This window comes from Edwardsiella sp. A.80236, assembly GCF_044540725.1.
Classification (GTDB): Bacteria; Pseudomonadota; Gammaproteobacteria; order Enterobacterales; family Enterobacteriaceae; genus Edwardsiella; species Edwardsiella tarda.
The window spans coordinates 56,971-141,990 of sequence record NZ_JBIUCY010000011.1 but is presented as its reverse complement, the minus strand read 5'-3'; the positions used below and the strand labels follow the sequence as shown (position 1 = coordinate 141,990).

Genomic DNA, 85,020 nt, shown 5'->3' with positions numbered 1-85,020 from the left:
ATTTTGGCATTCCGAGGAATGCTTAATACGAATCTTGCGAGTGCCCACACAGATTGTCTGATAATTTGTTAAAGAGCGTCGCCGCGAGAACTCGTTAAGCTGTCGTCGGCGTGGGCTGCGTATATTACGCTTTTCGCCCGCAGAGTCAAGCATTTATTTTTGCTTTCTCTGCCTGACTGGGCGACGTTGTTGTCGTTGTTCCCGGTCAGTGGTGGCGCATTATAGGGACTTCTCGCGAGGTGACAAGTCTTAATTTCAACTTTTTTATCACCTGCGCCATTTTCGACCAAAGCGGAGAAATAAGCGACTATTGGCGAGCTTTAATCGCCTGTGGCAACTGTGCCAGGCTATCCAGCACCAAATCGGCTAACGCTTCCCCATCAGCAGTCAGTGGCTTGCCACTACGCACCAGCACCTTGCTACCGACACCCGCCGCCTGGGCGGCCTGGAGATCCTCAAGCTTATCGCCAACCATATATGAGGCCGCCATATCAATATGTAGGAAACGCTGTGCATCCAGTAGCATCCCCGGCTGTGGCTTACGGCAGTCACACTGCTGGCGATACTCCGCCACCGTTCCCTCGGGGTGGTGCGGGCAATAATAGATACCATCCAGATCCACCCCGCGATCGGCCAATGACCAATCCATCCACTCGGTCAGATGCATAAACTGTTCTTCGCTAAACATACCACGCGCAATGCCTGACTGATTGGTGACCAGCACCAGGGCGTACCCCATCGCCTTCAGCTCCCGCAGGGCCTCAATCACCCCATCAATAAACTGAAAGTTATCGCTATCGTGTACATAACCATGATCGACATTAATGGTGCCATCACGGTCGAGAAAAATGGCAGGGATCTGCTGAGCCACTTGGGTATTACTCCTCAAAACTGAAATCGGTACACAGTATCGCACGTTTTAGACCAAAAAAGAGCGCATCATCCTGGTCGTTGATTAGTTGACTTAGACGTCTAGACGCCTTAACATCCAGTTCAATTTATAACGTGACTCATGTCACTGATGATGACGCTCCAGGCAACGACGAAACCTAAATATAAAAATGATTAAACTCTCTCATATCACCAAAGTATTCCAGCAGGGACAACGCCATATCACGGCGTTGGACGATGTGTCGCTACACGTCCCCGCCGGCCAGATCTATGGCGTCATTGGCTCCTCTGGCGCGGGTAAGAGCACCCTGATCCGTTGCGTCAACCTGTTAGAGCGCCCGACGCAGGGCCAGGTGTTGGTCGATAACCAGGATCTCACCGCGATGAGTACCGGGCAACTGACCCGCGCACGTCGCCAGATCGGCATGATCTTCCAGCACTTCAATCTGCTCTCTTCGCGTACCGTATTCGGTAACGTGGCCCTACCGCTGGAGCTGGATCGCGTCCCACGCGATGAGATCAAGCGCCGTGTCAGTGAGTTGTTATCGCTGGTTGGCCTGGCCGATAAGCACGATGCTTATCCCGCCAATCTGTCCGGTGGACAGAAGCAGCGTGTTGCCATCGCGCGCGCCCTGGCCAGTAACCCCAAAGTACTGCTGTGCGATGAAGCCACCAGTGCGCTCGACCCGGCCACGACTCGTTCCATCCTGGAGTTGTTGAAGGATATTAATCGCCGCCTAGGGCTCACCATCCTGCTGATCACGCACGAGATGGATGTGGTGAAGCGCATCTGTGATCAGGTTGCCGTGATCAGCCAGGGCAAGCTGATCGAGCAAGGGAGTGTCGGCGAAGTCTTCTCCCACCCGAAGACGCCGTTGGCGCAACAGTTCATCCATGCCACGTTGCACCTGGATATCCCGGATGATTTCGCCGAACGAATGACGCCGGAGCGACGTCCCGATAGCCAGCCACTGCTGCGTCTGGAGTTTACCGGTCAGTCGGTCGACGCCCCGCTGATCTCACAGGCGGTACGACGCTTTAACGTCGATATCAGCATTCTCAGCTCGCAGATGGATTATGCCGGCGGAGTGAAATTCGGGGTCATGTTGGCGGAGTTGCACGGCGACGATGGCGATGCCCGTTCCGCCATCGAGTTTTTTGAACAGCATCACGTGAAAGTTGAGGTACTGGGTTATGTCTGAGGCAATGATGTGGTTAATGGTGCGCGGGATCTGGGAAACCGTGGTCATGACCCTAGTATCCGGCTTTTTCGGCTTCGTCATCGGTTTACCGGTTGGTGTACTGCTGTATACCTCGCGCCCGGGACAAATCTTGGAGAATGCCAAGCTGTATAAGCTGCTGTCGGCACTGGTCAACATCTTCCGCTCCATCCCCTTTATTATCCTGCTGGTATGGATGATCCCCTTCACGCGCCTGATCGTCGGGACCTCCATCGGACTACAGGCGGCACTGGTTCCGCTGACGATCGGTGCGGCTCCCTTCATCGCCCGCATGGTGGAAAACACGCTGTTGGAGATCCCGAGTGGCCTGATCGAAGCCGCACGCGCCATGGGCGCCACGCCCATGCAGATCATCAGTAAAATCCTGCTGCCAGAGGCATTACCGGGTCTGATCAACGCGGCCACCATCACCCTGATTACCTTAGTCGGCTATTCCGCCATGGGCGGTGCCGTAGGCGCGGGCGGTTTGGGGCAGATCGGTTACCAATATGGTTATATCGGTTATAACGCGACAGTGATGAATACAGTATTAGTATTACTGGTCATTTTGGTGTATTTGATCCAGTTCAGCGGCGACCGTCTGGTCAAGACCATCAGCCGCAAATAAGAAGCCAGGCAATAATAAAGCGATGCGCTGACAAAAGTGCGCAACACACCATCACATACAGAAGGATATGCTATGTCAATTCAGTTCAAGTCTTTAGCACTGGTCGGTACATTGCTCGGCACGCTGGCACTGGCCGGCTGTGGTCAAGAGGAAAAGGATCCCAATCATATCAAGGTCGGGGTCATCGTCGGCGCCGAACAGCAAGTCGCGGAAGTCGCACAGAAAGTGGCGAAGGATAAGTATGGCCTGAACGTCGAACTGGTGACCTTTAACGACTATGTATTACCCAATGAAGCTCTGAGTAAGGGCGATATCGACGTCAATGCCTTCCAGCATAAGCCTTACCTCGATCAGCAGATCAAGGATCGCGGCTATAAGCTGGTGTCGGTCGGTAACACCTTCGTCTATCCGATCGCCGGCTACTCTAAGAAGATTAAGTCGCTGGACGAGCTGCAGGACGGCGCCCAGATCGCCATTCCTAATGACCCGACCAACCTGGGTCGCTCATTACTGCTGTTGCAAAAAGTGGGTCTGATCAAGCTGAAAGATGGCATCGGTCTGCTGCCGACCGTCCTGGATATCACCGAGAACCCGAAACATCTGAAGCTGGTCGAGTTGGAAGCGCCACAGTTACCGCGCTCGCTGGACGACAACCAGATCGCCCTGGCGGTCATCAATACCACCTACGCTAGCCAGATTGGCCTGACTCCGGCCAAGGATGGCATCTTCGTTGAAGGGAAAGATTCCCCTTACGTTAACCTGATCGTGGCGCGTGAAGACAATAAAGATGCCGAGAATGTGAAAAAATTCGTTCAAGCCTATCAATCTGACGAAGTGTATAACGCGGCTAACAAAATCTTTAACGGCGGCGCCGTTAAAGGCTGGTAATTTTCCCCCTTTTCTCTCCCTTAGCCAAGATGGGCCACGTGCCCATCTTGTCATTTCCGTTATAGATTGATTCAATACTCCCCAATCTCATCAATACCAGGACCTGTTCCATGCGTGCATTACCGTTATGTCTGCTCACGGCCAGCATGACACTGAGTGGCTGCTCCCTGCTGCATCGCGAAGCCGCGCCGATCACGCCTGCGACCGCAGACAAAACGCCAGAAACTGTTACCACGCCGCGTGCAGCGGCGACGCGCCAACCTACCATCGCACTCTATGAGAATGCAGAGGCGCTGCTCGGCAAGCCCTTCCGCGACCTCGGCGAGGTGAGTGGCAGCGTCTGCCAGAGCCGCCCACACCACACGCCCCCCAGCCTCAGCACGGCCAAGAAGCGTATGCTGCATAAGGCGGCGCAGTTAAAGGCCAACGCCGTACTCTTGCATAGCTGCCAACTGCTTGAGCAGGCCAACGGCTGTTATCGCCAAGCGCTCTGTACGGGTTCGGCCCTGAACATTACCTCGTCAGCGCAATGAATACGTTTCAATTCGCACCGATAGGCGTCATCCATTCGCCCTACAAAGAGAAGTTCGCCATTCCACGCCAACCTGGGTTGATTAGCGATGGTGGCGGCGAACTCGAGCTGTTACCGCCCTACAATCAGGCCGATACCGTGCGAGGATTGGAAGGATTCAGCCATTTATGGGTGATCTTCGTCTTCCACCAAACGATGGCTGGCGGGTGGCGACCGACCGTCCGTCCACCACGCCTGGGGGGAAATACCCGCGTCGGCGTCTTCGCCACCCGCTCGACCTTCCGTCCCAACCCTATCGGTATGTCACTGGTTGAGTTGCAGGGGATCGAGACCCATAACGGCGTACGCCTACGTCTGGGCAGCCTGGATCTGGTCGATGGCACCCCGGTACTCGACATCAAACCCTATCTCCCCTTCGCCGAGAGCCAGCCGCAGGCTCAGGCTGGCTTTGCCCAACAGGCTCCGGCGGCAGATATGCCGGTCGTCTTCATGCCAGAGGCGGAGGCTCAGATCACCCAGCATCAACGCAATTACCCGCATTTGGCTCGCTTTATCCGCCAAGTCCTGGCACAAGATCCCCGTCCCGCCTATCGACACGCGGCGGATGAAGATCGGGTATATGCGGTACATCTCTTAGATTTCAACCTGCGTTGGCGGGTCAAACATGGCGTCTGTGAGGTTATTGGATTAGATGAGCGTTAGAAAATCATCCTCCTCCCTTTTGACGCCCCGCCGGCACTGGTAAACTAGACTACTTTTTTTGCTCGTTCGAACGGAACCATACTCATGCGTACTAGCCAATATCTGCTCTCCACCCTCAAGGAGACCCCCGCCGACGCGGAAGTCGTCAGCCATCAGCTGATGCTGCGCGCCGGGATGATCCGCAAACTGGCATCCGGCCTGTATACCTGGCTGCCGACCGGTCTGCGTGTGCTGAACAAAGTTGAAAACATCGTGCGTGAAGAGATGAATTACGCCGGTGCCATCGAGGTCTCAATGCCGGTCGTTCAACCGGCCGATCTGTGGCAAGAAAGCGGCCGCTGGGAGCAATATGGCCCGGAATTGCTGCGCTTCGTCGATCGCGGCGAGCGTCCGTTCGTACTCGGCCCGACCCATGAAGAGGTGATCACCGACCTGGTTCGTAATGAGATCAGCTCCTACAAGCAGTTACCGCTGAACTTCTACCAGATCCAGACCAAGTTCCGCGACGAAGTTCGCCCACGCTTCGGCGTAATGCGTTCTCGCGAATTCCTGATGAAGGACGCCTACTCCTTCCATACGACCCAGGAGTCCTTGCAGGAAACTTACGACGCGATGTATGCCGCCTACAGCCGCATCTTTAGCCGTATGGGCCTAGACTTCCGCGCCGTACAAGCCGACACCGGCTCCATTGGGGGTAACGCCTCCCATGAGTTCCAGGTGCTGGCGCAGAGCGGCGAGGACGATATCGTCTTCTCTACCGACTCCGACTACGCCGCCAATATCGAGCTGGCCGAAGCCATCGCACCGACCGCCGCGCGGGCCGCCGCCACGCAGGCGATGGAGCTGGTCGACACGCCGCACGCCAAAACGATCGCCGAGCTGGTTGAGCAACACAACCAACCGATCGAGAAGACCGTTAAGACCCTGCTGGTCCATGCGGCCGAAGAGAGCGGTCATACTCTGGTCGCCCTGCTGGTTCGTGGCGATCATGAGCTGAACGAAGTGAAAGCCGAGAAACTGGAGCTGGTCGCCACGCCGCTGACCTTCGCCAACGAGGCGGAAATCCGCGCGCTGGTCAATGCCGGGCCGGGCTCCCTGGGGCCGGTGAACCTGCCGTTACCGATCGTCGTCGACCGCGCCGTCGCCGCGATGAGTGACTTCGCCGCCGGTGCCAACATCGATGGTAAACACTACTTCGGCATCAACTGGGAGCGCGACGTGGCGCTGCCGCAGGTCGCCGATATTCGCAACGTCGTCGAGGGTGATCCGAGCCCGGACGGCCACGGTACCCTGCTGATTAAGCGTGGTATCGAAGTCGGTCATATCTTCCAACTGGGGACGAAATATACCGAGGCGCTCAACGCCACCGTACAGGGTGAAGATGGTCGTAACCAGCTGATGACCATGGGTTGTTACGGTATCGGGGTGACACGTGTAGTCGCCGCCGCCATCGAGCAGAATCATGATGAACGCGGCATCATCTGGCCGGATGCTATCGCGCCGTTCCAGGTTGCCATCCTGCCGATGAACATGCACAAATCTTTCCGCGTGAAAGACGTTGCCGAGCGCCTGTACGACGCACTGCGTCTCAAGGGAATCGAAGTTCTGCTGGATGACCGGAAAGAGCGTCCGGGTGTGATGTTCGCCGATATGGAACTGATCGGTATCCCACACACCATCGTCATCGGCGATCGCAACCTCGACAACAACGAAGTCGAATACAAATACCGCCGCGACGGTGAGAAGTTAATGATCAGCCTGGATGAGATCGAAGCCTTCCTGCTGGCGCAGATCGCACGCTGAGTGGGCATTCACGTCTAACTCGTACCAACAGGCCGACCTCGTCGGCCTGTTTTTTCTTGATGGCTTATCAGCCTTGGACGGGGGCGCTCCACGGCATCACGGGGACCGCACTGATCGCATTTTTCGGCGATCCTTCGACGACACGATCAGAGTAAGAGAGGTAAATCAGTACATTACGTTTACTGTCATAGAAACGTACAACCTGCAACTTCTTAAAAACCAGAGAGGTACGCTTACGAAACACCACTTCGCCATCCGCTTTTTTATTGCGGATCTTTTCGCTCAGGGTGATCGGCCCAACCTGCTGACACGAGATGGCGGCGTCGGAGGTATCCTCGGCCAAGCCTAGCCCCCCTTTAATCCCCCCCGTCTTAGCCCGGCTAACGTAGCAGGTCACATTATTCACGTCCGGATCATCGAACGCCTCGACCACGATTTTATGATCAGGACCGAACAGTTTAAACACGGTGTCGACGGATCCGATCTCTTCGGCCTGTACCGTGCCAGCTAAAAATGTCGTCAACGCGACACATAAGCCAACAAAATATTTATTCACTACATTACCTCTAAAATTTTATAATAACTTGCGTTATTAGTTTAGTGGCGACTAACGTGTTAAATAGAAAGGATAACACGCCGTTTTTTTATTATACTGCTTGCCCTTAGTACGTATTGCAATCAGCACATGCCGCCGGATCAGGATTGCATTTCCCGAGTTACTGCAATCGATGTCTACCACCGCATTAAGGAAGCTTTATGGATCAGGCCGATATTATTCATGACCTGTTACACTGGTTAGAAGGGCACCTCGACCACCCGCTGACTCTCGACAACGTGGCGGCCAAAGCCGGCTACTCTAAATGGCATTTACAGCGGATGTTCAAGGATATTACCGGGCAGGCCATCGGCGCCTACATTCGAGCACGCCGTCTCTCCAAGGCTGCCGCCGCGCTACGCCTGACTAGCCGCCCGATTCTCGACATCGCCTTACAGTACCGTTTCGACTCGCAACAAACCTTCACCCGCGCCTTTAAAAAACAGTTCAATCAGACGCCGGCGCTCTACCGTCGCGCCGAAGAGTGGCACGCCTATGGCATGCGGCCGCCGATCCGGCTGGAAGGGTACACCATGCCGACGCCGAAATTCGTCACCCAGCCCAACCTCTCTCTGGTCGGGGTAACACAGAGCTACACCTGCACCCTGGAGCAAATCAGTCGGGTACGTACCGAGTTACGCACCCAATTTTGGCGCGATTTTTTACACGCCGTCCAAGATATCCGCGATATTCCTCCGGTACTGTATGGGCTCCATCACGCCCCCCCCAGTCAAGAGAAGGATGACGAGCAGACGATCTTCTACACCACCGCACTGGAACCGCATCTGTTACCGAAACAGGTCACCCGTGAAGTCCAGCCGATTCAATTGGCGGGCGGCGAGTATGTACAATTTAGCTATCAGGGGCCGACCGAACACTTCCAGGACTTTATCATCGATCTGTATGGGAGCGTCCTGCCGACGCTGAACCTCACCCGGCGGCGGGGCTATGATATCGAACGTTTCTACCCCTTGGTGGACTCCGCTCAGCGTCCACCGAAGAATATTCACTGCGAGTATCTGATCCCCATCCGCCACGCGATCTGATCTTAACGCAACACTTCATCCATCGACGGTCGGGTCAGATGCTCGACATCCCCCGCCGTCTCGACCACCCAACCTGATGCCAGCCAGGCGCTCTGCTGGTAATCCACTCGCGACAGCGAGCAGTTGCGCAGGCGCAAACGCCGCTCCGCATAGGGGGGAAGCCCTAAGAGGGTGGACAACAGGCAGCCCAACGCGATGCCGTGGCTAACCAGTAAGGGCCGACTCCCCTCAGGAAGCGCCAAACAGTCGTTCAACGCCTGCCGCATGCGAGCCCCCAGCTCACTCATGCGCTCGCCCTGCGGAATACAACCATCGGGCGAGCCATCCAGCATACTCAGACGCCACTGCTCCTCCTGCGGCGTCAGCGAGGCGAGCAGACGCGACTCCAACACGCCCATATTCAGCTCACGCAACCGCGCATCCAGCGTCAACGGGCAGCCACAGGCATCGGCGATGATCGCCCCCGTCTGCTGGGTGCGCCCCAGATCGCTGGCAATCACATGGGTGATGCCCATCTGGCGCAGACGTGCAGCGGCCTGGCGGGCCTGCTGCTCCCCCATCATGGTCAACGGGCTATCGGACTGCCCCTGAATACGCCGCTGCACATTCCACTCTGTCTCACCGTGGCGAATAAGGTATACCTGTCTCATCTCTTTTTTACCTATACTAGGCCGTCTCCAGCCACAACTGCGCTTACAGGCCGGGATTAGCCGACCCCTACTCTCGGCGATGTCCCGTGGCACACGCACCCAGGTCGACGTGGCGCGCGCGCCGCCGCCGTACCACCGCCTCATTAAGGAAACCGGAATCGTATGTATCATGTTATCGCCGCGACCACCAATCCGGCCAAAATTCAGGCCATTGCCTTGGCGTTTGACGATACCGTTGGCGCCGGACAATACCGCATCGAGGGGATCGAAGTCGACAGCGGCGTGCCGGAACAGCCGTTAGGTAGCACACAAACGCGCAGCGGTGCGCGTCATCGGGTGATCTGCGCCCGTCAGCTCCGTCCCGAGGCGGATTTTTGGGTCGGTATCGAGGCAGGGATTGAGGATAATATGACCTTCGCCTGGATGACGGTCGAAAACCGCCATCATCGGGGCGAAGCGCGCTCGGCCAGTCTGCTGCTGCCAGAGGCCATCATGGTGGGCATCCGCCAGGGAAACTCGTTAGGCCAGGAAATGCGCCGTCTGAGTGGTATCGATGACATCAATCGGCGCGAAGGCGCTATCGGCGTCCTGACCCAAGGGCGGCTCAGTCGTACCCGTGTCTACCACCACGCCCTGTTACTGGCCTTGGCCGCATTAGCCCCCTGCTACCACCCAGCGCCTCTCGCTATGCCATCTGGCGACTATGCCGACTTCTCCTCCGTCAGCAGTTGATGCGTCAACCACTGTTTAAAATCAGGGGAGGCCAACTTCAGGCTGTTAGATCCCCGAGTAATCGTGGCGATGCCAGCGCCTAGCTGGCTCTTTAGCTCGCGCTGGCTCATCTCGCCCTTCAGCAACTCTTCGATGATACGTACCCGCGTCGCCAACGCATCACGCTCATCTGGGGTGAGGAACAGTTGCAACATGGGTGCCTGCCACCCCTCTTGATAGGCCTGCTGCAACAACTGTATAAAGCGTTGCCAGTCATCCTGCTGAGCCGGTGCCTGTTCCGGCGTGGCGCTTATCTTGGTCATCGTCTGTGCTACCTCTGGCTGCGGCTGAACTATTTAACGAGTACAAGCATATCATAGCGCGTCATAGGGATGTAGGGGCGGGCGTCCCCGCCCATACGACTCACTCAGTAGCGCCGCTCCCATTCGCCATCCGTCAAGATCTTATCTGGACGATGCATAAAGTGACGATAGTAGGCATCATAGGCCAGTACATTCTTCACATAGCCACGCGTCTCTGAGAAGGGGATACTCTCAATAAAGGCCACCGCATCTATCCGCCCCGCGCTATTCCCCAACCAGGTATTCACACGAGAAGGCCCGGCATTATAGGCGGCGCTGGCCAGAATACGATTACGTCCCAGACTCTGGAATACATACTCCAGGTAACGCGTGCCCAGATCGATATTCGTCTTAGGGTCAAGCAGCTGGCTACTGTTCTGATAACTACTCACGTTGTACATCTTTGCCGTATGCTGGGCCGTCGCCGGCATCAGCTGCATCAGGCCACTGGCGCCGACCGAGGAGCGCGCCTCGGGATTCCAGGCGCTCTCCTGACGCGCGATGGCCATGGCGTAACTCTGGGTGATCCCCTTATCGTCCGTCGCCGTACGGAAGTCCTGCTGCCAAGCTAATGGGAAGCGCTCCTGAAGATGATCCCACAGTTTGGCGACGATCGTCGCCTGCACGCTGAGATCGGCCCATCCCTGCTCCAACGCATAACGCGCCAACGCCTCCTGCTGCGGGCGCGGCTTACTCGCTACCAAGGCATTCCATTCACTACGCGCGGTGTTGTCCATGTTCCAATACATCAACTCACGGACTCGCGCGATCGCCGGCTCTTGCGCCAACGCGGCATCGGGGCGCTGCGCGCGCGCCACCTGTAACGGATAAGGAATCCCCAGGCGCTGGGCCGCCACCATGGGATAGAAGCCGCGCTGGGTGGTCAAGGCGCGCAGTATCCCCTCTCCCTCACTGCGCTTACCTTGATCGATTAACGTTACCGCATGCCAATAGCGCCACTCGTCCTTATCGCGTACCGAGGCCGGTAAACGCCCCAGCCATTCGCGCACCTGTGCTTTATCACCCGAGCCTAGCGCCATCCGCAGACGGCGCTCCAACAACGCACTATTGTGGCTACGGCGGATCACCGCATCACGCCAACGGCCATCGGCCACACTGGCATCGCTCCCCATCAAACGCCAGGCGATAGTCTCCTCCATGCGTTGCCGTTGAGGGGCCGGAATATGCTGCAAGCGCACCAGTGTCGGTAGCCTATCGCGCGCCGCATCGGCGTCTTGACGCGCCAGCGAGGTAAAGGCGGCCTCCACGACGTCACGACTAAAGTCACTCGGGGACACTGCGCGTGCGAACGCCTCGACTTGGCGAGGATCCGCCTGAAGCGCCGTCAGCGAACGGGTCAGCGTCTGGTAGTTGGCGGGTAACTGTTGCAACAGGTATTTCACCAGCCCGCTATTGCCTTTTTCCAGCGCGAGACGCAGACGCGCCAAAATCGCCTGACTACTCTGCCCGCCCGCCCCTTTCCACGCCTCGAACAGCTTGTCACAGCTAGCGGGTAGCGACTGACCACTCAGCCAGATCGTCTGTGCGCCTTGCCAAGCCTGAGCCGCATGACCCGTCGCATATTGGGCATAATAGTAATTACAACGCGCCGCCACCGGCTGAGGCGGCTGAGGACTGAACGCCAGCAGGGTGATCCAATCCTCCCGGCGCGCCAACTCGTTGACATAACGTGCCGGCAGACTGCGCGCCGGCGGTAGGGTGGGGTATTGCTGCAAGAACAGCTTAATCTGCTGCGCGCTGACCTGAGAGAGACCCTGCGTCAGTACTCGGTAGGCAAGGTAAGGATAGAGCGGATAATCACGCAGTGTCGGCATCAGTTGATCGACCGTCGCCATCTGCTTATTATCCCAGGCCTGCTTAATCTGTTGATAGCGCGCCCGCTGCGCATCGAGTGAGTCTGCCGACGCGGATGCCGCGCCCAACACCAGGCACACGCCGACGCTCCAATAGCGCCAATTGCCCACCATGACCATGTTCTCTTTCCCTTACTGACTCTCGCGCTCCGCACGCGATCCGGATGATAACCGCCCCTACAGGATGTAAGGAGGGAGACCCTGTGAGATTCTATGACAGCGATTGTAGCAAAGCATTCCGTGCATCCTGGTATTCTTGCACTCTTTTACACCCACACTCCGCCGGGGATCCCCCCCATGAGTCCCTCATTTTTACCCCTTACGTCGCCAATCGCGGCGATTTCGAGTAAAACCGCTAGCGATCACAAGGAAAACCACGCGTATCACGCTATACTCGCGCTTTGTATTACACGCTGTCCGCGGGTCGTTGTTATCCGAAGATGAACGGGATACACTCCGCATCCAATAGCGATCCGCAGCGTATCCATTCGATAACAAGAGGCTCAGAGCAACGTGGCTCAATACGTCTATACCATGAACCGCGTCGGCAAAATCGTCCCGCCGAAGCGTCACATCCTGAAAGATATTTCCCTCAGTTTCTTCCCGGGTGCCAAAATCGGCGTGCTGGGGTTGAACGGTGCGGGGAAATCCACCCTGCTGCGCATCATGGCAGGGGTCGACACCGAGATCGAAGGGGAGGCTCGCCCACAACCCGGGATCAAGATCGGCTACCTGCCGCAGGAGCCGAAACTTAATCTGGAGCAGACCGTACGCGAGGCGGTGGAAGAAGCCGTCGGTGAAGTTAAGCGCGCGTTGACCCGTCTGGACGAGGTGTATGCGCTGTATGCCGACCCGGATGCCGATTTCGACAAGCTGGCCAAAGAGCAGGGTGAGCTGGAAGCCATCATTCAATCCCACGACGGTCACAACCTGGACAACCAGTTGGAGCGTGCCGCCGATGCCCTGCGCCTGCCGGCCTGGGATGCCAAGATCGCCAACCTCTCCGGGGGGGAGCGTCGCCGCGTCGCCATCTGCCGTCTGCTGCTAGAAAAGCCCGACATGCTGCTGCTCGACGAACCGACCAACCACCTGGATGCCGAATCCGTCGCCTGGCTGGAACGTTTCCTGCACGACTACGAAGGTACCGTGGTCGCCATCACCCACGACCGTTACTTCCTGGACAATGTCGCCGGCTGGATCCTGGAGCTGGACCGCGGCGAAGGCATTCCGTGGGAGGGGAACTACTCCTCTTGGCTGGAGCAGAAAGATCAGCGTTTGGCGCAGGAAGCCTCCGCCGAAGCCGCTCGTCGTAAATCCATTGAGAAAGAGTTGGAATGGGTGCGTCAGGGCGCCAAGGGGCGTCAGTCTAAGGGCAAGGCCCGTCTGGCGCGCTTCGAGGAGCTGAATAATACCGACTACCAGAAGCGTAACGAAACCAGCGAGCTGTTTATTCCGCCGGGACCGCGTCTGGGCGACAAGGTGCTGGAGGTCAGCAACCTGTCCAAGTCCTACGGCGATCGTCAACTGATCGATAACCTCTCCTTCGCCATACCTAAGGGTGCCATTGTCGGCATCATCGGTCCGAACGGCGCCGGTAAATCGACCCTGTTCCGTATGATCTCCGGGCAAGAGCAACCGGACAGCGGCGACATCACCCTGGGCGAAACTGTGGTGCTGGCCTCTGTCGATCAGTTCCGTGATGCGATGGATGATAAGAAAAGCGTGTGGGAAGAGGTTTCCGGCGGGCAAGACATCATGCGTATCGGTAACTTCGAGATCGCCAGCCGTGCCTATGTCGGCCGCTTTAACTTCAAGGGCACCGATCAGGGTAAACGCGTCGGCGAACTGTCTGGCGGTGAGCGTGGTCGCCTGCACTTGGCCAAGCTGTTGCAAGTCGGCGGCAACATGCTGCTGCTCGACGAACCGACCAACGACCTGGATGTCGAGACTCTACGTGCACTGGAGAACGCCCTGTTAGAGTTCCCGGGCTGCGCGATGGTGATCTCGCATGACCGTTGGTTCCTCGACCGTATCGCCACCCATATCCTCGACTACCAGGATGAGGGGCGTGTTGAGTTCTTCGAAGGTAACTTCTCGGAATACGAAGAGTACAAGAAGCGCACCCAAGGCGCCGAGGCGTTGCAGCCGCACCGCATCAAGTACAAGAAGATCACCAAGTAAGCGGCGGTCTGATCGACAAATGGGCTCCCACGGGAGCCCTTATTTATGGTGCGACTATCAGGCCAAGTCTTGCAGAATATCCAAGGCGTCCGACAGCTTCTTCACCCCGTAGACCGTCATGTTGGGGATGGCCTTTTTCGGCACGTTGGCATGAGGCACGATCGCTCGGCGGAAGCCATGTTTTGCCGCCTCAATGATACGCTCCTGACCGCTCGCCACCGGGCGTACCTCGCCCGCCAGCCCCACCTCCCCAAAGATCACCAGATCCTGTGGCAAGGGCCGATCTCGTAGGCTGGAGACCAGGGACATCAGCAACGCCAGATCGGCGCTGGTCTCCGCCACCTTCACCCCACCGACTACGTTGACGAACACATCCTGATCGGCCATCTGCAGCCCACCGTGACGGTGCAGCACCGCCAGCAGAATCGCCAGCCGGTTCTGCTCCAATCCCACCGCCACCCGGCGCGGGTTAGACATCATCGAGGTATCGACCAGCGCCTGAATCTCCACCAGCAAGGGACGGGTTCCCTCCCAGACCACCATCACCGAGCTACCGGCGGTGATCTCCTCGCCGCGGCTGAGGAAGATGGCCGAGGGATTACTGACCTCACGCAGCCCTTGCTCGGTCATGGCAAACACCCCCAACTCGTTGACCGCACCGAAGCGGTTCTTGTGGCTGCGCAGGGTGCGGAAGCGCGAGTCGGCGTCGCCATCGAGCAGTACCGAACAATCGATACAGTGCTCCAAGACCTTCGGCCCGGCCAACGAGCCATCCTTGGTCACATGGCCAACCATAATGATCGCCACCCCGCGCGTCTTAGCGAAGCGCGTCAGATAGGCCGCCGTTTCACGCACCTGGGCCACACTACCGGGCGACGACTGAATATCGGCCATGTGCATCACCTGGATCGAGTCGATAACCATCAGCTTCGGCTGTTCCTGTTCGGCGATCAGACAAATCTGTTCGATGCTGGTCTCCGACAGCATATTCAGCCCCTCCGTCGGCAAACCGAGACGATGGGCGCGCATCGCCACCTGTTGCAACGACTCCTCGCCGGTGACATATAGAGTCTTCATCTGCTGCGCCAGACGGCACAGGGTCTGCAACAACAGAGTACTCTTACCGGCGCCGGGATTCCCGCCGATCAGAATGGCGCTGCCGGGCACCACACCACCCCCCAGGACGCGATCAAACTCGACGAAACCGGTGGAGAAGCGTGGCAACGCCTCCAGGCTGATCTCCGACAGTTTTTGGACCTTGCTCAGGCCGCCGGCATCGCCGGCATAACCGGAGAGGCGAGCCCCACGCGCCGCCGGTGCCGCCGCTAGCCGCACCTCGCTGATACTGTTCCAAGCTTGGCAGGCCGAGCACTGCCCCTGCCAACGCGGGTAGTCGGCCCCACACTCGTTACAGACAAAAGCTCGTTTTACCGCCTTCGCCACCGCCACTCTCCTTATTACTGTTCACACCACCGTGCCACGTCACGCCCTAGCTGGACACCACACTCGCTTTCCCGGACTCGCCGTGCCAGCACAGAGGCTCAGTGTAGCAAGAAATGGATGAAAATACTGTGAATGCATACAGCGGTTAACGCTCTTCGTGTTTCAGGGTCGCGCTTAACACACACAACACGCCGATCAGATCCGCGTGACGAATGGCCATCGGCGCGCGTTCGTACACACAAGGTTTGGCGTGATAGGCGATACCCAATCCCGCGCGCTGGATCATCTTCAAATCATTCGCGCCATCGCCGATGGCCACCGTCTGCGCCAGAGGAATGCCGAGTTGCTGCGCCAGATCACACAGGGTGTCCTCCTTACATTGCGCATCCACGATACGCCCCTCCAGCCGCCCCGTCAGGCGTCCATGACGCACTTCGAGTCCGTTTGCCACCGCTGCGTGCAGGTTTAAACGCTCACGCAAGTGATCGGCAAAGTAGGTGAAACCGCCCGAGGCGATCGCCACATGCCAGTCGAAGGCTTGCAGTTTACGCACCAGGCTAGTTAGCCCCGGCATCAGTGGCAACCCCTCACGCACGCGTTGCAGGATGGCGGCATCGGCCCCCTCTAACGCCGCGACACGCTGCCGCAGGCTGGCAGCGAAGTCCAACTCACCACGCATCGCACGTTCGGTCACCGCTGCCACCTCGCCCCCCACACCGGCCAGACGCGCGATTTCATCGATACATTCGATGGTGATGGCGGTAGAGTCCATATCCATCACTAACAGGCCCGGTGAACGCAGGTGAGGCAGACGACCGAGCACCGCCACATCGAAGCCCTGCTCCATGGCGATCGCTGCCGCACGTGGCGGCATCGTGCCGGCGAGGCGTACCACCTGATAATCTTCGATACACCATGCCGCCACCACCACCATCGGCGCGGCCAAACGGCGCTGAAAGGCATGCAACGCCGCCTTATCCAGATGACGCCCATATAACAGCCACCCGGTATGCCCGGCACGATAATCTAACGGCATCACCTCATCGCCACTCAGCGACAACGGCAGACCGGGCCAGCGATAGATCTCCGCGGGCAGATCGCAAAAGGTAAGACTATTGGGCATAACCACTCCTCTCAAACACCATCCATGCGTCAAAACCGAGCCTCAAGCTATCCTATCGTTAAGGCTTCTGGCAACATAAAGTCATTACCGGTGTACAGGATCTCTCCATGGTTAAGGCCACACTTCGCTTCCGCCTGCATAGGACAGCTATCGTTCTGATCTGCTTAGCATTATTAGTCATTTTGCTGCAGGGGGCATCCTACTTTAGTCTGAGCCATCAACGGGCAAGGCTCGATCAGGTCGGCGAGTTAGCGCAAACCCTGGCGCAACAGGTCGCCGCCCGCCTGACACCGTTTATGAATGATGACTCGCCGGACAGCAAACGCATCGCGCCGATCCTTGAGGGGCTGACCCGCCATAGCCGTATCCTGGACGCGAGTGTCTACGCCCTAAACGGGACGTTGGTGGCACAAGCCGGGGAGCACATCAAGGTACGTGATCGCTTGGCGTTGGATGGACAACGGGCGGGCAGCTACTTTAATCATCAGATCGTCCAACCGATCGACGGCCACGATGGCCCGCTCGGCTTCTTACGCTTGACGCTGGATACGCACGTACTGGCCACCGAGTCACAGCAGGTCGATAACACCACCAACCTGCTACGGCTGATGATACTGCTGGCGCTGGCCATCGGCATCATCCTGGCGCGCACCCTGTTACAGACACAGCGCAGCCGTTGGCAGCAGTCCTCTTATCTATTGACGGCTAACGTCCCGATCGAGGAACCGCAGACGCAGGATGGCAACGAGACGGGCTCGGTGGAGGAATCGCCGGCGGATGTCCCAAGGCCCCCATCGCCCAGCTCACGCCCCTAAGCGCCCCAAAAAGCAAAACCCCGCCGAAGCGGGGTTTTTAGATGGAGGGAGTTGACCGTTAAGCCGGGTTCTGTCGTGGACAGTCATTCGTCTAGGCCAGCAATCGCTCACTGGCTCAAGCAGCCTACCCGGGTTCAGTACGGGCCGTACCTTATGAACCCCTATTTGGCCTTGCTCCGGGTGGAGTTTACCGTGCCACGGTCTGTTGCCAGCCGCGCGGTGCGCTCTTACCGCACCCTTTCACCCTTACCTGATCCCACTTTGCAGCGGGCCATCGGCGGTTTGCTCTCTGTTGCACTTGTCGTGGGCTCACGCCCCCCAGGCGTTACCTGGCACCCTGCCCTATGGAGCCCGGACTTTCCTCCCCTGCGCCCGTCTCCCCGAAGGGACGACGACACAGCGGCGACTGTCTGGTCAACTCCGGCGCGGATGATAGGCTATTCAGGCGTCGTTGTCACCTGATTGCTGCGCGAGTGCGTATTTATACAACGCATTCTTCTTCACGCCGTGGATCTCGGCCGCCAATGCCGCCGCCTTTTTCAGCGGTAGCTCCGCCTGGAGCAAGGCCAATGTACGCAGCGCCTCGGGGGATAAGGCCTCCTCGTCGGCTTGATAGCCCTCGACGATCAGTACCATCTCCCCCTTACGCCGATTCTCATCCTCGCGCACCCAGGCCAACAGTTGTGCGACCGGCGCACCATGAATATTTTCCCAGGTCTTGGTCAGCTCGCGCGCCAGCACCACATAGCGCGCGCCACCCAGCTCGCTCACCATATCCTCCAGACTCTCCAGCAGACGATGCGTCGACTCATAGAAGATCAGCGTGCGGGGCTCCTGCTGCAGAGCGCGCAGACGATCGCGTCGCGCCTTGCTCTTGGCAGGCAAGAAGCCTTCATAGCAGAAACGATCCGAGGGTACCCCGGCCGCACACAGCGCGGTAGTCGCGGCGCAGGCGCCCGGTAAGGGGACCACGCGAATCCCCGCCTCACGGCAACGGCGAACCAAATGGTAGCCAGGATCGTTGATCAGCGGTGTGCCGGCATCGGATACCAAGGCAATGCTCTGTCCGGCACGCAACTTGTCGATCAACAGATCGGCTTTCTGTTGTTCGTTATGGTCATGCAATGCGAAGAAACGCGCATTGATAGCAAAATGTTGTAACAGCATTCCCGTATGACGGGTATCCTCTGCCGCTATCAAATCGACCGCCTTCAGTGTCGCCAACGCCCGCTGGGTAATGTCCCCAAGGTTACCGATCGGCGTCGGCACCACATACAGCGTCGCTGCAGAAATGGCAGCCTGATCGTTTTGATTCATTGTTTCATCCGGTTTGTCGATTTAATATTGAGCATTCTGAAAAAAATTCACTGGGTACAGTATGCTTTCCTCAATCACTGTCCGCACCAAGTCCGGACGCCTCATCCCGCTGGTTCTGGCCGCCATGTTATTGGCCGCCTGCGCCGGGCGCGAATCCACCACGCCGCCGGCCCCCGTTCAGAGCGAGGCAACCGCATCCGCCGCCTACTATTTGCAGCAGATGCAGCAAAGTAGCGATGATAGCAAGGCTGATTGGCAATTACTTGCCATTCGTGCATTGCTGCGCGAAGGAAAACTGCCCCAGGCGGCCGAACTGTATGGCCAATTACCGCAACAACTGAGCGAGGCGCAACGCCAGGAACAACAACTGGTCGGCGCCGAATTAGCGATCGCCCGCCAGGCGCCGCAACAGGCCAATGCACTGCTCGCCAAGCTGGATGTCAGCCAACTCACCCCGGCGCAGCAACAACGCTACTATCAGGCGCTGATCGCCGCGACATCGGGAAAAACCACGCTGGCGCAACTCCGTGCTTACATCGCGCTGCAACCGTTACTGACGCAAGATGCCCAGCGTAAGGCCAACATCGACGCGACTTGGGCGGCGCTCAGTGGGCTTAGCCAGGCCGATCTCAACGGCATGGTGATCAATGCCAACGAGGATGTCCTACGCGGCTGGCTGGATCTACTGCGTCTATACCAAGATAACCGCCAAGATCCGGCGCTGCTTAAAGCGGCGATTAAGGACTGGCAGACGCGTTACCCCAACAACCCGGCGGCGGCGTTGCTGCCCTCCGCCCTGGATAACATTCTGCACCTACAAGCGGCCTCCACCGCGAACATCGCCTTGCTATTGCCCCTGAATGGTCAGGCGAAGGCCTTCTCCGATGCCATCGAGGCTGGCTTCAACGCGGCAAAGAATGGCGCCTTCAGCCAAAGTGTAGCGGCCACACCAGTTAGCGGCGCGACGGCAGCATCCGGCGCCGTCTCGGCCACACCGGCGGCGGCGGCGGCGGCGGCGACAGGCAGTATGCCAGCACCCGCGGACGTCAACGCCGCTGGTGCCGTCAGCCCTAGCGCACAGAGCGGCACAACCGATACGCCTAGCGCGGCAGCGGCGCCTGGCGACGCCAGCGTAGCGGCAGCGCAACCGCAACTGGACGCGGCAGGCGATCCCGTCGCCCCTAGCGTCAGCCCCGGCAACCCCGACGCCCATATCCAAGTGTATGACACCAGCACGACCCCATTGCCGGCGCTATTGGCTCAGGCACAGCAAGGCGGCGCCAGCCTGGTGGTCGGTCCGCTGTTAAAGAACAACGTCGAGCAACTCGCCAGCCTCTCTACACCCCTGAATATTCTGGCGCTCAATCAGCCGGAGCAGGTCAAGAATCAGCCCAATATCTGTTACTTCGCGCTATCACCCGAAGATGAAGCACGCGATGCCGCACGCCACATCTGGGACCAGGGTAAACGCACGCCGTTACTGCTGATCCCACGCACTCCGCTGGGGGATCGCGTCGCGAAGGCATTCGCCAGTGAGTGGCAATCCCTCGGAGGCGGAACGGTATTGCAACAGACCTTTGGCTCCAGTGCCGAATTGCGTAGTACCATCAACGGCGGTACGGGTATCCGTCTGACCGGGCAACCGGTCATGGTCGCTCCCGCCCAGTCCGCCTCGGTCACCATCGCAGGCCTAACCATCCCGGCACCGGCGCAACCGCCTGCCGCGAGTGGTGGCAATGTGGACGCGGTTTACATCATCGCCACCCCGGCCGAGCTGACGCTAATCAAGCCGATGATCGACCTGGCTAATGGGACCCATAACGGCATCGGGCTATATGCCAGCTCACGCAGCTATCAGGCTGGGGCCGGTCCCGACTACCGCCTAGAGATGGAAGGCATACAGTTCAGCGATATTCCGTTGCTGGCCGGTAGCGATCCCGCCATCCTGCAACAGGCCCCGGCTCAGTACCGCAACGACTATTCGCTGATGCGCCTATACGCCATGGGGGCCGACGCATGGACGCTGGCGAACCACTTTACCCAGATGCGTCAGATCCCCGGCTTCCAAGTCAAGGGCGCGACCGGGATGCTAAGCGCCAACTCGGACTGCGTCATCCAGCGGAAACTGCCATGGCTACAGTACCAACAGGGCAGCATCGTCCCGGTACAGTAAGCACGTCGCAGATCGGCGCGCACCATGAGCGGCATGCGCGCCGCTATCTGGAGCGCGCCGGGCTGCGTTTTCACGCCGCGAATGTGCGCCTACCTGGCGGTGAGATCGATCTGATCATGCGCGATGGCGCGACTTGGGTGTTCGTTGAGGTACGTTACCGCCGCTCTGACCGTTACGGTAGTGCCGCGGCTAGCGTCGATAGAGGCAAGCAACGACGCCTATTACGCGCCGCCGCCCATTGGCTGGCGGCACACAATCAGAGCCTAGAAACGGCAGACTGCCGTTTTGACGTTTTGGCAATCACCGGCGGGCAGTTACAATGGCTGCCCAATGCATTTGTCTGAAGCGCATACTCGCTTTTCAGGCTTTTCTGAATCAATGGATACTTACCGTGCTGGAAAGAATCAAAGGCTGTTTTACTGAAAGCATTCAAACTCAAATTGCCGCCGCCGAGGCCTTGCCTGATGCCATCTCCCGCGCGGCAATGACCTTGGTGCAGTCGCTACTCAACGGTAATAAAATTCTGTGCTGCGGTAACGGAGCCTCGGGGGCCAACGCTCAACATTTCGCCGCCACGCTGATCAACCGTTTTGAAACCGAGCGCCCTAGCCTGCCGGCGATCGCACTTAATGCGGATAGCGTGGTCTTAACCGCGATAGGCAATGATCGCCTCCACGATGAGATCTATGCCAAACAGGTGCGTGCCCTCGGGCATGCCGGTGACGTCCTGTTGGCCATCTCCACCCGTGGCAACAGCCGTGATATCGTGAAGGCCGTCGAGGCGGCGGTGACGCGCGATATGACCATCGTGGCATTGACCGGCTATGATGGCGGCGAGTTGGCTGGGCTGCTGGGGCAGCAGGATGTGGAGATCCGCATTCCCTCCCATCGCAGCACCCGCATTCAAGAGATGCACATGCTGACCGTCAATTGCCTGTGCGATTTAATCGATAACACCCTGTTCCCCCATCAGGCTGACTGAAGGAGTCGTCATGACGATGCGTTTTCCCCTAACCCGATGTTTCCCCCTGTTGCTGGTTCTCAGCGCGTTGCTCTTGCAAGGCTGTGTTGCCGCCGTGATCGGCAGTGCCACTATGGCAACGCAGGCCGCCAGCGATCCGCGTAGCGTGGGTACACAAGTCGACGATGGTACGCTCGAGGCGCGTATCTCCAATGCCCTGAGCAAAGATGCACAGCTGAAGAAAGAGGCGCGTGTGGTGGTCACCGCCTATCAAGGCCAGGTCCTGCTGACCGGGCAGGCACCGAGCCAAGAACTGATCAACCGCGCCAAGCAGATTGCCATGGGCGTCGAAGGCACCAAAGCGGTCTACAATGAGATTCGACGCGGGAATCCCGTCAGTCTGGGGACCGCCTCGGCCGATGCCTGGATCACCACCAAGGTGCGTTCTCAACTGCTCGCCAGCGATCAGGTGAAGTCGACCAACGTGAAGGTCACCACCGAAAATGGCGAGGTCTTCCTGTTAGGTCTGGTCACCCCGAAAGAAGGGCAAGCGGCGGCACAGCTCGCCAGCCGCGTCAGCGGTGTGAAACACGTCACTACCGCCTTTACGCTGTTGAAGTAACCCTCCCCGCTACGCCCCGCCAACGCGGGGCGTAGCAAGCGCTACAGATCATTACGCCGCAGGAAGCTCTCTCCCCCCAATTGACGCATTTGCCGCAGGATCCAGCGTTGACGCTGCCAGACATAACCCGAGGGAGCCTGGACATGAAAACGGTGCGGATTGGGGAGTACCGCCGCCAACAACGCGGCCTCGCTAGCCGTCAAGCGGCTGGCAGGCTTATGAAAGTAATGCTGGGCTGCCGCCTCCACCCCAAAGATACCCGGACCGAACTCGACGATATTCAGGTAGACGGTCAATATACGACGCTTACTCCACAGCAACTCCTCACCTAACGTGAGGCCTGCTTCCAACCCCTTACGTAACCAGCTACGGCCATCCCACAACAGCAGATTTTTTACCGTTTGTTGAGAGAGCGTCGAGGCGCCGCGCAATGGCCGACGCCCTTCATCGGCACGATCCAATACCCGCTCGATGGCGCCCAGATCGAATCCCCAGTGTTGAGGAAATTTCTGATCTTCGGCGGCGATCACCGCCAAGGCCATCTCCGGCGAGATCGCCGAAAGCGGCCGCCAACGCTGATGAGCGACATAACTAAAATCCCCCTCCAGCCAGGCGCCGATCTGACGTTGTATCATCACCGCCGAATAAGGCACCGGTAGAATGGCGAACAACAATAGGGCGGTGAGCCACATCCCGATCAACGCAACACACGCGCGCCCGCACCAGCGCCGCACACCTCGCCCAACGCGGCGCAGCGTCGCGGTTTCCCTCATCGAGTCATTTCCAGCACCTGTGCCACCAGCTTGTCGATCCCTTGCGCCGCCTCGGCAATCGAGCCAGCCAACATATAGGCCGGAGTGGTCACCACGCGTTGTGCCGTATCCACCACGATCTCATCCACCGGGCAGGCAACATGCTGCCCCCCCATGGCCTCGATGGCGGCGATGGTTCCCGCATCGTTGCCAATAGTCACTCGCACTGGCGCCCCCAGCAACTTGGGTAATAGCGCCGGCGCGATACAGATAAAGCCTAGCGGTTTACCGGCTTGATGCAGCTCCCTGACCAAGCGTTGCAGATCACTATCCACCCAGCACGCCGCCCCATCGCTTGCCAGGCTACTCAAGTTCTTCGCGGCACCGAAGCCCCCCGGAACGATCAAGGCATCCAGTTGGCTGGCATCCCCTTGTGCCAAGGGGGTCACCTCACCCCGAGCGATACGCGCCGCTTCGGCCAACATATTGCGCCGCTCTGCAACCGCCTCCCCACTCCGATGATCGATCACCTGCGTCTGTTCCCGATCCGGCGCCAAACATACCGCCTGTGCGCCGGCGCGAGACAACGCCAGCAACGTTAATACCGCTTCATGGATCTCGCTGCCATCGAACACACCACAGCCACTGAGTACTACGCCAACTCGTTTCATCGCTTCTCCTCACTCACCGGTTACGTGCGTTCATCGCGTTAGCGCCCGGCTCACAGAACGCCACCGTTAGCATTAACGCTGATGAACTATTCGATTTTATTTACCTTTTTAGCCCCAAGTGACGTCATCGTTCTCACTAGTAACTAATTCTAAGTAAGTCAACATATTGACGGTTTGTATTGGTAAAAAACAAAATGCATCACACATTTAAATGAATAAACTAACATTCATCATCAACTTGTTGGTATGTTGACAATGTTGTGCGTCGAACCGAATCACTCTAGTTACGCAAACCTTTTCTTGATAATTTCTCTCATCAACTATGCGTAGCTAGCCATTTTCCCTGGTGTTGGCGCAGTCGTTGCGCACCCCGACTCCGTCGGGGTCATTTTTTTGTCGCCTGAGCGACCCAGTCACGTAGCACGTCTACATCGTGGCGCCACTCCTGCTTCAGCTCCTCGATCCACTCCTGCACGTTATCCCACCAGGCAGGCAAGGTCGGCGTCTGGATCTGTTGTGCCAGTTGTTGCAGATGGCGTAATCCCACCGATCCGGCGGCCCCCTTGATCTTGTGCCCCTCTTCGGTGATCCCCTTCTGATCGCGCGCGGTCATATTGGATTCCAACACCGAGAGATAACCCGGCATCATCTTCTCGAAAACCGCCAGACTCTGATCGATCAGTTGCGGCCCAACCAGATCGAGATACTGCTGCAACATTTCGGTGTCCAACAATTCACCGGAGTCGTGCGCTGTGACGCCCGCCGCCGTGGATTTTGCCTCAGGCTCGCTATCCCAGAAGCGGCGGATCACCGCCGTCAACGCCGGAACAGCCAGCGGCTTACTCAGCACATCATCCATACCGGCATCCAGATATTCTTTTTTATCTTTCAATACATTGGCTGTCAGTGCCACCAGCGGTGGTAACGCGGCCTTACCGTAGCGTTGGCACAGGGTACGGGCGATATCCAGGCCGGTCATATCCGGTAGCTGGATATCCAACAGCACCAGATCGTACTCCTGCGGATCGAACATGGAGAGCGCCTCGGCACCGCTCATCGCGACCTCCACGCTATTCCCCATCTTCTCCAACACCGAGCGCGCTACGATGACGTTCAACTCGATGTCTTCGACGAGCAGAATATGCAACGCCGGCAGCGGCATCTCCTCATCGTCCTGCGGCTCACTGAGTGCCTCCGCGACCAATGGCGCCCGGATACTCAGGGTAAAGCAAGCGCCTTCGCCCGCCACGCTGCTGACGACAATATCGCCCCCCATCGCCTGGGCCAGACGCTTGGAGACGGCCAGACCGATACCGGTCCCCGTGGCCGGCTTGCCGCCGTTGCGATCCTTCACCTGGTAATACATAGCGAAGATCTTATCTTGCTCATCGCGTGGGATCCCGATACCGGTATCGCGCACCTCGAAGAACAACTTATCCGATGGCTCACGCCAGACGCGCACGCTGACCCCCCCCTGCTGCGTAAACTTGACCGCGTTACCGATCAGATTCCAGAGGATCTGACGCAAACGGGTGCCATCCGCCATGATCTTATGCGGCAGACCCGCCTCCGGCGTCAGCGTAAAATTCAATCCCTTCGGTTGCACCAGTAGGCCAGAGAGATTCTCCAGATCCGTCAGGAAACCGGTGAAGTCGATCTCTTGATTGTCCAACTGAACCTTGCGGCGCTCAAGCTTATCCATCTCTATGATATCGTTAAAAATATTACCAAGAGTGATGGCGCTGACATGGATGGTTTTCAGGTATTTGAGTTGCTCATCATTCAACTCAGTATCCAACAGGATACGGCTGAGACCGACGATGCCGTTCAGCGGGGTACGTAATTCATGGCTGATGGTTGAAATGAACGTCGTTTTATCGCGGCTCGCGTTCTCTAATGCATCTTGGTAGCGTTTACGTTCGGTGATATCGCGCCCGAAGCCCATCAGGCCATGACGCTTACCGACGCGATCGTAGAATGGCACCTTACGTAGCTCGAAGCAGGCCTTGCGCCCATCGGGATAGACCAGCCACTGTTCATAAGTCAGCGAGACATTGTGGCGAAATACCTTCTCATCCGTCTCGATCACCTTCTGAGCGATATCCTCATCGTACACATCGCGCGGCGTCAGGCCGATCAGCTGCTTCTCGCTCTTGCCAGTTAACAGCTCCATGGCGCGGTTGCAGCCGGAAAACTCACCGTTCTCGTTGCGGTAGTACACCAGGTCTGGGGAGGAGTCGAGGAAGGAGCGCAACAGCGCGGACTGTTGCTCGAGTTCGACCTGGGCCAGTTCACGCTGATCGATCTCATGCTGGAGGGTGTCCAGCACCTGCAAACGAGCCTCCTCGGCCTTGACGCGATCGGCGATCTCTTGATTGAGCTGGGTAATGTTGTCCTTAAGCTGCTGATTCAGCTGCAAGTCACGGTGGCGCATCTCTTCGAGCTTATTGACCAACTTGCTCAGACGCTGGCGCGACTCTTCCAATTGCTCCACCACCACCGAGAGGAAATACACGGCCCACGGGGTGATCAACAATCCGAAGAATACCGAACGTACCACGTCGATACTGTCCACCTGGCCGCGCAACAACATGGTCACGGCCAGCTGCACCACCATCGCCAACAGCACTAACGCTAAAGCCAACAGGATGGAGAAGCGCACCAGCCCGAGTTTTACCATTAAATCAACGTAATACTGGGCTAATACCCGAATTTGTTTCATCTTGCACTCCCCGGCAGTTTTCACGGTTTAATCATACCGTAAAACCGGCGCTAAGGGGTTGGGCGCAATCGGGTTAGCGCGTTAGCACGCCGAGGCTTGACCGCCATGACACAGCAGATAATCGTTGATGGCCACCATGCCCGTCCAACGGTTCTCACACCATTGCGGCGCCAACAGCGTCGGACGGCGCGCGCTGGCGGAAATACGGTGATAGATCACCTCTGGCGGCGTGTGGCGGATCATCTCGCCAGCCGTGTGTACATACTGATCCAGCGTCAATGCTGGCAGACGCCCGGCCTGCCAGGCCTTGGCCATCACGCTACCGCTGACAATATGCAACGGATGCAACTTGATCCCTTCAACACCGGTCTCGACCACCCGTTGTAGCGTCGCCAGACAATCCGTATGGCTCTCTCCGGGTAAGCCGACGATCAGATGGCTACAAACCTTCAGTCCGCGTGCGCGTGCGGCGCGCGTGGTGCGTTGGTAGCAGGCAAAATCATGCCCACGGTTGATGCGGTGTAGGGTGCGATCGTGGGCACTCTGCAATCCCAACTCCAACCAGACCTCATACCCCTGATCACGGTACTCCGCCAATAGGTCGAGTACACTTTCCGGCACACAGTCGGGACGCGTTCCCACGCACAACCCCACCATATCCGCCTGCTGGAGCGCCTCTTGATACATCTGACGCAGTATACAAACCTCGGCATAGGTACTGGTATAGGCCTGAAAATAGGCGAGATAACGCCGGGCGCGATTCACTTTACGCGCCTGTGCCGCCAGTTGCTCGGCAATGCTGCGCTGCTGCATCTGCTCATCGGCAAAGGAGGCGACGTTGCAAAAGGTGCAGCCCCCACGACCGAGCGTACCGTCACGATTGGGGCAACTGAAGCCACCGTGCAAGGTCAGTTTATGGATTTTTTCTCCGTAGCGGCGCTGCAAGTCGGCACCGAACATATTCACTAATTGCTGCAACTGCATAATCGACTACACGCCCCATCTCACCCGCTGGCAAAGCGGACTAGTATACGCTGCACCACGGCGTTCCGCGCCCCCCACCTGCCGATGTCGCGTACCGCCCGAGAGAGCGATGAGTACGGCGATGAAAAAAATGACTGCATATTCAATGCCAAAAACGTTAACTCTCGGCCAAAAAACAGTCATGGCGGTAGAATATTTCATCAAACCAAAAACAAAATTAATCATCGCCATTGCATTAATTTTTGAAATTTTACTCCACTCAATCAACATTCAGCAGCATAGCATGACCTCATTGGTGGGATTTCATAGTGAGCAACGTTTAACGATTAGTGGGGTAAGCACACAGAGCGCGCCTGACGCGCCAACCTTATTTTTATTTTAAAATCAATGTGATGATTCAAAAAACGCCACATTAAACTGTGATATACCCCACATTTGACCTGAGAAATCTTTCCCGATAAGTTGAAAAGCCGCCGGAAATAAAATCAATAACCATCCGTGCGGCACAACATCACATCACAGTCATCCGGTTATTTATGTCCCCCGCGTAACGAGCGACAGCTTGCTTGTGAATACTGATGCAAGCGGCTGCCCGGCGGGCGGATCTCCCGCGCAAGCGTACGGGGGCTCTGCCCGTCACAGGTTGCCGCGCTCAGCGGCGGGGTACGCAGAGCTTGGGGAGGTTCACTGAATATGTTGTACGATGCATCCCACGAAAGGGATAACTGCGGCTTCGGCCTGATTGCCCATATCGAAGGCGAACCGAGCCATAAGGTCGTGCGGACCGCCATCCACGCCCTAGCCCGCATGCAACACCGCGGCGCTATCTTGGCCGACGGAAAAACCGGTGATGGTTGCGGGCTATTATTGCAGAAACCTGATCGCTTCCTACGCATGGTCGCGGAAGAGCGTGGCTGGCGTCTGGCGAAAAACTATGCTGTCGGCATGTTGTTCCTCAGCCGTGACGCCGAACAGGCACGCGACGCACAGCGCATCGTCGAAGAGGAGTTACAGAACGAAACCCTCTCCATCGTCGGTTGGCGTGAAGTCCCGGTCAATCAAGAGGTGCTCGGCGAGATCGCCCTCTCCTCGATGCCACGTATCGAGCAAATCTTTATCAACGCGCCAGCCGGATGGCGACCGCGCGATCTGGAGCGCCGCCTGTTTATCGCTCGGCGGCGCATCGAAAAACGTATCCACGATCCCGACTTTTATGTTTGTAGCCTCTCCAACCTGGTGACCATCTACAAGGGATTGTGCATGCCGGCCGATCTGCCGCGCTTCTACCGTGATCTGGCTGATCTGCGCATGGAATCGGCCATCTGCCTGTTCCACCAACGCTTCTCGACCAATACCGTACCACGTTGGCCGCTGGCGCAGCCGTTCCGTTATCTGGCCCATAATGGTGAGATCAATACCATCACCGGTAACCGTCAATGGGCACGGGCACGAACCTATAAATTCAAGACGCCACTGATCCCTGATTTGCACGATGCGGCCCCCTTCGTCAACGAAAGCGGCTCCGATTCCAGCTCATTGGACAACATGCTAGAGCTGCTACTCAGCGGGGGGATGGACATCGTGCGCGCCATGCGTCTACTGGTGCCACCGGCCTGGCAGAACAACCCGGATATGGATCCCGATCTGCGCGCCTTCTTCGATTTTAACTCGATGCACATGGAGCCTTGGGATGGTCCGGCGGGCATCGTGATGTCCGACGGGCGCTTCGCCGCCTGTAACCTGGATCGCAATGGCCTGCGCCCGGCGCGCTATGTGATCACCAAAGATAAGCTGATCACCTGCGCCTCGGAGGTCGGGATCTGGGAGTACCAACCCGATGAAGTGGTCGAAAAAGGGCGCGTCGGCCCCGGCGAACTGATGGTGATCGACACGCGTTCCGGCCACATCTTCCATTCGCAGGAGACCGACGACGATCTGAAGAGCCGCCACCCCTACCGCGAGTGGATGGAGAAGAACGTACGCCGCCTGATCCCCTTCGAGGATCTGCCTGACGATCAGGTCGGCAGTCGCACCCTGGATGACCGCACGCTGCTTAGCTACCAGAAACAGTTTGCCTACAGCCGCGAAGAGATCGAGCAGATCGTGCAGGTTCTGGGGGAGAATGGCCAAGAAGCCACCGGTTCGATGGGTGACGACACGCCATTCGCCGTGCTCTCCAGCCGACCACGCCTGATCTATGACTATTTCCGCCAACAATTCGCGCAGGTGACCAACCCCCCGATCGATCCGCTGCGTGAGGCGCACGTCATGTCGCTCTCCACCAGCATCGGGCGCGAAATGAACGTCTTCTGCGAGGCGGAAGGCCAGGCGCACCGCTTAAACTTCAAGTCGCCAGTGCTGCTCTACTCCGACTTCGTTCAGTTGACCGGACAAGACGAGGAGTACTACCGCGCCGAGACGCTAGACATTACCTTCGACCCGCAACAGCGCGATCTACGCCAAGCCATCGCCGAACTGTGCGAGGAGGCCGAGCGCCGGGTACGCCAGGGCGCCGTCATGCTGGTGCTCTCCGATCGCGCCATCGGCATACAGCGCCTGCCGATCCCCGCCCCGATGGCCGTCGGTGCCGTACAGCAGCGCCTGGTGGAGCAGAACCTGCGTTGCGACGCCAACATCATCGTCGAAACGGCCAGCGCTCGCGACCCGCACCATTTCGCCGTGTTGCTCGGCTTCGGCGCCACCGCCATTTATCCCTATCTGGCCTATGAAACGCTGGCCAAACTGGTGGATAGCGGGGCTATCACCCGCAGCTACCGCCAGGTGATGCTGAATTACCGTAATGGGATCAACAAGGGGCTGTACAAGATCATGTCCAAAATGGGCATCTCGACGGTGGCCTCTTACCGCTGTTCCAAGCTGTTCGAGGCCGTCGGGCTGCACGCCGAGATCTGTGCGCTCTGTTTCCCCGGCGTCGTCAGCCGTATCGGCGGTGCCGATTTCAGCGACTTCCAACAAGACCTACACAACTTGGCGCGCCGTGCCTGGCTAGCTCGCCAGCCCTTGGAACAGGGCGGCCTGTTGAAGTATGTGCATGGCGGCGAATATCACGCCTATAACCCGGATGTGGTGCGTGCCCTACAACAGGCGGTGAACAGCGGTGAATACCAGGACTATCAGCGTTATGCAGAGCTGGTCAATCACCGCCCGGTGGCCACGCTGCGCGATCTGCTGGCACTGCGCCCCGCCGCGCAACCGCTCGATCTGGCGCAGGTCGAAGCGGAGCAGGGCCTCTTCCAACGATTTGACACCGCCGCCATGTCCATCGGTGCCCTGAGCCCCGAAGCGCATGAGGCGTTGGCCCAGGCGATGAACAGTCTCGGCGGCTTCTCTAACTCCGGCGAGGGCGGCGAAGATCCGGCGCGCTACCGCACCGATAAGGTCTCTCGCATCAAGCAGGTTGCCTCTGGACGCTTCGGCGTTACCCCAGCCTACCTGGTCAATGCCGACGTGATCCAGATTAAGGTGGCACAAGGCGCCAAGCCAGGTGAAGGCGGTCAGTTGCCCGGCGATAAGGTTACCCCTTATATCGCCAAGCTGCGCTACTCGGTGCCCGGCGTCACACTGATCTCCCCCCCTCCTCATCACGACATCTACTCGATCGAGGATCTGGCGCAGCTGATCTTCGATCTCAAGCAGGTCAACCCGCGTGCCCTGATCTCCGTCAAGCTGGTTTCCGAACCGGGCGTCGGCACCATCGCCACTGGGGTCGCCAAGGCTTATGCCGATCTGATCACCATCGCCGGCTACGATGGCGGCACCGGCGCCAGCCCGCTCTCCTCGGTGAAGCATGCCGGCTGTCCCTGGGAACTGGGCCTGGTGGAGACCCAACAGGCACTGGTTGCCAACGGCTTACGCCATAAGATCCGCCTCCAGGTCGATGGGGGCCTGAAGAGCGGCGTCGACATCGTCAAGGCGGCGATCCTCGGTGCAGAAAGCTTCGGCTTCGGCACCGGGCCGATGGTCGCCCTAGGCTGTAAGTATCTCCGCATCTGCCACCTGAATAACTGTGCGACTGGGGTCGCGACTCAGGATGAGAAGTTACGTCGCGACCATTTCCATGGCCTACCGTTGCGCGTCAGCCATTACTTCCACTTTATTGCCCGTGAGACCCGAGAGCTGATGGCGCAACTCGGCGTCCGCCGCCTGGTGGACCTCATCGGGCGTACCGATCTACTGACGACACTCGACGGCATCACCGCCAAGCAGAGTCGCCTGGATCTGGCACCACTGCTGGAGACGGCCACACCGCATCCAGGCAAGGCACTGTACTGCACCGAGGGTAATCCCCCCTTCGACGCGGGCCAGCTCAATCAGAGCCTGCTCTCCCAGCTAGAGGAGAATATCGCCAACCGCCAGGGACGCACCCTGTTCTGCGACATCCATAATACCGACCGTTCGGTAGGCGCCTCGCTCTCCGGCGCCATCGCCGAGCGTTACGGGGAACAGGGCATGGCCAGCGCACCGCTGAAGCTGCAATTTAACGGGACCGCCGGCCAGAGTTTTGGCGTATGGAACGCCGCCGGCGTCGAGCTGACGCTGACGGGGGACGCTAACGACTACGTCGGCAAGGGAATGGCGGGCGGACGGATCGTCGTCCGGCCACCGGTCGGATCCGCCTTCCGCAGCCATGAGGCCAGTATCATCGGTAACACCTGCCTGTACGGCGCCACCGGCGGGAAGCTGTTCGCCGCCGGACGAGCCGGCGAGCGTTTCGCCGTGCGTAACTCCGGCGCCCTCACGGTTGTCGAGGGGATCGGGGATAACGGCTGCGAATATATGACCGGGGGCATCGTCTGTATCCTAGGACGCACCGGCATCAACTTCGGTGCCGGGATGACGGGCGGCTTCGCCTACGTCCTCGACGAAGATGGCGAATTCCGTAAACGCGTCAACGCAGAGTTGGTCGAGGTATTGGGCATGGCCGATCTGGCGATCCACGAGGAGCATCTGCGCGGAATGATCACCGAGCATGTCCGGCTGACCGGCTCAGGACGCGGCGAGGCGATTCTGGCCGACTGGCCACACTGGGCTGCGCGTTTCGTCCTGGTCAAACCCAAGTCCAGTGACGTGAAAGCGTTGCTGGGACACCGTAGTCGCTCCGCAGCCGAGCTGCGTGTTCAGGCCCAATAAGGAGGCGGAGAAACCATGAGTCAGAATGTTTACCAGTTTATTGACCTACAACGCATCGATCCGCCGAAAAAGCTTTTAAAACAGCGGCAGGGTGAGTTTGTCGAGATCTATGAGCCCTTCTCCGACAGCCAGGCGCAGGCGCAGGCCGACCGTTGTCTCGCCTGCGGCAACCCCTACTGTGAGTGGCGTTGTCCGCTGCACAACTACATCCCCAACTGGCTGAAGCTGGCCAACGAGGGGCGCATCCACGAGGCGGCCGCGCTGGCGCATCAAACCAATAGCCTACCCGAGGTATGTGGCCGCGTCTGCCCACAAGATCGCCTGTGTGAAGGCGCCTGTACCCTGAACGACGAGTTCGGCGCCGTCACCATAGGCAGTATCGAGCGCTATATTACCGACAAGGCTCTGGCCGAAGGCTGGCAACCCGATCTCGGCGACGTCCAGCCCAGTGGCAAACGAGTGGCGATCATCGGTGCGGGGCCTGCCGGACTCGCCTGTGCCGATGTGCTGGCCCGCAGTGGCGTCCAAGCCGATGTCTTTGACCGCCACCCGGAGATCGGCGGCCTACTGACCTTCGGTATCCCAGCCTTTAAACTAGAGAAGCAGGTGATGATACGCCGGCGCGAAATCTTCAGCGCCATGGGTATCCGCTTCCATCTGAATTGCGAGATCGGGCGTGATGTGGCGCTGGAACAGCTGCTGCAGGAGTATGACGCCGTATTTCTCGGCGTCGGCACCTACCGCGCGCTGCCCGGAGGATTGGCCAATGAACAGGCGCCGGGCGTACTCGCCGCCCTCCCCTACCTGATCGCCAACACCCGCCATCTTATGGGGTATCCGGAAGAGGCTCAGACCCCTTATATTTCGATGCAGGCCAAGCGCGTGGTAGTGCTCGGCGGCGGCGATACCGCCATGGATTGCGTGCGTAGCGCCCTACGCCAAGGCGCCACACAGGTGACCTGTGCCTACCGTCGTGACGAGGCGAACATGCCGGGCTCACGCCGTGAGGTGAAGAATGCGCGCGAGGAGGGAGCCGAGTTCCGTTTCAACCTCCAGCCGCTGGCCATCGAAACCAACGCCGCCGGGCGAGTCTGTGGCGTGCGCATGGCGCAGACCGAACTGGCTGAAGCCGATGCTACGGGACGGCGCGCGATACGCATTATCCCCGGTTCGGAGATCACGCTGGCGGCCGACGCGGTACTCTTAGCATTCGGCTTTCGCCCGCACGATCTCCCTTGGCTAGAGGCTCACGATGTGGCCCGCGATCCTCAGGGACGGATCCTCGCCAGTGCACAGGGGGACTACCCCTACCAGACCAGCCATCCGCAGATCTTCGCCGGTGGCGATGCGGTACGTGGCTCTGACCTGGTGGTGACGGCGATCGCCGAAGGGCGCCAAGCCGCACAGGGTATTCTCGCCTATCTCGGGTGTTAATCCTCCCCGCAGAGGGCGGCTAAACCGCCGCCCTCTCATCCCGGCTCGCTACATACCGTCGCCTGTTGGCACGCCATACTCTCGCCCGCCGCCTGCTCCTCACCGGCGAAACGCAAAAACAGATCACGTAACCATTCGATCGCCGGATCGTGATGCACCCGGTGATGCCAGATCAGACGGGTGTAGAAGGGGCTGGCCGCGCTGGGATAAGGTAGGATCGTCAATTCCGCCATCCCGGCAAAGTAGCGGGCGGTCTGTAACGGCAGCGCCAGGACAAAGTCGGTCTGCGTCAGGATCATCGGCGCCGCCAGAAAGTAAGGCACCGACATGGCAACATCGTACTCCGCCTGCGGACCGGTCAAAGGATGGCCCACCGCCGCCCCCGGCGCGCCGTCATGCAGACTGATCTGCAGGCGGCGATAGGCATTGATCTGCGCCAGCGTTGGCGCTTCTCCACGCCGTAACTGACGCGCTAGCGGATGTTCACGGCGTACCAGGCAGACGATCTCCGTCCGAAAGAGATTCACTTCATGAAAGTCGGCAGGTAGCTCGATCAACGGATAGATGGCCAGATCCATACGGCCGAATTTCAGGCTGGAGAAGAGATCATCACCGATCGGCAAGATGGCGATCCGTGCCTGAGGTGCCTGCTGAAACAACGCCTTCACCACGCGCGAGAAGATCATCCAGACGCCGTTATCTACCGCGCCAAGCGATAGGGTGCGTTGCAACGCCTGCGGGTCAAACTGATAGGGCGTCGTCAGATGATCGAGCGCTTGCAACGCACAGGTCACCCGCGGCATCAGCTCGTATGCCCGGGCGGTCGCCTGCATGCCATACCCCCCTTTGACAAACAGGGCATCCTGAAAGATGGTACGCAACTTGGTCAATGCGCGACTGGCCGCCGCCTGACTCATCCCCATGCGCGTCGCCGCCTGTGATAGCGAGCCGGTTTCCACCAACGCACGAAATAAAGCGAGCAATTCACTGTCCACCGCGACATTATTCAATTTACGCATGATCATTATCCGGAAATAAGCATTTATCTCCCTCTACAGATAACCTACTATCTTTATAAAAGAAATCATTACCGAATTAAATTACGTGACTATCATCAAATTATTCTTATCAGGCCGCGAGACACCACTGTTCTTTTAATCAATTAGGAAAATACAAGCTAGTGTAATACCATTAAAATTAAAACCATATAATATATTCTCCTGCATAATAATCATCTGCGCCATGTAATTAATCGAACTCGCGTATCATTTATCATCGCCTGATTGATGACCTAGGCGTATGCCAGGTCATAGCAAATTCCCCTTTTGGGATAGCGCGGAGGGTCAATTCGCCCGCCCCTCCTCTGAGGATCAACATGGATTATTGCAACGTTAGGAGAATACTATGCTGCGTACAACCAAAAGAGGCCTGATCGTCGGCGCCATCGCATTGGCCATCGGCACCCTCTCCCTCAACCTGCAAGCCGCAGGCATGCCAGCCGCACCCGCCGTCGGAAATCTCGGTTCTGTCGTCGTCGATCCCTATGGTAACGCTCCCTTAACCGCCCTCATCAACCTCAACGGGAAAACCCTCTCCAACGTCAAAGTTACGGTGCATGGAAAAGGGAAGAATGGTGTCGCAATCAGTTATCCGGTCGGCCAACAATCCTTACTGACCTATGATGCCATCCCTATTTTTGGTCTGTATCAAAAACACGATAATAAGGTCACCATCGAATACAGTTTGGCAGGAAAAACCAAGAAAGATGACTATATCATTCGGACATCTGCCATCGTTAATAAATATATGGACAACCGCTCACTCAGCGATTTACAACAGGTGAAAGTGGTAAAAGTCGCGCCAGATTTTAAAGATCGCCTGTATCTAGTGAATAGCCATACCTTTACACCGCAAGGCTCCGATTTACACTGGAGCGGAGAAAAAGATAAGAATGCTGGCTTACTCGACGCGAATCCTGCCGCCGGCTCGCTACCCTTCGACATCGCCCCCTTTACCTTCATTGTCGATACTCAGGGAGAATATCGCTGGTGGCTCAATCAGGATGCGCTGTATAGCGCTCATGACGTAGACGTCAATCGGCGCGGCTACCTGATGGGGATCCGCGAGACCCCTCGCGGTACCTTCACCGCCGTTCAGGGGCAACGCTGGTATGAGTTCGATATGCTAGGTCAGGTGTTAAATAATCACCGCTTGCCGCGCGGCTACCTGGATGCGACCCACGAATCGGTGGAGACCCCACGAGGTACCGTGCTGCTACGTGTCGGCAAGCGTAACTACCTGCGGGAAGATGGCCAGCGGGTCCACACCGTGCGCGACCATATCTTAGAGGTGGATAAGTCCGGCCGCGTCGTCGACGTGTGGGATCTCAACCTCATCCTCGACCCGTTGCGTGACAGCCTGCTCGGTGCTCTCGATGCCGGCGCGGTGTGCGTTAACGTCGACCTGAACCACGCCGGGCAGCAAGCCAAGCTAGAGCCAGATACCCCGTTCGGTGACGCGCTGGGCGTCGGCCCGGGGCGCAACTGGGCCCACGTCAACTCCATCGCCTATGATCCTAAGGACGATAGCATCATCCTCTCCTCCCGCCATCAGGGAGTCGTCAAGATCGGGCGTGACAAGCAGGTGAAGTGGATCCTGGCGCCGGCAGAGGGATGGAATGAACAACTGTCCAGCAAGCTACTCAAGCCGGTCGATGCGAAAAATAAGCCACTGGCGTGTAATGCGAAAGGTGTATGCGACAACAGCGACTTCGACTTCGTCTATACCCAGCACACGGCCTGGCTGTCGCCGAAAGGGACGCTGACGGTATTCGACAATGGTGATGGCCGCCACCTGGAGCAACCGGCGCTGCCCACTATGAAATACTCACGTATCGTCGAGTACAAGATCGATGAGAAAAATATGACGGTGCAACAGGTCTGGGAATACGGTAAGGATCGCGGCTACGAGTGGTACAACCCGATCACCTCGATCGTCGAGTATCAGCCGGATCGCGACACCATGTTCAGTTTTGGTGGATCCACCAATCTATTCGAAGCTGGCCAACCCACCATCGGGCGCCTGAATGAGATCGACCATAAGACCAAAGAGGTCAAGGTCGAACTGGATGTGCTATCCGATAAACCCAACCAGACACATTATCGCGCACTACCCATCCGTCCGCAGGGACTGTTTCTGTAATGCCGCCGCGTACGTCCTGCAGGGCGTACGCGAGTCATCTCTATGAGGAAAGGAGTATCCATCATGCGTATCACTCTGACTAAGCATTCACTCAGCATGCTGCTCGGCAGCGCCCTGCTAGCCTGTTCCCTCAGCGCGAGTGCCTTCAGCGAAGGCACCGATTATGTGGTGCTGGACAAGCCAATCCCCAATGCACAGGGTACCCTAATCAAGGTCTTTAGCTACGACTGTCCCTTCTGCTACAAGTATGACAAGGCGGTGACCGGGCCGGTGGTGGAGAAAGTAAAAGGGGCAGTACGCTTCGAACCCTATCACCTGGATACCAAGGGAGTCTATGGCCCACAGGCAAGCGAATTGTTCGCCGTGCTGCTGAATAAAGATCGCGCCGCCGGTCTCTCTACTTTTGATGAGGCGTCTCAATTCAAGAAGGCCAAGTTTGCCTACTACACCGCCTATCACGACAAGAAAGAGCGTTGGGGAGATGGCAAGGATCCGGCGGCCTTTATCCAGACTGGGCTCCAGGCCGCCGGATTAAGCCAGGCCGAGCTGGAGCAAGGCCGCAACGATCCGGCGGTGCAGAAAACCTTAGCCGAGTGGAAAGGCGCCGCCTATGATGTCGCCAAGATCCAAGGCGTCCCTGCCTATGTAGTCAACGGTAAGTACCTGATCATGACCAAGAGTATCAAGTCTATCGACTCGATGGCCGCGTTGGTCAACGAGCTGGCCGCTAAATAGCCTAAGGAGAGACGCTATGTTTGCAACACTGTGGCATGATCTGCGCCGAAATCCACTGACAACCTTGGTTCGTTGGCAAGATCGGCGTTTCCTGTGGCTACTGATGGCCCTGGTGATGGGCGGTTTGGTCGTCCTGGCACACGCCTTCTTTCAGATCTACCTGTACATGGCGCCCTGCGAACAGTGCGTCTACATCCGCTTCGCCATGCTGGTAATGGTAATCGGAGGGTTGGTCGCGGCCATCAATCCCCGCAACCTGCTTCTGAAGCTGTTTGGCTGCCTCGCCGCCTTCTATGGCACGGTGATCGGCATGGGATATTCCATTAAGCTGAATGCCATCCACCACGCGGTGCACAGTCCTGATGCCTTATTCGGCGTACAGGGTTGCTCGGCCGAGCCTCACTTTCCTTTTGGGCTACCGCTAGCCGACTGGTCCCCTTCCTGGTTCAAGCCGACAGGCGACTGTGGCTACGACGCACCAATGGTTCCCCAAGGCGTCAGCCTGGACGGTGTGCAGCGTTGGTTTATCGATATGTATGTCCAGGCCGATGGCTGGTATCTGATCCCATCGATGAAGCTGATGAACATGGCCCAGGCCTGTTTCCTGGCGTTCGCACTCTGTTTCGCGATCCTGACGATCATGACCCTGGCCTGGGGGATCCATCTGTGGCGTACACGTACTGCGGCCGCCAGCCATTCTCCCTCTACCCCACGTTAATCTAGCGGCGGAGTTTCACTCCGCCGTTTACTCCTCTCCTGAGCAACAATCACCGGCGATAGTTTGATGCGACTCACGCTTCCTTCTATTTCACCTTGATGGAGTATTACTCCGTATAATAAATTCATATGGAGCACAGTTTACACATACCAACAAGGTGAGGGTCTATGTCGGTATTCACCACACTACAGCAGAACATCGAGCGCAATGGCGCCTTAATCGTTTCCTGTCAGCCGGTCCCGGCTAGCCCGATGGATCGTCCGGAGATTGTCGCCGCCATGGCCAGCGCCGCCGTGCAAGCTGGCGCCGCCGCGCTACGCATCGAAGGCATCGCCAACTTGCACGCCGTACGGGCCTGCGTCAACGTGCCGATCATCGCTATCCTCAAACGCGATCTGGATGACTCCCCAGTACGCATCACACCGTTCCTGGCCGATGTCGATGCCTTGGCGCAGGCCGGCGCCGATATTATTGCCTTCGATGGTACCCAGCGCAGACGCCCGGTGAGCCGTGAGGCTCTGCTGGAACGAGTCCATGCGCACGGTTGTCTGGCGATGGCCGACTGCTCCAGCCTAGAGGATGGCCTCGCGTGCCAGCAACTCGGCTGCGATCTCATCGGTACCACGCTCTCCGGCTACACCTCCGAGCCGACACCGAGCGCACCCGATCTGGCGCTGGTTGCCGCCCTAAGTGAAGCCGGATGCCGGGTCATCGCTGAGGGACGTTATAACACCCCGGCGCAAGCCGCTCAGGCGCTCGCACAGGGTGCCTGGGCTGTCACCGTCGGTTCGGCGATCACCCGTATCGAACATATCTGTCAGTGGTACTGTCAGGCCCTCTTAGCGGAAACACAACATGACTATTCTGGCCATTGATCTCGGCGGGACCAAACTCGCCAGCGCGCTGGTTAACAACACGGGGGAGCTCAGCGAGCGCCTCGAAGTCATGACGCCAGACAAGGGCGATCCCCGCGCCTTGGAGATAGCATTAGGCCAGTTATTAGCCCACTACCATGGACAGGCACAACGAGTGGCCGTCGCCTCCACAGGGATCATCCACCAGGGTGTATTGACCGCCCTGAATCCCGCTAATCTAGGTGGCCTAAATCGTTTCCCGCTGCAGGCCTGCATCGAACGCCTCAGCGGTTTACCCTGCCAACTGCTGAACGATGCGCAAGCCGCCGCTTGGGCGGAATATCTCGCCCTAACACCTGCCGGGCAGGATATGACCTTCATCACCGTCTCGACGGGTGTCGGCGGCGGCATCGTGCTCGATGGTCGGCTACGAGTCGGCCATGGCGACTTCGCCGGCCATCTCGGGCACACGCTGGCCGATCCAGCTGGGCCGCGTTGTGGCTGTGGGCGCATCGGTTGTGTCGAAGCTATCGCCTCAGGACGAGCCATTGCGGCGGCAGCGCAGGGGATGCTGGCTGGATTGGACGCGCGCGCCATCTTCCAATATGCGGCGGCGGGCGACGATCAGGCGCGCCGCCTAGTGGATCGCTCGGCACAAACGATCGCTCAGTTGATCGCCGACTTACGCGCCACCTTAGATATACAGCGTGTGGTGCTCGGTGGTAGCGTCGGGCTGGCATCGGGTTATCTGGAGCAGGTCCAACATCATCTGTACCAGATGCCACAGGCTTATCATGCCACGCTCTCTCTGGCGCATCACCGGCGTGATGCCGGATTGATCGGGGCAGCCCTCTGGAGCCATAGGGAAACAATATAGTGAGTAAAGCGCGTATCGATTTCACCCTGGCAGCTCGAGTGAGCATCGCCCTGCTCAGAACGAAGGCGTCGATCGCTGATGCGTCCCCCTATCGCCTCCCTAGGCTCGCGAGTTAACGCCGGGAGTATGGAGGATATTTCGCCCCGCAAACCAGATAAAATCGGTGGCCGCGGCCATCGGCCAGACCCCATTCGGAACGTCATGGCGCAGTAACACCACGACACGCTCAGGGAAGAGAATAGATAAGTGCAGTACGGTGACGAGCAGCAGATGCACACTGCCGCGCGAGCACCATCCTCTTTGACGTGTGATGCGCCGCGCCCCCTCGCGGAGCATCACACTTTTTTATCGATTTCCTACAGCGCATAAAAAAACCGGGAGCACAGCCCCCGGTCTCTCTGCAACGACCTATGCTTACGCGGGTTACTTCACCACGCGCAACGCCGGACGGCCTCGCGGCGGCGGCGTCGGTTCATCACCGCCGTCATCCTCCTCGATCGACGGGCCTTCGCCCTCGATCAGGGTCATCGCCGGCTCCTCGTCGCTCTCAGCCACCTGCGCTAACTCAGCATCCTGATCGTAGGCTGCCTCCGGCTCGAACATGGTACCGGCCCCATTTTCACGCGCATAAATCGCCATCACGGCCGCCATCGGCACATAGACCTGACGTGGCACACCACCAAAACGCGCGTTAAAACGTACCGCATCATCGGCCAGCTCCAACGCGCCGACCGCACGTGGGGCAATATTCAGCACGATCTGACCGTCGCGGGCATACTCCATCGGCACCATCACACCGGCACTGTTCACATCCACCACCAGATGCGGTGTCAACTGGTTGTCGAGCAACCAATCGTAAAAGGCTCGCAGCAGAAAGGGACGGCGTGGAGACATTTGCGACAGTTCCATCATCAGCCTCGGGTATGCAGGCGCATCTCACGCTCTGCTTCAGTCAGGGATGCCAGGAAGGCATCGCGTTCAAAGACGCGCGTCATGTAGCCTTTCAGCTCCTTGGCGCCAGCGCCGCTCAGCTCGATACCCAACACCGGCAGACGCCACAACAGCGGAGCCAGGTAGCAATCGACCAGGCTAAACTCATCGCTCATGAAGAACGGCTTCTGGACGAAGACCGGCGCGATAGCCAGCAGTTCTTCACGCAGCTGTTTGCGTGCAGCCTCGGCCTCTTGAGCACTACCTTTCTCGATCTTGTGCAGCAGGGAATACCAGTCACGCTCGATCTGATGCATGAACAAACGGCTCTCACCACGCGCCACCGGATAAACCGGCATCAACGGCGGATGCGGGAAGCGCTCATCCAGGTACTCCATGATGATACGGGATTCATACAGCGTCAGCTCGCGGTCAACCAACGTCGGGACCGTACGGTAAGGGTTGAGGTCAATCAGATCCTGCGGCAGATTATCCATATCTACCTGCTCGATCTCGACGCTGACACCTTTCTCAGCCAAGACAATGCGTACTTGATGGCTAAAAATGTCGGTCGGCCCGGAAAACAGCGTCATTACCGAACGTTTGTTGGCAGCGACAGCCATGAAAACCTCCAAGTTTATCTAGAAAACGGTATGAATAGATGCCCGTCAGGCCCCACACAGAGCGACGCGCAACACCCGTTGCACAATGACGCACACCAAAAAGTTGGGTAGTGAAAACATCGACTTACCCAGACCTGCGGCGCTCAAAATTTATACGTTGCAACAGGATACAAAAGTGTAGGTTAGTCTACCAGAAATTGGCGTACTTGTGGGGAGTTGATAGCGATTTCATCGATCAAATGCTTTACAGCGGCGGAGAAGAGCGCTAGCTGCAATAAAAAAACCCGGCAAAGCCGGGTTTTTTGGCATTAAGGATCTGCCGAAGCAGAAAGCCATTAACGCTTGGAGAACTGCGGACGACGACGTGCTTTGCGCAGACCGACTTTCTTACGTTCAACCTGACGAGCGTCACGAGTGACGAAGCCAGCTTTACGCAGTTCAGAGCGCAGAGTTTCATCGTACTCCATCAGAGCGCGGGTGATACCGTGACGGATCGCACCAGCCTGACCAGAGATACCACCACCTTTAACGGTGATGTACAGATCCAATTTCTCAACCATGTCGACCAGTTCCAGCGGCTGACGAACTACCATGCGGGCAGTTTCGCGACCGAAGTACTGTTCCAGAGAACGCTGGTTGATAACGATTTTACCGCTACCCGGTTTGATAAATACGCGAGCGGCGGAGCTTTTGCGGCGACCAGTGCCGTAGTATTGATTTTCAGCCATTGCCTATATCCCGATTAAATGTCCAGAACCTGCGGTTGCTGCGCCGCGTGATTGTGCTCGTTGCCCGCGTAAACTTTCAGTTTACGGAACATTGCACGACCCAGCGGGCCTTTCGGCAGCATGCCTTTAACCGCGATTTCAATTACACGCTCAGGATGGCGAGCAATCATCTCTTCAAAGGTCGCTTCTTTGATACCACCGATGTGGCCAGTGTGGTGGAAATACTTCTTGTCCAGACGCTTGTTACCGGTTACGGCAACTTTTTCTGCGTTCAGAACGATGATGTAATCACCAGTATCCACATGCGGGGTATACTCCGCCTTGTGCTTGCCGCGCAGGCGACGAGCCAGTTCAGTTGCCAAACGGCCTAAAGTTTTGCCGGTAGCATCAACAACATACCAGTCGCGTTTTACGGTTTCTGGTTTAGCTGTAAAAGTTTTCATTAAAAGCTTACCCAATTTTTAGTTACACGTTGGTGAACACAACGCTTCGATTTTCAGTGTTGAGGTTCACACGACCATCGTCCAGCAAACCTACCCCTTCGAATAGAGCCATGCCGGCACATAAAGTTTTTGGGAAAAAAACTTTGTTGTAACGTGGGGTCGCGAGATTATAGAGAAGTCGGCTTGAAAGATCGATCGCTTTTTCGCACCGCTGACGTAATTTCTCGCCAGAGACACGGGCAGCACGGCCGGATACGCCATTTAACCACGATGAGGCAGACGCAGGTAGTCCTCACTCTGCATCTCTTGCAGACGCGACAGGCAACGCTGGTACTCAAACTTCAAGCGCTCACCGCGATACAGGGTAAACATGTCACACTCGGCGCTGATGATCAGTTTGACGCGCCGCTCGTAAAACTCATCCACTAACGCTAAAAAACGCCGTGCACTCTCCTCATGATCACCATCCATCGCCTTAACGCGATGTAACAGCACGGTATGGTAGGTTCGAGCTAACACCATGTAATCTAACTGGCTACGCGCCGATTCGCACAACGCAGCGAAATCCAGCGCGATCACGCCATCCACGCGCCGTAGCACCGGTAACGGATGATGGTTAATCTCCAACGAGCCCCCCACCGCCCCCTCCTGACCGGCCAGGCGTAGAAACAGCGCGGCCATCGCCCGTTCACTCGCCGCACCCAGTGGAGTCAGATAGAGATGGGCCTGCGTCAGGGTGCGCAGGCGGTAGTCGATTCCACCATCCACATTCAACACCCGGCAATGACGCTGAATTTGAGCGATGGCGGGCAGGAAGCGGCTCCGCTGCAAACCGTTATGATAGAGCTGATCCGGCACGACGTTGGAGGTGGCCACCAGCGTGACACCACGAGCAAATAGCGCCTGTAGCAACGTCCCAAGCAACATCGCATCACAGATATCGGAAACAAAAAACTCATCGAAACAAAGGATATCGGCCTGATGCTTAAACTCATCCGCCACCAGCAGTAATGGGTCTCCTTGCCCTTGCTTGGCGGCCAGTGACGCCTGCACACGCTGCATAAAGTAGTGAAAATGCAGACGTAGCTTACGCTCCCCGGGCAAGGCATCAAAAAACAGATCCATCATCCAGGTCTTCCCGCGTCCCACGCCCCCCCACAGATATACCCCCATGATCGGCGCCAACTGCGTGGCGCCGCCGCCTAAGCAGCGAGGCAAGCGCTGACGCCAGTTCGGCGTAGGTGCCTGCCGCCAACGTGCCACCCATTGCTGATGGATCGCCTCCAATACCTCCATAGCCTGGCGCTGGGCCGCATCGGCCTGATAGTCGCCGGCAGCGAGAGCAGCGCGATAACGTTCCAGAGGGGTAGCTCTCGACAAAGAAGACGCTGACATCGTGACACGTTCCTTGAACTGGGTGACGAGGGACACACCCGACGATGCTCGGGCGTCGGTGTTCACTCTTCGATTAGCCATAACCATATGCAAAATGGTTACGGGATTCCACTCCGACAAGGTTAGCGGTTATAGTGTGGGTATCGGTAAGATGTCGTCCGGATTCTCTTCCCCGGTAATCTCGCCACCAGGCGAGCAGGATCGTTTAGACAATAGGAGTCATTATGACTTGGGAGTATGCGCTTATTGGTTTGGTTGTCGGCCTCATCATCGGGGCGTTAGCCATGCGCTTCGGCAACCGTAAACTGCGCCAACAGCAGGCGCTGCAAGATGAATTAGAAAAGAGTAAAACCGATCTTGATCAGTACCGTCAGGAGCTCGTCAACCACTTCGCCCGTAGCGCGGAGTTGCTCGACAACATGGCGAAAGACTATCGCCAGCTGTATCAGCATATGGCCACCAGCTCAAATAACCTACTGCCGGACATGCCTGCGCACGATAATCCGTTCCGCTATCGCCTGACCGAGGCGGATAACGATCAGGCGCCGGTCGAGATCCCGCCACGCGACTATTCTGAAGGGGCTTCAGGCCTACTGCGCGCCGATCGCCACGATTAAGCACATCTCCGCGCCAGCGCATGGCGCGGATCATACGGTGCGTGTGAGCTCCGCCGCCGCGCCGTGCGATATATCAGGCGGCGCGGCGCCATGACGCGTCCGCTCGCCTTCCTGCTTCTTCCGCCGTTGCTTGTAGGATGGTGCCATGACCCGCAGCTTCTCCCCGCTTCTTTGCACGCTCGCCCTCAGCCTAGGCCTCACGCTGGGGACACCACACCTTGCCCAGGCGACACTGCCGGCCGCCGTCAACGGCCAGCCACTCCCCAGCTTAGCGCCGATGTTAGCCAAGGTCCTACCGGCGGTCGTCAGCATCTACGTTGAAGGCGATCAGGCTACCCGCCGTGGTCATACTCGCCCCTTCGAGGCGATCGGTTCCGGGGTGATTATCAATGCCGCTAAAGGCTATGTCCTCACCAATAACCATGTCATCGACGCCGCTCGCCGCATCCGGGTGCAATTGGAGGATGGGCGTGAATACTCGGCACGCCTGGTCGGGCGCGACGCCGCGTCGGATATTGCCCTACTGCAGTTGCTCGACGCCCGTGATCTGACGGAGATTAAGCTGGCCGACTCCGATCGACTGCGCGTCGGCGATTTCGCCGTCGCTGTCGGCAATCCCTTTGGCTTGGGACAAACCGCAACCGCAGGCATTATCTCGGCGCTAGGACGCAGCGGGTTGCAGCGCGAGGGGTTGGAGAACTTCATTCAGACGGACGCCTCAATTAACAGCGGCAACTCCGGCGGCGCGTTGCTTAATCTGAAGGGGGAGTTAGTGGGGATTAATACCGCGATTCTGGCGCCGTCTGGCGGTAATATCGGCATCGGCTTCGCCATCCCCAGCAACATGGCGCGTAACCTGAGCGACCAGCTGATCAAATACGGTGAAGTCAAACGTGGCGTGCTTGGCATTCGCGGGCGAGACATGACGGCAGATCTGGCTAAAGCCTTTAATCTGGATACCCCACACGGCACCTTCGTCAACGAGGTGTTACCCAAATCGGCCGCCGCCAAGGCTGGTATTAAGGCCGGGGATATCTTGCTCTCACTCAATGGCACACCGATCAGCAGTTTCGCCGAATTGCGGGCCAAGATTGGCTCCGTCGCCCCTGGAACCACGTTACAGATCGGGCTGCTACGTAACGGTAAGCCCTTGAATGTCAGCGTGACCCTCGATAACCGCCGCCTGGCCAGCGTCGCGGGGGAGAATCTCACCCCCGCACTCCAGGGCACCACCCTTAGCGCAGGGAGTTTCGCCGGGAGAGCGGGCATCCTGATCGATACGCTGGAAAAAGGCTCCCTCGCCGCCCAAGCCGGGCTACATAAAGCGGATCTGATCATCGGTGTCAACCGTATCCGCACGCCGACGATCAACGCGTTACGCCAGGCGTTGGCCACCGATCCCCCGGTGATCGCCCTGCATATCATTCGCGAGGGTCAAGTGCTGTACCTGTTGATGCGTTGAGACGCTGATTCTTTGCACAAATTTGGCGGGGGAACGCTGCCCCGCCCTCCCTTTCTCTGCTATTCTGACGCCATCCTTTTACGCTACGTCGATAATCATGTTGGTAAAACTGCTACGCTCCACTCTGCTTGGCCTGCTCGTGGCGATCGTGTTAATGATTGCCCTCCCTTCTCTGCGCCCGCACGGGTTACTCTCCCTCTTCAGCGAGGCGACGTTCGAAGAGCAACCGATCAGCTATAACGCCGCAGTGAAACGGGCCGCACCCGCGGTGGTCAATGTGTACAACGGCAGCATGAGCGGCAACAATAGCGGATTGGCAATTAAGACGCTGGGCTCCGGGGTGATCATGGATGCCAAGGGCTACATCCTGACCAATAAACATGTGGTCAGCGGCGCCGATCAGATCGTGGTCGCACTCCAAGATGGGCGCTGGTTCGAAGCCATGCTGGTCGGCTCCGACACCCTAACGGATCTGGCGGTCCTGAAGATCCAGGCCAACAACATTCCGGTCATCACCATCAACCCGAAACGGGTGCCCCATATCGGCGACGTCGTTCTGGCTATCGGCAACCCCTATAATATCGGCCAGACCACCACACAAGGGATCATCAGCGCGACCGGGCGTGTCGGGCTGAGTACCTACGGCCACCAGAATTTCTTACAGACCGATGCCTCCATCAACCACGGTAACTCGGGTGGCGCATTGGTCAACTCACTCGGCGAACTGGTTGGCATCAACACCCTCTCGCTCGATAAGAGCAACGATGGTGAGACCCCGGAGGGGATCGGCTTCGCTATTCCCACCGCCTTAGCGACCAAGATCATGAATAAGCTGATCCGTGATGGCCGGGTGATCCGTGGATTCATTGGTATCAGCGGGCGAGAAATCGTGCCGATACGCAGTCAACCGGCCAGTTCGGAGCGTATTCAGGGGATCATCGTCAGCAACGTGGCCAGCAATGGTCCAGCGGCTCAGGCGGGTATCCGCCCCGGCGATATTGTACTCAACGTCAACGGCAAGCCGGCGATCAGTGCGACGGAAACCATGGATCAGGTTGCCGAGATTCGGCCTGGCAGCGTGGTGCCGGTCACCATCATGCGCAACGGCGAACGCCTGACACTCAACGTCACCATCGCCGAGTTCCCCAACGTCGACTGACGGCTCATGGTCAGCGCCTCCGCCCTCCGACGCATAATGTGACGAGCCCTCTGTCCCATCGGGGCGGAGGGCTCGTTATTCGCCTAGCGAAAAGCCAGCGCGCGCGTTACTCGCCGATACGCTCGATCTGGGCGCCCATGGCGCTCAGCTTCTCTTCAATGCGCTCATAGCCACGATCGATATGGTAGATGCGATCGACCAGGGTGGTACCCTGCGCGATGCAGCCCGCGATCACTAGACTGGCAGAAGCTCGCAGATCCGTCGCCATCACCTGAGCACCAGAAAGCGTCTCTACGCCGTGACAGATGGCGGTATTGCCTTCGATCTCGGCGTGCGCGCCCATACGGATCAACTCGGGGATGTGCATGAAACGGTTTTCAAAGATCGTCTCGGTGATCACGCCCGTCCCCTCGGCCACTAAGTTCAGTAGGCTGAACTGAGCCTGCATATCGGTCGGGAAACCCGGATGGGGTGCGGTGCGAATAGTCACGGCCTTCGGACGTTGGCCATGCATATCCAGTGAAATCCAATCGTCGCCGACTTCAATATCGGCCCCAGCCTCACGCAGCTTAGCCAACACCGCATCCAACGTATCGGGACGGGTATGGCGGCACACCACACGCCCACGAGAAACGGCGGCGGCAACCAGGAACGTACCGGTTTCGATACGATCCGGCAGGACACGATAGACCCCACCACCGAGACGCGCGACCCCTTCAATCGTAATACGATCAGTCCCGGCACCGCTGATCTTAGCGCCCAAGGTATTCAGGAAACAGGCCGTGTCGACGATCTCCGGCTCACGCGCGGCGTTCTCGATCACCGTCGTTCCTTCGGCCAAGGTCGCCGCGCTCATGATGGTCACGGTGGCACCGACGCTCACCTTATCCATCACGATATGCGCTCCGCGGAGACGCCCTTGAACCGAGGCCTTCACATACCCCTCTTCCAGGCGGATCTCCGCCCCTAGCTGCTCCAGCCCGGAGATGTGCAGATCGACCGGACGAGCACCGATGGCGCAGCCGCCCGGGAGAGAGACCTGCCCATAGCCAAAGCGCGCCACCAGCGGCCCCAGCGCCCAGATAGAGGCACGCATGGTCTTCACCAACTCATAGGGGGCACACAACTCATTGACGTTGCTGGCGTCGACATGTACCGAACCATTGCGCGCCACCTTGGCGCCCAGCTGGCTGAGCAGTTTCATGGTGGTATCGATATCACGCAGCTTCGGCACGTTCTGGATCTCAACCGGCTCCTCGGCCAGCAGAGCGGCAAACAAGATCGGTAGCGCAGCATTCTTCGCACCGGAAATCGTCACCTCACCGTCCAGACGGGTCGGCCCCTGCAAACGAAATTTATCCATTTAATCGCGTTCTCGCTTAATCAGTTATCGCTCGCCGCCCGCCCTGAGGCCGACGACGCAAAATCATAGACCGCTCAGTTTACGGTCGCGCTGCCACTGCTCTGGGGTATAGGCCTTGATAGTCAGCGCATGGATGCGGTTATCCGCGATGTACTCCATCAGCGGAGCATAGACCGCCTGTTGCTGTTTCACCCGGCTCATGCCGGCAAACAGCTCACCCACGACGATAACCTGAAAATGGCTACCGTCCCCGGTGACATGGGCTTCCTGCAGGGCCAATGCGTTCATCAGCACGTCTTTGATTTGATCGTTGTCCATGGCGTTCGACTCTTTTCCGGTTATCCAGCCTATCGATAGGCAGCGTTTAGGGGGTACATATTAGAGGAAACTTACGCCGGCTGAAATAGTGAAAAGCCCCCATTCACGCCGGTGTCGGGGGCTTCGTCACTATTACCTGTGATTACCTAGCGTTAGCTAACATCACTCTCACACAACACGATCTCATGTAGGTTGTATAAGGCGATCAACGTATGCAGGCGATCACTGACGCCACGCAGGGGGAGCGGAGTTCCCGGGCAGAGATTCTGCACATGCAGCAGCAGCGCTAACCCCGCCGAGTCCACCCGCGTCACCCCACTGATATCCAGGCAGTTAATCCCCTGAAACAGGGCTTGGCGCTGGCGCCAAAACTCCCCTAACGCGTCACACACCAACTCGCCGTGCAGGCGCAGGATCGTGCCATCGCGCTGCCAACGCAACGCATCTTGCTGCATCACTGCTTACTGTCCAAGGTGATGGGTTGCTTGGCCGACGTGATCAGTTGCTGCGTCAGGCCATCCACGCCTTTCTCGCGTAACAGGGCCGCCCACTCATTCTGCTTAGTGGTGATCATGCTCACCCCTTCCGCGATCATGTCGAATGCCTGCCAATGGCCGGTCTGGCTGTTCTTACGCCATTGGAAATCGAGGCGCACCGGCGGACGACCTTGATTATCCAGGATGGTGACGCGAATGGTGACGATGGTAGCATCCCCCAGCGGGCGCTCCGGCGCCACCTCGTAGTGCTGGCCATGATACAGCGCTAACGCCTGACCATACACCTGCTCCAAGTAGCTTTGAAACGCCTTGAAGTAGGCATCGCGCTGCGCCGGCGTGGCGCTACGATAATACTGTCCCAGCACCAGGGCGCCGGCATATTTGACCTGAACATAGGGCATCAGCTCTTCGCGCACGATGGTACGCAGGTAGTTGGGATCCTGCTTGATGCGAGGCTGCTCATCTTTTAAGCGCGTAAAGGTACGCGCCGCGGCCTGATTCATCAGTGTATAGGGGTTACTTTGATCTAGCGTCGGCGTGCTAGCGGCCTGAGCGGCGAACCAAGGCGTCACGCACAACAACGCGGCCATCACAATACGTTTTAACATAACAGACTTCCTCGTCGTGATTAATGGGCGACAGACACCGGCGCACTCGCCGCCGGCTGTGATTGATCAGCGGCATTATTCTTCTCGTCGCCGCCGCTCTTATACAAGAACTGACCGATCAGATCCTCCAACACCATGGCGGACTTGGTGTCCTGGATGGTACCGCCATCCTTCAGGATAGCCGTCCCCATCTCCGGATCTTCGAAGCCGACGTTGAGCGCCAGGAACTGCTCCCCCAGCAAGCCTGAGGTCCGGATCGCCAACGAGCTGGTGTCCGGAATATGGTTGTAACGCGTATCGATGTCCATCGCTACCTTCGGCAGATAGGTCTGCGGATCCAACGAGATGTTCGCGACGCGCCCGATCACCACCCCACCGATCTTCACCGGTGAGCGCGCCTTAAGGCCACCGACATTATCGAAGGTCGCATACAGGCGATAGGTCGGCTCATTGCCCAGTGACTTCACGTTGGCCACTTGTAGGCAAAGGAATACCGCGGCACACAGGGCGATCAACATAAACAGGCCGACCCAGATTTCAGTTTTTTTCGTTTGCATCGTCTCAATTCCCAAACATCAGTGCCGTCAGCACAAAATCTAACCCCAGAACCGCCAGTGAAGAGTGGACAACGGTGCGCGTCGTCGCACGGCTAATCCCGGCGGAGGTGGGGATGGCATCATAGCCGTTAAATAAGGCGATCCACATCACCGTGATGGCGAACACCAGGCTCTTAATCAGGCAGTTCAACAGATCGGTACGGTAATCCACCGCCCCCTGCATCGCCGACCAGAAGAAGCCCGCGTCGATGCCTTTCCAATCGACACCGACGACCGAGCCACCCCAGATACCGATGGCGACAAAGATCACCGTCAGCAACGGCATGCTGATCACCCCCGCCCAGAAGCGAGGCGCCACGACACGCCGCAGAGGATCGACCGCCATCATCTCTAGACTAGAAAGCTGCTCCGTCGCCTTCATCAAGCCAATCTCGGCCGTCAGCGCCGATCCGGCGCGCCCGGCGAACAGCAAGGCGGTGACCACCGGCCCCAACTCACGCAGCAGCGACAGCGCGACCATCATCCCCAGACTGGCCTCCGCGCTGTAGGTGGTCAGCACCAGATATCCCTGTAACCCCAGCACCATGCCGATAAACAATCCGGACACCATGATGATCAACAGCGACTGCACCCCCACGCTATACAGCTGACGGCGCAGCAGCGGCCATTGCTTGGCTGGCTCTGGGCGGCCAACCAGCGCGCTAAACAGCATCAAGCCGGCACGGCCAAAGGCGGCACAGACATTGATCCCGCGGCGTCCTAACGACGCCAGTCCATTAAGCAACATGTGAGGCGCTCTCTCCTGAAGACAACAAGGCCCGGCGGTAGTCACCCGCTGGGTAACGGAAAGGCACCGGCCCATCGGCGATACCATCGAGGAATTGGCGTACCCGCGCATCCTGATTATCGCGCAGTGCCTGGCGATCGCCATGAGCAATCACCCGTTGATCGGCCACGATATAAGCCTGATCCGCGATGCTCAGCACCTCGGGGACATCGTGTGAGACCACCACGCAAGTGATTCCTAGGGCATGGTTAAGCTCATCGATCAGCTTAACCAGCACCCCCATGGTGATCGGATCCTGACCGACGAACGGTTCATCGAACAAGATCATCTGCGGATCGAGTGCGATGGCGCGCGCCAAGGCGGCACGACGCGCCATCCCACCGGAGAGTTCGGACGGCATCAGATCGGCGGCGCCGCGTAGGCCCACGGCCTCCAACTTCATCAGCACGACGGTACGTAACAGCGTCTCCGGCAAGCGGGTATGCTCACGCAAGGGAAAGGCCACATTATCGAAGACACTGAGGTCGGTAAATAGCGCGCCAGACTGAAACAGCATGCTCATTTTCTTACGTGCCGCAAACAATTGGCGACGGGAGAGCGCTGGAATATTCTCGCCATCGAACCAGATATCCCCGCAATCGGGGCGTAGCTGGCCAGCGATCAGGCGCAGCAAGGTGGTCTTACCGATCCCCGACGGCCCCATGATGGCCGTCACCTTGCCTCGCGGAACGGTGAGATTGATGTCGGTAAAAATCGGGCGATTTCCGCGGCTAAAACTCATCCCGCGGATATCCACCAGATTATTTTCCTGATGATTCATCCACAATGATTCCTGGTTATAGGTTAGCTAACCCAAGCAAAACATAATCCAATGCTTTTTCTCGGCGATTAGTGCTATTTTTTCGTCAATTTGGCACGCATCGGGCCAAACTCCAGCCTTAGGGCAGCATAAGTTTTACTTTTATCCCGCCTACCGTCAAAATTAAGCGTATCGCTTACTGTTAGCGGCATCGGCGGGCTGCTAGCAGCCTTTCGTCCGTTTCGTTTAGCCGGACCGGACACCGACGTCCGGACTTACTCTACTCAAGGATTCAGCATGCTGCTCGCCACCTTGCTACTGCTCATCGGCTTACTACTCTTAGTTTATGGCGCAGACCGCGTGGTATATGGCGCGGCAGCCGTCGCGCATGCGTTAGGTGTAGCTCCGCTGGTCATCGGCATGACCATCGTCAGCATAGGGACATCCTTACCCGAATTAACCGTCTCGCTGAGTGCCGTAATGCACAATCAGATCGACACGGCCGTCGGCAACGTTCTGGGGTCGAACATCGCCAATATCTTGCTCATTCTTGGCTGTGCAGCCTTGATCCGCCCGCTTTCCGTGCGTTCTACCCTCATACGCCGTGAACTACCCCTTACTCTGGGGGCCACTATATTGTGCGGTTTTTTACTGTATGACAATCAGCTTAATCGCATTGATGGTGTTATTTTAGTGACCTTTTTCGCCGCATTCTTATGGATGATGCTTAAAATAGCGCATCAGGCAATGTCTGGAGAGGGGGACAGTTACGCCCGCGAACAGATCGCCGAACTCCCACGCGGCACCAGTTTACCGGTTGCCCTGTTATGGATGGCGCTTGGCGTGATCATTCTACCGCTCGCCTCACGCATGGTGATCGATAACGCCAGCGTATTGGCGCGTTATCTTGGCGTCAGTGAGCTGACCATCGGCCTGACGGTGATTGCCATCGGTACCAGCCTGCCAGAACTGGCGACAGCCGTAGCCGGTGCGATAAAAGGTGAGCAAGACATTGTTTTGGGTAATATCATCGGTTCCAATACCTGTAATATTCTAATGGTATTGGGTATACCTGCGTTGATCGGCTCACACGACACGCAGATCGATGGCGCCGCCTTCGGGCGTGACTACTGGACCATGTTAGCGGTCACCCTGATACTGGCGCTATTGTGCCTACGCCGCCGGCACAGCATCGGCCGTCCGGCTGGCGCACTGTTGCTAGGCGGTTTCATCGCCTATGTCGTGCTGCTGTATACGCAGCCTTCGCTGATATTTTATTGGGATTGACTCCCGGCAGAGTCCGCCGAGTCAGTGGTTTTGCCAGACGTGAGAAAACAAAATGTCACATACGGAGTTTCAGCCGGGTTTTGATTTCCAGCAGGCGGGTAAAGAAGTCCTGCGTATCGAGCGTGAAGGACTCGCGCAACTGGATCACTTCATTAACCAAGACTTTGTCCAAGCCTGTGAGGCCATGCTCCGCTGTCGCGGCAAGGTGGTCGTGATGGGGATGGGTAAATCCGGTCATATTGGTCGCAAGATAGCGGCCACACTGGCCAGCACCGGTACCTCATCCTTTTTCGTCCATCCTGGCGAGGCCAGTCATGGCGATCTGGGCATGGTGGAAGCACGCGATGTCGTATTGGCCATCTCCAACTCGGGAGAGTCTCAAGAGATCCAGGCCCTGATCCCGGTGCTGAAACGACAAAATGTCACCCTGATCTGCATGACCAACAACCCAGAGAGCGCCATGGGACGGGCGGCCGACATCCACCTGTGTATCCGTGTGCCGCAAGAGGCCTGTCCGCTGGGGCTAGCGCCGACCACCAGCACCACCGCGACGCTGGTGATGGGCGATGCGCTCGCCGTGGCGTTATTACAAGCGCGCGGCTTCACCGCGGAAGACTTCGCTATGTCACACCCCGGCGGCGCACTGGGACGCAAGTTACTCCTACGTGTCAGCGATATCATGCACAGCGGTGATGAGGTACCGACCGTCAATCCGGCGGCGTCCCTACGTGACGCGCTGCTGGAGATCACCCGCAAGAATCTCGGCTTAACGGTAATCTGTGGTCCCGATGCCCATATCGAGGGGATCTTTACCGATGGCGACCTGCGCCGTATATTCGACATGGGAATCAACCTGAATGACGCCAAGATTGCCGATGTGATGACCCGCGGTGGAATCCGCATCCGGCCGACGGCACTGGCTGTCGAAGCCCTCAATCTGATGCAAGATCGCCATATTACCTCGTTGCTGGTCGCGGAAAACGATCAACTGCTTGGCGTGGTGCATATGCATGATATGCTGCGCGCCGGCGTAGTCTGAACAAACGGAGCTTTCATGCCACACACTACCACCCCGATTGCCACCTGCTATGGGCCGGTTTCCGCCGATGTCATGGCGCGCGCCGCTCAGGTCCGTCTCCTGATCTGCGACGTGGACGGTGTGCTGTCCGACGGGCTGATCTATATGGGCAACCAGGGCGAAGAGCTTAAGGCGTTCAATGTGCGCGATGGTTATGGCATTCGCTGCCTGGTGACCCAGGGTATCAATGTGGCCATCATCACCGGGCGCCGTTCCCAATTGGTCGCCGACCGTGCCGCGACGCTGGGCATCAACCATCTGTATCAAGGGCAATCGAATAAACTCATTGCCTTTGAGCGCATCCTCGCCGATCTGCAGCTCACGCCGGATCAGGCCGCCTATATTGGTGACGACCTGATCGATTGGCCGGTCATGGCACGTGTCGGCCTCGCCGTCGCCGTCGCCGATGCGCACCCACTCCTTCCACCGCGTGCGCACTATACGACCCGTATCGCCGGTGGACGCGGTGCCGTGCGCGAGCTGTGTGATCTGATCCTGCACGCGCAGGGGCGCCTGGATCAGGCCCAGGGGTTGTCGATATGAGTCGAAGTAAACGCTGGCTCATCGCCCTGTTGACCCTCATCGCGTTGGCGTTGATCGGCTGGAATATGGCCGATAACACGCCCAGCGATGCGCCCTCGGTCAGCGATCCCTCGCAACCGACCTATCAAAGCCAACATACACTGACTGTGGTCTATGATCCCAGCGGTAAGCTGAGCTATAAGTTGGTCGCCCAGGATGTACAACATTACAGCGAGCAGGGGGTGACGTGGTTCACCCGGCCAGTATTGACCACCTTCGATCCCCAAGCGGTCGCCACCTGGTCGGTACGCGCCGATCGCGCGAAGCTGACCAAAGATAATATGCTGTATCTCTACGGTAATGTAGAGGTCAATAGTTTGACCCCGACCTCGCAACTGGAACGGATCACCACCGATAATGCCCAGGTTAATCTGGTGACTCAGGACATAAGTTCGGATGATGAAGTAACCCTGTACGGCAGTAATTTCACCTCTCATGGATTGAAGATGCGCGGCAACATGCGGGATAAAACGGCACGGTTGATTGACAAGGTAAACACCTATTATGAAATTCAAAGCAAGCACCCTTAAACTGCGTGATCTGATCCTTGCCGCCTCGCTGTTAACGGCCAGCGCCTCGGCATTGGCCGTCACCGGCGATACCGATCAGCCGATCCACATCAACTCCATGCAGCAGTCATTGGATATGCAGGGGAATGTCGCCACCTTTACCGGCGATGTCATCGTCACCCAAGGCACCATTAAGATCACCGCCGACAAAGTGGTCGTCACCCGACCTAACGGCGAGCAAGGTAAAGAGATCGTCGAGGCCTATGGTAATCCGGTAACCTTCTACCAGATGCAGGACAACGGCAAGCCCGTCGAAGGTCACAGCCAGAAGCTGCGCTATGAACTGGCGAAAGACTATGTCATCCTGACCGGCAATGCCGTCCTGACGCAACTCGACAGCAATATCGAGGGCGACCGTATTACCTATCTGGTGAAACAGCAGCAGATGGAGGCCTTCAGCGACAAGGGCAAGCGTGTGACCACCGTCCTGCTGCCGTCGCAATTGCAGGATAAGGGCACCGCTAAACCGGCCCCCCAGAAGAAGAGTAACTGATTCGTTATGGCACGATTAATTGCGCAAAACCTGGCCAAATCCTATAAAGGGCGTCGGGTGGTAGAAAACGTCAGTCTGACGGTTAACTCCGGCGAGATCGTCGGTCTGCTCGGTCCGAACGGTGCCGGCAAGACCACCACCTTCTATATGGTGGTCGGGATCGTACCGCGCGATGCGGGTAACATCATCATCGACGACGAGGATATCAGTCTACTGCCATTGCATGCCCGCGCCCGACGCGGCATCGGCTATCTACCGCAGGAGGCCTCGATTTTCCGCCGCCTCAGCGTCTATGATAACCTGATGGCCGTGTTGGAGATCCGCGACGATCTGGATGCCAATCAGCGCGCCGATCGCGCCGATGAGTTGTTGGAAGAGTTCCACATCGCCCATCTGCGTGAGAATCTCGGGCAATCACTCTCTGGCGGTGAACGGCGTCGTGTGGAGATCGCCCGCGCGCTGGCGGCCAATCCTAAGTTTATTTTGCTAGACGAACCCTTTGCTGGGGTCGACCCGATCTCGGTCATCGACATCAAGAAGATCATCGAACACCTGCGCGATCGTGGGTTGGGCGTGCTGATCACTGACCATAACGTGCGCGAAACGCTGGACGTGTGTGAGCGTGCCTATATCGTCAGCCAGGGTAACTTAATCGCCCATGGCTCCCCCAATGAGATTCTGGAAAACGAACAGGTGAAACGCGTCTATCTGGGTGAAGAGTTCCGCTTGTAACGGGCACGACACCTGGCGGATACGCGGGTGTCGGGGCGTTGCGGCTCTTTACATTCTCGCCGCAGGAGGCCCCCGCGTCTCCCTCCGGCCACCACTGTCTGCAATCAAGGAACAGAACGCGCGATTATGAAGCAAGGCTTGCAACTCAGACTCAGCCAGCAGTTGGCCATGACGCCCCAACTGCAACAGGCCATTCGCCTGTTGCAGCTCTCGACGCTGGAGTTACAGCAAGAAATCCAGCAGGCGTTGGAAAGCAATCCTCTGCTGGAACAACTGGATCCCAATGAGGAAGCCGGCGACGACGGCGTCGTTCGCGAGAATACACAGGAGGATGTCGTCACACGCGATGATGCCGATCCACTGGATAGCCGCGAGGCGTTGGAGCAACGTGAGATGCCGGACGAGCTGCCGCTGGATGCCAGCTGGGACGAGATCTATACCGCTGGCACCCCCTCAGGCACGGGAACGGATTATCATGACGACGAGTTACCCGTGTTTCAGGGAGAGACGACCCAAACGCTGCAGGACTATCTGATGTGGCAGGTCGAACTGACCCCCTTCAGTGATACCGATCTGGCCATCGCGACCGCCATCGTCGATGCCGTCGACGATACCGGCTATCTCAGCGCCTCGTTGGAGGAGATCCTCGAGAGTCTAGGGGACGATCGCGTCCTACCGGAAGAGATCGAGGCCGTCCTCAAGCGCATCCAACGTTTTGATCCGGTCGGTGTCGCCGCGCGTGATCTGCGCGACTGCCTACTGGTCCAGCTCTCGCAATTCGCCGACGACACGCCCTATCTCAACGAGGCTCGTAGCATCGTCGATCGCCACCTCGATCTGTTGGGTAATCACGATTTCCGAAATCTGATGCGTTCGACTAAGCTAAAAGAAGAGGTGCTCAAGGCGGCGATGCAACTGATCCAGAGCCTCGACCCGCGGCCAGGACTCTCCATCAATACCGGCGAGTCTGACTATGTCATCCCCGACGTGCTGGTGCATAAACATCAGGAACGCTGGGTGGTTGAGCTCAATCAGGACAGCGTCCCGCGCCTGCGTATCAATCAACATTACGCCGCGCTGGGCACTCAGGCGCGTAACGATAGCGACAGCCAGTTCATTCGTAGCAATCTGCAAGAAGCGAAGTGGCTGATCAAGAGCCTAGAGAGCCGTAACGATACCCTGCTGAAGGTATCGCGTTGCATCGTAGAGCAGCAGCAAGCGTTCTTCGAGCACGGGCCGGAGGCGATGAAGCCGATGGTGCTGGCAGATATCGCTCAGCAAGTCGAAATGCACGAGTCGACGATCTCACGCGTGACTACGCAGAAGTTTCTGCACAGCCCGCGCGGAATCTTTGAACTGAAATATTTCTTCTCCAGCCATGTCAGCACCGAGGACGGCGGCGAGGCCTCCTCCACTGCCATCCGGGCGCTGGTGAAGAAACTGATCGCGGCAGAAAATCCGGCGAAGCCGCTGAGTGATAGCAAACTTACCACTCTATTGGCAGATCAGGGTATCATGGTCGCCCGGCGTACTGTCGCAAAATACCGAGAGTCTTTGTCCATTCCACCGTCCAATCAGCGTAAACAGCTGGTGTGACTAACCGAGAAGGAAGACATGATGCAGCTCAATATTACTGGACACCATCTTGAAATTACTGACGCTATTCGTCAGTTTGTTAGCGAGAAATTTGCCAAACTTGAGCAGTATTTTGACCGGATCAATCAGGTCAACGTCACCCTCAGTATTGAAAAGGTCGATCACATCGCCGAAGCGACGGTGTTTATCAATGGTGGCGAGCTGCACGCCTCCGCCGAGCAGGAAGACATGTATGCCGCCATTGATGTGCTGATAGATAAACTGGCGCGCCAGTTGAATAAACATAAAGATAAACTAAAACAACATTAACACTGCCTTCAGGCTGGCATGCCAGCCTAGCGACCGACGGCCTGCCCTCCGGGACAGGCCGTTTAAGCCTTTAAGGCAAGGGTCGAGGCACACAGCAGCTTTTTTGAAAAAACACCATGAGTAATGACTTAACTATGCCTTTAAGCGTCGTGCTGACTCCGGAATGCACACGCAACGCCGTCCACTGTGCCAGCAAGAAACGTGTGCTGGAGATCATCAGCGAACTGGCTGCCGCCCAACTCAACCTGCCGACTCAGGTGGTGTTCGACGCCATTCTGACACGAGAACGCATGGGGAGCACCGGGATCGGCAATGGGATCGCCATTCCCCATGGCAAGCTTGAGGAGGATACCCTGCGAGCCATCGCCGTCTTTATCCACCTCGATCAACCCATCAACTTCGACGCCATCGATAATCAGCCCGTCGATCTGTTATTCGCGCTTCTGGTACCGGCCGATCAGTGTAAAACCCATCTGCAGACACTCTCTCTGATGGCGCAGAAACTGGCGGATAAGAGCGTGTGTCGTCGCCTACGTGCGGCGCAAAGCGATGACGAGCTATACCAGATCATCACCGAGTGATCCGACCTGGCGGATGCCATGCTATCTCTGGCCATCCGAGCTTGATAGTATGAATCACAGGCAGGTGATAACGAGCCAGGTAATAACAACAACAGGGGAGTAGTCATATGGTGCTGATGATTGTCAGCGGCCGTTCCGGCTCAGGGAAATCCGTGGCCTTACGTGCCTTGGAGGATATGGGATTTTACTGCGTCGATAATCTACCGGTCGAGCTACTGCCCGATCTGGCGCGTACGCTGGCTACCCGTGAAACCTCGGCGGCGGTTAGTATCGACGTGCGTAACATGCCTGAGTCACCGGAAGTGCTGGATAAGGCGATGAACAATCTGCCTGAGAGCTTCTCTCCCCAGTTGCTATTTCTCGACGCCGATCGCAACACATTAATCCGCCGTTACAGCGATACCCGACGCCTACATCCATTATCAAGTAAGAATCTGTCACTGGAGTACGCCATCGATCAGGAGAACGAGCTGCTGGAGCCTCTGCGCTCACGCGCCGATCTGATCATCGATACTTCGGAGATGTCGGTGCATGAGCTGGCAGAAATGCTACGTGCCCGGCTGCTGGGTAAACGCGAGCGTGAGCTGACGATGGTGTTTGAATCCTTCGGCTTCAAGCACGGTATTCCCATCGATGCCGACTATGTCTTCGACGTGCGTTTCCTACCGAATCCACACTGGGATCCCAAGCTACGCCCGATGACCGGCCTGGATAAACCGGTGGCGGCTTTCCTCGACCGCCACACCGAGGTGCATAATTTCATCTATCAGACCCGCAGCTATTTAGAGCAGTGGCTGCCGGCGCTGGAGAACAACAACCGTAGCTACCTAACCGTCGCCATCGGCTGTACCGGCGGCAAGCATCGCTCGGTCTATGTCGCCGAGCAACTGGCCGACTACTTCCGCTCGCGCGGCAAGAACGTGCAGTCACGCCATCGTACACTAGAGAAACGCAAATAGGCCGGCCATGAGCGTGAGACAAACTGTCGAAATCAAGAACCGTCTGGGGATGCACGCCCGCCCGGCGATGAAACTATTCGAGCTGGTGCAAGAGTTCGATGCCACCGTCACCCTGCGTAATGAAAATGGCGTCGAGGCCGAGGCCAACAGCGTCATCGCATTACTGATGCTGGACTCGGCACAAGGCGGCCAGATCGAAATCCAAGCCTCGGGTGCGGATGAACAGCAGGCGTTGGAGGCGGTTGTCTCCCTCTTTAACGCCGGCTTCGACGAAGAATAATCTTCTGCCGTCTGGCAGGTGATCACTCGCCGATTTGTGAGCTCGCTCTCTTTAAAACCCTGAGTGAGCTTACTATGATCGTCAAGGTACGACCCTCACCGCCCATGCCGGGACGGTGAGGGTTTTATTTTGTGACGAGACTGGACGCAACGCTGCGTCACATCATGGAGAGAATCATGTCCCGACCTGCGATTATCATCAATGAATTGGACGCGGAACGCCTCGACAGGCTATTAGAACGCCCAGAGTTCGCTAACCAACCCATCGCCCAGGCATTAAATGAAGAGCTTGATCGCGCACAGTTGCTGGCACCTGAAGCCATGCCGACCGATGTCGTCACCATGAACAGCCGGGTGCGCTTCCGCGATTTAAGCAGTAACGAAGAACATGTTCGTACTCTGATCTATCCCCATCTACCGAACGACGCAGAGGATGGCCTGTCGGTGATGGCGCCGATCGGTGCGGCACTACTCGGCCTACGCGTCGGCGACGCTATCCGTTGGCACTTACCCAACGGCAGCCAGACGCATATCGAAGTCTTGGCGTTGCTGTATCAGCCCGAAGCGGCCGGTGAGTTACACCGATAAGCGCGGCCAGCCGGAAACGGCTGGCCGACCTCATTCATCCAGCCCGCGCCGACGCCCCGGCAACATGGCGGCGATCAGATTACGACGTAGCCAGACTGACATGGCGATCACCGCCAGGACATGCACGCAGACCACCGCCGTCAACGCCTCGATTAACCAGAGATGCCACAGGTCTAGCGGCCAGCGCCAAGCCAACGCGCTCCCCTGCCCCCAGCCCGTCAAGGCAATAGACAACAGTAGCAACCACGTTAGCCAGATGCCGATGGCGCCTAACGGATTATGGTGCAGGGTCTGCGGCACCGTTCGACTACGCAGCTCGCGTAAATGCTGTATCAGGTTGTGCGGCGTTGGGATGAAGGCCGATAGGCGCGCGGGGCCGCGTGCGAATGTCACGCCCCACAGCAAGCGTAACAGCACCAGCCCTGCCACCGTCAACCCGATACCCCGATGCCAAAGGCTACCAGGGACCGTCAGATACAGACGATTAAGCAGGAAGCCCAGAGCCACGCTCCAGTGCGTCAGGCGGACGACCGCATCCCAACGCATCAGGCTTAACGATACTTTTTATGGTAGGTATTGCGAGTTTGCAACATCTGTTGCGCCTCGCTCTTGGCTTGATCCAACTGGCCGGCATCCGCCAGTTTCTCGGCCTTATCGATCTGACCGATCAAGATATCCAAGCCATGGCGATAATCTTTCATCTCTGCGCTATCGGCCGCCTGCCCCTGCAACTTAGGCGGTGTCTCGCTCTTAGCGGCCTCGGCGGCGCTACGCATCGCCGTCAACGCCTGTTTAAAATCCTGCGCCGTCGTGGCTTGCTGCGCCTGACGGTAATTCAGGTTAATGCTGTCCATGTCTTCGCTCAAGCTCGCTGCCTGAACCCATGCGCTGCTCGCCATCATCGCCAAGCCCGCCAAGGCCAATACTGTCTTCCGCATCTCTCTTCCCCACGTTTTATTAACATTTAGTCACGCTATTAAACATAATAAGGATAGGGAAAAGAGGCAAGCGCCGACACGACACAATCTATGCGGTATGACCTATCATTGCGAAAGATATAAAAAACTAGCGCTCACGCTAGCCGTTTAAAACGGTCAATAAAAAAGGGGCCATACGGCCCCTTAATACAGGATTTATCACCGACAAGCGTCTTATGCTTGTTCTTTATCGCCCAGCAGAACGGATTCCAACGCGATCTCGATCATGTCGTTGAAGGTCGTCTGACGCTCGGCAGAACTGGTCTGCTCGTGGGTACGGATATGGTCGGATACGGTACAGATAGTCAGCGCCTTAGCACCAAACTCGGCGGCCACGCCGTAAATCCCCGCCGCTTCCATCTCGACACCCAGGATGCCGTACTTCTCCATCACGTCGAACATCGTCGGATCCGGGGAGTAGAACAGATCGGCGGAGAACAGGTTACCGACGCGCACATCGATGCCCTTCGCCTTGGCGGCATCAGCGGCATTACGCACCATGTCAAAGTCAGCGATGGCGGCAAAGTCCTGGTCTTTAAAGCGCAGGCGGTTCACCTTAGAGTCGGTGCAGGCGCCCATACCGATCACGACGTCGCGCAGCTTAACGTCCATGCGTACCGCGCCACAGGAGCCCACACGGATGATTTTCTTCACACCGAAGTCGGTGATCAGCTCTTTGGCATAGATGGAGCAGGAGGGGATCCCCATGCCGTGGCCCATCACAGAGATCTTGCGCCCCTTATAGGTCCCGGTAAAGCCCAGCATACCGCGGACGTTGTTTACCTGGCGAACATCCTGCAAAAAGGTTTCTGCGATATGTTTCGCCCGTAGCGGATCGCCCGGCATCAAAACGACGTCGGCGAAATCACCCATTTCAGCATTAATGTGCGGCGTAGCCATAAGTTTAATCCTTCTCTTGAACGCAATAGACGGGAAAACGCCACCCAACAGGGGGTGGCGTTAATAATTAAAACATCGGTTTACCGTAAGCCATCGGCGACAGACCGAAATACTGAGCCACCGTCTGGCCAATATCGGCAAACGTATCACGCTCACCGAGGGAGCCCGGTTTGACCTTCGGGCCGTAAACCAGTACCGGAATATGCTCACGTGTATGATCGCTGCCGTGCCAGGTCGGATCGCAACCGTGGTCGGCGGTCAGGATCAGAATGTCATCCGGCTGCACCAGCGCCAACATCTCCGGCAGGCGACGGTCGAATAGCTCCAGCGCCGCGGCATAACCGGCGACATCGCGACGGTGGCCGTAGGAGGAGTCAAAGTCGACGAAGTTGGTGAAGACGATGGTATCGTCCCCCGCCTGACGCATCTCCTGTAAGGTCGCGTCGAACAGCGCATCGATGCCGGTCGCCTTCACCTTCTTGGTGATACCCACATTGGCATAGATGTCGGCGATCTTACCGATGGAGACCACCTCGCCCTGCTTCTCATCCACCAGCTTCTTCAGCATGGTCGGTGCCGGCGGCTCTACCGCCAAATCGTGACGGTTACCGGTACGCTGGAACTGACCAGGTTTATCACCGATAAACGGCCGCGCGATGACGCGCCCGATGTTATAGCCACCTTTGGTCAGCTCATCGCGCGCAATCTCGCACAATTCATACAGTCTTTCCAGCCCGAATGTCTCTTCATGGCAGGCAATCTGGAATACCGAGTCGGCAGAAGTATAGAAAATCGGCTTGCCGCTACGCATGTGCTCCTCGCCCAGCTCATCGAGGATCACGGTGCCAGAGGCGTGGCAGTTACCCAGGTAGCCCGGCAGGTTAGCGCGCTCAACCAAGGTATCCAGCAGTGCCTGCGGGAAGCTGTTCTGATGCTCGTGGAAGTAACCCCAATCGAACAGCACCGGCACGCCCGCGATTTCCCAATGGCCTGACGGCGTATCTTTACCGGAGGAGAGCTCGTTGGCATAACCATAAGCGCCGATGATCTCCGCGTTTTCGTCTAACCCCTCAGGGAAGCGTCCGGTGGACTCTTGGGCAGCTTTGCCCAGCCCCAGACGGCACAGGTTGGGCAGATGCAGCGGTCCTTTACGCCCGATGTCAGCCTCACCGCGAGCGCACGCACTGGCGATGTGTCCCAGGGTATCGGCCCCTTCGTCACCAAAGCGTTGCGCATCCTTGGCCGCACCAATGCCAAAGGAATCCAGAACCATGATAAATGCACGTTTCATCTTACTCTCCCGCGCTTACGCGCCAAGCGCCCGCCCGGCGTCTCGAGACGCACGAACGGGCCAAAATCATCAGACTCGGTTTGCTATTGGCTTAACCTCTACTGGGTGATACGGCGATACACCACCGGCGTCGCTTCAGGCGCATGTTCGCCCAGCGTCACCGCCGCCCGCACCGCCTCGGCGGCCTGTTGCCAGCTCGTCTCATCGCGAGCATGCACCACGGCCAACGGACGCTGCGCGTCTACCTTATCGCCCAGGCGAACCATCTCAGTCAGCCCCACGCTGTAATCAATGCTATCGCTGGCCTGGCGACGACCGCCACCCAGACCGACGACGGACATTCCCAGCGCCCGAGTATCCATCGCCGTGATAATACCAGTTTGTTCCGCAAATACCGGCTTACTCAACACGGCCTGCGGCAGATAGCGGTCATAATGCTCAACGAAGTCAAGCGGACCCCCCTGTGCGGCCACCATGCGCCCGAAGACCTCGGCCGCCTTGCCATTATCCAGGACTGCCTGCAGCTTACTGCGAGCCTCATCCTGATCGGCGGCTAACTTACCGGAGATCAACATCTCGACACACAGCGCCATGGTCACCTCGAACAGGCGCGGGTTACGGGCTTCGCCCGTCAGGAACTGTACCGCTTCACGCACCTCCAACGCATTACCTGCGCTGGAAGCCAGCACCTGGTTCATGTCGGTCAGCAACGCCGTCGTACGGCAGCCAGCCCCATTAGCCACCCCAACGATAGCCTCGGCCAACGCGGCAGATAGCTCGAAAGTCGGCATGAAGGCGCCAGAGCCGACCTTCACATCCATCACCAAGGCATCCAACCCTTCCGCCAGTTTCTTCGCCAAAATCGAGGCGGTGATCAGCGGAATGGAGTCCACGGTGGCCGTGATATCGCGCGTCGCATAGAAACGCTTATCTGCCGGTGCCAGTGAGGTAGTCTGCCCGATAATCGCGACGCCGACATCAGCAATAATGCTACGGAAACGACTATCGTCCGGGAAGATATCGAAGCCTGGTATAGATTCTAGCTTATCCAGCGTACCGCCAGTATGTCCCAAGCCACGCCCGGAGATCATCGGCACATAACCGCCGCAGGCCGCGACCATCGGCCCCAGCATCAGTGAGGTAACGTCACCCACTCCCCCCGTCGAATGCTTATCGACGATCGGGCCATTCAGATGCAGTGCGCGCCAATCCAACACGCTCCCTGAGTCACGCATCGCCATGGTCAAGGCGACACGCTCCGCCATCGTCATATCATGAAAAAAGATGGTCATCGCCAGCGCGGCGATCTGCCCTTCCGAAACGGTGTTATCCCGGATACCATTGACGAAGAAGCGGATCTCCTCCTCGCTCAATGCGTGGCCGTCGCGCTTTTTACGAATAATTTCTTGTGCTAGAAACAAGGTAACCCCCTGTTAAGCCGATTGTTAGAGTGGGATCGTCTACGCGATCCCTCAGAGGTAAAGGCTGTTCATCGTGATCAGGCCGCCGCAGCGGCCTGAATGGGCATCAGTAGCTGCTACCGGTACCCTTGGCGTCATAACCCAAGGTCTGTAGCAAGCTGGCCAGCAGGCTAGAGGCACCGAAGCGGAAATGGCGGCTATCGGCCCAGCCCTCACCCAACAGACGATCGGCGAGTGCCAGGTATTGTGCGGCATCTTCCGCCGTACGCACGCCACCGGCAGGCTTGAAGCCGACGCTCTGTGCCACACCCATGTCACGGATCACGCTCATCATGATCTCCGCGCTCTCCAGGGTCGCATTGACCGGTACCTTACCCGTCGAGGTCTTGATAAAGTCGGCGCCGGCCTTGATAGAGATTTCTGAGGCCTTGCGGATCAGGGCTTCTTCTTTCAGCTCACCGGTTTCGATGATCACTTTCAGCAGTACGTTAGCCGCGGCACAGGCCTCTTTACAGGCTTTCACCAGATCGAAGCCCACCTGCTCATTCCCCGCCATGAATGCACGATACGGGAAGACCACATCCACTTCGTCGGCGCCATAGGCGATCGCCGCACGGGTTTCCGCCAGCGCGATTTCGATATCATCATTGCCGTGTGGGAAGTTGGTCACCGTCGCGATGCGGACTTCAGGCGTTCCTTGTTCACGCAGGGTCTTACGCGCGATCGGAATGAAGCGAGGGTAAATACATACCGCGGCAGTGGTGCCCGCCGGGCTTTTGGCCTGATGACACAGCGCGATCACCTTCTCATCGGTATCGTTGTCATTCAGGGTAGTGAGATCCATCAGGCGCAGTGCGCGCTGAGCGGCAGTTTGTAACTCGGTCATAATACTCTCCAACTGGCTGAACGCGGCCCATGCCGGTTCAATCAAAAAAAACGGGGACGGAGGTGCTAACGGCTTACACCGTCAAGTTATCCCACACGTTGGCGAGCGGACTTGGTTCCCTGAAGAGACACCCGGATGCGCCGGATGACACTGAGATCCTTCTCACCGCACAAAGCCCTTCTGGTGTGATGATTTGAACACAAAACCTCCGTCATATTTGTGTTCAATGTCACATTAGATGAAAATCCAAATGCAACATTATCGATACATATGCGATGGCGATCACAAATAGCTCGCAATTATTATCCTGGTGATCCATAAACTCAGTCAGCTGCGAGGCGGATCAATCCTCTCCTGCCCACTTATTCGTAATCTGGTTGCCATCACCATCATTAACGGTTGCAACTATGTCTGAGATCATCGATAGCACACTACGCCAACGCGGCATGGCCATCGCCTGCGATCCCCACCTCTCTCCCGAACAGAAGCGCCACTTCTTAGCGCTGGAGGCGGAAAATCACCTGCCCTATCCACCCCTGCCCGACGATGCTCGGCAGGCGTTGGAGGAAGGCGTCATCTGTGACATGTTTGAAGGCCATGCCCCCTACAAGCCACGTTACGTGTTGCCGGACTACGCCCGTTTCCTCGCTCAAGGCTCGACTTGGCTGGAGCTCGAACCGGCGCAAGACTTCGATGACGCCCTCGCCATGCTGGTTATTCTGTATCACCATGTCCCATCCGTCACATCCATGCCGGTATTTTTGGGGCATTTAGATCAACTATTACTACCGTATGTTGGAATTTTAACAGAAAACGAATTATATATCCGTATAAAACGATTTTGGCGTTATCTGGATCGCACTTTTCCCGATGCCTTTATGCATGCCAACCTGGGGCCGTCGGATAACCTGTTAACACGCCTCTTCTTACGCGTCGACGCCGAGCTCGCGCAGGTCACGCCCAATCTAACGCTCCTCTACCATCCCGACCTCACCTCCAACGCCTGTCTACAACACGCCATCGAGAACATCTGTCACTGCGCCAAGCCACACATCGCCAATGCCGCGCTACATGATAAGATCTTCACAGCGGGCGGCTATGGCATCGTCAGTTGTTATAATTCACTGCCACTGGCTGGGGGCGGCAGTACGCTGGTGCGCCTGAACCTAAAAGAGGTCGCGCTACGTAGCCAAGGGGAAGAGGACTTCTTTCAACGCACCCTGCCCGATTACTGCCAACGGCAAATCGCCATCCTCAACGCGCGCGCCGACTTCCTGTTCGAATGCTCTCACTTCTTTAGCCAGAGTTTCCTGGTACGAGAGGGGCTGATCGATCCGGCACGTTTCGTGCCGATGTTCGGTATCTTCGCCCTCGCCGAGGCGGTCGAGATCCTTACTCAGCAGGCGGGAACGGCGCTGCACTATGGCCAAGATGCGCAGGCCAATGCCTTGGCTTACCGCATCAGCGCCTGGCTCGCGGATTTTGTCGAGACGACACCCCTGCGCCACGCCTGGCGGCAGCATGCCCTACTGCATGCTCAATCGGGCATCAGCAGCGATCGCGGTACCACCCCCGGAGCTCGCCTGCCCTACGGTCAAGAACCGGATCCCGTCAGCCACCTGCTGACTGTCGCCCCGCATCATGCCTATTACCCCGCCGGCATCAGCGATATCCTGACGCTGGATCCCACCGTGCAAAGTAATCCCCAGGCACTGATGCAACTCTGCCTGGGCGCCTTTTCCGTCGGGATGCGTGAGTTCACTGCCAACGTTGCGGGTAGCGAATTGGTACGCGTCACGGGCTATATGGTGCGAAAATCCGACCTGGAGCGTTTTCAGCGCGAGGGGTCACGCCTGAATACCACTTGGCTGGCTGAGGAGGCTGCTCGTAATAGCGGCATGTTGGAACGACGCGCACGGGTGATCAGCCATGAGCAGCAGATGCGCTTTAGTCAATAAGCTCCTGCCCTTCTCCTGCGTCGATGGGCCGGGTAGTCGTTTGGTGCTGTTTCTACAGGGCTGTAACCTGCGTTGTCGCAGCTGCCACAATCCTTACACCATCGGCCATTGTAATCACTGCGGCCTCTGCATCGCGACGTGTCCACACCAGGCCCTCAGTCTGTGTGACGGGCGGGTGGTCTGGGATGCGTCTCGCTGCCAGCAGTGCGACACCTGCCTGCAACGTTGCCCGCACCAAGCCAGTCCGATGGCTTTCTCCCTGAGTGTCGAGGAGGTCTTGCTACAGTTACGCCGCCAAGCGCCATTCATCAATGGTCTCACCGTGAGTGGCGGTGAGGCGACGCTGCAGTTACCCTTTCTGCAGGCGTTATTCCAGGCGATTCGGCAAGATCCACTGCTGCAAAGGCTCAATTGCCTGGTCGACAGCAATGGTGAATTGGCAGAGAGTGGTTGGGCGCGACTACTCCCTTGGTGTGATGGCGTCATGGTCGATCTGAAAGCGTGGAGAGACGAGCGACATCGTTGGCTGACCGGGCGCGGCAATCGGCGCATCCTGCAGAGCATCCGCTGGCTAGCCCAGCAACATCGCCTAGCGGAATTACGTCTATTGGTTATCCCACAGTACAGCGACTACCTCGACCACTGTGACGCGCTAGCCGAGTTCATCCTGACGCTCGGTGAAGTCCCCGTACGCCTAAATGCCTTTCACCCCCACGGCGTCTATGGCCCGGCGGCGGCGTGGCGCCGAGCCGATCGGGAAGCGATTGAGCGGCTAGCCGAGGCGTTAGCCGTTCGTGGTGTGACACGCGTGATCCGCCCGGCGCTGTATCTATAAAAAAACCACCCCGACCGTGGGCCGGGGTGGTTTTGTCCGTCAAGACGCGACTTACAACGCCAGGAAGAAACCGGCGATGGTCGCGCTCATCAGGTTAGAGAGGGTACCGGCCGCCACGGCGCGCAGGCCGAAACGCGCGATGTCATGGCGACGCTTCGGTGCCATGCTACCTAGCCCACCCAACAGGATCGCGACCGAGGAGAGGTTAGCGAAGCCACACAGGGCAAAAGAGATGATCGCCTTGGTATGCGTCGACAGTACCTGCAGGCCTGCCGCCGCGACATCCGCATCCGGCTTTAAGTATTCGCCGAAATTCATATAGGCCACAAACTCATTAACGATCAGCTTCTGGCCGATGAAAGAGCCGGCAACCTGTGCCTCGCTCCACGGAACACCAATCAGGAAGGCGAGCGGGGAGAATAGCCACCCCAGGATCAGCTCCATAGAGAGCTGCGGGTAGTTAAACCATGCACCGATCCCCCCTAACATGCCATTCAGCAAGGCGATCAAGGCGATAAAGGCCAACAACATTGCGCCGACGTTCAACGCCAACTGCAAACCGGACGCCGCACCCGAGGCCGCAGCATCGATCACGTTAGCCGGACGATCTTCGGCAGCCACCAGCGCACTGGCATCCTCACGGTCATGGGTCTGCTCGGTTTCCGGCACGATCAGCTTAGCGAACAACAGGCCACCCGGCGCCGCCATGAAGGAGGCCGCGATCAGGTACTCCAGCGGTACCCCCATCTGCGCATAACCGGCGAGTACCGAACCGGCGACGGAGGCTAACCCCCCACACATCACCGCGAACAATTCGGATTGCGTCATGGTCGCGACATAGGGACGCACCACCAACGGTGCCTCGGTCTGGCCGACGAAGATGTTGGCCGTCGCCGACAGTGACTCGGTACGAGAAGTCCCCAGCAACTTGTGCAACGCACCGCCCAGGATACGGATCACCAACTGCATGATGCCCAGGTAGTACAACACCGCGATCAGCGAGGAGAAGAAGACGATAACGGGCAAGACGCGCAGGGCAAAGACGAAGCCACCGCCACCGAACATTTCGAACATCTTGTCGGACACTAACCCGCCGAACATGAAGGAAATACCTTGGTTGCCATAGGCGATAACGTTTGCTACGCCGCTAGACATCGCCCCCAACATGTCGCGCCCTGCCGGCACGTACAACACGAAGGCGCCGAGGCACACCTGAACCGCAAAGGCACCCGCCACGGTGCGCACTCGAATAGCGCGGCGGTTATTGGAAAGCAGCACGCCGAGTAAGATCAGCGAGACCATTCCCACCACACCCATTAAAAGTTGCATGGTTATTATCCCTGTTGTGTGAGTCTTTGATAAAAGGCTTACACGCCCAATGGCGCAAGCCGTCTCCTGGTGCCAGGCAAAAAACAGGAGGGGGTCCATCGCCGGCGGGCGGATTATAGCGGGGCTATGCGGTTATTTGCGCGCATTGCTCACAAATTTATACAACTTGAAGCAAGTTAAATTGTTAAAAGGTGATGCATATCACATCATTTACTCGTTTGCGTGTGCAAAAAATCTGCAAAATTAAGGAGGGAGATGACCTCAGCGGCTATCCGCTGATGAATGAGAACCGGTCAGGCGCGTGACGGCAAGCTGAATAACCGTTGCGTATTACGATACAACGCCTCGGCGATCGCCTCGGGAGACTCTGGGCGCAACTGGCAGAGGGCTGCAAAGACACGCGCCAGTTGTTCAGGACGGTTGGCTTGGCCCTGGAAACCCGCCAACGGCATGTCCGGGGCATCGGTCTCCAATACCAAGGCATGCAACGGCAAGGTCGCCATCACGGCACGCGTCTTCTTCGCCCGCTCATAGCTGATGGTGCCGCCGACCCCGATGGCATAACCAAGCCGGACGAAGGCCTCGGCCTGGGAGAGGCTACCGGAAAAGCCATGCACTACACCAGTTCGCGCCAATGGGCGACGGCGCAGTGTCTGCGCCAACAGGTCGTGGCTACGACGCGAGTGTAGGATCACCGGTAGTTCATAGCGTTGGGCTAAGCTGAGCTGCTCCTGCAGCAGCGCTAACTGGCGTGCCGGTTGCTGCACCGGATCATAATGATCTAACCCGATCTCGCCCACGGCGACGATCGCCGGATCGCGCTGCGCCAACGCCAGCTCCAAGCGCGCCACATCCTCATCGCAGTGCTGCTCGACATATAAGGGATGAAGTCCCAAGGCGGCATACAGCATCGGGTGAGCATGGGCCAGCGCCAGCACCTGAGCGAAACGATCGGCGGCGACGCTGGGCACGATGATCGCCTGCACACCCGCCGCACGGGCTCGTTGCAGACTCGCCGACACATCACCGCAGAAGGGGGCGAAGTCGAAGTGACAGTGCGTATCGATCAGGCAGGGCAACGTCATGCCGATACTTCCACTCGCGGCGCATACACCGCAGACGGAACCGCAGCCGGCGTCTGTCGCACCGGGCCATGGGCATGGGCCGGCAACTCACGCGGCAGCAACCAATGGCCGACCGCCGCCAGAAAATAACGGGCACAGCGCCGCCCCAAATGGTAGTCGGTATTCAACGCCGCCACCGTACTACCCAGCGCATGGCTCGCCAAGGGCTTGGGCGGATAGATCTCAAAGATACGCAAGTGACCCGGTGGCTGTTCGATAAAGCGCTGTGTACGACGGTAGCTCTTCTCGTGGTACTGCATCATACGCACCATCTGCTGTAGGCTGCTCTCGCTAAGCAGCGATTCCATCCGCTTGACCCAGCGGGGGGTATAGAACATCTGCGACGGCACGGTACGCACCACCACAATGGTATCCGCCCCCAGACGGTAAGCTTCACGTACCGGAATGGCATCGCTGATGCCGCCATCCTGGTAAGTCTCTCCGTCCAACTCCACGCCACTGCGATAGAAACCGGGAATGGCGCTACTGGCTTTGATCACCTGCAACCAATCGTCACGCCGCGCTGGAAAGTAGGTCGCGCGAAAGTCGTCGCTGCGACTGGCGACCATGTAAAACTGGCGCTGCTGGCCCAGCATGCGTTCGGCCCGCTCAAAGGCCAATGGCATGTCGTGATGGGTTCGATCCACCAGCCAATCGAGATCGATCAGATGCCCACCGCGTACAAAACGCAATGGGTTGAAGAAATCGATGCGGGTGGTATAGCGGGTGATCACTCGCCGGGCATAACCGGGCTGACCGCAGACAAAGGCGGACAGGTTCTGTGCGCCGGCGGAGGTCCCCAGATAGAGATCGAAGGGGTTGAAACGCGCACGCAGAAACTCATCCAAGACACCCGCGGTGAAAATGCCCCGTTGACCGCCCCCCTCGCAGACGAGGGCGATCTTCCCCGGGCGATAAGGCTTATAAGCTAAGGGTTCAATATTTCCCAGGGTAATAGGTATTCGGTATCCCACGTTGCACCTCATCACGACACGATCGAACGGAACGCATGTACCCACGTAGGCACACACTACATCCATCCGTTAAGCATACCTTGGATAAGGAGACGGAATAAGTCCAGCCAGGCGAGGAAATATTCATATTCTGTCCGCTTTGGCTAACACCGTGTCATCGCGCATAGCACAACGGGCCTGACGGCCCGTTGTATGCATTAAGCGTTCGCCTAGCGGCGAAACGATCAATGTTCGCGCGTCTGGCGGAAACGCACCTCGGGGTAGCGCTCCCGTGTCAGGTTGAGGTTGACCATGGTCGGCGCAATGTAGGCCAGGTTATCGCCGCCATCCAGTGCCAGGTTTTGCTCGTTCTTACGCTGGAAGTCATCGAATTTCTTGGCGTCGTCGCACTCGACCCAGCGGGCGGTAGACACGTTGACCGACTCATAGATCGCCTCGACGTTGTACTCGCTCTTCAGGCGTGCCACCACCACATCGAACTGCAGCACACCGACCGCGCCGACGATCAGATCGTTATTGGTGAGCGGACGGAAGACCTGTACTGCCCCCTCTTCGGAGAGCTGCACCAGCCCCTTCAGCAACTGCTTCTGCTTAAGCGGATCGCGCAAGCGAATACGGCGGAACAGCTCCGGCGCAAAGTTAGGAATACCGGTGAACTTCATCTCTTCACCCTGGGTGAAGGTGTCGCCGATCTGAATGGTGCCATGGTTATGCAGGCCAATGATATCGCCCGGGTAGGCCTCTTCCACATGGGCACGGTCGCCGGCCATAAAGGTCAACGCATCAGAGATCACCACATCCTTACCGGTACGCACCTGGCGCAGCTTCATCCCCTTGTCGTAACGCCCGGAGACCACGCGCATAAAGGCCACACGGTCGCGATGCTTAGGATCCATGTTGGCCTGGATCTTAAATACGAAGCCGCTGAACTTCTCTTCGTCGGCGCTGACTTCGCGCACATCGGTCATCCGCGGCATCGGAGCGGGGGCCCAGGCAACCAGGCCATCCAACATATGATCCACACCGAAGTTACCCAGCGCGGTCCCGAAGAAGACCGGGGTCAGTTGACCGTTGAGGAAGGCCTCCTGTTCGAACTCGGTCGAGGCGCCCTGCACCAACTCCAGCTCTTCGCGCAACTGCGCCGCCAGATCGTCGCCCACCGCCTCGTCCAACTGCGGGTTATCCAATCCCTTAATTACCCGGACTTCTTGGATGGTATGTCCCTTACCGCTCTGATACAGGTAGGTCTCATTCTTATACAGATGGTAGACCCCCTTAAACAGCTTACCGCAGCCGATTGGCCAAGTGATCGGCGCACAGGCGATCTTCAGCTCGTTCTCCACCTCATCCAGCAACTCCATCGGATCGCGGATGTCGCGGTCGAGTTTGTTCATAAACGTCAGGATCGGCGTATCACGCAGACGCGTGACCTCCATCAGCTTACGCGTACGATCCTCGACGCCCTTGGCGGCATCGATCACCATCAGGCAACAGTCCACCGCCGTCAGGGTACGGTAGGTATCTTCGGAGAAGTCTTCGTGCCCCGGGGTGTCCAACAGATTCACCAGGCAGTTGTGATACGGAAACTGCATCACGGAGGTGGTAATCGAGATCCCGCGCTGCTTCTCCATCTCCATCCAGTCAGACTTGGCATGCTGGCTCGATCCTCGGCCCTTGACGGTCCCGGCGACCTGAATCGCCTGTCCGAACAGCAACACTTTTTCGGTGATGGTCGTTTTACCGGCATCGGGGTGCGAGATGATAGCGAAGGTGCGCCGTTTAGCGACCTCGCGAGCGTATTCACTTGGCGACATGATTTTCTGTTCTGTATTTGAGCTGCCCTGCCCGCCGACACGAGCTAACGGCGTCTATCGGTGGGCAACACAGGAGTAAATGGGTCATAAGCGCGCCATTTTCCCTGATTTATCCAGGTTAGACAACGCGCAATTTTCGTAGGCCAATCGCACAGGAGAGGCGAGAAACAGCCGGAGCGAGCCGTCAGAGCCCTCGCTAACCGAGCGGTAACGCCATGATACGCGCATCCTCGCGCCCATCGGCGGTCGGATAATAGTTACGCCGCAGCGACACCTCGTTAAAGCCCAGATCCTGATACAAGGCGATCGCGGGCTGGTTGGAGTCGCGGACTTCCAGCCAGAGGGTCACCACACCCCGCTCCGTCAGATCATCGATCAGGCGCAGCAATAACTGGCGCCCCAGCCCTTGACGTTGAAAGGCGGGGGCGACCGCGATATTAAACAGCGTCGCCTCATCCAATACCACCTGGGTGATGGCGAAAGCCGCCAACTGTCCCTGGGACTCCAGCTTCAGATTGTAGTAACGCTCACCCTGGTTACCGACAAAAGTATTACGCGTCCAGGGAAAGGCGTGGCTGGCGCACTCCACGCCGTAGGCGGCGTCAATGTCCGCCGAGGTCAGGGAAGAAATGGTGTTGCTCATGACAAATTTGCTGCCATAGGGCGCGCTTGGCGCCGGGGTTATGATAAAGCGCACTGAGCGCCGAGGTGTGCAGTTGCGCTTCTGCCGGAGCGGCATCGCCCAACCACCAGCAGAGGTAATGCTGGCGCTGGTCCAGCGTCTCATACTGCTCCGGGGTCAGGATCACCGCCTGCTCCGCCGTCAGCGACAGCGCACGCAGAATATCGCACAACAACAGATCATCCGGCGACAAGGGGGCCTGTGACACGATCAATAGCCGTGTCTGGGGCGATGGCGTAATGGCGACCTCGCCACGCAATAGCGACGGACGGCGTAACACCCACTGCGTCACGCCAAGCTGCTGTAAAAGTCGATCGCGTCGCGAAACCATACTACTCCTACCTCATCTGCGCCGTACGGCGCCGGGGAACTCGTTGATGCCTGTCTGGCTACTATGCTAACAAACCCCCGGCCCCGCTACCATCCATGACAGACGATGCCGAGTTTCAGAACCCCGTTGAAAGCTTTATAATCGCCGGTCAGCCCATAGAGGAGTTTTGTGTCATGTCCGCTTTTACCCCGGCCAGCGAAGTCATACTGCGCCATAGCGAAGAATTGGCTTCACGCCGCGTCCTGTTCGCCGGCGATCTACAGGATACGCTGCCTGCGCAGTTTGATGCCCTCGAGGTACGCGCCCACACGAGCCAGTATCACCACTGGCAGGCGCTACAATCCACCATGGGCGAGCGCTGTCTATTCGCCTTGGAAGCGCCGCAGGCGTTCGTCGCCGGTATCGATACCCTGCTGTACTATTGGCCGAAGAGCAAACCCGAAGCCCTATTCCAACTCACCCAGCTGCTATCGGTGCTACCGCAGGAGTGCGAGGTGTTCATCGTCGGGGAAAACCGCGCCGGGGTACGCAGCGCTGAAGAACTATGCGCCGAGATGGTGACGCTGAGCAAAATCGACAGCGCGCGTCGCTGCGGCCTGTACCATGGCCAACTCACTCAGCCGGTCACCTTCGATCTGGCTGACTGGTGGATGAGCTACCACACCGGTTCGTTACACATCGCCACGCTACCGGGCGTCTTCAGCCGCGATGGCCTGGATATCGGTAGCCATCTGCTGCTCTCCTCGCTGCCCCACGGCCTCAAAGGACGCGTGCTGGACGTCGGCTGCGGTGCCGGGGTTCTCTCCGCCGCCATCGCTCGCATGTCACCAGAGACCACCCTCACCCTGTGTGATGTCAACGCCGCCGCGCTGGCCGCCAGCCGCCAGACCCTCGCGCAGAATGACATCCCGGGCGAGGTGATCGCCAGTAACGTCTTCTCCGACATCGACGGGCGCTTCGATCTGATCATCTCCAACCCGCCCTTCCACGATGGGGTACAGACCAGCCTATTGGCCGCACAGACCCTGATCCGGGGGGCGATCAGCCATCTACAATTAGGTGGCGAGTTACGCATCGTCGCCAATGCCTTCCTGCCGTATCCGCAGGTACTCGACGCCATCTTTGGTCGCCATGAAGTGGTTGCCCAGACCGGGAAATTCAAGGTCTACTCCGCCATCCTCGACCGCCCGGCGCTAGAACATAGTCGCCGCCGCTAAGCCCCCGGGCCGGCACTGCCGGCCTTTTTTTCGCAGTTGAACGGCGAAAAGATGGCGAAGACGGCCAAATTTACATCGAACGCGGAAGATTCGGCAAATAACTGTTGACGCCGCGACGAAAATCTCTAGAATTCGCCTCCGTGGTTACGTTACTCCCGTAGTAACGCAACGGTATGCGAAGGTGGCGGAATTGGTAGACGCGCTAGCTTCAGGTGTTAGTGTCTTAACGGACGTGAGGGTTCAAGTCCCTCTCTTCGCACCACATAACCACGATTGATTGCGCTTTGACGGCACCTTGCGAAGGTGGCGGAATTGGTAGACGCGCTAGCTTCAGGTGTTAGTGTCTTAACGGACGTGAGGGTTCAAGTCCCTCTCTTCGCACCAAAGCCGACGAGCGACAATCGATACACCCGTGTGCGAAGGTGGCGGAATTGGTAGACGCGCTAGCTTCAGGTGTTAGTGTCCTAACGGACGTGAGGGTTCAAGTCCCTCTCTTCGCACCACTTCTCTGTTGTTCTCTCCCGATATGCTCTCGTAATCCCTCAATTATCTTTACACGTTTATTTGAACTCTCTACTGCAGCTTTCTGGTCAGTTATTTTCGTTTTTCGCCGTCTCAAGTGCGTTCCCCCTCGTTCAGGCCCTCAACCGATCTGCAATGACAACATACTCAACGATCCCATCACGATCCCCAGATCGAACACCTGCTGTCGCTCTCTCCCGTCCCAACAGCCCAACACGGTTAATAGCGGCAAGAAATGCTCGGGGGTCGGGTTAGCCAGCGCGGCATCGGGATGACGCGCAAACTGCACGAGGGGTGACTCACAGCCTTGCTGCGACAGGTTATCCCGTACGAAACGCTCAAAACGTAACGCCCAAGGATAGGGAGGCGCGAACGCCTGCCAACGCAGAGTGCGTAGGTTATGTACCACGTTACCGCTTCCCAACAACAGGATACCGCGGCGCCGTAATACCGCCAGCGCTTGCCCTAAGCGATAGTGGTATGCGGGGGGTTGTGTCAGATCCAGGCTAAGCTGCACCAGCGGAATATCGGCCTGAGGATAGAGATGCAACAACAGACTCCAGGCGCCATGGTCAAATCCCCATGCTTGTCGATCTAACGCCAGCGGGAAATCCGCCGCCAGCAACGTCTGTAGCTCCATCGCCAATGCGGGGCTCCCCGGCGCCGGATAGCTCAACGCCGCCAGCGCCGGCGGGAAGCCGGTAAAGTCATGCAGGGTACGGGGGTGCGCCATGGCCGTAACCCATAGCCCACGCGTACACCAATGGGCGGAGATCACCACGATGGCACGCGGACGAGGCAACGCAATACCAAGACGTCGCCATTGTGCGCTAAAGAGGGTCTCCTCTAAGGCATTCATCGGGCTACCGTGTCCCAGAAACAGTGCAGGCATCGGGGCATCATACATCGCGACTCTCCTCAAACGCCCCCACACTTATCAAGCGGTGGCAGCGACATGGCTGAGCTAAGCACTCTCTGGCAAGAATAGAATAGGCACAGACAATCAGTGGGATTGTGTATAACATGATCACCAATATTTACTTTTATTCACACTTAATAAATAATGAAAATCATTATCATTTTTGGAGAGTGTGCCCATGTCCATCCCCTTGCTCCTTACGCTGCTCGCTGGTGCCGCGACTGCCGTCGGTGCCCTCCTTGCGATTATCGGGCGAAAACCCTCTAACCGAGTCTTAGCCTTCTCACTCGGCTTCGCCGCCGGGATCATGCTGCTGATCTCTCTGATGGAGATGTTACCCGCCGCGCTGGCTACGCCAGGCATGCCGCCTTTGCTGGGGTACGGTATGTTTATTCTTGGTTTGGTGGGGTACTTCCTGCTCGATCGCCTACTACCGCACAATCACGCCCATGACATGGTTCCGCTAGGCGGCGCGGCGCCACGCAATCTGAAACGCACCGCCCTACTCCTCACCTTGGGGATCAGCCTACATAACTTCCCCGAGGGTATCGCGACCTATGTCACCGCCAGCGCCGATCTGGAGCTGGGCATGGGGATCGCATTGGCGGTCGCCATCCATAACATTCCTGAAGGGCTCGCCGTCGCCGGGCCGGTCTACGCCGCCACCGGTTCACGCCTGCGTGCCTTCGGCTGGGCAGGCCTATCCGGTGTCGCAGAAATCCTCGGCGGGGTACTGGCTTACGCGGTACTCGGCCCCGCCATCTCGCCCATCGGTATGGCGGCGATAATGACTCTGGTTGCCGGTATCATGGTGGCGCTGTCAGTGGATGAGTTGATGCCGCTGGCTAGGGAGATCGACCCTCAGAATAACCCCAGTCGTGGTGTCCTGTGTGGGATCACGGTCATGGGACTCAGTCTAGCCCTGCTACAGACGACGCCGTTATGATCAGCGCATCGTCCTCTCACCTCGCGTGAGGCGTAACAAAAAAGGGATAGCCAGTGGCTATCCCTTTTTTTATGACTCTGCGCGGTGACGATTAGCTCGCCTGCTCCTGGGACTCATGCGCCTGGCGGTAAGCCACCAGATCGTCGATAGTCACCACCGGCATATTATGTTGGCGGGCAAACTCCACCACCTGCGGCGCGCGGGCCATCGTACCGTCATCATTAGTCAATTCGCATAGCACCCCTGCCGGGCGAAAACCGGCCAGCGCGACCAGATCGATGGTCGCTTCGGTGTGGCCACGACGTACCAATACTCCCCCAGGACGCGCACGCAACGGGAACACATGGCCAGGACGGTGCAGATCGCTCGGCTTGGCATCATCGGCAATCGCCGCGCGTACCGTGGTCAGGCGATCGCGTGCGGAAACCCCGGTCGTCACCCCTTCTGCCGCCTCGATGGTCACGGTAAATGCCGTACCATAGTGGCTGGTGTTATTACTCACCATCATCGGCAGATCCAACTGCTGACGACGCGCCTCGGTGAGACACAGGCAGACGATGCCGCTACCGTGACGAATGGTCATCGCCATCTGTTCAACGGTCATGGTTTCGGCGGCGAAGATCATGTCGCCTTCGTTTTCACGATTCTCATCATCCAGCACCATGACGCCACGGCCAGCGCGCAGTGCAGATAGCGCATGTTCCACGCGCTCCATTGGGGTACCGAAATCGGAAAGCAGAGTCTGATTCATGGTAAAAAACCTCATCAATAGTTGTATGAATTACCAGAATCAGGGCAATTTGAGGAGCAGCTCGTGCCAGAGGCACGGACAAAATAACGCGAGCGGGTTCACCCCGGCAGATGTCGTTACTCTCTCCCATCCGGACTATAACCGTCGGCCCCGGAATTACACCGGATCTGCTGACCTTGCATCGTAATGCAAGCGCTCGCGGGCTTTCGGTGACGCCACTGCGTACCGATTTACCGCCGGTAGGGACTTTCACCCCGCCCTGAGAAGTAAGCGAAATGACTATAACGCCAAAGCGAATAGCGAGCAATCGTCATCGTCGATTATTGGCGTTCGCTCACAAAGCCACAGAGTAGGGTGCAAGAACGAACATTTATCATCCAGGACAAGCGATTGCGTGCGATAATCGCCTGCCCTACTGGCATCTGAGATAACACTACGGTAACGTATCCACTACCGCATGATTGCCGTAAAAACCAAGGAACGCACCATGATTGATCCCAAGAAAATTGAACAGATTGCCCGTCAGGTGCATCAATCCATGCCGAAAGGACTACGCGAGTTCGGTGACGATATGGAGAAACGGATCCGCCAGATCCTTCAGACGCAGCTTAACCGCTTAGATCTGGTTAATCGCGAAGACTTCGACGTCCAGACCCAAGTGTTGCTGCGTACCCGGGAAAAACTGGCGTTACTGGAACAACGCGTCGCCGCGCTGGAGAATCGCCTCTCGCGGGATGAAGAAGAGCAGGCCTAACGCCTGCCCCTCATACGCTGCGCCGCCGAACGCGGCGTGGTAACAACAGCGTCAATAAGGCGAGCATTCCCAGCGCATACAGGCTCTTCACCCCGACCATCAACAGCAGTAACACGCATAGCCCAGCGCCAATCACCGCCATCATGCGCGCCTTCCCGCGCAACAGGCGACATCCTGCCAGCATGCACAACAGATAGATCATGATGAAGACGCCATTGGCGTAGACGATCAGCGCATCCAGCGCCAGATCACTCAGATAGATAGCCAACGAACACACGAGGCAGCAGATGACCACCGCCGTCAGCGCATTGACCGGCGCCTGCCGTGTCGAAAGCCGAGCCAGACGACTCGCGGGACGCTCCTGTGCCTGAGTCCACACCAGGCGAGCGAAACTCTGAATATAGATATTCAGGCTGGCAAAACACGCCAAATAGCCGATCACACAGGCAATCCACAACGCCTGCCGACCGAACAATTGCACCACGATCCCCGGCAACGATGCCGCCGCCTCTCGGCCACTCCCGTAGGCATGAAAGTAGAGTACCGCCACGCTACATGCCCAATAGACCACGCCTGCCAGCAACAACCCCAACAATAGAGCCCGTGGGAAGTCACGCTCGGGATGACGAAACTCCGCTGCCAAATGCGCGAAGGCTTCGAGACCGACGAAACACCAGAACATCACCGCCAAGGCAGCGGCAAGGGGAGATAATGCGAGTTGCTGTGCCGTCGGCCAGGGGATCGTCGCCGGGGTGATCCCGCCACGCCACCAGATGGCGGCGATCAGCAACACCACCAGCACGGCGATCAGCGTCTGTAAATTCGCGCTCGACCCCGCGCCGCGCGTCCCCAGTAGCCATACCGCCAACAGTGTCGATAACTCTACCGCCAACAGGCTTCCCCCCTGCCAGCCGAACATCGCCTGCCAGAAACCGGCCGCAATCTGTAGCGAGGCGGGCAGCCCGACGGGGATCACCGACAGGAATAACCAACCGGTAACCCGTGCCATGTGTGGGCCAAACGCCTTACCGACGAAGTGCGCCGCGCCACCTGCACTCGGGAAGTGGCGCCCCAATCCGGCAAAGCCGATGGCGATGGGAAAGACTAAGACGATCAATAACGGCCAGGCCCAGAGACTCCCTGTGCCGGCGACTTGGGCGGCCAGCGCCGGAACCGCGAAGATCCCGGTGCCCAAAAGGGAGGTGGAGAGCAAACCAACGCCCTGCACCAACCCTAACTCCTGCTTTAATGTTGCCACGATGCTATCCTGCTAAGCTGTCTGCGACACCTTAGCCGTGCGGGTTCTGACGGATGGTATTGATGATATTGGTCGTCGAGCAGCCATCTTCAAAGTTCAGGACGCGGACCTCGCCACCAGCGGCGATCACCTCGCGGCCCCCCGCGATCTCCTCGGGCTTATAGTCCCCCCCCTTCACCAGCAGATCGGGCAGGATCTCGGCGATGATACGCTGCGGGGTATCCTCCTCGAATGGGATCACCCAGTCGACGGACTCCAGTGCGGCCAGTACCAACATACGCTGTGCCAACGGGTTAACCGGGCGCTCCGGCCCCTTCAAACGGCTAGTCGACGCGTCGCTGTTGACGGCGACGATCAGGCGATCGCCCAACTTACGCGCGTTCGCCAGGTAAGAAACGTGACCGGCATGAAGAATGTCGAACACCCCATTGGTCATCACCACCTTCTCGCCGCGTTGACGCGCCTTGAGTACCGCCGCCTTTAGCGCTTCCTGTGACATCACACCAAAGCCGGTGTCGGCACGACCGCGGATGGCGTTCTCTAGCTCAATAGGCGAAACGGTGGAGGTCCCCAGCTTGCCGACCACCACTCCTGCGGCGGCGTTAGCCAAGAAGCACGCCTCCTCCAGCGAGGTACCGGCGGCAATGGCCGTCGCCAACATACCGATCACCGTATCGCCGGCGCCGGTCACGTCATACACCTCTTGCGCCTGCGTCGGCATATGCAACGGCGGAACGTCACGCTGTAGGAGCGTCATCCCCTGTTCGGAACGCGTCACCAACAGTGCGGTCAACTCGAAGCGATCCATTAACGCCAGACCACGTTCGACGATCTCCTGTTCGCTCTGGCAACGCCCAACGACAGCCTCGAATTCGGAGAGGTTCGGTGTCAGCAACGTCGCCCCACGATAGCGTTCGAAGTCGGTACCTTTCGGATCGATCAAGACCGGCACACCGGCATCACGCGCCAGGCGGATCATCGGCTGTACCGCGGCCAAGGCTCCCTTGGCATAATCGGATAGGATTAGGGCGCCCAACTGGGGTAACGCCTGACGGATACGGGCAAAGATCGGCTCGGGGTCGACACCACCGAATCCCTCTTCGAAGTCCAGACGGATCAACTGCTGATTACGCGACAGCACACGCAACTTGGTAATGGTCGGCTGATTCGGCACCGCGACGAAGTCACAGGCCACATTGACCTCTGCCAGACGCTCAGCCAAAGCACGGGCGGCATCATCGACGCCAGTCAACCCCACCAGACGGGCTCCGGCACCCAGCGAGGCAATGTTCATCGCCACGTTGGCCGCGCCGCCGGGGCGCTCTTCAATGGTCTCCACTTTGACCACGGGCACCGGTGCTTCCGGCGAGATCCGGCTGGTTGGCCCATACCAGTAACGATCCAACATCACATCGCCCACTACCATCACTTGGGCGCGGCGAAAATCAGGCAGGGTTACTTTCATCCCCAGACTCCTACGTATCAAGATGGGCGCAATATTATCACAATCCCCTCAATATCAATTACACTAGCCATTAAATCTATCTTTGAGGCCCCTTGAACGAGCGTTATGGCAGACAATCACGTTTATCCACAGTTTCGGCGCAGCATGTTGCATCCCCGCTATTGGCTTACCTGGCTCGGGATCGGGATCTTCTATCTGATCATGCTACTACCCTATCCCTGGCTCTCCCGCCTGGGCAAGAGACTGGGGAAACTGTCGATGCGCTTCTTAAAGAAACGCGTCCAGGTTGCCCGTCGCAACCTAGAGCTCTGTTTTCCGCAGATGGCGGAGAGTGAACGTGAACGCTGGCTCGAGCAGAACTTCGAATCGGTCGGCATGGCGCTGATCGAAACCGGGATGGCCTGGTTCTGGCCGGATTGGCGTATCCGCCGCTGGTGTAAGATTGAGGGCGATGACAACATGCAGCAAGCCCTCGATGCGGGTAAAGGCATCCTTTTAATCGGTATGCACTTTCTCACCCTAGAGCTGGGGGCGCGTATCTTCGGCATGCAGAATCCCGGCGTCGGGGTCTATCGTCCCAACGACAACCCCGTACTCGACTGGCTCCAGACGTGGGGGCGGTTACGCTCCAACAAATATATGATCGATCGGCGCGATGTGAAGGGGATGATCCGCGCATTGAAAGAGGGCG

84 protein-coding genes, 3 tRNA genes, 1 other RNA gene and 1 riboswitch (1 of these 89 only partly in view) are annotated in these 85,020 nt (G+C 57.9%); of the genes, 46 read left to right on the top strand and 42 right to left on the bottom strand.

Annotated elements, in window-relative coordinates:
- Nucleotides 1-307 precede the first annotated feature (307 nt).
- Nucleotides 308-871, bottom strand: a complete 564-nt coding sequence (gene gmhB / locus ACEQFP_RS11165) for a D-glycero-beta-D-manno-heptose 1,7-bisphosphate 7-phosphatase (protein ID WP_005281816.1) — start codon at nucleotides 869-871, stop codon at nucleotides 308-310.
- A 190-nt stretch (nucleotides 872-1,061) separates the two neighbouring features.
- Between gmhB and metN the strand changes: the two genes are divergently transcribed.
- From metN to proS, 6 genes are all read left to right on the top strand, one after another.
- Nucleotides 1,062-2,093 carry a methionine ABC transporter ATP-binding protein MetN gene (metN, locus tag ACEQFP_RS11160; protein WP_005281814.1) on the top strand — a complete coding sequence of 344 codons (1,032 nt, stop codon included), beginning with the start codon at nucleotides 1,062-1,064 and terminating at the stop codon, nucleotides 2,091-2,093.
- On the top strand, nucleotides 2,086-2,739 hold the full coding sequence (locus tag ACEQFP_RS11155) for a methionine ABC transporter permease MetI (RefSeq protein ID WP_005281812.1): 654 nt from the start codon (nucleotides 2,086-2,088) through the stop codon (nucleotides 2,737-2,739). The genes metN and ACEQFP_RS11155 overlap by 8 nt, the downstream gene beginning before the upstream one ends.
- Nucleotides 2,740-2,811: 72 nt before the next feature.
- The gene (locus tag ACEQFP_RS11150; protein ID WP_005281810.1) at nucleotides 2,812-3,627 is read left to right on the top strand and encodes a MetQ/NlpA family lipoprotein; all 816 of its coding nucleotides are present in this window, start codon (nucleotides 2,812-2,814) and stop codon (nucleotides 3,625-3,627) included.
- A gap of 110 nt (nucleotides 3,628-3,737) precedes the next feature.
- The gene (gene rcsF / locus ACEQFP_RS11145; RefSeq protein ID WP_005297387.1) at nucleotides 3,738-4,160 is read left to right on the top strand and encodes an Rcs stress response system protein RcsF; all 423 of its coding nucleotides are present in this window, start codon (nucleotides 3,738-3,740) and stop codon (nucleotides 4,158-4,160) included.
- Nucleotides 4,157-4,861, top strand: coding sequence for a tRNA (N6-threonylcarbamoyladenosine(37)-N6)-methyltransferase TrmO (gene tsaA / locus ACEQFP_RS11140; RefSeq protein WP_035600078.1), 705 nt, complete (start codon nucleotides 4,157-4,159; stop codon nucleotides 4,859-4,861). Before rcsF ends, tsaA begins: the two co-directional genes overlap by 4 nt.
- An 84-nt stretch (nucleotides 4,862-4,945) precedes the next feature.
- Nucleotides 4,946-6,664, top strand: a complete 1,719-nt coding sequence (proS, locus tag ACEQFP_RS11135) for a proline--tRNA ligase (protein ID WP_035600080.1) — start codon at nucleotides 4,946-4,948, stop codon at nucleotides 6,662-6,664.
- A 67-nt stretch (nucleotides 6,665-6,731) separates the two neighbouring features.
- Here the strand turns inward: proS and creA are convergent, their stop codons facing one another.
- Nucleotides 6,732-7,220, bottom strand: coding sequence for a protein CreA (gene creA / locus ACEQFP_RS11130; RefSeq protein WP_005281800.1), 489 nt, complete (start codon nucleotides 7,218-7,220; stop codon nucleotides 6,732-6,734).
- Nucleotides 7,221-7,420: 200 nt separating this feature from the next.
- Here creA and robA point away from each other — a divergent pair, with 200 nt between their 5' ends.
- Nucleotides 7,421-8,305 carry an MDR efflux pump AcrAB transcriptional activator RobA gene (gene robA, locus ACEQFP_RS11125; protein WP_370546984.1) on the top strand — a complete coding sequence of 295 codons (885 nt, stop codon included), beginning with the start codon at nucleotides 7,421-7,423 and terminating at the stop codon, nucleotides 8,303-8,305.
- A gap of 2 nt (nucleotides 8,306-8,307) precedes the next feature.
- Here robA and gpmB read toward each other — a convergent pair whose 3' ends face one another.
- A complete protein-coding gene (gene gpmB, locus ACEQFP_RS11120; RefSeq protein WP_005281794.1) occupies nucleotides 8,308-8,955 on the bottom strand; it encodes a 2,3-diphosphoglycerate-dependent phosphoglycerate mutase GpmB in 648 nt (215 codons plus the stop codon).
- Nucleotides 8,956-9,117: 162 nt separating this feature from the next.
- Between gpmB and yjjX the strand changes: the two genes are divergently transcribed.
- Entirely contained in the window at nucleotides 9,118-9,687 is a 570-nt protein-coding gene (gene yjjX, locus ACEQFP_RS11115; protein WP_337977510.1) for an inosine/xanthosine triphosphatase, read from the top strand.
- Here the strand turns inward: yjjX and trpR are convergent.
- Both trpR and sltY read right to left on the bottom strand, forming a co-directional pair.
- The gene (trpR, locus tag ACEQFP_RS11110; RefSeq protein ID WP_005281790.1) at nucleotides 9,657-9,989 is read right to left on the bottom strand and encodes a trp operon repressor; all 333 of its coding nucleotides are present in this window, start codon (nucleotides 9,987-9,989) and stop codon (nucleotides 9,657-9,659) included. The genes yjjX and trpR overlap by 31 nt on opposite strands.
- Before the next feature lie 104 nt (nucleotides 9,990-10,093).
- Nucleotides 10,094-12,013, bottom strand: coding sequence for a murein transglycosylase (gene sltY, locus ACEQFP_RS11105; RefSeq protein WP_370547563.1), 1,920 nt, complete (start codon nucleotides 12,011-12,013; stop codon nucleotides 10,094-10,096).
- A 402-nt stretch (nucleotides 12,014-12,415) separates the two neighbouring features.
- Between sltY and ettA the strand changes: the two genes are divergently transcribed.
- The gene (gene ettA, locus ACEQFP_RS11100) at nucleotides 12,416-14,083 is read left to right on the top strand and encodes an energy-dependent translational throttle protein EttA (RefSeq protein WP_035604712.1); all 1,668 of its coding nucleotides are present in this window, start codon (nucleotides 12,416-12,418) and stop codon (nucleotides 14,081-14,083) included.
- A 57-nt stretch (nucleotides 14,084-14,140) separates the two neighbouring features.
- Here ettA and radA read toward each other — a convergent pair whose 3' ends face one another.
- The gene (gene radA / locus ACEQFP_RS11095) at nucleotides 14,141-15,526 is read right to left on the bottom strand and encodes a DNA repair protein RadA (protein WP_068871274.1); all 1,386 of its coding nucleotides are present in this window, start codon (nucleotides 15,524-15,526) and stop codon (nucleotides 14,141-14,143) included.
- A 145-nt stretch (nucleotides 15,527-15,671) separates the two neighbouring features.
- A complete protein-coding gene (gene serB, locus ACEQFP_RS11090) occupies nucleotides 15,672-16,649 on the bottom strand; it encodes a phosphoserine phosphatase (protein WP_005281783.1) in 978 nt (325 codons plus the stop codon).
- 107 nt (nucleotides 16,650-16,756) lie between these two features.
- Between serB and ACEQFP_RS11085 the strand changes: the two genes are divergently transcribed.
- Nucleotides 16,757-17,464: a YtjB family periplasmic protein gene (locus tag ACEQFP_RS11085; protein ID WP_370546985.1), complete on the top strand. Its 708-nt coding sequence runs from the start codon at nucleotides 16,757-16,759 to the stop codon at nucleotides 17,462-17,464.
- A gap of 43 nt (nucleotides 17,465-17,507) precedes the next feature.
- Here the strand turns inward: ACEQFP_RS11085 and rnpB are convergent.
- Nucleotides 17,508-17,886, bottom strand: an RNA gene (gene rnpB, locus ACEQFP_RS11080) — RNase P RNA component class A.
- 19 nt (nucleotides 17,887-17,905) lie between these two features.
- Entirely contained in the window at nucleotides 17,906-18,781 is an 876-nt protein-coding gene (gene rsmI, locus ACEQFP_RS11075) for a 16S rRNA (cytidine(1402)-2'-O)-methyltransferase (RefSeq protein WP_005281779.1), read from the bottom strand.
- A gap of 61 nt (nucleotides 18,782-18,842) precedes the next feature.
- On the opposite strand from rsmI, the gene ACEQFP_RS11070 reads away from it, so the two are divergent.
- From ACEQFP_RS11070 to dolP, 4 genes are read left to right on the top strand one after another with little or no spacing between them, the layout of a single operon-like run.
- Nucleotides 18,843-20,954, top strand: coding sequence for a penicillin-binding protein activator (locus tag ACEQFP_RS11070; protein ID WP_370546986.1), 2,112 nt, complete (start codon nucleotides 18,843-18,845; stop codon nucleotides 20,952-20,954).
- Complete coding sequence (locus ACEQFP_RS11065) at nucleotides 20,912-21,298, top strand: YraN family protein (protein ID WP_005297370.1); 387 nt, start codon at nucleotides 20,912-20,914, stop codon at nucleotides 21,296-21,298. Before ACEQFP_RS11070 ends, ACEQFP_RS11065 begins: the two co-directional genes overlap by 43 nt.
- Nucleotides 21,299-21,345: 47 nt before the next feature.
- Complete coding sequence (gene diaA, locus ACEQFP_RS11060; protein ID WP_005297367.1) at nucleotides 21,346-21,936, top strand: DnaA initiator-associating protein DiaA; 591 nt, start codon at nucleotides 21,346-21,348, stop codon at nucleotides 21,934-21,936.
- Nucleotides 21,937-21,946: 10 nt separating this feature from the next.
- Nucleotides 21,947-22,537: a division/outer membrane stress-associated lipid-binding lipoprotein gene (gene dolP / locus ACEQFP_RS11055; protein ID WP_005281771.1), complete on the top strand. Its 591-nt coding sequence runs from the start codon at nucleotides 21,947-21,949 to the stop codon at nucleotides 22,535-22,537.
- A gap of 41 nt (nucleotides 22,538-22,578) precedes the next feature.
- On the opposite strand, the gene mtgA is transcribed toward dolP, so the two are convergent.
- From mtgA to ACEQFP_RS11035, 4 genes are all read right to left on the bottom strand, one after another.
- Complete coding sequence (mtgA, locus tag ACEQFP_RS11050) at nucleotides 22,579-23,310, bottom strand: monofunctional biosynthetic peptidoglycan transglycosylase (RefSeq protein WP_097364140.1); 732 nt, start codon at nucleotides 23,308-23,310, stop codon at nucleotides 22,579-22,581.
- Complete coding sequence (gene elbB / locus ACEQFP_RS11045) at nucleotides 23,307-23,960, bottom strand: isoprenoid biosynthesis glyoxalase ElbB (protein WP_005281768.1); 654 nt, start codon at nucleotides 23,958-23,960, stop codon at nucleotides 23,307-23,309. Before elbB ends, mtgA begins: the two co-directional genes overlap by 4 nt.
- A 385-nt stretch (nucleotides 23,961-24,345) precedes the next feature.
- The gene (gene arcB / locus ACEQFP_RS11040) at nucleotides 24,346-26,682 is read right to left on the bottom strand and encodes an aerobic respiration two-component sensor histidine kinase ArcB (protein ID WP_005281767.1); all 2,337 of its coding nucleotides are present in this window, start codon (nucleotides 26,680-26,682) and stop codon (nucleotides 24,346-24,348) included.
- 81 nt (nucleotides 26,683-26,763) lie between these two features.
- Nucleotides 26,764-27,666: a TIGR01212 family radical SAM protein gene (locus ACEQFP_RS11035; RefSeq protein ID WP_005297361.1), complete on the bottom strand. Its 903-nt coding sequence runs from the start codon at nucleotides 27,664-27,666 to the stop codon at nucleotides 26,764-26,766.
- Nucleotides 27,667-27,787: 121 nt separating this feature from the next.
- On the opposite strand from ACEQFP_RS11035, the gene ACEQFP_RS11030 reads away from it, so the two are divergent.
- The 3 genes from ACEQFP_RS11030 (at nucleotide 27,788) to ACEQFP_RS11020 (ending at nucleotide 34,251) form a co-directional block, all read left to right on the top strand.
- Nucleotides 27,788-28,048, top strand: a complete 261-nt coding sequence (locus ACEQFP_RS11030; RefSeq protein ID WP_005297360.1) for a hypothetical protein — start codon at nucleotides 27,788-27,790, stop codon at nucleotides 28,046-28,048.
- A 311-nt stretch (nucleotides 28,049-28,359) separates the two neighbouring features.
- On the top strand, nucleotides 28,360-32,817 hold the full coding sequence (gene gltB, locus ACEQFP_RS11025; RefSeq protein WP_005281759.1) for a glutamate synthase large subunit: 4,458 nt from the start codon (nucleotides 28,360-28,362) through the stop codon (nucleotides 32,815-32,817).
- Between the two features lie 15 nt (nucleotides 32,818-32,832).
- Entirely contained in the window at nucleotides 32,833-34,251 is a 1,419-nt protein-coding gene (locus ACEQFP_RS11020) for an FAD-dependent oxidoreductase (protein WP_047060463.1), read from the top strand.
- A gap of 35 nt (nucleotides 34,252-34,286) precedes the next feature.
- Here ACEQFP_RS11020 and ACEQFP_RS11015 read toward each other — a convergent pair whose 3' ends face one another.
- Nucleotides 34,287-35,270 (bottom strand): LysR family transcriptional regulator, encoded by a 984-nt coding sequence (locus ACEQFP_RS11015; protein WP_047060850.1) that lies wholly within the window; start codon nucleotides 35,268-35,270, stop codon nucleotides 34,287-34,289.
- Between the two features lie 385 nt (nucleotides 35,271-35,655).
- Between ACEQFP_RS11015 and ACEQFP_RS11010 the strand changes: the two genes are divergently transcribed.
- From ACEQFP_RS11010 to ACEQFP_RS10990, 5 genes are all read left to right on the top strand, one after another.
- Nucleotides 35,656-37,452, top strand: coding sequence for an aryl-sulfate sulfotransferase (locus ACEQFP_RS11010; RefSeq protein WP_005281753.1), 1,797 nt, complete (start codon nucleotides 35,656-35,658; stop codon nucleotides 37,450-37,452).
- Between the two features lie 96 nt (nucleotides 37,453-37,548).
- Nucleotides 37,549-38,187, top strand: a complete 639-nt coding sequence (locus ACEQFP_RS11005) for a thiol:disulfide interchange protein DsbA/DsbL (protein WP_225856992.1) — start codon at nucleotides 37,549-37,551, stop codon at nucleotides 38,185-38,187.
- A gap of 16 nt (nucleotides 38,188-38,203) precedes the next feature.
- Nucleotides 38,204-38,905: a protein-disulfide oxidoreductase DsbI gene (dsbI, locus tag ACEQFP_RS11000; protein ID WP_005297354.1), complete on the top strand. Its 702-nt coding sequence runs from the start codon at nucleotides 38,204-38,206 to the stop codon at nucleotides 38,903-38,905.
- 167 nt (nucleotides 38,906-39,072) lie between these two features.
- Nucleotides 39,073-39,780: an N-acetylmannosamine-6-phosphate 2-epimerase gene (locus ACEQFP_RS10995; protein ID WP_005281747.1), complete on the top strand. Its 708-nt coding sequence runs from the start codon at nucleotides 39,073-39,075 to the stop codon at nucleotides 39,778-39,780.
- Nucleotides 39,761-40,636 carry an N-acetylmannosamine kinase gene (locus ACEQFP_RS10990; protein ID WP_370546988.1) on the top strand — a complete coding sequence of 292 codons (876 nt, stop codon included), beginning with the start codon at nucleotides 39,761-39,763 and terminating at the stop codon, nucleotides 40,634-40,636. The genes ACEQFP_RS10995 and ACEQFP_RS10990 overlap by 20 nt, the downstream gene beginning before the upstream one ends.
- A gap of 423 nt (nucleotides 40,637-41,059) precedes the next feature.
- Here ACEQFP_RS10990 and sspB read toward each other — a convergent pair whose 3' ends face one another.
- From sspB to zapE, 5 genes are all read right to left on the bottom strand, one after another.
- Nucleotides 41,060-41,545 carry a ClpXP protease specificity-enhancing factor gene (gene sspB, locus ACEQFP_RS10985; RefSeq protein WP_005297348.1) on the bottom strand — a complete coding sequence of 162 codons (486 nt, stop codon included), beginning with the start codon at nucleotides 41,543-41,545 and terminating at the stop codon, nucleotides 41,060-41,062.
- 2 nt (nucleotides 41,546-41,547) lie between these two features.
- A complete protein-coding gene (gene sspA, locus ACEQFP_RS10980) occupies nucleotides 41,548-42,189 on the bottom strand; it encodes a stringent starvation protein SspA (RefSeq protein ID WP_005281737.1) in 642 nt (213 codons plus the stop codon).
- 335 nt (nucleotides 42,190-42,524) lie between these two features.
- The gene (gene rpsI, locus ACEQFP_RS10975; RefSeq protein ID WP_005281735.1) at nucleotides 42,525-42,917 is read right to left on the bottom strand and encodes a 30S ribosomal protein S9; all 393 of its coding nucleotides are present in this window, start codon (nucleotides 42,915-42,917) and stop codon (nucleotides 42,525-42,527) included.
- Nucleotides 42,918-42,931: 14 nt separating this feature from the next.
- Nucleotides 42,932-43,360 carry a 50S ribosomal protein L13 gene (gene rplM / locus ACEQFP_RS10970; RefSeq protein WP_005281730.1) on the bottom strand — a complete coding sequence of 143 codons (429 nt, stop codon included), beginning with the start codon at nucleotides 43,358-43,360 and terminating at the stop codon, nucleotides 42,932-42,934.
- A gap of 261 nt (nucleotides 43,361-43,621) precedes the next feature.
- The gene (zapE, locus tag ACEQFP_RS10965) at nucleotides 43,622-44,740 is read right to left on the bottom strand and encodes a cell division protein ZapE (protein ID WP_035597425.1); all 1,119 of its coding nucleotides are present in this window, start codon (nucleotides 44,738-44,740) and stop codon (nucleotides 43,622-43,624) included.
- Nucleotides 44,741-44,979: 239 nt separating this feature from the next.
- Between zapE and zapG the strand changes: the two genes are divergently transcribed.
- From zapG to degS, 3 genes are all read left to right on the top strand, one after another.
- A complete protein-coding gene (gene zapG / locus ACEQFP_RS10960; protein WP_005281726.1) occupies nucleotides 44,980-45,372 on the top strand; it encodes a Z-ring associated protein ZapG in 393 nt (130 codons plus the stop codon).
- 145 nt (nucleotides 45,373-45,517) lie between these two features.
- The gene (locus tag ACEQFP_RS10955) at nucleotides 45,518-46,834 is read left to right on the top strand and encodes a Do family serine endopeptidase (RefSeq protein ID WP_047060472.1); all 1,317 of its coding nucleotides are present in this window, start codon (nucleotides 45,518-45,520) and stop codon (nucleotides 46,832-46,834) included.
- Nucleotides 46,835-46,931: 97 nt separating this feature from the next.
- Nucleotides 46,932-47,993, top strand: coding sequence for an outer membrane-stress sensor serine endopeptidase DegS (gene degS / locus ACEQFP_RS10950; RefSeq protein ID WP_035597399.1), 1,062 nt, complete (start codon nucleotides 46,932-46,934; stop codon nucleotides 47,991-47,993).
- A 106-nt stretch (nucleotides 47,994-48,099) separates the two neighbouring features.
- On the opposite strand, the gene murA is transcribed toward degS, so the two are convergent.
- From murA to mlaF, 7 genes are all read right to left on the bottom strand, one after another.
- A complete protein-coding gene (gene murA / locus ACEQFP_RS10945; protein WP_005281720.1) occupies nucleotides 48,100-49,356 on the bottom strand; it encodes a UDP-N-acetylglucosamine 1-carboxyvinyltransferase in 1,257 nt (418 codons plus the stop codon).
- A 63-nt stretch (nucleotides 49,357-49,419) separates the two neighbouring features.
- Nucleotides 49,420-49,674, bottom strand: coding sequence for a BolA family iron metabolism protein IbaG (gene ibaG, locus ACEQFP_RS10940; protein ID WP_005281719.1), 255 nt, complete (start codon nucleotides 49,672-49,674; stop codon nucleotides 49,420-49,422).
- 152 nt (nucleotides 49,675-49,826) lie between these two features.
- Entirely contained in the window at nucleotides 49,827-50,129 is a 303-nt protein-coding gene (gene mlaB / locus ACEQFP_RS10935) for a lipid asymmetry maintenance protein MlaB (RefSeq protein ID WP_005281717.1), read from the bottom strand.
- On the bottom strand, nucleotides 50,129-50,779 hold the full coding sequence (mlaC, locus tag ACEQFP_RS10930) for a phospholipid-binding protein MlaC (RefSeq protein WP_005281715.1): 651 nt from the start codon (nucleotides 50,777-50,779) through the stop codon (nucleotides 50,129-50,131). Before mlaC ends, mlaB begins: the two co-directional genes overlap by 1 nt.
- Nucleotides 50,780-50,799: 20 nt before the next feature.
- Entirely contained in the window at nucleotides 50,800-51,336 is a 537-nt protein-coding gene (gene mlaD, locus ACEQFP_RS10925; RefSeq protein ID WP_047060474.1) for an outer membrane lipid asymmetry maintenance protein MlaD, read from the bottom strand.
- A 4-nt stretch (nucleotides 51,337-51,340) separates the two neighbouring features.
- Nucleotides 51,341-52,123 carry a lipid asymmetry maintenance ABC transporter permease subunit MlaE gene (mlaE, locus tag ACEQFP_RS10920; RefSeq protein ID WP_005281710.1) on the bottom strand — a complete coding sequence of 261 codons (783 nt, stop codon included), beginning with the start codon at nucleotides 52,121-52,123 and terminating at the stop codon, nucleotides 51,341-51,343.
- Nucleotides 52,113-52,943, bottom strand: a complete 831-nt coding sequence (gene mlaF, locus ACEQFP_RS10915; protein ID WP_370546989.1) for a phospholipid ABC transporter ATP-binding protein MlaF — start codon at nucleotides 52,941-52,943, stop codon at nucleotides 52,113-52,115. The genes mlaE and mlaF overlap by 11 nt, the downstream gene beginning before the upstream one ends.
- 276 nt (nucleotides 52,944-53,219) lie before the next feature.
- On the opposite strand from mlaF, the gene ACEQFP_RS10910 reads away from it, so the two are divergent.
- From ACEQFP_RS10910 to rnk, 12 genes are all read left to right on the top strand, one after another.
- Entirely contained in the window at nucleotides 53,220-54,209 is a 990-nt protein-coding gene (locus tag ACEQFP_RS10910) for a calcium/sodium antiporter (protein WP_005281708.1), read from the top strand.
- Nucleotides 54,210-54,261: 52 nt separating this feature from the next.
- Nucleotides 54,262-55,248 (top strand): arabinose-5-phosphate isomerase KdsD, encoded by a 987-nt coding sequence (gene kdsD / locus ACEQFP_RS10905; RefSeq protein ID WP_005281707.1) that lies wholly within the window; start codon nucleotides 54,262-54,264, stop codon nucleotides 55,246-55,248.
- A gap of 15 nt (nucleotides 55,249-55,263) precedes the next feature.
- Nucleotides 55,264-55,830, top strand: coding sequence for a 3-deoxy-manno-octulosonate-8-phosphatase KdsC (gene kdsC / locus ACEQFP_RS10900; protein ID WP_005297337.1), 567 nt, complete (start codon nucleotides 55,264-55,266; stop codon nucleotides 55,828-55,830).
- The gene (lptC, locus tag ACEQFP_RS10895; RefSeq protein ID WP_005281705.1) at nucleotides 55,827-56,399 is read left to right on the top strand and encodes an LPS export ABC transporter periplasmic protein LptC; all 573 of its coding nucleotides are present in this window, start codon (nucleotides 55,827-55,829) and stop codon (nucleotides 56,397-56,399) included. The genes kdsC and lptC overlap by 4 nt, the downstream gene beginning before the upstream one ends.
- Nucleotides 56,374-56,931, top strand: coding sequence for a lipopolysaccharide ABC transporter substrate-binding protein LptA (gene lptA / locus ACEQFP_RS10890; RefSeq protein WP_005281704.1), 558 nt, complete (start codon nucleotides 56,374-56,376; stop codon nucleotides 56,929-56,931). Before lptC ends, lptA begins: the two co-directional genes overlap by 26 nt.
- Before the next feature lie 6 nt (nucleotides 56,932-56,937).
- Nucleotides 56,938-57,663, top strand: a complete 726-nt coding sequence (lptB, locus tag ACEQFP_RS10885; RefSeq protein WP_370546990.1) for an LPS export ABC transporter ATP-binding protein — start codon at nucleotides 56,938-56,940, stop codon at nucleotides 57,661-57,663.
- A gap of 126 nt (nucleotides 57,664-57,789) precedes the next feature.
- Nucleotides 57,790-59,259, top strand: coding sequence for an RNA polymerase factor sigma-54 (gene rpoN / locus ACEQFP_RS10880; RefSeq protein WP_005281701.1), 1,470 nt, complete (start codon nucleotides 57,790-57,792; stop codon nucleotides 59,257-59,259).
- Nucleotides 59,260-59,280: 21 nt separating this feature from the next.
- Nucleotides 59,281-59,568: a ribosome hibernation promoting factor gene (gene hpf, locus ACEQFP_RS10875; RefSeq protein ID WP_024524583.1), complete on the top strand. Its 288-nt coding sequence runs from the start codon at nucleotides 59,281-59,283 to the stop codon at nucleotides 59,566-59,568.
- Between the two features lie 116 nt (nucleotides 59,569-59,684).
- A complete protein-coding gene (gene ptsN, locus ACEQFP_RS10870; RefSeq protein ID WP_005281697.1) occupies nucleotides 59,685-60,149 on the top strand; it encodes a PTS IIA-like nitrogen regulatory protein PtsN in 465 nt (154 codons plus the stop codon).
- Between the two features lie 107 nt (nucleotides 60,150-60,256).
- Entirely contained in the window at nucleotides 60,257-61,108 is an 852-nt protein-coding gene (gene rapZ, locus ACEQFP_RS10865) for an RNase adapter RapZ (protein ID WP_005281696.1), read from the top strand.
- Nucleotides 61,109-61,115: 7 nt separating this feature from the next.
- Nucleotides 61,116-61,388, top strand: a complete 273-nt coding sequence (gene npr / locus ACEQFP_RS10860) for a PTS phosphocarrier protein NPr (protein ID WP_005281695.1) — start codon at nucleotides 61,116-61,118, stop codon at nucleotides 61,386-61,388.
- 176 nt (nucleotides 61,389-61,564) lie between these two features.
- Complete coding sequence (rnk, locus tag ACEQFP_RS10855) at nucleotides 61,565-61,975, top strand: nucleoside diphosphate kinase regulator (RefSeq protein WP_035597411.1); 411 nt, start codon at nucleotides 61,565-61,567, stop codon at nucleotides 61,973-61,975.
- Between the two features lie 30 nt (nucleotides 61,976-62,005).
- Here the strand turns inward: rnk and ACEQFP_RS10850 are convergent, their stop codons facing one another.
- The 6 genes from ACEQFP_RS10850 to deoC all read right to left on the bottom strand — a co-directional run bounded on the left by ACEQFP_RS10850 (nucleotide 62,006) and on the right by deoC (nucleotide 67,450).
- Nucleotides 62,006-62,521 (bottom strand): cytochrome b/b6 domain-containing protein, encoded by a 516-nt coding sequence (locus ACEQFP_RS10850; RefSeq protein ID WP_370546991.1) that lies wholly within the window; start codon nucleotides 62,519-62,521, stop codon nucleotides 62,006-62,008.
- A gap of 5 nt (nucleotides 62,522-62,526) precedes the next feature.
- A complete protein-coding gene (gene cybC / locus ACEQFP_RS10845; protein ID WP_005291336.1) occupies nucleotides 62,527-62,913 on the bottom strand; it encodes a cytochrome b562 in 387 nt (128 codons plus the stop codon).
- A gap of 213 nt (nucleotides 62,914-63,126) precedes the next feature.
- A complete protein-coding gene (gene deoD, locus ACEQFP_RS10840) occupies nucleotides 63,127-63,852 on the bottom strand; it encodes a purine-nucleoside phosphorylase (protein ID WP_005281692.1) in 726 nt (241 codons plus the stop codon).
- Nucleotides 63,853-63,919: 67 nt separating this feature from the next.
- On the bottom strand, nucleotides 63,920-65,143 hold the full coding sequence (gene deoB, locus ACEQFP_RS10835) for a phosphopentomutase (protein WP_005281691.1): 1,224 nt from the start codon (nucleotides 65,141-65,143) through the stop codon (nucleotides 63,920-63,922).
- A gap of 98 nt (nucleotides 65,144-65,241) precedes the next feature.
- Nucleotides 65,242-66,564, bottom strand: coding sequence for a thymidine phosphorylase (deoA, locus tag ACEQFP_RS10830; RefSeq protein ID WP_005281690.1), 1,323 nt, complete (start codon nucleotides 66,562-66,564; stop codon nucleotides 65,242-65,244).
- Nucleotides 66,565-66,670: 106 nt separating this feature from the next.
- Nucleotides 66,671-67,450 carry a deoxyribose-phosphate aldolase gene (gene deoC / locus ACEQFP_RS10825; RefSeq protein WP_005295773.1) on the bottom strand — a complete coding sequence of 260 codons (780 nt, stop codon included), beginning with the start codon at nucleotides 67,448-67,450 and terminating at the stop codon, nucleotides 66,671-66,673.
- Nucleotides 67,451-67,857: 407 nt separating this feature from the next.
- Here deoC and ACEQFP_RS10820 point away from each other — a divergent pair, with 407 nt between their 5' ends.
- Both ACEQFP_RS10820 and ACEQFP_RS10815 read left to right on the top strand, forming a co-directional pair.
- Nucleotides 67,858-69,408, top strand: a complete 1,551-nt coding sequence (locus ACEQFP_RS10820) for a YjjI family glycine radical enzyme (RefSeq protein WP_035597421.1) — start codon at nucleotides 67,858-67,860, stop codon at nucleotides 69,406-69,408.
- Nucleotides 69,380-70,243 (top strand): YjjW family glycine radical enzyme activase, encoded by an 864-nt coding sequence (locus tag ACEQFP_RS10815; protein ID WP_005295777.1) that lies wholly within the window; start codon nucleotides 69,380-69,382, stop codon nucleotides 70,241-70,243. Before ACEQFP_RS10820 ends, ACEQFP_RS10815 begins: the two co-directional genes overlap by 29 nt.
- A gap of 51 nt (nucleotides 70,244-70,294) precedes the next feature.
- On the opposite strand, the gene ACEQFP_RS10810 is transcribed toward ACEQFP_RS10815, so the two are convergent.
- The 6 genes from ACEQFP_RS10810 to ACEQFP_RS10785 form a co-directional block, all read right to left on the bottom strand.
- Entirely contained in the window at nucleotides 70,295-71,560 is a 1,266-nt protein-coding gene (locus ACEQFP_RS10810) for a NupC/NupG family nucleoside CNT transporter (RefSeq protein ID WP_172953290.1), read from the bottom strand.
- 305 nt (nucleotides 71,561-71,865) lie between these two features.
- Nucleotides 71,866-72,657: a metal-dependent hydrolase gene (locus ACEQFP_RS10805; RefSeq protein WP_005281685.1), complete on the bottom strand. Its 792-nt coding sequence runs from the start codon at nucleotides 72,655-72,657 to the stop codon at nucleotides 71,866-71,868.
- The gene (locus ACEQFP_RS10800) at nucleotides 72,654-73,670 is read right to left on the bottom strand and encodes a patatin family protein (RefSeq protein ID WP_035600570.1); all 1,017 of its coding nucleotides are present in this window, start codon (nucleotides 73,668-73,670) and stop codon (nucleotides 72,654-72,656) included. Before ACEQFP_RS10800 ends, ACEQFP_RS10805 begins: the two co-directional genes overlap by 4 nt.
- A 224-nt stretch (nucleotides 73,671-73,894) precedes the next feature.
- Nucleotides 73,895-75,484 (bottom strand): peptide chain release factor 3, encoded by a 1,590-nt coding sequence (prfC, locus tag ACEQFP_RS10795; protein WP_035600572.1) that lies wholly within the window; start codon nucleotides 75,482-75,484, stop codon nucleotides 73,895-73,897.
- A 196-nt stretch (nucleotides 75,485-75,680) separates the two neighbouring features.
- A complete protein-coding gene (rimI, locus tag ACEQFP_RS10790) occupies nucleotides 75,681-76,127 on the bottom strand; it encodes a ribosomal protein S18-alanine N-acetyltransferase (RefSeq protein ID WP_005281681.1) in 447 nt (148 codons plus the stop codon).
- Nucleotides 76,087-76,497: a DNA polymerase III subunit psi gene (locus ACEQFP_RS10785; protein WP_005281680.1), complete on the bottom strand. Its 411-nt coding sequence runs from the start codon at nucleotides 76,495-76,497 to the stop codon at nucleotides 76,087-76,089. Before ACEQFP_RS10785 ends, rimI begins: the two co-directional genes overlap by 41 nt.
- 173 nt (nucleotides 76,498-76,670) lie before the next feature.
- On the opposite strand from ACEQFP_RS10785, the gene rsmC reads away from it, so the two are divergent.
- The 4 genes from rsmC to ACEQFP_RS10765 all read left to right on the top strand — a co-directional run bounded on the left by rsmC (nucleotide 76,671) and on the right by ACEQFP_RS10765 (nucleotide 78,217).
- Nucleotides 76,671-77,714 (top strand): 16S rRNA (guanine(1207)-N(2))-methyltransferase RsmC, encoded by a 1,044-nt coding sequence (rsmC, locus tag ACEQFP_RS10780; RefSeq protein WP_035600578.1) that lies wholly within the window; start codon nucleotides 76,671-76,673, stop codon nucleotides 77,712-77,714.
- 175 nt (nucleotides 77,715-77,889) lie between these two features.
- Nucleotides 77,890-77,976 (top strand) — tRNA-Leu (locus ACEQFP_RS10775).
- Between the two features lie 35 nt (nucleotides 77,977-78,011).
- Nucleotides 78,012-78,098, top strand: a tRNA-Leu gene (locus tag ACEQFP_RS10770).
- Between the two features lie 32 nt (nucleotides 78,099-78,130).
- Nucleotides 78,131-78,217, top strand: a tRNA-Leu gene (locus ACEQFP_RS10765).
- Between the two features lie 140 nt (nucleotides 78,218-78,357).
- On the opposite strand, the gene ygiD is transcribed toward ACEQFP_RS10765, so the two are convergent.
- Entirely contained in the window at nucleotides 78,358-79,143 is a 786-nt protein-coding gene (ygiD, locus tag ACEQFP_RS10760) for a 4,5-DOPA dioxygenase extradiol (RefSeq protein WP_370546992.1), read from the bottom strand.
- Nucleotides 79,144-79,333: 190 nt separating this feature from the next.
- On the opposite strand from ygiD, the gene zupT reads away from it, so the two are divergent.
- Entirely contained in the window at nucleotides 79,334-80,101 is a 768-nt protein-coding gene (zupT, locus tag ACEQFP_RS10755) for a zinc transporter ZupT (RefSeq protein WP_005281677.1), read from the top strand.
- Between the two features lie 91 nt (nucleotides 80,102-80,192).
- Here zupT and ribB read toward each other — a convergent pair whose 3' ends face one another.
- Entirely contained in the window at nucleotides 80,193-80,852 is a 660-nt protein-coding gene (gene ribB, locus ACEQFP_RS10750) for a 3,4-dihydroxy-2-butanone-4-phosphate synthase (RefSeq protein ID WP_005295793.1), read from the bottom strand.
- 114 nt (nucleotides 80,853-80,966) lie between these two features.
- A riboswitch (FMN riboswitch) is annotated at nucleotides 80,967-81,124 on the bottom strand.
- Between the two features lie 215 nt (nucleotides 81,125-81,339).
- Here ribB and ACEQFP_RS10745 point away from each other — a divergent pair.
- Complete coding sequence (locus ACEQFP_RS10745; protein WP_005295796.1) at nucleotides 81,340-81,606, top strand: accessory factor UbiK family protein; 267 nt, start codon at nucleotides 81,340-81,342, stop codon at nucleotides 81,604-81,606.
- Nucleotides 81,607-81,616: 10 nt separating this feature from the next.
- On the opposite strand, the gene yjeH is transcribed toward ACEQFP_RS10745, so the two are convergent.
- Both yjeH and hldE read right to left on the bottom strand, forming a co-directional pair.
- Entirely contained in the window at nucleotides 81,617-82,864 is a 1,248-nt protein-coding gene (yjeH, locus tag ACEQFP_RS10740) for an L-methionine/branched-chain amino acid transporter (protein ID WP_005281674.1), read from the bottom strand.
- Nucleotides 82,865-82,895: 31 nt separating this feature from the next.
- Nucleotides 82,896-84,329: a bifunctional D-glycero-beta-D-manno-heptose-7-phosphate kinase/D-glycero-beta-D-manno-heptose 1-phosphate adenylyltransferase HldE gene (gene hldE / locus ACEQFP_RS10735; protein ID WP_035597166.1), complete on the bottom strand. Its 1,434-nt coding sequence runs from the start codon at nucleotides 84,327-84,329 to the stop codon at nucleotides 82,896-82,898.
- 105 nt (nucleotides 84,330-84,434) lie between these two features.
- On the opposite strand from hldE, the gene ACEQFP_RS10730 reads away from it, so the two are divergent.
- Nucleotides 84,435-85,020, top strand: partial view of a Kdo(2)-lipid IV(A) acyltransferase gene (locus tag ACEQFP_RS10730; protein WP_005281671.1) — the 5' portion only. Its footprint extends 344 nt past the window's final position; 586 of the gene's 930 nt are visible here — the first part of the coding sequence; the start codon lies at nucleotides 84,435-84,437; the stop codon falls past the right edge of the window.

Coding starts and splice junctions, on each gene's coding strand:
- metN (WP_005281814.1), top strand. CDS start 1,062: ATGATTAAACTCTCTCATATCACCAAAGTATTCCAGCAGGGACAACGC.
- ACEQFP_RS11155 (WP_005281812.1), top strand. CDS start 2,086: ATGTCTGAGGCAATGATGTGGTTAATGGTGCGCGGGATCTGGGAAACC.
- ACEQFP_RS11150 (WP_005281810.1), top strand. CDS start 2,812: ATGTCAATTCAGTTCAAGTCTTTAGCACTGGTCGGTACATTGCTCGGC.
- rcsF (WP_005297387.1), top strand. CDS start 3,738: ATGCGTGCATTACCGTTATGTCTGCTCACGGCCAGCATGACACTGAGT.
- tsaA (WP_035600078.1), top strand. CDS start 4,157: ATGAATACGTTTCAATTCGCACCGATAGGCGTCATCCATTCGCCCTAC.
- proS (WP_035600080.1), top strand. CDS start 4,946: ATGCGTACTAGCCAATATCTGCTCTCCACCCTCAAGGAGACCCCCGCC.
- robA (WP_370546984.1), top strand. CDS start 7,421: ATGGATCAGGCCGATATTATTCATGACCTGTTACACTGGTTAGAAGGG.
- gpmB (WP_005281794.1), bottom strand. CDS start 8,955: ATGAGACAGGTATACCTTATTCGCCACGGTGAGACAGAGTGGAATGTG.
- yjjX (WP_337977510.1), top strand. CDS start 9,118: ATGTATCATGTTATCGCCGCGACCACCAATCCGGCCAAAATTCAGGCC.
- trpR (WP_005281790.1), bottom strand. CDS start 9,989: ATGACCAAGATAAGCGCCACGCCGGAACAGGCACCGGCTCAGCAGGAT.
- serB (WP_005281783.1), bottom strand. CDS start 16,649: ATGCCCAATAGTCTTACCTTTTGCGATCTGCCCGCGGAGATCTATCGC.
- ACEQFP_RS11085 (WP_370546985.1), top strand. CDS start 16,757: ATGGTTAAGGCCACACTTCGCTTCCGCCTGCATAGGACAGCTATCGTT.
- rsmI (WP_005281779.1), bottom strand. CDS start 18,781: ATGAATCAAAACGATCAGGCTGCCATTTCTGCAGCGACGCTGTATGTG.
- ACEQFP_RS11070 (WP_370546986.1), top strand. CDS start 18,843: ATGCTTTCCTCAATCACTGTCCGCACCAAGTCCGGACGCCTCATCCCG.
- ACEQFP_RS11065 (WP_005297370.1), top strand. CDS start 20,912: ATGGCTACAGTACCAACAGGGCAGCATCGTCCCGGTACAGTAAGCACG.
- dolP (WP_005281771.1), top strand. CDS start 21,947: ATGACGATGCGTTTTCCCCTAACCCGATGTTTCCCCCTGTTGCTGGTT.
- mtgA (WP_097364140.1), bottom strand. CDS start 23,310: ATGAGGGAAACCGCGACGCTGCGCCGCGTTGGGCGAGGTGTGCGGCGC.
- elbB (WP_005281768.1), bottom strand. CDS start 23,960: ATGAAACGAGTTGGCGTAGTACTCAGTGGCTGTGGTGTGTTCGATGGC.
- arcB (WP_005281767.1), bottom strand. CDS start 26,682: ATGAAACAAATTCGGGTATTAGCCCAGTATTACGTTGATTTAATGGTA.
- ACEQFP_RS11035 (WP_005297361.1), bottom strand. CDS start 27,666: ATGCAGTTGCAGCAATTAGTGAATATGTTCGGTGCCGACTTGCAGCGC.
- ACEQFP_RS11030 (WP_005297360.1), top strand. CDS start 27,788: ATGAAAAAAATGACTGCATATTCAATGCCAAAAACGTTAACTCTCGGC.
- gltB (WP_005281759.1), top strand. CDS start 28,360: ATGTTGTACGATGCATCCCACGAAAGGGATAACTGCGGCTTCGGCCTG.
- ACEQFP_RS11020 (WP_047060463.1), top strand. CDS start 32,833: ATGAGTCAGAATGTTTACCAGTTTATTGACCTACAACGCATCGATCCG.
- ACEQFP_RS11015 (WP_047060850.1), bottom strand. CDS start 35,270: ATGCGTAAATTGAATAATGTCGCGGTGGACAGTGAATTGCTCGCTTTA.
- ACEQFP_RS11010 (WP_005281753.1), top strand. CDS start 35,656: ATGCTGCGTACAACCAAAAGAGGCCTGATCGTCGGCGCCATCGCATTG.
- ACEQFP_RS11005 (WP_225856992.1), top strand. CDS start 37,549: ATGCTGCTCGGCAGCGCCCTGCTAGCCTGTTCCCTCAGCGCGAGTGCC.
- dsbI (WP_005297354.1), top strand. CDS start 38,204: ATGTTTGCAACACTGTGGCATGATCTGCGCCGAAATCCACTGACAACC.
- ACEQFP_RS10995 (WP_005281747.1), top strand. CDS start 39,073: ATGTCGGTATTCACCACACTACAGCAGAACATCGAGCGCAATGGCGCC.
- ACEQFP_RS10990 (WP_370546988.1), top strand. CDS start 39,761: ATGACTATTCTGGCCATTGATCTCGGCGGGACCAAACTCGCCAGCGCG.
- sspB (WP_005297348.1), bottom strand. CDS start 41,545: ATGGAACTGTCGCAAATGTCTCCACGCCGTCCCTTTCTGCTGCGAGCC.
- sspA (WP_005281737.1), bottom strand. CDS start 42,189: ATGGCTGTCGCTGCCAACAAACGTTCGGTAATGACGCTGTTTTCCGGG.
- rpsI (WP_005281735.1), bottom strand. CDS start 42,917: ATGGCTGAAAATCAATACTACGGCACTGGTCGCCGCAAAAGCTCCGCC.
- rplM (WP_005281730.1), bottom strand. CDS start 43,360: ATGAAAACTTTTACAGCTAAACCAGAAACCGTAAAACGCGACTGGTAT.
- zapG (WP_005281726.1), top strand. CDS start 44,980: ATGACTTGGGAGTATGCGCTTATTGGTTTGGTTGTCGGCCTCATCATC.
- ACEQFP_RS10955 (WP_047060472.1), top strand. CDS start 45,518: ATGACCCGCAGCTTCTCCCCGCTTCTTTGCACGCTCGCCCTCAGCCTA.
- degS (WP_035597399.1), top strand. CDS start 46,932: ATGTTGGTAAAACTGCTACGCTCCACTCTGCTTGGCCTGCTCGTGGCG.
- murA (WP_005281720.1), bottom strand. CDS start 49,356: ATGGATAAATTTCGTTTGCAGGGGCCGACCCGTCTGGACGGTGAGGTG.
- ibaG (WP_005281719.1), bottom strand. CDS start 49,674: ATGGACAACGATCAAATCAAAGACGTGCTGATGAACGCATTGGCCCTG.
- mlaB (WP_005281717.1), bottom strand. CDS start 50,129: ATGCAGCAAGATGCGTTGCGTTGGCAGCGCGATGGCACGATCCTGCGC.
- mlaC (WP_005281715.1), bottom strand. CDS start 50,779: ATGTTAAAACGTATTGTGATGGCCGCGTTGTTGTGCGTGACGCCTTGG.
- mlaD (WP_047060474.1), bottom strand. CDS start 51,336: ATGCAAACGAAAAAAACTGAAATCTGGGTCGGCCTGTTTATGTTGATC.
- mlaE (WP_005281710.1), bottom strand. CDS start 52,123: ATGTTGCTTAATGGACTGGCGTCGTTAGGACGCCGCGGGATCAATGTC.
- mlaF (WP_370546989.1), bottom strand. CDS start 52,943: ATGAATCATCAGGAAAATAATCTGGTGGATATCCGCGGGATGAGTTTT.
- ACEQFP_RS10910 (WP_005281708.1), top strand. CDS start 53,220: ATGCTGCTCGCCACCTTGCTACTGCTCATCGGCTTACTACTCTTAGTT.
- kdsD (WP_005281707.1), top strand. CDS start 54,262: ATGTCACATACGGAGTTTCAGCCGGGTTTTGATTTCCAGCAGGCGGGT.
- kdsC (WP_005297337.1), top strand. CDS start 55,264: ATGCCACACACTACCACCCCGATTGCCACCTGCTATGGGCCGGTTTCC.
- lptC (WP_005281705.1), top strand. CDS start 55,827: ATGAGTCGAAGTAAACGCTGGCTCATCGCCCTGTTGACCCTCATCGCG.
- lptA (WP_005281704.1), top strand. CDS start 56,374: ATGAAATTCAAAGCAAGCACCCTTAAACTGCGTGATCTGATCCTTGCC.
- lptB (WP_370546990.1), top strand. CDS start 56,938: ATGGCACGATTAATTGCGCAAAACCTGGCCAAATCCTATAAAGGGCGT.
- rpoN (WP_005281701.1), top strand. CDS start 57,790: ATGAAGCAAGGCTTGCAACTCAGACTCAGCCAGCAGTTGGCCATGACG.
- hpf (WP_024524583.1), top strand. CDS start 59,281: ATGCAGCTCAATATTACTGGACACCATCTTGAAATTACTGACGCTATT.
- ptsN (WP_005281697.1), top strand. CDS start 59,685: ATGAGTAATGACTTAACTATGCCTTTAAGCGTCGTGCTGACTCCGGAA.
- rapZ (WP_005281696.1), top strand. CDS start 60,257: ATGGTGCTGATGATTGTCAGCGGCCGTTCCGGCTCAGGGAAATCCGTG.
- npr (WP_005281695.1), top strand. CDS start 61,116: ATGAGCGTGAGACAAACTGTCGAAATCAAGAACCGTCTGGGGATGCAC.
- rnk (WP_035597411.1), top strand. CDS start 61,565: ATGTCCCGACCTGCGATTATCATCAATGAATTGGACGCGGAACGCCTC.
- ACEQFP_RS10850 (WP_370546991.1), bottom strand. CDS start 62,521: ATGCGTTGGGATGCGGTCGTCCGCCTGACGCACTGGAGCGTGGCTCTG.
- cybC (WP_005291336.1), bottom strand. CDS start 62,913: ATGCGGAAGACAGTATTGGCCTTGGCGGGCTTGGCGATGATGGCGAGC.
- deoD (WP_005281692.1), bottom strand. CDS start 63,852: ATGGCTACGCCGCACATTAATGCTGAAATGGGTGATTTCGCCGACGTC.
- deoB (WP_005281691.1), bottom strand. CDS start 65,143: ATGAAACGTGCATTTATCATGGTTCTGGATTCCTTTGGCATTGGTGCG.
- deoC (WP_005295773.1), bottom strand. CDS start 67,450: ATGACCGAGTTACAAACTGCCGCTCAGCGCGCACTGCGCCTGATGGAT.
- ACEQFP_RS10820 (WP_035597421.1), top strand. CDS start 67,858: ATGTCTGAGATCATCGATAGCACACTACGCCAACGCGGCATGGCCATC.
- ACEQFP_RS10815 (WP_005295777.1), top strand. CDS start 69,380: ATGAGCAGCAGATGCGCTTTAGTCAATAAGCTCCTGCCCTTCTCCTGC.
- ACEQFP_RS10810 (WP_172953290.1), bottom strand. CDS start 71,560: ATGGGTGTGGTGGGAATGGTCTCGCTGATCTTACTCGGCGTGCTGCTT.
- ACEQFP_RS10805 (WP_005281685.1), bottom strand. CDS start 72,657: ATGACGTTGCCCTGCCTGATCGATACGCACTGTCACTTCGACTTCGCC.
- prfC (WP_035600572.1), bottom strand. CDS start 75,484: ATGTCGCCAAGTGAATACGCTCGCGAGGTCGCTAAACGGCGCACCTTC.
- rimI (WP_005281681.1), bottom strand. CDS start 76,127: ATGAGCAACACCATTTCTTCCCTGACCTCGGCGGACATTGACGCCGCC.
- ACEQFP_RS10785 (WP_005281680.1), bottom strand. CDS start 76,497: ATGGTTTCGCGACGCGATCGACTTTTACAGCAGCTTGGCGTGACGCAG.
- rsmC (WP_035600578.1), top strand. CDS start 76,671: ATGTCCGCTTTTACCCCGGCCAGCGAAGTCATACTGCGCCATAGCGAA.
- ygiD (WP_370546992.1), bottom strand. CDS start 79,143: ATGTATGATGCCCCGATGCCTGCACTGTTTCTGGGACACGGTAGCCCG.
- zupT (WP_005281677.1), top strand. CDS start 79,334: ATGTCCATCCCCTTGCTCCTTACGCTGCTCGCTGGTGCCGCGACTGCC.
- ribB (WP_005295793.1), bottom strand. CDS start 80,852: ATGAATCAGACTCTGCTTTCCGATTTCGGTACCCCAATGGAGCGCGTG.
- ACEQFP_RS10745 (WP_005295796.1), top strand. CDS start 81,340: ATGATTGATCCCAAGAAAATTGAACAGATTGCCCGTCAGGTGCATCAA.
- hldE (WP_035597166.1), bottom strand. CDS start 84,329: ATGAAAGTAACCCTGCCTGATTTTCGCCGCGCCCAAGTGATGGTAGTG.